The sequence below is a fragment of the Mycolicibacterium aurum genome, from assembly GCF_900637195.1.
GTDB classification, from domain to species: domain Bacteria; phylum Actinomycetota; class Actinomycetes; order Mycobacteriales; family Mycobacteriaceae; genus Mycobacterium; species Mycobacterium aurum.
Genome location: NZ_LR134356.1, coordinates 974,337 through 1,089,679, shown reverse-complemented (window position 1 = coordinate 1,089,679; position 115,343 = coordinate 974,337). Strand labels below are relative to the sequence as shown.

The 115,343-nt window shown below is 67.9% G+C and carries 95 protein-coding genes and 3 tRNA genes (2 of these 98 cut by a window edge); 46 read left to right on the top strand and 52 right to left on the bottom strand.

The window, feature by feature from the left end; genetic code table 11:
- Both EL337_RS05200 and EL337_RS05195 read right to left on the bottom strand, forming a co-directional pair.
- A protein-coding gene (locus EL337_RS05200; protein ID WP_048630008.1) for an acyl-CoA dehydrogenase family protein crosses the window boundary here: on the bottom strand, positions 1-232 show its beginning. It extends 1,397 nt beyond the left edge of the window; the window shows 232 of its 1,629 coding nt (coding positions 1-232); the start codon lies at positions 230-232; its stop codon lies beyond the left edge, outside the window.
- A 49-nt stretch (positions 233-281) separates the two neighbouring features.
- Complete coding sequence (locus EL337_RS05195; RefSeq protein WP_048630007.1) at positions 282-824, bottom strand: hypothetical protein; 543 nt, start codon at positions 822-824, stop codon at positions 282-284.
- A 158-nt stretch (positions 825-982) separates the two neighbouring features.
- Between EL337_RS05195 and EL337_RS05190 the strand changes: the two genes are divergently transcribed.
- Genes EL337_RS05190 through purU form a run of 3 tightly spaced genes read left to right on the top strand, consistent with a single transcriptional unit; the run spans position 983 to position 4,613 of the window.
- Positions 983-2,029: a class I SAM-dependent methyltransferase gene (locus EL337_RS05190; RefSeq protein WP_048630809.1), complete on the top strand. Its 1,047-nt coding sequence runs from the start codon at positions 983-985 to the stop codon at positions 2,027-2,029.
- Positions 2,030-2,035: 6 nt separating this feature from the next.
- Positions 2,036-3,721 (top strand): glycosyltransferase, encoded by a 1,686-nt coding sequence (locus EL337_RS05185; RefSeq protein WP_048630006.1) that lies wholly within the window; start codon positions 2,036-2,038, stop codon positions 3,719-3,721.
- Between the two features lie 4 nt (positions 3,722-3,725).
- Positions 3,726-4,613 (top strand): formyltetrahydrofolate deformylase, encoded by an 888-nt coding sequence (purU, locus tag EL337_RS05180; protein ID WP_048630005.1) that lies wholly within the window; start codon positions 3,726-3,728, stop codon positions 4,611-4,613.
- 102 nt (positions 4,614-4,715) lie between these two features.
- Here the strand turns inward: purU and EL337_RS28685 are convergent, their stop codons facing one another.
- Positions 4,716-6,959 carry a PGRS repeat-containing protein gene (locus EL337_RS28685; RefSeq protein ID WP_235666614.1) on the bottom strand — a complete coding sequence of 748 codons (2,244 nt, stop codon included), beginning with the start codon at positions 6,957-6,959 and terminating at the stop codon, positions 4,716-4,718.
- Between the two features lie 770 nt (positions 6,960-7,729).
- On the opposite strand from EL337_RS28685, the gene EL337_RS05165 reads away from it, so the two are divergent.
- Complete coding sequence (locus EL337_RS05165; RefSeq protein WP_048635014.1) at positions 7,730-8,572, top strand: FkbM family methyltransferase; 843 nt, start codon at positions 7,730-7,732, stop codon at positions 8,570-8,572.
- On the opposite strand, the gene EL337_RS05160 is transcribed toward EL337_RS05165, so the two are convergent.
- The 15 genes from EL337_RS05160 to EL337_RS05085 all read right to left on the bottom strand — a co-directional run bounded on the left by EL337_RS05160 (position 8,548) and on the right by EL337_RS05085 (position 33,390).
- Positions 8,548-9,615: a phosphatase PAP2 family protein gene (locus EL337_RS05160; RefSeq protein ID WP_109860242.1), complete on the bottom strand. Its 1,068-nt coding sequence runs from the start codon at positions 9,613-9,615 to the stop codon at positions 8,548-8,550. The genes EL337_RS05165 and EL337_RS05160 overlap by 25 nt on opposite strands.
- Positions 9,616-9,717: 102 nt before the next feature.
- Positions 9,718-10,470 carry a deoxyribonuclease IV gene (locus tag EL337_RS05155; RefSeq protein ID WP_048635013.1) on the bottom strand — a complete coding sequence of 251 codons (753 nt, stop codon included), beginning with the start codon at positions 10,468-10,470 and terminating at the stop codon, positions 9,718-9,720.
- 36 nt (positions 10,471-10,506) lie between these two features.
- Entirely contained in the window at positions 10,507-11,406 is a 900-nt protein-coding gene (locus EL337_RS05150; protein ID WP_048635012.1) for a phytanoyl-CoA dioxygenase family protein, read from the bottom strand.
- 141 nt (positions 11,407-11,547) lie between these two features.
- Entirely contained in the window at positions 11,548-12,315 is a 768-nt protein-coding gene (locus EL337_RS05145; protein WP_048635011.1) for an alpha/beta fold hydrolase, read from the bottom strand.
- 96 nt (positions 12,316-12,411) lie between these two features.
- The gene (locus EL337_RS05140) at positions 12,412-16,365 is read right to left on the bottom strand and encodes a DNA-directed RNA polymerase subunit beta' (protein WP_048635010.1); all 3,954 of its coding nucleotides are present in this window, start codon (positions 16,363-16,365) and stop codon (positions 12,412-12,414) included.
- Positions 16,366-16,405: 40 nt separating this feature from the next.
- Complete coding sequence (rpoB, locus tag EL337_RS05135; RefSeq protein ID WP_048635009.1) at positions 16,406-19,906, bottom strand: DNA-directed RNA polymerase subunit beta; 3,501 nt, start codon at positions 19,904-19,906, stop codon at positions 16,406-16,408.
- Positions 19,907-20,177: 271 nt separating this feature from the next.
- Entirely contained in the window at positions 20,178-21,983 is a 1,806-nt protein-coding gene (locus EL337_RS05130; protein WP_048635008.1) for a hypothetical protein, read from the bottom strand.
- 132 nt (positions 21,984-22,115) lie between these two features.
- Positions 22,116-23,741 carry an alpha/beta hydrolase gene (locus tag EL337_RS05120; RefSeq protein WP_232786912.1) on the bottom strand — a complete coding sequence of 542 codons (1,626 nt, stop codon included), beginning with the start codon at positions 23,739-23,741 and terminating at the stop codon, positions 22,116-22,118.
- A 458-nt stretch (positions 23,742-24,199) separates the two neighbouring features.
- The gene (locus tag EL337_RS05115) at positions 24,200-25,282 is read right to left on the bottom strand and encodes an ABC transporter ATP-binding protein (RefSeq protein ID WP_048635006.1); all 1,083 of its coding nucleotides are present in this window, start codon (positions 25,280-25,282) and stop codon (positions 24,200-24,202) included.
- Positions 25,283-25,494: 212 nt separating this feature from the next.
- A complete protein-coding gene (gene rplL, locus EL337_RS05110) occupies positions 25,495-25,881 on the bottom strand; it encodes a 50S ribosomal protein L7/L12 (protein WP_048635005.1) in 387 nt (128 codons plus the stop codon).
- Between the two features lie 68 nt (positions 25,882-25,949).
- Positions 25,950-26,477 carry a 50S ribosomal protein L10 gene (rplJ, locus tag EL337_RS05105; protein WP_048635023.1) on the bottom strand — a complete coding sequence of 176 codons (528 nt, stop codon included), beginning with the start codon at positions 26,475-26,477 and terminating at the stop codon, positions 25,950-25,952.
- 249 nt (positions 26,478-26,726) lie between these two features.
- Entirely contained in the window at positions 26,727-27,632 is a 906-nt protein-coding gene (locus EL337_RS05100; RefSeq protein ID WP_048635004.1) for an ROK family protein, read from the bottom strand.
- A gap of 31 nt (positions 27,633-27,663) precedes the next feature.
- Complete coding sequence (locus tag EL337_RS05095; protein WP_048635003.1) at positions 27,664-28,269, bottom strand: DUF7158 domain-containing protein; 606 nt, start codon at positions 28,267-28,269, stop codon at positions 27,664-27,666.
- Entirely contained in the window at positions 28,266-32,387 is a 4,122-nt protein-coding gene (locus tag EL337_RS05090) for a glycoside hydrolase family 38 N-terminal domain-containing protein (RefSeq protein WP_048635002.1), read from the bottom strand. Before EL337_RS05090 ends, EL337_RS05095 begins: the two co-directional genes overlap by 4 nt.
- 49 nt (positions 32,388-32,436) lie before the next feature.
- Positions 32,437-33,390: a helix-turn-helix transcriptional regulator gene (locus EL337_RS05085; protein ID WP_048635001.1), complete on the bottom strand. Its 954-nt coding sequence runs from the start codon at positions 33,388-33,390 to the stop codon at positions 32,437-32,439.
- Positions 33,391-33,452: 62 nt separating this feature from the next.
- On the opposite strand from EL337_RS05085, the gene EL337_RS05080 reads away from it, so the two are divergent.
- Entirely contained in the window at positions 33,453-33,998 is a 546-nt protein-coding gene (locus EL337_RS05080; protein ID WP_048635000.1) for a DinB family protein, read from the top strand.
- A gap of 1 nt (position 33,999) precedes the next feature.
- Positions 34,000-34,599 (top strand): DinB family protein, encoded by a 600-nt coding sequence (locus EL337_RS05075; RefSeq protein ID WP_048634999.1) that lies wholly within the window; start codon positions 34,000-34,002, stop codon positions 34,597-34,599.
- 60 nt (positions 34,600-34,659) lie between these two features.
- Here EL337_RS05075 and EL337_RS05070 read toward each other — a convergent pair whose 3' ends face one another.
- Entirely contained in the window at positions 34,660-34,959 is a 300-nt protein-coding gene (locus tag EL337_RS05070; protein ID WP_048634998.1) for a hypothetical protein, read from the bottom strand.
- 185 nt (positions 34,960-35,144) lie between these two features.
- Positions 35,145-35,765 (bottom strand): TetR/AcrR family transcriptional regulator, encoded by a 621-nt coding sequence (locus tag EL337_RS05065; RefSeq protein ID WP_048634997.1) that lies wholly within the window; start codon positions 35,763-35,765, stop codon positions 35,145-35,147.
- A 108-nt stretch (positions 35,766-35,873) separates the two neighbouring features.
- On the opposite strand from EL337_RS05065, the gene EL337_RS05060 reads away from it, so the two are divergent.
- From EL337_RS05060 to EL337_RS05040, 5 genes are all read left to right on the top strand, one after another.
- Entirely contained in the window at positions 35,874-36,893 is a 1,020-nt protein-coding gene (locus tag EL337_RS05060; RefSeq protein ID WP_048634996.1) for an oxygenase MpaB family protein, read from the top strand.
- Between the two features lie 94 nt (positions 36,894-36,987).
- Complete coding sequence (locus EL337_RS05055) at positions 36,988-38,343, top strand: ABC1 kinase family protein (protein WP_048634995.1); 1,356 nt, start codon at positions 36,988-36,990, stop codon at positions 38,341-38,343.
- A complete protein-coding gene (locus EL337_RS05050) occupies positions 38,344-39,246 on the top strand; it encodes an alpha/beta fold hydrolase (protein WP_048634994.1) in 903 nt (300 codons plus the stop codon). It abuts the gene before it with no gap.
- A gap of 107 nt (positions 39,247-39,353) precedes the next feature.
- Positions 39,354-40,235, top strand: a complete 882-nt coding sequence (locus EL337_RS05045; RefSeq protein ID WP_048634993.1) for a cyclopropane mycolic acid synthase family methyltransferase — start codon at positions 39,354-39,356, stop codon at positions 40,233-40,235.
- Positions 40,236-40,392: 157 nt separating this feature from the next.
- Positions 40,393-41,289, top strand: a complete 897-nt coding sequence (locus tag EL337_RS05040; RefSeq protein ID WP_048634992.1) for a cyclopropane mycolic acid synthase family methyltransferase — start codon at positions 40,393-40,395, stop codon at positions 41,287-41,289.
- Positions 41,290-41,358: 69 nt separating this feature from the next.
- Here EL337_RS05040 and EL337_RS05035 read toward each other — a convergent pair whose 3' ends face one another.
- Positions 41,359-42,966: a PE-PPE domain-containing protein gene (locus tag EL337_RS05035; RefSeq protein WP_048634991.1), complete on the bottom strand. Its 1,608-nt coding sequence runs from the start codon at positions 42,964-42,966 to the stop codon at positions 41,359-41,361.
- 148 nt (positions 42,967-43,114) lie between these two features.
- On the opposite strand from EL337_RS05035, the gene EL337_RS05030 reads away from it, so the two are divergent.
- Positions 43,115-43,411 (top strand): hypothetical protein, encoded by a 297-nt coding sequence (locus tag EL337_RS05030; RefSeq protein WP_048634990.1) that lies wholly within the window; start codon positions 43,115-43,117, stop codon positions 43,409-43,411.
- Positions 43,412-43,786: 375 nt separating this feature from the next.
- On the opposite strand, the gene rplA is transcribed toward EL337_RS05030, so the two are convergent.
- From rplA to EL337_RS04975, 11 genes are all read right to left on the bottom strand, one after another.
- Positions 43,787-44,494, bottom strand: a complete 708-nt coding sequence (rplA, locus tag EL337_RS05025; protein ID WP_048634989.1) for a 50S ribosomal protein L1 — start codon at positions 44,492-44,494, stop codon at positions 43,787-43,789.
- A gap of 99 nt (positions 44,495-44,593) precedes the next feature.
- Positions 44,594-45,022 (bottom strand): 50S ribosomal protein L11, encoded by a 429-nt coding sequence (gene rplK / locus EL337_RS05020; RefSeq protein ID WP_048634988.1) that lies wholly within the window; start codon positions 45,020-45,022, stop codon positions 44,594-44,596.
- A 36-nt stretch (positions 45,023-45,058) separates the two neighbouring features.
- On the bottom strand, positions 45,059-45,889 hold the full coding sequence (gene nusG, locus EL337_RS05015; RefSeq protein ID WP_048634987.1) for a transcription termination/antitermination protein NusG: 831 nt from the start codon (positions 45,887-45,889) through the stop codon (positions 45,059-45,061).
- Between the two features lie 50 nt (positions 45,890-45,939).
- A complete protein-coding gene (gene secE, locus EL337_RS05010; RefSeq protein WP_048635022.1) occupies positions 45,940-46,392 on the bottom strand; it encodes a preprotein translocase subunit SecE in 453 nt (150 codons plus the stop codon).
- 87 nt (positions 46,393-46,479) lie between these two features.
- Positions 46,480-46,552: transfer RNA gene (locus tag EL337_RS05005), tRNA-Trp, on the bottom strand.
- A gap of 118 nt (positions 46,553-46,670) precedes the next feature.
- The gene (gene hadC / locus EL337_RS05000; protein ID WP_048634986.1) at positions 46,671-47,198 is read right to left on the bottom strand and encodes a (3R)-hydroxyacyl-ACP dehydratase subunit HadC; all 528 of its coding nucleotides are present in this window, start codon (positions 47,196-47,198) and stop codon (positions 46,671-46,673) included.
- Between the two features lie 12 nt (positions 47,199-47,210).
- Entirely contained in the window at positions 47,211-47,639 is a 429-nt protein-coding gene (hadB, locus tag EL337_RS04995; RefSeq protein ID WP_048634985.1) for a (3R)-hydroxyacyl-ACP dehydratase subunit HadB, read from the bottom strand.
- Positions 47,626-48,105 carry a (3R)-hydroxyacyl-ACP dehydratase subunit HadA gene (gene hadA / locus EL337_RS04990; RefSeq protein WP_048634984.1) on the bottom strand — a complete coding sequence of 160 codons (480 nt, stop codon included), beginning with the start codon at positions 48,103-48,105 and terminating at the stop codon, positions 47,626-47,628. Before hadA ends, hadB begins: the two co-directional genes overlap by 14 nt.
- 72 nt (positions 48,106-48,177) lie before the next feature.
- Positions 48,178-48,345, bottom strand: coding sequence for a 50S ribosomal protein L33 (gene rpmG / locus EL337_RS04985; RefSeq protein ID WP_003929651.1), 168 nt, complete (start codon positions 48,343-48,345; stop codon positions 48,178-48,180).
- Between the two features lie 46 nt (positions 48,346-48,391).
- Positions 48,392-48,465: transfer RNA gene (locus EL337_RS04980), tRNA-Met, on the bottom strand.
- A 51-nt stretch (positions 48,466-48,516) separates the two neighbouring features.
- Positions 48,517-48,589, bottom strand: a tRNA-Thr gene (locus EL337_RS04975).
- 143 nt (positions 48,590-48,732) lie between these two features.
- Between EL337_RS04975 and EL337_RS04970 the strand changes: the two genes are divergently transcribed.
- The 4 genes from EL337_RS04970 (at position 48,733) to EL337_RS04955 (ending at position 52,530) form a co-directional block, all read left to right on the top strand.
- The gene (locus EL337_RS04970; RefSeq protein WP_048634983.1) at positions 48,733-49,452 is read left to right on the top strand and encodes an MBL fold metallo-hydrolase; all 720 of its coding nucleotides are present in this window, start codon (positions 48,733-48,735) and stop codon (positions 49,450-49,452) included.
- A gap of 162 nt (positions 49,453-49,614) precedes the next feature.
- Positions 49,615-50,646 (top strand): phospholipase effector Tle1 domain-containing protein, encoded by a 1,032-nt coding sequence (locus EL337_RS04965; protein WP_048634982.1) that lies wholly within the window; start codon positions 49,615-49,617, stop codon positions 50,644-50,646.
- Positions 50,647-50,712: 66 nt separating this feature from the next.
- Positions 50,713-51,423 (top strand): crotonase/enoyl-CoA hydratase family protein, encoded by a 711-nt coding sequence (locus EL337_RS04960; RefSeq protein WP_048634981.1) that lies wholly within the window; start codon positions 50,713-50,715, stop codon positions 51,421-51,423.
- Positions 51,424-51,537: 114 nt separating this feature from the next.
- On the top strand, positions 51,538-52,530 hold the full coding sequence (locus EL337_RS04955; protein ID WP_048634980.1) for a magnesium transporter CorA family protein: 993 nt from the start codon (positions 51,538-51,540) through the stop codon (positions 52,528-52,530).
- On the opposite strand, the gene EL337_RS04950 is transcribed toward EL337_RS04955, so the two are convergent.
- On the bottom strand, positions 52,472-53,611 hold the full coding sequence (locus EL337_RS04950; protein WP_048635021.1) for an NAD(P)/FAD-dependent oxidoreductase: 1,140 nt from the start codon (positions 53,609-53,611) through the stop codon (positions 52,472-52,474). The genes EL337_RS04955 and EL337_RS04950 overlap by 59 nt on opposite strands.
- A 134-nt stretch (positions 53,612-53,745) precedes the next feature.
- Between EL337_RS04950 and EL337_RS04945 the strand changes: the two genes are divergently transcribed.
- From EL337_RS04945 to EL337_RS04880, 14 genes are all read left to right on the top strand, one after another.
- Positions 53,746-54,468, top strand: a complete 723-nt coding sequence (locus tag EL337_RS04945) for a DUF3060 domain-containing protein (protein ID WP_048635020.1) — start codon at positions 53,746-53,748, stop codon at positions 54,466-54,468.
- 87 nt (positions 54,469-54,555) lie between these two features.
- Positions 54,556-57,807, top strand: a complete 3,252-nt coding sequence (gene recC, locus EL337_RS04940; protein ID WP_048634979.1) for an exodeoxyribonuclease V subunit gamma — start codon at positions 54,556-54,558, stop codon at positions 57,805-57,807.
- On the top strand, positions 57,807-61,130 hold the full coding sequence (recB, locus tag EL337_RS04935; RefSeq protein WP_048634978.1) for an exodeoxyribonuclease V subunit beta: 3,324 nt from the start codon (positions 57,807-57,809) through the stop codon (positions 61,128-61,130). Before recC ends, recB begins: the two co-directional genes overlap by 1 nt.
- Positions 61,127-62,818, top strand: a complete 1,692-nt coding sequence (recD, locus tag EL337_RS04930; RefSeq protein ID WP_048634977.1) for an exodeoxyribonuclease V subunit alpha — start codon at positions 61,127-61,129, stop codon at positions 62,816-62,818. The genes recB and recD overlap by 4 nt, the downstream gene beginning before the upstream one ends.
- Positions 62,819-63,021: 203 nt before the next feature.
- A complete protein-coding gene (locus EL337_RS04925; protein WP_048634976.1) occupies positions 63,022-63,321 on the top strand; it encodes a hypothetical protein in 300 nt (99 codons plus the stop codon).
- A 92-nt stretch (positions 63,322-63,413) separates the two neighbouring features.
- Positions 63,414-63,746 (top strand): hypothetical protein, encoded by a 333-nt coding sequence (locus tag EL337_RS04920; protein ID WP_048634975.1) that lies wholly within the window; start codon positions 63,414-63,416, stop codon positions 63,744-63,746.
- A 109-nt stretch (positions 63,747-63,855) separates the two neighbouring features.
- Entirely contained in the window at positions 63,856-64,155 is a 300-nt protein-coding gene (locus EL337_RS04915) for a hypothetical protein (RefSeq protein ID WP_048634974.1), read from the top strand.
- Positions 64,156-64,314: 159 nt separating this feature from the next.
- On the top strand, positions 64,315-66,705 hold the full coding sequence (locus tag EL337_RS04910) for a lysylphosphatidylglycerol synthase transmembrane domain-containing protein (RefSeq protein WP_048634973.1): 2,391 nt from the start codon (positions 64,315-64,317) through the stop codon (positions 66,703-66,705).
- 108 nt (positions 66,706-66,813) lie between these two features.
- Positions 66,814-67,188, top strand: coding sequence for a cupin domain-containing protein (locus EL337_RS04905; RefSeq protein ID WP_048634972.1), 375 nt, complete (start codon positions 66,814-66,816; stop codon positions 67,186-67,188).
- Positions 67,189-67,198: 10 nt separating this feature from the next.
- The gene (locus EL337_RS04900) at positions 67,199-69,487 is read left to right on the top strand and encodes a trimethylamine N-oxide demethylase (protein ID WP_442412721.1); all 2,289 of its coding nucleotides are present in this window, start codon (positions 67,199-67,201) and stop codon (positions 69,485-69,487) included.
- Positions 69,488-69,506: 19 nt separating this feature from the next.
- Entirely contained in the window at positions 69,507-70,850 is a 1,344-nt protein-coding gene (locus EL337_RS04895) for a trimethylamine monooxygenase (RefSeq protein WP_048634970.1), read from the top strand.
- A gap of 149 nt (positions 70,851-70,999) precedes the next feature.
- Positions 71,000-72,448, top strand: a complete 1,449-nt coding sequence (locus EL337_RS04890) for an LLM class flavin-dependent oxidoreductase (RefSeq protein WP_048634969.1) — start codon at positions 71,000-71,002, stop codon at positions 72,446-72,448.
- Positions 72,449-72,455: 7 nt separating this feature from the next.
- A complete protein-coding gene (locus EL337_RS04885; protein WP_048634968.1) occupies positions 72,456-73,625 on the top strand; it encodes an LLM class flavin-dependent oxidoreductase in 1,170 nt (389 codons plus the stop codon).
- Entirely contained in the window at positions 73,622-74,824 is a 1,203-nt protein-coding gene (locus EL337_RS04880; RefSeq protein WP_048634967.1) for an SfnB family sulfur acquisition oxidoreductase, read from the top strand. Before EL337_RS04885 ends, EL337_RS04880 begins: the two co-directional genes overlap by 4 nt.
- Positions 74,825-74,839: 15 nt before the next feature.
- Here the strand turns inward: EL337_RS04880 and EL337_RS04875 are convergent, their stop codons facing one another.
- Positions 74,840-76,030, bottom strand: coding sequence for an acyl-CoA dehydrogenase family protein (locus tag EL337_RS04875; RefSeq protein ID WP_048635019.1), 1,191 nt, complete (start codon positions 76,028-76,030; stop codon positions 74,840-74,842).
- Positions 76,031-76,128: 98 nt separating this feature from the next.
- Between EL337_RS04875 and EL337_RS04870 the strand changes: the two genes are divergently transcribed.
- Positions 76,129-77,319, top strand: a complete 1,191-nt coding sequence (locus EL337_RS04870) for an acyl-CoA dehydrogenase family protein (RefSeq protein WP_048634966.1) — start codon at positions 76,129-76,131, stop codon at positions 77,317-77,319.
- Here the strand turns inward: EL337_RS04870 and EL337_RS04865 are convergent.
- The 5 genes from EL337_RS04865 to EL337_RS04845 all read right to left on the bottom strand — a co-directional run bounded on the left by EL337_RS04865 (position 77,316) and on the right by EL337_RS04845 (position 81,687).
- A complete protein-coding gene (locus tag EL337_RS04865) occupies positions 77,316-78,386 on the bottom strand; it encodes an ABC transporter ATP-binding protein (RefSeq protein WP_048634965.1) in 1,071 nt (356 codons plus the stop codon). The genes EL337_RS04870 and EL337_RS04865 overlap by 4 nt on opposite strands.
- On the bottom strand, positions 78,383-79,174 hold the full coding sequence (locus tag EL337_RS04860; protein WP_048634964.1) for a carbohydrate ABC transporter permease: 792 nt from the start codon (positions 79,172-79,174) through the stop codon (positions 78,383-78,385). Before EL337_RS04860 ends, EL337_RS04865 begins: the two co-directional genes overlap by 4 nt.
- The gene (locus EL337_RS04855; RefSeq protein ID WP_048634963.1) at positions 79,171-80,040 is read right to left on the bottom strand and encodes a carbohydrate ABC transporter permease; all 870 of its coding nucleotides are present in this window, start codon (positions 80,038-80,040) and stop codon (positions 79,171-79,173) included. The genes EL337_RS04860 and EL337_RS04855 overlap by 4 nt, the downstream gene beginning before the upstream one ends.
- A complete protein-coding gene (locus tag EL337_RS04850; protein ID WP_048634962.1) occupies positions 80,037-81,389 on the bottom strand; it encodes an ABC transporter substrate-binding protein in 1,353 nt (450 codons plus the stop codon). The genes EL337_RS04855 and EL337_RS04850 overlap by 4 nt, the downstream gene beginning before the upstream one ends.
- An 85-nt stretch (positions 81,390-81,474) precedes the next feature.
- A complete protein-coding gene (locus EL337_RS04845; protein WP_048634961.1) occupies positions 81,475-81,687 on the bottom strand; it encodes a hypothetical protein in 213 nt (70 codons plus the stop codon).
- Positions 81,688-81,848: 161 nt separating this feature from the next.
- On the opposite strand from EL337_RS04845, the gene EL337_RS04840 reads away from it, so the two are divergent.
- From EL337_RS04840 to EL337_RS04820, 5 genes are all read left to right on the top strand, one after another.
- Positions 81,849-82,574: a M15 family metallopeptidase gene (locus EL337_RS04840; RefSeq protein ID WP_232786911.1), complete on the top strand. Its 726-nt coding sequence runs from the start codon at positions 81,849-81,851 to the stop codon at positions 82,572-82,574.
- A 102-nt stretch (positions 82,575-82,676) separates the two neighbouring features.
- A complete protein-coding gene (locus EL337_RS04835; RefSeq protein WP_083443264.1) occupies positions 82,677-84,932 on the top strand; it encodes an MMPL family transporter in 2,256 nt (751 codons plus the stop codon).
- Positions 84,933-84,940: 8 nt separating this feature from the next.
- Complete coding sequence (locus EL337_RS04830) at positions 84,941-86,002, top strand: type III polyketide synthase (RefSeq protein ID WP_048635017.1); 1,062 nt, start codon at positions 84,941-84,943, stop codon at positions 86,000-86,002.
- Between the two features lie 4 nt (positions 86,003-86,006).
- On the top strand, positions 86,007-86,531 hold the full coding sequence (locus tag EL337_RS04825; protein WP_048634959.1) for an isoprenylcysteine carboxyl methyltransferase family protein: 525 nt from the start codon (positions 86,007-86,009) through the stop codon (positions 86,529-86,531).
- Positions 86,528-87,550: an NAD(P)/FAD-dependent oxidoreductase gene (locus tag EL337_RS04820; RefSeq protein ID WP_048634958.1), complete on the top strand. Its 1,023-nt coding sequence runs from the start codon at positions 86,528-86,530 to the stop codon at positions 87,548-87,550. The genes EL337_RS04825 and EL337_RS04820 overlap by 4 nt, the downstream gene beginning before the upstream one ends.
- On the opposite strand, the gene EL337_RS04815 is transcribed toward EL337_RS04820, so the two are convergent.
- Entirely contained in the window at positions 87,479-89,368 is a 1,890-nt protein-coding gene (locus EL337_RS04815) for a sensor domain-containing diguanylate cyclase (RefSeq protein WP_232786910.1), read from the bottom strand. The genes EL337_RS04820 and EL337_RS04815 overlap by 72 nt on opposite strands.
- Positions 89,369-89,517: 149 nt before the next feature.
- On the opposite strand from EL337_RS04815, the gene EL337_RS04810 reads away from it, so the two are divergent.
- Positions 89,518-92,043 carry a glycogen/starch/alpha-glucan phosphorylase gene (locus EL337_RS04810; protein WP_048635016.1) on the top strand — a complete coding sequence of 842 codons (2,526 nt, stop codon included), beginning with the start codon at positions 89,518-89,520 and terminating at the stop codon, positions 92,041-92,043.
- A gap of 34 nt (positions 92,044-92,077) precedes the next feature.
- On the opposite strand, the gene EL337_RS04805 is transcribed toward EL337_RS04810, so the two are convergent.
- Both EL337_RS04805 and EL337_RS04800 read right to left on the bottom strand, forming a co-directional pair.
- A complete protein-coding gene (locus tag EL337_RS04805) occupies positions 92,078-92,968 on the bottom strand; it encodes an endonuclease/exonuclease/phosphatase family protein (RefSeq protein WP_083443262.1) in 891 nt (296 codons plus the stop codon).
- Entirely contained in the window at positions 92,965-93,411 is a 447-nt protein-coding gene (locus EL337_RS04800) for a MarR family winged helix-turn-helix transcriptional regulator (protein WP_157866352.1), read from the bottom strand. The genes EL337_RS04805 and EL337_RS04800 overlap by 4 nt, the downstream gene beginning before the upstream one ends.
- Positions 93,412-93,476: 65 nt before the next feature.
- Here EL337_RS04800 and EL337_RS04795 point away from each other — a divergent pair, with 65 nt between their 5' ends.
- From EL337_RS04795 to EL337_RS04780, 4 genes are all read left to right on the top strand, one after another.
- Positions 93,477-94,691: a multidrug effflux MFS transporter gene (locus tag EL337_RS04795; RefSeq protein ID WP_048634955.1), complete on the top strand. Its 1,215-nt coding sequence runs from the start codon at positions 93,477-93,479 to the stop codon at positions 94,689-94,691.
- Between the two features lie 349 nt (positions 94,692-95,040).
- Positions 95,041-96,453: a hypothetical protein gene (locus EL337_RS29175; RefSeq protein ID WP_197724179.1), complete on the top strand. Its 1,413-nt coding sequence runs from the start codon at positions 95,041-95,043 to the stop codon at positions 96,451-96,453.
- A 121-nt stretch (positions 96,454-96,574) separates the two neighbouring features.
- A complete protein-coding gene (locus EL337_RS04785) occupies positions 96,575-97,291 on the top strand; it encodes a phytanoyl-CoA dioxygenase family protein (RefSeq protein ID WP_048634122.1) in 717 nt (238 codons plus the stop codon).
- A 102-nt stretch (positions 97,292-97,393) separates the two neighbouring features.
- The gene (locus EL337_RS04780) at positions 97,394-98,440 is read left to right on the top strand and encodes an esterase family protein (RefSeq protein ID WP_048634121.1); all 1,047 of its coding nucleotides are present in this window, start codon (positions 97,394-97,396) and stop codon (positions 98,438-98,440) included.
- A gap of 3 nt (positions 98,441-98,443) precedes the next feature.
- Here the strand turns inward: EL337_RS04780 and EL337_RS04775 are convergent, their stop codons facing one another.
- Together EL337_RS04775 and EL337_RS04770 are read right to left on the bottom strand one after the other, a co-directional pair.
- Positions 98,444-99,316: a DUF4344 domain-containing metallopeptidase gene (locus EL337_RS04775; RefSeq protein ID WP_048634120.1), complete on the bottom strand. Its 873-nt coding sequence runs from the start codon at positions 99,314-99,316 to the stop codon at positions 98,444-98,446.
- 137 nt (positions 99,317-99,453) lie between these two features.
- The gene (locus tag EL337_RS04770; RefSeq protein WP_048634119.1) at positions 99,454-99,885 is read right to left on the bottom strand and encodes a nitroreductase family deazaflavin-dependent oxidoreductase; all 432 of its coding nucleotides are present in this window, start codon (positions 99,883-99,885) and stop codon (positions 99,454-99,456) included.
- A 131-nt stretch (positions 99,886-100,016) separates the two neighbouring features.
- On the opposite strand from EL337_RS04770, the gene EL337_RS04765 reads away from it, so the two are divergent.
- Both EL337_RS04765 and EL337_RS04760 read left to right on the top strand, forming a co-directional pair.
- Positions 100,017-101,030, top strand: coding sequence for an acetamidase/formamidase family protein (locus EL337_RS04765; RefSeq protein WP_048634118.1), 1,014 nt, complete (start codon positions 100,017-100,019; stop codon positions 101,028-101,030).
- Positions 101,031-101,090: 60 nt separating this feature from the next.
- Entirely contained in the window at positions 101,091-101,852 is a 762-nt protein-coding gene (locus EL337_RS04760) for an SDR family NAD(P)-dependent oxidoreductase (RefSeq protein ID WP_048634142.1), read from the top strand.
- A gap of 4 nt (positions 101,853-101,856) precedes the next feature.
- Here the strand turns inward: EL337_RS04760 and EL337_RS04755 are convergent, their stop codons facing one another.
- Positions 101,857-102,456 (bottom strand): TetR/AcrR family transcriptional regulator C-terminal domain-containing protein, encoded by a 600-nt coding sequence (locus EL337_RS04755; protein WP_048634117.1) that lies wholly within the window; start codon positions 102,454-102,456, stop codon positions 101,857-101,859.
- A gap of 73 nt (positions 102,457-102,529) precedes the next feature.
- Between EL337_RS04755 and EL337_RS04750 the strand changes: the two genes are divergently transcribed.
- Genes EL337_RS04750 through EL337_RS04740 form a run of 3 tightly spaced genes read left to right on the top strand, consistent with a single transcriptional unit; the run spans position 102,530 to position 106,511 of the window.
- Positions 102,530-103,510, top strand: a complete 981-nt coding sequence (locus EL337_RS04750) for a nitrilase-related carbon-nitrogen hydrolase (RefSeq protein WP_048634116.1) — start codon at positions 102,530-102,532, stop codon at positions 103,508-103,510.
- Positions 103,507-105,150 carry an amidohydrolase gene (locus tag EL337_RS04745; protein WP_048634115.1) on the top strand — a complete coding sequence of 548 codons (1,644 nt, stop codon included), beginning with the start codon at positions 103,507-103,509 and terminating at the stop codon, positions 105,148-105,150. Before EL337_RS04750 ends, EL337_RS04745 begins: the two co-directional genes overlap by 4 nt.
- 2 nt (positions 105,151-105,152) lie before the next feature.
- Complete coding sequence (locus EL337_RS04740; protein ID WP_109860187.1) at positions 105,153-106,511, top strand: APC family permease; 1,359 nt, start codon at positions 105,153-105,155, stop codon at positions 106,509-106,511.
- 57 nt (positions 106,512-106,568) lie between these two features.
- On the opposite strand, the gene EL337_RS04735 is transcribed toward EL337_RS04740, so the two are convergent.
- From EL337_RS04735 to EL337_RS04705, 7 genes are all read right to left on the bottom strand, one after another.
- Positions 106,569-107,918, bottom strand: a complete 1,350-nt coding sequence (locus tag EL337_RS04735) for an aminotransferase class I/II-fold pyridoxal phosphate-dependent enzyme (protein WP_048634113.1) — start codon at positions 107,916-107,918, stop codon at positions 106,569-106,571.
- A 28-nt stretch (positions 107,919-107,946) separates the two neighbouring features.
- A complete protein-coding gene (locus tag EL337_RS04730; RefSeq protein ID WP_048634112.1) occupies positions 107,947-109,290 on the bottom strand; it encodes an NtaA/DmoA family FMN-dependent monooxygenase in 1,344 nt (447 codons plus the stop codon).
- The gene (locus EL337_RS04725) at positions 109,274-110,269 is read right to left on the bottom strand and encodes an LLM class flavin-dependent oxidoreductase (protein WP_048634111.1); all 996 of its coding nucleotides are present in this window, start codon (positions 110,267-110,269) and stop codon (positions 109,274-109,276) included. Before EL337_RS04725 ends, EL337_RS04730 begins: the two co-directional genes overlap by 17 nt.
- A 28-nt stretch (positions 110,270-110,297) precedes the next feature.
- A complete protein-coding gene (locus EL337_RS04720; RefSeq protein WP_048634110.1) occupies positions 110,298-111,959 on the bottom strand; it encodes an ABC transporter substrate-binding protein in 1,662 nt (553 codons plus the stop codon).
- A gap of 87 nt (positions 111,960-112,046) precedes the next feature.
- Positions 112,047-113,699 carry a dipeptide ABC transporter ATP-binding protein gene (locus tag EL337_RS04715; RefSeq protein WP_083443192.1) on the bottom strand — a complete coding sequence of 551 codons (1,653 nt, stop codon included), beginning with the start codon at positions 113,697-113,699 and terminating at the stop codon, positions 112,047-112,049.
- Complete coding sequence (locus EL337_RS04710; protein WP_053086857.1) at positions 113,696-114,556, bottom strand: ABC transporter permease; 861 nt, start codon at positions 114,554-114,556, stop codon at positions 113,696-113,698. The genes EL337_RS04715 and EL337_RS04710 overlap by 4 nt, the downstream gene beginning before the upstream one ends.
- On the bottom strand, positions 114,557-115,343 hold the 3' portion of the coding sequence (locus EL337_RS04705) for an ABC transporter permease (protein WP_053086856.1). It continues 251 nt past the right edge of the window; the window shows 787 of its 1,038 coding nt (coding positions 252-1,038); the start codon falls outside the window, past its right edge — the gene reads right to left on this strand; its stop codon occupies positions 114,557-114,559.

Below are 115,343 nucleotides of genomic sequence, written 5' to 3'. Positions count from 1 at the left end.
CGACGCGGTGACCGTAACGGTCGTGGGTGTGCAACACCGGCCGGTTGCGGTCGGCCAGCTCGCCCCACCGCTGGGCGGCGGTGCCGCCGGCGAGCGCACCCAGCTCGGCGACCTCGTCGACGCCCCAGTCGCCGCCCTCCCGGATCAGCGCCTCGGTCAGGACCGGCGAGGCGGCCGGGTTGTAATCCTCCAGCGGCGGAACCTGATTGATGACGACGTGGGTGTCTCGCATACACCCACTGTTACAGAAGTTCTACAATCGCACAAGAAGTGTAATACGTCTACCGGCCGCCGCAGAGCTGGGCGAGTTTGTTGCGGCCCTCCTCGGCGGCGCGGTAACGGCCGGCTTGGAGTTCGTCCTGGTTCGTCACGCCGGCAAGGGCGTTCACCCCGAGCTGCTGCAGGGTGTTTCCGAACGATCGCGCGGCGTCGGCAAGGTCGGTGGGGGTGTCGGTGCCGATCTGACTGAGCAGGTAGTCGCCGCCCCCCAGCATCGCCAACCGCGCGTTGGCAGCGACGGCTTCCACCGCGGCCGGTTCCGTGCCGATGTTGGCGTTGGTCTGAAGCTGCACGGCCATGGCGACGACGTGCCCGGCCGTGCAGACGCGGTCCTTGGCATCGCCCGTCAGCGGCGTGCCGTCAGACGAGGCCGACATTTGCTCTGGGACGCTCATCAACGCCCACACCGCCACTCCGACCGCGATCAGCGCCACCACCAAGGCGATCGGGGCGAGCGGTGAGCTCTGGCGCGAGACTTTCTGGGGCACTCTCGACACCCGAAGTTCGTCACGCGCGTCAGTTGCGTCTTTTCTGGAGTCAGCCACGACGCGATGGTAAGACCATTCGACTGCGCAATATGTCGTGATGTTCGAAATGGCGACAGATCGCGACCCGACCGTCACCTCGAGTTTTGTTCCTTCGCAAGAGATTCTTTGTGTATTGTCGGCCGTCGGGGAGTCCGGAATTTTCTAGGGGTGTGGTGATGTCGATAGATACGTCGTACATGCGAGAGGCGATGGCGCGCCGACTGCTTCGCCGGGGTGTGTCGACCGGGCAGGTCACCTTGCCGGCCGTGCCCGGAATGCTCGAGGAATATGTTTCCCTATGCAATAAAATTTTCTCTGCGCTCGGACGCAAATTCTCCGCCGACGAAGTCGACCACTTGAGGTCTTTGCTCGCAAAAGAATTGGCCATCGCGTTCTCGGAATCGAATCGGTCGAACATCGTCATTTCTTATGACGCCCCGATCGGGACGGTGCTGAACTACCACATCCGGCCGGAGGCGACGTCGCTCGCCGACACCTACGACAACTGGGTCGCCACCCGCAAACCCCCGTTGTTCGGGAGCAATCCCGATGCCAGGGTGAGCGCGCTCGCAGCCGAGATCGCAAACCCCACCACGGCACGGGTGCTGGACATCGGCGCAGGCACCGGCCGCAACGCGCTGGCGCTCGCCCGCAGAGGGCATCCGGTAGACGCCGTCGAGCTGACGCCGAAGTTCGCCGAGATCCTGCAGGCCGAAGCCTACAAACTGCTGCTGAACGTCCAGGTGATCGACCGCGACATCTTCGAGACACTGGATGACCTGCAGAAGGACTACCAGCTGATCATCCTGTCCGAGGTCAGTCCGGACTTCCGGGATACCAGGCAGCTGCGCGCCGTGTTCGAACTGGCGGCCACCTGTCTGGCGCCGGGAGGGCGCCTGGTGTTCAACGTCTTCATGCCCCGTCCCGGGTACATGTCCGACGACGCCGTGAACCAGCTCGCCCAGGCGGCTCGCGAACTGGCACAGCAGGTGTACTCGGGGATCTTCACCGGCGAGGAGATCGATACCGCCTCGGCGGGGCTGCCGCTTCGCCTGCAGACCAACGACTCGGTGTACGAGTACGAGAAGGCCAATCTTCCCGCCGGTCACTGGCCGCCGACGGGGTGGTACCCCGAGTGGGTCAGCGGCCAGGACATCTTCGACGTCCCCCGCGAACAGTCACCCGTCGAAATGCGCTGGCTGGTTTACCAGAAGACGGGATAGCCGACAGTGTCTGCGACGGCGCCCACGATCTGCCTGAACATGATCGTGCGCAACGAGGCACATGTGGTCCACGAGGTGCTCGACTCGGTCGCCCCATTCATCAGTTCCTGGGTGATCGTCGACACCGGATCCGACGACGGCACCCAGGACAAGATCCGCAACCATATGGCGGCCCTGGGCATCCCCGGAGAACTGCACGAGCGCCCATGGCGGGACTTCGGGCACAACCGTTCCGAGGCACTCGCTCTCGCACGCGGGCACGGTGACTACATCTGGGTCATGGATGCCGACGATTTGTTGGTCGGCACACCGGATTTCAGCGGCCTGACCGCAGATGTCTACCAGCTGCACTACGGGCCCGACGTCTCGTACTGGCGACGGCAACTCTTCCGCAGCGGTCTGCCATGGCGGTACATCGGTGTTCTGCACGAGTACGCCGACTGCGACCGACCGTATGTCGAGGACCGCCTCGACGGTGACTACTACATAGAGTCCAGGCGTCTCGGCGGGCGCAATCTCGATCCGCAGAAGTACGCGCGTGACGCGGAGATCCTGCTGGCCGAGGTCCGCCGCAATCCCGACGATCCACGGTCGGTGTTCTATCTCGCCCAGAGCTACTTCGACTACCGCGATTTCGCGAATGCGCATACGTGGTACGCGCGGCGCGCCGACATGGGCGGCTTCGACGAAGAGGTCTACTACTCGTTGCTGCGCGTCGCGAACACGCTGCACGAACTCGGTGAGACGTGGCCGGTGGTTCAGGATGCCTATCTGCGGGCCTGGGAGCACCGGCCCACTCGCGCAGAGGCGCTGTACGCGATCGCGCGCCACTACCGCGAAGAACAGCGTTACCTGCTCGGCTACTTCTTCGCCGAGCGCGCCGCCGCAATACCGTTGCCGGACCAGGATGTGCTCTTCGTCAACGCCGAGGTATACACCTGGCGTGCACTGGACGAGCAGGCGGTCTGCGCGTCGTGGATCGGCAGGTTGGACGAGTCGTTTCGGCTCTGCCGACAGCTGCTGCGCCGCGACGACATCCCTGAGGACGATCGGCAACGCATCGCAGGCAACCGGGACGTCTGCGTCCCGGCGCTGCTGGAGGAGGCATCCGCTTATCCCGGACCACGGACCATCGGCCGACCCGACGGCGATGTCACCGTCACCGTGGTCGCCGGCCCCGACCGCGGGGTGACCGAGCGCACGCTGAATTCGCTGTTGTACAGCTGCTCTGACGTTGACCGGATACAACGCGTGCTGATCCTCGACATCGGCATGTGGCCGGAGGACAGGACCGCCTTGACCGAGGCCTATCCGTTCGTCGAGGTCCAGCCCGCTCCGCCCGGAGTGAACCCGACTCAGATTCGCGGGGCGGTCGGTACCCGCTTCTGGTGGCATCTGGGTATGGGGTGGCAGCTTTTCGGGGCCGACGACTACGTCGGCCGGCTCACGGCGATTCTCGAGGCCGAGCCCGGCATCTATCAGGTGGGGGTCAACTACACCGACGCCGACAAGTTGAGCGGTGCGGTGGCGCCGCGGCATTCGGCCCGCCGAGGCGACGGTACCGGCCGCTATACGCTGACCGACTCCGCGGCGAGCGGCCCGGCCATGTTCGACTGCTCCCGCTGGAGTGGGGACGAAACCAGTTTGCACACAGCGACACTCGACGAAGTTCTGTGCGTCCTGCAGGGCTGAACTGATGCCCGAACACACCGGCGCTGACCTGCACGGGGCGAGAGACATCGGCCGGCTCCTGCTGCGCTGTGCAGATCGGCCCGGACTCGTCGCCGCGGTGAGCACATTTCTCGCCGACACCGGCGCCAACATCATCTCGCTGGATCAGCACTCCACGGAACGCACCGGCGGAACGTTCATGCAGCGCACCATCTTCCATCTCCCAGGGTTGACTGCTGCCCGCGATGCGTTGGAGCGCGACTTCTCGGAACGAGTGGCCGAGCCGTTCGACATGGATTTCCGCCTCACCGAGGCCGCCAAGCCCAAACGCGTGGCCATCATGGCGTCCAAGGAAGACCATTGCCTCCTCGACCTGTTGTGGCGCAACCGGCGTGGGGAACTGGACATGTCCGTCGTGATGGTGGTCGCCAACCATCCCGACCTCGCGGATGCGGTCCGACCGTTCGGCGTTCCCTTCATTCACGTGCCTGCCCGCAAGGACATCCGCGACGAGGCGGAGCGGCGCCAACTCGACCTGCTACAGGGAAACGTCGATCTGGTGGTTCTTGCCCGCTACATGCAGATCCTGACACCGGGCTTCATCGGGCAGGTCGGTTGTCCGCTGATCAACATCCATCACTCCTTCCTGCCCGCGTTCATCGGTGCGTCGCCATACCGGCGGGCGAGAGAACGCGGAGTGAAACTGGTTGGTGCGACTGCCCACTACGTCACCGATGACCTGGATGAGGGTCCGATCATCGAACAGGATGTGGTCCGCGTCGACCATCGACACAGCGTCGACGACCTCGTCCGCCTCGGCGCCGACGTGGAACGAGCCGTGCTGTCGCGAGCGGTGTTATGGCACTGCGAAGACCGCGTGATCCGCCACGGCAATCAAACCATCTGTCTCTGACCGCGTTTCGTCCCGTCCCACGTAGCGCGCCTCTGGGGTTGCGCGACAAAAGGGGAAGGCCCCCCTCCCGTAGGAGGGGGGCCTACCCGATCGGTTGTCGGACTAACCTGCAGCACCACCGGAGCCGCCGGAGCCGCCCGCGCCGCCGCCGCCGCCGGCACCGCCGCCGCCGCCCGAGCCGCCCGAGCCGCCGGAACCACCGGAGCCGGATCCACCGGACGAGCCGCCGGCACCACCGGAACCGCCGTCACCGCCCTTGCCACCGGCGCCGCCGGCGCCACCCTTGCCGTCGGACGTGCCGGGCGTACCGACGGTGCCGCCGCTGCCGGCCTTGCCGGATGCGCCAGCGCTGCCGGCTCCGCCCTTGCCACCGGTAGCACCGGTCGAGCCCGCCGCGCCGGTCGCGCCTTCCGTGCCGGCAGAACCGGCGCTGCCGGCCGATCCGGTTGCCCCGGTCGCACCCGTGGCACCGCTGGAGCCCGTCGCTCCCGTGATGCCGGGAGCACCCGAGGCGCCCTGTGCGCCCGTCGCGCCCGTGGCACCTGCAGCACCGCTCGCACCGGTCGCGCCGGTCACGCCGCCCTTACCGGCAAGACCGGAGCCACCGAAGAGGCCGCCCTTGCCTGCCGTTCCGGCTGTACCGGCCTGGCCGCCCGCACCACCGGTGCTGCCGCCCAGACCGCCCTTGCCGCCTGCGCCACCGTTGCCGCCGGTACCGCCGGCGCCACCGGCGCCACCGTCACCGCCGAGGCCGCCGGCACCGCCGGTTCCACCCGTGCCGCCCGTGCCGCCCGTGCCGCCCGTGCCGCCCTGGCCACCTGCGCCGCCGGTTCCACCCGTGCCACCGGCACCGCCGGTTCCACCCGTGCCGCCCGTGCCGCCGGTTCCACCGGTGCCGCCGACGCCACCAAGGCCGCCCTGACCGCCGAAGCCGGTGCCGCCGGCGCCGGTGCCGCCAGCGCCGCCGGTTCCACCCGTGCCGCCAGTTCCACCGGTTCCACCGGTACCGCCCGTGCCGCCCTTGCCGCCGATGCCACCGGCACCGCCGGTTCCACCCGTGCCGCCGGTTCCACCGGTACCACCCGTGCCGCCGGTTCCACCGGTGCCACCGGTGCCACCCGTGCCGCCCGTGGCGCCTGCGCCGCCGACGCCACCCTTGCCGCCGGTGGCACCCGTGCCGCCCGTGCCGCCGGTGCCGCCCGTGCCACCTGCGCCGCCCGCACCGCCGGTGCCACCGTTGCCGGCGTTGCCTGCGTTGCCGCCCTTACCGAACAGGCCGCCGCTGCCGCCGTTGCCGCCGTTGCCGCCCTTGCCGCCGACACTGCCGGCTCCGCCCATCACCTGGGGTGCGTCACCGCCGACACCACCGGTGCCACCCGCCGAGCCGGCTGTGCCTGCTCCGCCCGTGCCACCCTTCGCGCCCTGGCCGCCGACACCACCGGCTTGGCCGGTCCCGCCGACACCTCCGGTGACGCCGACACCACCCGTGCCGCCGGCAAGGCCTGCCCCGCCGACTCCACCGGTACCGCCGACGTCTCCGGCCACGCCGGTTCCGCCGGTGTCGCCGGTTCCGCCGGTTCCGCCCGCGGCGCCGGTTCCACCTGCTCCGGTTCCGCCGGCGCTACCCGTCGCACCCACGTTTCCGGCCGAGCCCGCAGCGCCTGCGGTGCCTGCTGCACCTGCCGCACCTGCGGCACCCGTTGTGCCGGCGGTGCCTGCTCCACCCGCGGTACCGGTGGTGCCGAACCCGCCGGCCTTACCTGCGTCTCCGTAGCCGCCGGCCTTTCCGGCCTTGCCCACTTCGGTGGCGTCGTCGCCGTTGGCGCCGTTGCTACCGGCCGTCGCGCCGGCCAGGCCGACGACGCCCGCATTGCCGGACGGGCCGACCGCGCCGGTCGCACCGGTGACGCCGTCACCGCCGTTACCGCCGTTGCCGCCGCGTCCGAACAGCGCGAAGCTACCGGCGTTGCCGCCGTTGCCGCCATTGGCGCCGAATCCGCCGTTGCCGCCGTCGCCACCGTTGCCGCCGAACAGGCCGCCGTTTCCACCGTTTCCACCGGCCACGCCGGCGACGTCACTGTTCCAGCCGCTGCCGCCGTTACCGAAGAGGATGCCGCCGTTCTGGCCGGTACCGGCTGCTCCGTTACAGATCAGGCCGCACGAGGTGCCGCTGAGATCGACGATCCCGGCAACCAGGTTGTTGGGCGCCGGACTGCCGGAGCCGCCGAAGCTGACCGTGTACCACGGCTCGGTCGCGTCCGAGCCCGTCGACGTCAGTTGAATGGCGGCGGTCACGGGTCCCGGCCCCCCCGGAGGCGCGAGGAACATCATTCCTGCGGCCACCATTCCCGCACCTGCGAGGCCGGTGGTGATTACTGGGCGGACCACACTCTTGGTACCGCCAGACTTTTGCTTACGTCGATTGGACAAGGCCTTAAACCCCCTACTGAGAACCCGATCGGAGCCTGCATGGCGCAGACGGACGGAAATTAGCACCCGGTTTTACCTGCTCGAAGGTTTTCGCCAGGTTAAATTCGCGGCCTTTTGCGTTCTCAAGTAGCTATCCCCATCGACTCTGTGCTATCGCAAATTTTGCGTTCGCCAGAAGTTTGCTCAATCCGCACAGGAGGCCGTCATCCGGGCAGGTCGGCAGCGCGAGGGCCCTGTTGTGACCGAGTTTCGCGGCCGGGAATGGCACCACGCCGGCGTGAAAAGTCCCGGCGGCGGTTGCACTTATCGGGAGCAAATTTCATGTGCGTTGCGCCCGGCGCATGTACTGCGCGTCCCGCACATCGCCGCAGGGGCGACGCCCCCCGTGGACACGCACCCGGCGACGGCACCGAGATGCGCAGGCAGTCAACACAGTCCGGAATGCGGGCCATAGCGGTGATCCACTCGAAAATTCAGACTCCAGCAAACAGGCACAGAAGAGTCGGAGGGTTGCCTCGGTGCCACCAAGTCATGTCTGATCAGCCAAAAAACGAAACGGGCCATCGGTCCAGCTAACGGCAGGGACGCCGGGCTGACCAATGAGTTCTCCGGAACCTCCTCCGCACGAACGGTACATACGTTTCGCTTGTGCCGACGTGCGAAACGATCGCGTGAGGGCGACCCTTATGACCACTGCTTTGAGAGATCTGCTGGCGCCACAGCGCCTGACCGACGTTGTCGACATCGGCGCCAATCCCATCGACGGGGAGCCGCCCTACCGTCCGATGCTGGCGTCTGGCCTGTGCCGGGTCACCGGCTTCGAGCCGCAGGCCGACGCGCTACGGGCGCTGCAGGCCGGCAAGGGGCCGCACGAACGCTATCTCCCCCATGCGGTCGGCGACGGCGCCGAACACACCCTCAACATCTGCCGCGGGTCGGGCATGACCAGCCTCTACGACCCGGATCCGCACACGCTGAGCCTGTTCGAGGTACTGGAGCCCTACGGCGAGGTGATCGACCGGGTGCCGTTGGCCACGCAGAAGCTGGACGACATCGCGGCTATCGAGCACATCGACTATCTGAAGATCGACATCCAGGGCGGCGAGCTGGCCGTATTCCAGCATGGCCGGGCGAAGCTCGCCGACACAGTGGCGATCCAGACCGAGGTCTCCTTCGTCACGTTGTACCGCGATCAGCCGAGCCTCGGTGACGTCGACCTGGAGCTACGCAGCCAGGGCTTCATCCCGCACTGCTTCGCCGCGATCAAAAAGTGGCCGATCGCGCCGTATGTGGTCAACGACGACCCGCGCTGGGCACTCAACCAGCTTCTCGAGGCCGACATGGTCTACGTCCGCGACTTCTCCCGACCGGACTCGCTCACCGACGAGCAACTCAAGCACCTCGCGCTGATCGCCCATCACTGCTACGGCTCGTTCGACCTCGCGATGCACTGCGTGATGCTGCTCGAGAAGCGTTCATCGCTCGAAAACGGTGCGCAGCAGAGCTATTCGCGGATCTTGGCCGCCTGACGGCGCTCGAACTGCCGCAGCACGACGATCACCACCGCTGCCAGCGCCCACCCCAGCAGCAGGTCGATGACGTAATGCTCGGCCGTATAGACCAGGGTGAACCCCATGATCAGCGGATAGGCCACCAGCACGGGCCGCCACCAGGTGCTCACCCTGGTCCAGAGGAACACCGCGATCGCCATCGACAAGCCCGCGTGCAGCGACGGGATCGCCGCCACCAGGTTCACGCTCGCCTGCCCCTGGTCGATCAGTGAACTGGCGCTGTGCAGGTTGAGCTTGCCCCACCCGCGACCGACGATGCGCTCGATCCAGTCGTTGGCACCGGGCTGGGCGCTCTGCATGGCACCCAGGACGCCGCCGTCGGGGACGCCGCGCGCCGACCTGAACATGCACCCGGGATCCGACGGTCCGCCCTCGACGTCGGCAGGCGTGCACCGCGCGGCCGCCCACGGCGGCGCGGCAGGCACCAGCGCATAGATCACCAGCGCGGTGAACGACAGCCCGACGAACAGCCGCACGAAGGACTTCCACTCGTCACGGTTACGCAGCCACAGCACTCCGGCAATCACGTACGGGAGGATGAAGAACGACATGTAGACGCTGCTGATCACCACCTCCCACCAGGGCGGGTGGGGCAGCTTGAGCTGCTCCTGCAGCCACACTGTCGGCATCGTCCCGAAGAACATCGCGCGGTCCGCATCGGCCTGCCACTGCCACAGCGTCGGTGTCCCGACCAGCAGGGCCGCTCCCCTGCTGAAGTCGTAGGCGATCAGCACCAGCGCGAACGGCAGCCAGTCCCGGACGACGTAGAACACGCGTCTGCCCTGACCGATGCTTGCGGCGATCAGCCCGGTGCAGATGTAGAGCAACAACAGCTCACGGTTGAAGGCGAAGCCCTCGGTCACGGTGCGCCAGATGACGACGACGGCCCAGACCGTGACGGCAGTCCACCGTACGAACCGCAGCCGGCGAGTACGCGATGCGGCGTTTCGCACAGCAGCGGCCGGCGCCAAGCTTGTCGACTGCTGGTCGATCGCGGACACAAAGGCCTTTCGACGCGAGAACGGGCTGAATCTCGGCGTCAGCCTAATTAACCGCGGGGCCGTCCGCCGTTCAGCCGCCGTTCAGCGGCGAGCCGTCAGATTTCAGCCGAGGTGCTCGCGCAGAAACGCGATGTCGTCCTTGCGGCCCTCGTCCGAGGTTTCGCAGATCACCGGAGCACCGGCAGCCTCGACCACAGCGACCAGCAGCTGCGGATCGATCTGGCCGGTGCCGAAGTTGGCATGCCGGTCCGCGCCGGAACCCGCGGCGTCACGGGAGTCGTTGCAGTGCACCAGGTCGATGCGTCCGGTGATGCCCTTGATCCGCTCCACAGAGTCGATCAGCGCCTCGCCGGCCGCCCACGCATGGCAGGTGTCCAGACAGAACCCGATGCCCGTGTCGCCGATGTGGTCCCACAGTCGGGCGATGGTGTCGAAGTGGCGGGCCATCGCATGGTCGCCGCCGGCGGTGTTCTCCAGATAGACGGGCACGTCGGTCTTGAGGCTGGCCAGCGCCTTCACCCACCGCTCGAAGCCGGCGTCCATGTCATTGTCGTCGGCGTGCCCGCCGTGCACGATGACCGCCGTCGCGTTGATCTCCGCCGCCGCATCGCAAGTGTCCTGCAGGATCTTTCGAGACGGGATGCGCACCCGGTTGTTGGCCGACGCGACGTTGATCAGGTACGGCGCGTGCACATAAATGGGCACCGGCGACGCCTTGAGCACGTCGGCGTCGTCGCGGGGCGGGGGTTTCTTCCAGCTCTGCGGGTTACCGAGGAAGAACTGGACGACGTCGGCACCGTCGGCCTGCGCCGCCGCCAGGGGATCGTCTCCGTGGACATGCGAACCAATGAGCACGACGCCGAGTCTAGAGGCGCCTTGTGACAGCCCGGGTCAGCCCCGGATCGAGACCGTCGTGCGCGGCATGTAGGCGTCGAACAGCGTCGTCGCGACCGCCGCGACGTCGTCGCTGAGCGGGTACATGTGGCGGTACTGCAGCACCTGCTTGCCGATCAGTCCGAGGCGTTCAGTGAACGACGGCAGTCGGCCCGGGTCGAGCAGTGGACTGTTGAACGGTGCCTTGTCGCCCCGCTGGAACTCGAATGCGGCGCTGATCCGGGCGGCCTTTCCCAGCCTGCTGCCCCGGCTGCCCCAGTGCAGGACCGCCTGATTCCACGCGAGCAGGCTGCCCGCGGTGGCAGGCAGGGCGCGGATGTCCTGTGGATTCTGCACGACGTTGTTGCCGTCACCGTCCCAGCGCCGCTCGACGAAGCGTGGATCATGGTGCGCTGGAAGCACATACATGCATCCATTGAGCGGCGTCGCATCGGTGAACGGCAGCCAGACCGTCAGCGTGTGCGGTGAGTTGTCGTGGTCCAGCGTCGTTTGCACACGGTCGCGGTGCGGGCCCCATCCGCACGCATTCTCGTTCGGCGGCACGTACCAGACCCAGAAGTCGGGCAGCGCGCGATACCCCTCGCCCAGCACCGTCGACAGGAACGTCGACAGGCCCTGGAAGGCGAGCCACAACTCGTCGTAGACGAAGGCGAACGGCAGCGGGATCCCGCGCTGGGTGAGCGTCGTGACGGCGTCCCGGATCGGCGCGGTGGCGTGCTCGGCGAACGCGTCGGGGACCTGGATGTAGCCCTCCCGTTTCAGGTCTGACATGAGCAGACCCGTATCGCCGACCGACGCCGGCACCGCGCGGCCGCCTCCGTCGATCGACATGTGGGGGCAGAGCTGATGCCAGAACTCCCGACGCTCCACCTCATGCGCTGCCAGCGTGGTCAACATGACCGCGACGATACTCGCAACGGCATTGCTGATCGGCCCGATTCCGGGCGATCACCACGACACGCCGGGGGACCCTTCACGCAGATGGTTGCCTATGCAACCATCTGCGTCGATCGCGGAGACCGATGGCGACGACGTTTGCTAACCGCGGTCGCTCAACCGCGCGGTCACCGCAGCGAGCACCGGGCGCACCTCGCCGAAATAGGTGCCGAGGTGAGTTCCGCCCGCGATGACGTCGAGCGTCGCACCGACTTGCTCCAACGCCTCGACGTCCGCCCGCACGTGCGGCATGATCCAGTCGCGCGATCCGGCGTAGTAGGTCGCCGCGCAGCTGATCGACGCCGGGTCTACGAAGCGGGTGGGACGCAGGGAGCCCTCGATGGCCGCCGCCACCGCCAGAGGGTCGTTCGTGTCCTCGATCATCTTGCGAAACGCTTTGTCGGACACACCGAATGCCCGCCATACGGCCGCCCAGTCGCCCGCGCGGAGAAAGCCGGCGAGCGGAATCAGCATCCGGGCGGCCTCCGCGTCATGTGCGTGCATGGCATAGCCGCCCACCACAAGGTGCGCGGCGCGCTCCGGGTGCCGACCGGCCAGTCCGCAGGCGAGCCAGCCGCCCCGTGAGTAGCCCCAGATCGTCGCCCGCTCGATATGTTCGGCGTCGAGAACGGCGACCAGATCCGCCGTCACCCCCTCGGCGGTGTAGCAGTCGGCGTCATGGGGCCGGTCGCTGTCGCCGTGCCCGAGCGGGTCGACGTTGACGACTTTCCAGTCGCGAGCCAGCGCGTCGACATAGCCCAGATCGGCCCAGTGCCGCGCCGCCAGCATCGTTCCCCCGAGCAGCATAAGCGGCGGACCCGCGCCGTCCACGGTGTAGTGGATACCGAACCCGCGCGACGTCGTCCGCATGCCGTCGAGTGTCTACGGATTCGGCCCGCGAATCAGCCCAACGAAAAAGCCCCCACCTCCCGAAAGCGGGAGTGGGGGCCTTTCCGTTGCTACTGCCTACCGGTAGTCGCTGTAACCGTAATCGTCCAGCGGCACCGCGGGGCCGGTCGCCTGGCCGAAGTCCGGGCTGTAGTACTGATCCTCGTAGGACGGGATCGTGTACGCCGCAGCACGGGCCTCTTCGGTCGGCTGCACCTGGATGTTGCGGTACCGGTTGATGCCGGTACCGGCCGGGATCAGCTTGCCGATGATCACGTTCTCCTTCAGACCCTGCAGCTTGTCGCTGCGGCAGTTGATCGCCGCATCGGTCAGCACGCGAGTGGTCTCCTGGAACGACGCCGCCGACAGCCACGAGTCCGTGGCCAGCGATGCCTTCGTGATACCCATCAGCACCGGGCGACCCGCCGCGGGCTCGGCGCCCTCGGCGACCACCCGACGGTTCTCGGTCTCGAACTCGCCGCGCTCGGTCAGCGAGCCGGGCAGGAACTCCGTCGCACCCGAATCGATGATCGTGACGCGACGCAGCATCTGCCGGACGATGACCTCGATGTGCTTGTCGTGGATCGACACACCCTGCGCGCGGTACACCTCCTGGACCTCCTTGACGAGGTGGATCTGCACCTCGCGGGGGCCCTGGACGCGGAGCACCTCGTGCGGGTCGGCGGAGCCTTCCAGCAGCTGCTGCCCGACCTCGACGTGGTCGCCGTCGGTCAGCAGACGCTCGGAGCCGTCGTCGTGCTTGAACACCTTCAGCCGCTGACGACGCGAGAGCTTGTCGTACACGACCTCTTCGCCCCCGTCATCGGGAACGATGGTGATCTTGTAGAACTTCTCGCTCTCCTCGAGGCGAATACGCCCTGAGACGTCGGCGATCGGGGCACGGTTCCGTGGGATACGGGCCTCGAACAGTTCCTGCACACGGGGCAGACCACCGACGATGTCGGCGCCACCGGTGACACCACCCTGGTGGAAGGTACGCATGGTCAGCTGCGTGCCGGGCTCGCCGATGGACTGCGCGGCCACGATGCCGACCGCCTCGCCGATGTCGACCAGCTTGCCGGTCGCCATCGAACGGCCGTAGCACATGGCGCACACGCCGGTGCCCGTGGCGCAGGTCAGCACGGAGCGGACCTTCACCTCGGTGATGCCTGCGGCCAGCAGAGCGTCGATCGCCGGATCACCGAGATCGTGTCCACGCTCGACGATCACGGTGCCGTTGGCATCGACCGCGTCGGTGGCCAGCGTCCGCGCGTAGGCGGACGTCTCGATGTGCTGATCACGCAGCAGCGGTCCGTCGGCCTGAAGCTCGGCCAAGGTGACGTTGATGCCACGCTCGGTCTCACAGTCGGTCTCGCGCACGATGACGTCCTGCGACACGTCGACCAGACGACGGGTCAGGTAACCCGAGTCCGCGGTACGAAGCGCCGTATCCGCCAGACCCTTACGGGCGCCGTGGGTGTTGATGAAGTACTCCAGCACCGTCAGGCCCTCACGGAACGAGGACTTGATCGGGCGCGGGATGAACTCACCCTTCGGGTTTGTCACCAGACCCTTCATGCCGGCCAGCGTCCGCGTCTGGGTGAAGTTACCCGTGGCACCCGACTCCACGATCGTGATGATCGGGTTGTCCTTCGGGTAGTGCGACTTCAGCGCCTGACCGACCTCTTCGGTCGCGTCCTGCCAGATCTTGACCAGTGCTTCGTTGCGCTCGTCACGGTTGAGCTTGCCGCGCTGGTACTGCTTCTCGATGCCGTCGGCTTCCGCCTCGTAGCGCTCGAGGATCTCCTGCTTCTGCGGCGGCACCAGCACGTCGGACATGGCGATGGTGACACCCGAACGGGTGGCCCAGTAGAAGCCGGCGTCCTTGAGCTTGTCGACGGTCTGCGCGACCACGATCATCGGGTAGCGCTCGGCGAGATCGTTGATGATCGACGCCTGGACCTTCTTGTGCATCTGCTTGTTGACGAACGGGTAGCCCCGCGGCAGCAGCTCGTTGAACAGGACACGGCCCAGGGTGGTCTCGGCCAACCAGGCGTCGCCCATCTTCCAGCCGTCCGGGAACTGCTCGGCCTCGACCTCGGCCGGCGGACGCTGTGACGTCAGCCGGATCTTGATCTTGGCCCGCACGCTGAGCGCGCCACGGTCCACCGCCATCTGGGCCTCGGCCGGCGAGCTGTACACGCCGGTCTCCGCCTGATCCTTGGCTGCCGCGGCGCCCTCACCCGTGTCACCGTCGATCTCGGTGGTCAGGAAGAACAGACCGGTCACCATGTCCAGACGCGGCATGGCCAGCGGGCGGCCCGACGCGGGCGACAGGATGTTGTTCGAGGACAGCATCAGGATGCGGGCCTCGGCCTGCGCCTCCGCCGACAGCGGAAGGTGCACGGCCATCTGGTCGCCGTCGAAGTCGGCGTTGAACGCCTCGCAGACCAGCGGGTGCAGCTGGATGGCCTTGCCCTCCACCAGCTGCGGCTCGAAGGCCTGGATACCGAGGCGGTGCAGCGTTGGTGCGCGGTTCAGCAGCACCGGGTGCTCGGAGATGACCTCTTCGAGGACATCCCACACCTGGGGACGCTGACGCTCGACCATGCGCTTGGCGCTCTTGATGTTCTGCGCGTGGTTCAGGTCGACCAGGCGCTTCATCACGAACGGCTTGAACAGCTCGAGTGCCATCAGCTTGGGCAGACCGCACTGGTGCAGCTTGAGCTGCGGGCCGACGACGATGACCGAACGGCCCGAGTAGTCGACACGCTTGCCGAGCAGGTTCTGACGGAACCGGCCCTGCTTGCCCTTGAGCAGATCCGACAGCGACTTGAGCGGACGGTTGCCCGGTCCGGTGACCGGACGGCCGCGACGACCGTTGTCGAACAGCGCGTCCACGGACTCCTGCAGCATCCGCTTCTCGTTGTTGACGATGATCTCAGGGGCACCGAGATCGATCAGCCTCTTGAGACGGTTGTTGCGGTTGATCACGCGGCGGTACAGATCGTTGAGATCCGAGGTCGCGAAGCGGCCACCGTCGAGCTGGACCATCGGGCGCAGTTCCGGCGGGATCACCGGGACGGCGTCGAGGACCATGCCCATCGGCGAGTTCCGGTTGGTCTGGAACGCCGCGACGACCTTGAGTCGCTTGAGCGCGCGCAGCTTCTTCTGGCCCTTGCCGTTCTTGATGGTGTCGCGCAGGCTCTCGGCCTCGGCGTCGATGTCGAAGGTCTCGATGAGCTTCTTGATCGACTCGGCGCCCATGGCGCCCTCGAAGTACTCGCCGTAGCGGTCCTGCAGCTCGCGGTAGAGCAGCTCGTCGACGATCAGCTGCTTGGGAGCCAGCTTGGTGAACGTCGTCCAGATCTCCTCGAGCCGGTCCAGCTCACGCTGGGTCCGGTCGCGCAGCTGGCGCATCTCGCGCTCGCCACCGTCGCGCACCTTGCGGCGCACATCGGACTTCGCGCCCTCTTCCTCGAGCTCCTTCATGTCGGCTTCGAGCTTCTGGGCCCGGGCCTCCAGGTCGGCGTCGCGCTGATCCTCGATCGCCTTGCGCTCGACGGCCATCTCGGCCTCAAGCGTGGACAGCTCGTTGTGACGCATCTCGGTGTCGACCGCGGTGATCACGTAGGCCGCGAAGTAGATGATCTTCTCGAGATCCTTCGGAGCCAGGTCCAGCAGGTAGCCCAGACGTGAGGGCACGCCCTTGAAGTACCAGATGTGCGTGACGGGTGCGGCCAGTTCGATGTGGCCCATCCGCTCACGGCGCACCTTGGCGCGAGTCACCTCGACGCCGCAGCGCTCACAGATGATGCCCTTGAAGCGGACACGCTTGTACTTGCCGCAGTAGCACTCCCAGTCGCGAGTAGGTCCGAAGATCTTCTCGCAGAACAGGCCGTCCTTCTCTGGCTTGAGCGTGCGGTAGTTGATGGTCTCCGGCTTCTTGACCTCGCCGAAGGACCAGTTGCGGATGTCGTCCGCGGTCGCGAGACCGATGCGGAGTTCATCGAAGAAGTTGACGTCTAGCACGTAACTCCCTTTCCCCTTTCGGGATTAGAAACTTGAACGATCAGGCCAGGTCTTCGACAGATGCGGATTCGTTGCGGGACAGGTTGATGCCGAGGTTGGCAGCAGCGCGCTCCAGGTCCTCGTCGTCGCCGTCACGCATTTCGATCGCCGCGCCGTCCGAAGACAGCACCTCGACGTTCAGGCAGAGCGACTGCAGCTCCTTGAGAAGCACCTTGAACGACTCCGGGATACCGGGTTCGGGGATGTTCTCGCCCTTGACGATGGCTTCGTACACCTTGACGCGACCCACCGTGTCGTCGGACTTGATGGTGAGCAGCTCCTGCAGCGTGTAGGCGGCGCCGTAGGCCTGCATGGCCCAGCACTCCATCTCGCCGAACCGCTGACCACCGAACTGCGCCTTACCACCCAGCGGCTGCTGCGTGATCATCGAGTACGGACCGGTCGAGCGGGCGTGGATCTTGTCGTCCACAAGGTGGTGCAGCTTCAGGATGTACATGTAGCCCACCGTCACCGGGTACGGGAACGGCTCGCCACTACGGCCATCGAACAACTGCGACTTGCCCTCGGCGTTGACCATGACGTCTCCGTCGCGGTTCGGCAGCGTCGAGCCCAGCAGACCCTCCAGCTCACCCTCGCGGGCACCGTCGAACACCGGGGTGGCCACGATGCTGTCCGCCGGGGCCGACAGCATGTCCTCGGGCAGGTTCGCCGCCCACTCCGGGGTGCTTGCGACGTCGATGTTCCAGCCGGCCTTGGCGACCCACCCGAGGTGGGTTTCCAGGATCTGGCCGATGTTCATACGACGCGGCACACCGTGGGTGTTCAGGATGATGTCCACCGGGGTGCCGTCCGGCATGAACGGCATGTCCTCGATCGGCAGGATCTTGCCGATGACGCCCTTGTTGCCGTGGCGTCCGGCGAGCTTGTCACCGTCGGAGATCTTGCGCTTCTGGGCCACGTAGACGCGGACCAGCTCGTTGACGCCGGCCGGCAGCTCGTCGTCGTCCTCGCGCGAGAACACGCGGATGCCGATGACCTTGCCGGACTCGCCGTGCGGCACCTTCAGTGAGGTGTCGCGGACCTCGCGGGCCTTCTCGCCGAAGATGGCACGCAGCAGACGCTCTTCCGGGGTCAGCTCCGTCTCGCCCTTGGGCGTGACCTTGCCGACCAGGATGTCGCCGTCGCGAACCTCGGCGCCGATGCGGATGATGCCGCGCTCGTCGAGATCGGCCAGCACCTCATCGGAGACGTTCGGGATGTCCCGGGTGATCTCCTCGGCGCCCAGCTTGGTGTCGCGGGCGTCGATCTCGTGCTCCTCGATGTGAATCGAGGTGAGCACGTCCTCTTCGACCAGACGGCTGGAGAGGATGATCGCGTCTTCGTAGTTGTGGCCCTCCCACGGCATGATCGCCACGAGCAGGTTCTTGCCCAGAGCCATCTCACCGTTCTCGGTGCACGGACCGTCGGCGAGCACCTGACCCGACTCGACACGCTGCCCGGCGTCCACGATCGGACGCTGGTTGGCGCAGGTGCCGTGGTTGGAGCGGGCGAACTTGCGCATCCGGTAGGTGTGCCGGGTGCCGTCGTCGGCCATCACGGTGATGTAGTCGGCGGAGACCTCTTCGATCACGCCGGCCTTGTCGGCGACAACCACGTCACCGGCGTCGATGGCGGCACGGAGCTCCATGCCGGTACCGACCAGCGGTGCCTCGCTACGCACCAGCGGAACCGCCTGGCGCTGCATGTTGGCACCCATCAGGGCGCGGTTGGCGTCGTCGTGCTCGAGGAACGGGATCATGGCCGTCGCGACCGACACCATCTGGCGCGGCGAGACATCCATGTAGTCGACCTCGGTGCCCGTGACGAACTCGACCTCGCCGCCCTTACGGCGGACCAGGATCTTCGACTCGGTGAACCGGTTGTCGGCATCGATCGGCGAGTTGGCCTGCGCCACGACGTGGCGGTCCTCCTCGTCGGCGGTCAGGTAGTTGATCTCGTCGGTGACCTGACCGTCGATGACCTTGCGGTACGGCGTCTCGATGAAGCCGAACGGGTTGACCCGCGCGTACACCGACAGTGAACCGATCAGGCCGATGTTCGGGCCTTCCGGCGTCTCGATGGGGCACATCCGGCCGTAGTGGCTGGAGTGCACGTCGCGGACCTCGAGGCCGGCGCGCTCACGGGACAGACCACCCGGGCCCAGCGCCGACAGGCGGCGCTTGTGGGTCAGACCCGACAGCGGGTTGTTCTGGTCCATGAACTGCGACAGCTGCGACGTGCCGAAGAACTCCTTGATCGCCGCCACGACGGGACGGATGTTGATCAGGGTCTGCGGCGTGATCGCCTCGACGTCCTGGGTGGTCATGCGCTCACGCACGACACGCTCCATACGCGAGAGGCCGACGCGGATCTGGTTCTGGATCAGCTCGCCGACGGTACGCAGACGACGGTTGCCGAAGTGGTCGATGTCGTCGACCTCGACGGGCACCTCGGAGCCACCGGGCGCGGTCATCGTCTGGTCGCCCTGATGCAGGCGGACCAGGTACTCGATGGTCGCGACGACGTCCTCTTCGGTCAGCGTCGAACTGGTGATCGGCTGGCCGACGTTGAGGCCCAGCTTCTTGTTGACCTTGTAGCGGCCGACGCGGGCCAGGTCGTAGCGCTTCTCCTTGAAGAACAGGTTCTCCAGCAGGGTCTGCGCGGACTCCTTGGTGGGGGGCTCGCCCGGTCGCAGCTTCCGGTAGATGTCCAGCAGCGCCTCGTCGGTGCCTGCGGTGTTGTCCTTCTCCAGCGTGCTCATCATGATCTCGGAGAAGCCGAAGCGCTCCACGATCTGCTCGTTGGTCCAGCCGAGCGCCTTGAGCAGCACCGTGACGGGCTGACGACGCTTGCGGTCGATACGCACACCGACGGTGTCGCGCTTGTCGACGTCGAACTCGAGCCAGGCGCCGCGGCCCGGGATCACCTTGACGCTGTGCAGCGTCTTCTCGGTGGACTTGTCGATGTTCTCGTCGAAGTACACACCGGGCGAACGGACGAGCTGGCTCACCACGACACGCTCGGTGCCGTTGATGATGAAGGTGCCCTTCTCGGTCATCATCGGGAAGTCACCCATGAAGACCGTCTGGCTCTTGATCTCGCCGGTGTTGTTGTTGATGAACTCGGCCGTGACGAACAGCGGAGCCGCGTACGTCATGTCCTTGTCTTTGCACTCGTCGACGGGGGCTTTCACCTCGTCGAAGCGCGGATCGGAGAACGACAGCGACATCGAGCCGGAGAAGTCCTCGATGGGCGAGAGCTCTTCGAGGACTTCCTGCAAACCGCCCCGGGGGTCGACGTCACCGCGATCGACAGCCCGCTGGAACCAATCTTCTGCGCCGATCAACCACTCGAAAGACTCTGTCTGAACGTCAAGTAGCCCCGGAACCTCAAGCGGCTCGCGGAGTTTGGCGAAAGAAATTCGATTTGGTGCTCCGGGAACGGAGTTGTTAGTGGTTGACTCGATCTGGCGGGACCCTGCCAAGATGCATCCTTCCAGCACCTAATGCGACTCTTCGGAAAGCCGGAGGGGCCGGAATCCGTGTTTGTCGCGCATCTGCGTCGGTTCGGCCGGCTTCACCAGGCCTCCCGTACGCACGGCACGCGTCTAGATCGCTGAGCAAGGCTCAGGCTAGGACCACGTGGGCGGTGCGAATCTCGAAAGGGTGGGCAGGATGCAGCCAGCGCAACGTCCAACAGTAGCGCAGAAGGGCGTATTCCTCAACCCGTGCACGACGAAGCGGAAGGGCGCTGGCTGGCGGCCCACACTGCTGTCATCCGTGTACACATTGCTGGCCAATAGATTGGCCCGCTTTCGCCCTTCCGTCAAGAGATAACGCGGTGTTTGGTCGCGGCAATTCTGCGATTCGCGCCGGATTGGGCGACGGGTCGTCGGCGCAGGTGGCGAAGTCGATCCCGAATACGATCTTGGCCGCGAAGGTGAACAGCCAGTCGAGCAGCGTCTGGCGGTCCACCGGCCCCGGCAGTACGTAGGCGGTTGCCGTGCCCCGGGTGGTGTCGAACTCCAGCGTGCTCCCCGGCGTCCCGTAGTAACCGGACTCGGGTGACGGCGGGGTGCCGGTGAACATGTCGTTGAACCACGCGGCGCTGATCTTCTCGGCGGCGTCGACGTTCGCGGGCTTCGGCCACCCCGTGACGAGGTTCATCGCGATCTGCACGAAGGGGTTGCCGCCGCTCATCGCGTCCCCGTGGGAGCTGTTGGTGAGCTTGACGCCGTTGAAGCCGCCGGGCCGCCACGCCTCCATCGACGTGTTCGTCGTCCCCGAGAGATTCCAGTAGTAGGCCCTGGCGGCAAGGTTGTAGATCGGGAAGTCCTGCGGCAGCTTCGCCAGCGCCTCCGGGGTGACGTCGCCGAATCCCACGCCGTCGAGCATCACCACTCCCGCGAGCTTGCCGAACGTGCCGTTCTGGGTCATGTAGCCGGCCGCACCCGCGGCCAGCCCGCCGCCCGCGGAATGGCCGGTGAGCCCGATCTTCTCGATCCCGTCGAGCAGCGTGCTGCTGTAGCCGGCGGCCAGCGCACTCTGGGCGAGCGCGGTGTTGCCGTCGACGAACAGGTCCGCCACCGCCTTGTGCATCGGCGAGCCGCCGACCCAGCAGCCGTCGCAGGCGAGGAAGTTGGAGGTGAGCGATGTCGTGACGACGATGCTGTGCGTCGCCTCGGCGAGACGCGCGGCGGTGTAGCTGTAGAACGGTCCCGCCGCCATGAAGCCGTGCTGGAAGTAGATCAGCCGGGTCGGCGTGGCGCCTTCGGGCACGTACCAGTCCGCGGGCACGTCGTAGCCCTGGCCGCAGTCGATCCGCAGCGTCGAGCTCTTCACCGTGACGCTGCTGCCCGCCGGCAGCTGGGGCGGACCGCCGAGCACCTGGATGGCGACCGAGTAGAGGTTGAAGATGACGGCGCCGATGAGGCTGAGCAGTGTCTGCCTGGGGGGCGTGGCCGCCGACTGGGTCGCCGCGTCGGCGGCCGTCATCGTCGCGAGCGGCTCCACCACGGTCGTGGGCTCGACCGCGAGCGGCTGGGGCACAGCGACGGTCGTGTCGACGCTCGTCGTGCGGGTGGGCTCGGCGGGCTCGGCGGGCAAGGAAGGATCGGAAGGCTCGGAAGGCTGGATGGACTCGGCGGCGTCGGAGTCGTCGATATCGGTGCCCGGGTCGGCCGCCGTGTCGGACACCTCACCCTGGTCGGCGTCGGCGTCCGGCGCCGTGTCTTCGTCTTTTCCACCGGCCGCGGTCTCGGGCGCGGTGTCGATCGCGGTGTCACCGTCCGCATCGCCCGCGTCGTCGGCGTCGGCGTCTACGTCGGTGTCGTCGGCGTCTGTGTCGTCGGCGTCGGTGTCGTTGGATGGGGCGTCCGTGTCCGTCTCGGCGCTGTCAGCGTCGGTGTCCGAACCGCTGCGTTCCTTGGTGCCGGAGTCGGACGACTCCGACGTGGTGGTCGCACCGGCCGTTCCCGACTCCGTCGTCGCCACCGCCACGCCGGCACCGGCGAGCAGCCCCGCCGATACGCCGACAGTGATCACGCCGGCCCCCAACAAGACCGTCAGCCGGTCGATCATCAGTGACCCCTTCGTCAGAAACCCGGCAAACCGTATCGCGGTGGTGTGGGCGTCGTAGCACTTTGCCCGAATCAACGATTTCGCTCACGCAGCAGACGCCGCGCCAGCCTGCGCATCGTCTAGGACGATGCTCTATAGCGACGCATCGACGCAGTTCAAGGCAGTTGAGCCGGCGGGGCACGCGTCGCCCGCAACGGACGGGCGGGAGGCTGCGCGGGCGGTCTGTGCACCGCGGCTCGGAGTAAGCCATGCATGCGCCAGGACGCTCACCGGCGACGCCGACGATGCGTAGAGATTCGACGTGTGGGTGCCGTGGAACATGTCACTGATCCACCCCGCGGACAGCAGCTGGTTGGTGACGATGTTCAGCGGAGCCGAGAAACCCGTCGCGAGATACGCCAGGATCTGGACTGCGGCGCTGGAACTCTGCATCGAGTCCGAATGGCGGCCACCCGGCACCACCGCTCCGGTGAACATGTCGGGCCGGGCGTGGGCGAGCCGGCGTCCCGCATGGCCGTCGGCGTTCCAGGAACTCGGCGCCGCACCCAGGTTGTAGACCGGAATCGAGTGCGGGATCTTGGCGAGATCCAGATCGATGAGTCCGCCGATGCCGGCTCCGTCGAGCATCACCACACCGGCGAGAGTGCGTGCGTCACCGTTCTGGACCAGGTACCTGGCCGTGCCCACGACCAGCCCGCCGCCGGCCGAATGACCTGCCAGCACCAACCGGGTCGGTAAGGTTCCTCGCCACCCGGCTGCCTGCGCGCTGGCGGTGAGGGCCGTGCGGTCGCCGGTGAACAGATCGGCGATGGCGCGGTGGGTGCTCGGCAGCATCAGCGGATAGTTCTGCCAGTCGAAGGGATTCCACGTCAGGGTCGGCGCGACGACGATGCTGTTCGTCTTCTCCGCGAGGTAGGCCGCGGTGGCGCTGTAGAACCGGGACGTGGCCAGCATTCCGTGCTGGAAGTAGATCAGGCCGGTGGGCGTGCTGCCCGGCGGGAAGTACCAGTCCGCCGAGACGACGGCGCCGTCGCCGATGATCAGATCCGAGCTCTCGACCCGCACCCTGCTACCGAAGGGTGCGCGGGCGGGCCCGGCGATGAACTGCATCGTGTCGGTGTACCAGGTGTAGACGTTGGAGAAGACGTCGCTGATCACGGTGAAGAGGTTGGGTGCGCCCGTCGAACCCGGCCAGGCGGCTCTGGTCGCCGCGATCTGCATGACGGCCGCACCGCCGCTCGATCCCAGGTCGGTTTCGATGCTGGACACAAACGGGGTCGGCGTATCGATGTCGATCGCGTCTTCGTCAGCGGCGGGCTCGGTGTCGGCCGACTCCGCCGGCGCCGCGCCCAGAGCGGGACCGGCCTCCGGCTCTTGGTCAGATTCCGGCATCGGCTGGGATGCGTCGTCCCCGCCCGCGACGCCCGGACGGTCCGCCGTCTCGACTACCCCGCTCGACGTCGGTTCGGCTTGGCGCTCCGCGGCACGGGACTTCCTGCGATGCCCGGCGCTGCCGGCGGTCTCCGTCTCGTCTGCTGCGCCGGATTCGTCCGCATCGTCGTCCAGCGCCGGACCTGCCGCCGAGTCGTCGGTGTCGTCCACGCCGCTCGGATCGCGGTCCGACGTGTCGGTGTCGGCCTCGTCGGTGTCGCCCTTGTCGCTGTCGGCTTTGTCGCCGGTGTCGTCGGACCCCGACGACGGTTGAGCGTTCGACGACGCCGCATCGTCGGCGGAGGCCACCCCGGCCCCTACCAGCATCGCTGCCGACATTCCCCCCGCTAGTACGCCTGCCCCCAGCCAGACTCGATAGCGGTCGACCATTCTTCTCCTGTGTGTCAGCGATCGCGGAATGTCGACTGGTGAATGACTTCTAGGAGCACTTTCACCGCGGATGTGCGATCTTGGCAAACTTTATAGCGAGCGCGGCCACCTTTCAAGGCGAACACACGGCGGCACCCTGCATTCCAGTTCCACCAAGATTTGCAGCGCTCACCTGCGATTCCGCGACCAGGGCAGATGGCGTGACAAATGCGCTACGCGCACGTGGGTTGCGACGGCGGCACGCCGCCGATAATCAGCAACAGCAGACTGTGCCCATCACGCAGGCAACAGAGACCACTCAGTTAACAGCGATGACATAGCTGATGACAGCTGTCACGACAGCCGTCACATGCAGATGACCGGTGTCACCGGTGCAGGATGCCCAGCGGGCGGGGTCAGCGCTCGCCGGCGACCGGGATGCGGCCGGTGGGAGCGTCGTCTTCGCTGCGGTGATGCGCTGCGGTGTCGTCGCCGCGGAACTCGTTCGACGAATAGCTCTGCGTGCCTTCGAGGTCCTCGCGGATGGCTTCCTGCGCGGCGGGCGGCAGCGTGTGCATGATCTCGCGCACCCGGGCCTGGCGCCGGCCGACAGCCTGACGCTCCGGCATGCCCGGTGTGGCCTGGATCTGCGGGGGCACGCCCTCGATCTCTTCCACACCGCCGTCGTGGTGACCCGCGTCGGCCATGGCCTGCTCTTCGGCCATGGTGCCCTCGTCCTTCTCCTCGGACATGCCGATCGGACCGAGGCGGCGGCCGTTGAGGAACTGTTTGACCACGGGCTCGTCGCTGGTGAGCAGCACCTCGCGGGGCCCGAACATCACCAGCTTCTTGCGGAACAGCATGCCCATGTTGTCGGGCACGGTGCGGGCGATGTTGATGTTGTGGGTCACGATCAAGATGGTGCAGTCGATCTGGGCGTTGATGTCGATCAGCAACTGCGACAGGTACGCGGTACGGACGGGATCCAGACCGGAGTCCGGCTCGTCGCAGAGGATGATCTGCGGATCGAGCACCAGGGAACGGGCCAGGCCGGCACGCTTGCGCATACCGCCGGAGATCTCGCCGGGGAACTTCGTCTCGTCGCCACCGAGGCCGACGAGGTCCAGCTTCTCCATCACGATCTGACGGATTTCGCTTTCCTTCTTCTTCGTGTGCTCACGAAGGGGGAACGCGGTGTTGTCGTACAGGCTCATCGAGCCGAACAGCGCGCCGTCCTGGAACATCACGCCGAACAGCGTGCGGATCTCGTAGAGCTCCTTGGCCGAGCACTCGATGATGTTGGTGCCGTCGACGATGATCTTGCCGCGCTCGGGGCGCAGCAGGCCGATCAGGGACTTGAGGAACACCGATTTGCCGGTACCGGAGGGGCCGAGCAGAACGCTCACCTCACCTGCGGGGAGGTCGAACGTGACATCCTCCCAGATTCGCTGGGACCCGAAGGACTTGGTCAGTCCCTCAACCTGAATGCCGATGCCCACGCGAATTCCTCTCGCCAGTGCCAAAACCCCAGCCACAGGCATTCACGCCTGTGGCTTGAGTCACTGTAACCTACCCACCTGCCGCGCCACACACGGTCTGCGAACACTCGATCGCACACCGGGTGCACAAACTACTGTGGGGCCGGTCCGTTTGCCAGACCAGCCCCACAGCTTGACGTTCGTCGGATGCCGACGCGCGTCGTCGAGATTTCCTACTTGACGGTCACCGATGCGCCGGCAGCCTCGAGCTTGCCCTTGGCGTCCTCAGCGGCTTCCTTGGTGACCTTCTCGAGCAGCGGCTTGGGGGCGCTGTCGACCAGATCCTTGGCTTCCTTGAGGCCCAGGCCGGAGACGATCTCGCGGACGACCTTGATGACGCCGATCTTCTTCTCGCCGGCACCTTCGAGGATGACGTCGAACTCGGACTGCTCTTCGGCAGCCTCGGCGGGAGCGGCGGCACCCGGCGCGGCGGCGACGGCGACCGGAGCGGCCGCGGTGACCTCGAAGGTCTCTTCGAACTTCTTGACGAACTCCGACAGCTCCAGCAGCGTCAGTTCCTTGAACGCGTCGAGCAGGTCGTCGGTGGAAAGCTTGGCCATGATTGGTCCTTCCTGATTCTTACTTCTTGGCTAGTGGGTTGTGCTCGGGAAAGTCGATGAAGCGCTGACTACGCAGCTTCCTCAGCGGCCTTCTTCTCTTCCAGTGCGGCAGCCAGACGTGCGACCTGCGACGCCGGAGCGTTGAACAGGGCAGCAGCCTTGGACAGATTCGCCTTCATCGCGCCGGCCAGCTTGGCCAGCAGCACCTCGCGGGACTCGAGGTCCGCGATGCGGTTGACCTCGTCCACGGACAGCGCGCGGCCGTCCATGTAGCCGCCCTTGATGACCAGCGCCTTGTTGTCCTTGGCGAAGGTCTTGATCGCCTTGGCAGCGTCGACGGCCTCACCTTTGACGAACGCGATCGCGGTGGGACCCGCGAACAGCTCGTCGAGACCTTCGACGCCGGCCTCCGCCGCTGCACGCTTCACCAAGGTGTTCTTGGCGACCGTGTAGGTGGCGGACTCGCCCAGTGAGCGGCGAAGATCGGCGAGGTTGGCGACGGTCAGTCCGCGGTATTCGGTGACGACTGTCGCCGTCGCCTCCTTGAACTGCTCGGCGATGTCGGCAACCGCGGTGGCCTTTTCAGCCTTGGCCATGCATGCCTCCTCGTGGTTGGTTTCGGTCGCTCCGCCTCGGAGCCGCACGGTCACAACCCGGGAAAAGAAAAGCGCCCCGACACAGACAGGTCGGGGCGCACACGTGCCGAGCTAACGGCACCAGCCTCGTCCTCCTGCGTGGGCCGCCGGGACTTCTCCCGGACCTTCAACCGATTTCTCGGTAACCGACGGTCTTCGGTGGAACCGAGCCAGAATAGCGCGCCCCGGCCCGATCAGCCAAAACGCGCCTCACCCTCGAGCGAGGTAGGCGGCACCGACCAGGCCCGCGTCGCCGCCGAGTTCGGCGGGCACCACCTGCAGTCCGCGGATGAAGTCCAGCCCGGCGTAGGACGCAAGTGACGCCCGCAGCGGATCGAACAGCACCCCACCCGCCTTCGCGACGCCGCCCCCGATGACCACCAGGTCGAGGTCGCAGACCGCCGCCACCGACGCGACCATCGCCGCGAGGGCGTCCGCGCCGCGAGCGAAAGCCCGCAGTGCCACCGGGTCGCCGCGTCCCACAGCCTCGGCCAATTCCTTCGCGTCGGCCCCCGCCGGGGCCACCCATCCGTGCTCGCGCGCCCACCGCGCCAGGTGCGGACCCGATGCGACGGTCTCGACGCAGCCGTGACCGCCGCAGGTGCACAGGGCTCCCCCAGGTTCGACGACGACGTGTCCGACGTGGCCGGCGTTACCGGTCCGACCGTGATAGGGCGCACCGTCGAGGACCAGGCCGCCGCCGATGCCGGTCGACACGACCATCCCGAGCAGGAACCGGGCGCCGCGACCCGCCCCGCACCACCACTCCCCCAGTGCCATGCACAGGCCGTCGCCGCCAAGGCGCGTCGGAAGTCCGGTCAGCGCGGCGACGCGGTCGACGATCGGGAAATGCAGCCACTCGGCGATGTTGATCGGACTGACGGTGCCGGCGGGGACGTCGATGGGCCCGGCCGAGGCGATACCCACGGCGATGATCGCTCCGTCCGCCGACGCCTGCGTCTCGGTCAGCAGCGACACCACGGTCTGCCAGACCGTCTCGGCATCGCCGTCCGGCGTGGGCCGCTGCGCACGGTGGACGAGGGTGCCGGTGGTGTCGACCAACCCGGCGGCGATCTTCGTGCCGCCGATGTCGAGGGCCAGGACGAGTTCGCTCATCAGTTCCGTCTCTTCTTCGCGCGAGCGCTCATCAGTGCCTGTGGGTGTTGTCGGGCTGGCGCGGATCCCCGGGATGCTCATAACCCTCGGCCAGCACGGCGATGCGGGCGCACCGCGCGTCCAGCCACCGGCGGTACTCGCGCCGGCGGGCGGCGGCCAGCAGATGCGTGGCGATTGCGGTTCGCACCGTCTCGAAGGGTGCGGCAGAGGGCGCACCGCTCCAGCCGCCTCCGACCGGGCGGGCCGTGCCGAACCGGTGCGGGTTACGGACGTGATAGGCGGTCACCTCGTCGTCGGTGACCGCGACTCCCGCCGTCACCATCGCGTAGACGGCGCGGCCGCGGTACGCGCTCAGCGTCGCCGCCGCGACGCTGCCGACCTCCATCCGCGCGACGGTGTCGGGGAGGACGTCGTCCTCGGTCGGCACCGGTGCGACATCGGCGCCCAACGGGGTTGTCGCGACCACTCTTTCAGCGACGAGCACCTGCGTGAGCCAGCGCCGAAGCTGCCGGGCCTCGCTGGTGCCGGGACGCGGCAGAGCGTGGCTTCGGACGCCGGCCCGGACCTCGCGTTCACGAGCGTCGACGTCGGCGACGGTGATGATCTCGGACCCGACGGTGGCCGCCCAGCCGCTCACCGGACCTCCACAGGGACGGCGGGCGAATACACGAGCTCTCCCGCGCACGCGACCCGGATCAGCGCCCACCACCTGCCCGGTTCAGTCCACGGTGGCGGCGTGACGTCGAAGACCAGCTCCACACTTCCCCGCGCCGGCACGATGCCGCCGACGATGTTGGGCCCCAACCATTCCCAGGTTCCCCACGGAGATATCACGTGCGCCTCCACCGTGAGGTCGGCATAGGCGTCGGTTGCGACGGTGACGCGCAGCGTGGCGACCTCGCCGGCGGTGAGGTCGACGCCACGGGGCTCGGTGAGCAGACGCAGCACCCGGTCGCCATGCTCGCCGAGCGAGATCATCGCGACGTCCTCGACGGTCTGATGCCAGGACGCAGGGATCGCGGCACCCGTGGCGGCCAGCTCGGCGCGCACCGGATAGAGACCGGGTGCGGCGTCGGCGGGGATGCCGACCTCGACCGTCGACTCCAGATACTCACCGGGCGGGAGGACGAACGGCAGCTCCGACATCCCCAGTTCCCATCCCGCCGGACCCACCAGCCGCACCACGCCGTGCAGCGCGGTGTCGGTCGCGTCGCTGGCGGCGGTCAGCCGCAGCGGCACAACGGCTCCCGCCGCGGCATCGAGCCGGTGTGGATGCACGTGGGCGACCACGGGCAGCCCACCGAGTGGAGCGGGCCCGCGGTTGTGCAGCCAGTACCTGGCATAGAGCGGTTGCACAGGTTCGGCGTCGGGCGCCAGCGACATCTGCGCGGCATCGAGCACCCGGGGCAGGTTCAACTCGGTGCGCAGGGTGGCGATTTCATAGCCGTGCAGGTGCGGCGTACCGGTGTCGCCGTCGAGCGGACCTTCGATCAGGTTCAGGTGTCGCGGCGCGGAGATGTGGCGTAGCCCGGACTGCACGGCCACCTCGGTGGATCGGCCGAGGGTTTCGACGACGCGGACGACGACCCCGTCGGCGGGGTCGGCGTGCTGCACGCTGCTGCGCGCGGTCGGGTTGCCGAGCGTCTTGAGAGCGGCGATGCGCACAGCGCGCTCCGGCTGCACCTCCAGCAGCGACCCCCACGACGGTAGGCCGCCGTGAGTCGGGTCGTGGTGCGCGCTCACCGCGATCAACGGTTGGTTGAATTCTGCACTGGCAGAGGGAATATCGGCGTCACGCCAATCGCCCGCTCCGGTGGCCACCGCATAGTCGAAGGTGTGGGTCCAGTGTTGCAGCCCGAAGTTGGATCCGTCGGGCGCGGTGCGCCGCGGCGGATCGATCCAGGTGCCCGACGGCCATCCGGTGCATGATCGCATCAGCGAGGTGTGCAGGGTGCCGTCGGCGTCGACGGCGAAACCGGGGACTCCGCGGTTGATCACCGCCACGGTGCGTGACTCGAACTCCTCGTCGACGTCTTGATCGACGTCGATCTCGGCGTCGGCGAGGTCGGCGATCAGCGCGGCCACCGCGCCCGCGGTGTCTCCGGCGGCGCCGACCACCAGAACCGGCAGCGCCCGCGGGTCTCGGAGGTCGGCCCCGGGCACCCACACGTCGCGCAGCGGCCGGGCGGCGGGAATCCATATCCGCGAGGAACCTGCCGGAGCGTCGAGAACTGTTGCAGTGAAGGAGTTTTCCTCCGGGCTGCCGATACTGATACGGACGTCGGGCAGATTCGAGTCGACCGACAGATCTCCGTAGCGGGGCGCGCCGGGCACACTGCAGGTGGCGGTGACGCCGGCCCTGGCCAGGGCGGCCATCAGCTCCCGCACCTCGGCATCGACGCCGGCGGTGGCGATGACTTCCGCCACCGACACCGCACGCACCGCGTGCTCGCGGAACCGCACGCGCGCCGCGGACGACAGACCGAACCACCCGTATGCCGGGTTGTCCAGGGTGTACGGAAACACGGCGGTGTCAACAGATTCGGATGATCCCGGCGGGTGCAGCAGCCCGAATCCGCGTCCGATCACGGCATTGCCGACCTCGCTGACCGGCATGGCGCCCGGAACCGGGCACGGCCACCGCAGCCGCAGCAGCCGGTCCTCTCCGGTGAAGTCGTCGATCGTCGTTCGGCAGTCCACCCGGTCGACGCCGCGCCACAGCGTCACCGTCTGGGTGTAGCGCAGCACGCCGGTGATCTCGCCGGTGACCACCAGTCGTTCGCCGAGGTCGCTGCGGTACCGCTGCACCGAGGTCGCCTGCTGCTGCGCCGACGTGACCACCGGACCTCGGGGCAACAGGTGCCATGGACCTTCCCCCGCGGTGGGGTGCGCCGGGTATTCGTCGTAGACGGCGAGCTCGTTGCCGACCCGTCCGTCGGCGATCAGTTCACGCCCGGCCGCCACCAGTGAACTCACCCCGCCGCCGCGGGCGCCGTCGACCTGAAGTGCGAAGTGTTCGTTACCGATGCTGTTGCCGGGCGACGGTTCCCACCGGTGCACGGAGTCGCCGGGCACAAGCCGGTAGGCCCGCCACCCCAGCGACGGCACGTCGCGGGCAAGCCACGTCAACGCATGCCCGCCGTGTTCGGCCAGCACTGGCACATCGTCGCCGTGACTGTCGACGACGCGTCCGGTGAACGGCTCGTCCAGGTGGACGGTGACGACATCGGAACGGTTGTGCGACAGCGGGTTCCAGACCACCACCGAGGCGTCCACCGCGCTGGACAGCAGCGTGAGCGCGGTGTCGCGCGCCGTCCTGCCCAGCTGCCAGGCGTCGCGCCAGCCGGTGAGCAGATCGAGATACACCTGGTCGGATTCCGACCCGGTGATCGCGTCGTGGTGGGCGCCGTAGGCCAGTTGCACCCACGCCTTGGCCAGTGCGGCTTCGGGGTACGTGGCGCCGGTCAACAGCGCAGCGAAGACCGCGAACTGCTCGGCCTCCAGCACCGCGTTCTCCGCGGCCCGGTTGGCCTGCTTCGTGTCGATGTAGGACACGTCCTTGCCGGTGTAGATGGGGTTCATGTCCCGGGTCTGCGCCGACGCACCGACGCCGTCGGCCGCCAGCTCGGCCCGTACCGCCGCGAAGAACTCCCTGGGCAGCGCGCAGACGAACCGCGGCCAGGTGTACCGGGAATTCCAGTCGCGGTGAATCTCGGTGACCCACTTGTTGGGTGGCGTGTAGTCGGTGCCGACGGGCAGCAGCACGTTGCGCGTCAGCGCCACCTTCTTCATCTGCACGAACAGCGCGTAGGTGGCATCCTCGGCCTCCTGCAGCGACGGCGCCGAGTCCATCCACCAGCCGGCCGCATAGTGCGCGGGCATGTAGTGGGTGAGCAGACCGCGCCCGGACGGGGCCATCCACTCGAATTCGCTGGCGAACTGCATGCGTTCGGGGTCGCCGCCGTCCGCCATCGGTCCCCACTGGTGGTGTGGGCCCCGCGCCCACGAACTGGAGGTCAGGCCCGCATCGGCAGCCATGCCGGGGAACTGCGGGTCATGGCCGAACACGTCGAGTTGCCAGGCCGTCGCCGGGTCGGCGCCCAGCACGTCGCGCTGAAAGCCGATGCCGTGCACGAAATTCCGGATGGCAGTCTCCGGGCTGGTGAGGTTGGTGTTGGGCTCGTTGTAGGTGCCGCCCATGATCTCGACCCGGCCCTCGGCGATCAGCCTGCGCAGGTCGGCCCGCTCCTCGGGGTGGGTGTCCCAGAACGGCTTGAGGTAGTCGACCTCGGCGAGCACGAACTTGTACTCGGGTTCTCGCCGTGCCGCCTCCAGGTGTGCGCTGACCAGTTCGAAGCCGTTGGTCTGCCGGCACCGGCCGGGCGGATCCTCGGTCCAGACGCTGGTGTAGGCGGCCTGGGTGTTCCACCACACCGGGTCGTAGTGAAAGTGGCTGACCATGTACATCGTCCAGCCGGGTTCGGCGACGGTGAACTCGAAGTCGATCGCACGGTCGCCGGCCGCTGCGCGCGCGGCGCGCCGCTGACCGGGAATCGGATCGGTGACCTCGACGGCCACCTCGACGGTTCCGTCGCCGGTCTCGGCGACGGCCTCTCCGACGGACTGCAATCCGGAACCCTCGACACGCACCCCGCTGCGCGCGGTACAGCCGCGGTAAGCCACCCGAACCACCTGCAGCGGCGCGTCGCGCGGGCCGGTGAACAGCTCCGTCGATTCGGCGGAGATGAGGTCCACGCCAGCACCCTACGGCCTCGGCCGGCACAAATGTCGGCGATCGGCGGGGTCAGCGGGCGCCGGCGCGGGCGATCCGCTCTGCCACCGCCCGCAGGGCCTCGATGACCTCGGGGGGCTCGAGCACTTCGAAGTCACATCCGGGCATCGCCAGCCAGGGCACCATCCGTTCCGGGTCGTCGGCGCCGGCGGTCACGATGCACGCGTCGGGACCGTCCGGCTCGATGTCCACCGATGCGGCCGAAAAGGTCTGCGCGACAACGTCCTGCGGTGCGAAATAGCGCACGCGGGCGATGTAGGGGTACGGCGAGGAGGTGATGGCCCGACGCACATAACCCGCCGCATCCGGCGCGTCCCGTCTCGTGAACGTCGTCCCCACCGCGCGCACCTGTGACATCCGGTCCAGGCGCAGGCTGCGCCAGTCGGACCGGTCGCGGTCGAAACACATCAGATACCAGCGCCGGCCGGTGGTGACGAGCTGGTACGGCTCCAGGCGACGCTGCGTGACGGTGCCGCGGATGTCGACGTATTCGGCGGTGACGTGCTCGCGATCGCGGCTGGCGCGGGCCAGCGTCATCAGGACGTCCGGCTCCACCGGGGTGTCGGTGGCTGCCCCCAGGGTCACGGTGGCGTCGTGCACGGCGGAGACCTGGGACCGCAGTCGTGCGGGCATGACCTGGTCGAGCTTGCTGAGCGCGCGCAGTGCGGACTCCCCCACTCCGGCGACGCTGCCGCCCGCTGCCACGCGCAGGCACACGGCCATCGCCACCGCTTCCTCGGGATCGAGCAGCAGCGGCGGCAGAACCGCGCCCGCCCCCAGTTGGTAGCCGCCCCCGTGGCCGGTGCTGGCCTGGACCGGGTAGCCGAGTTCGCGCAGCCGGTCCACGTCGCGCCGCACGCTGCGTGTCGTGACGCCGAGGCGCTCGGCGAGCTCGTCACCGCTCCATACGCGGCGCGACTGCAGCAGTCCGAGCAGCTGGAGCACCCGGCCCGTGGTTTCCGACATGCTGCAAGTCTGCCGCACTTTTAGGACCGAATCTGTCCTAAATAGCTGAGAGAGTTATCGGCATGAGCAACGAACTGGTTTCTCACCTGGCAGAACAACTCGACTGGCACTGGGCGGGCCAGCTGCGGCCGCGCCTGGACGGGCTGACCGACGACGAGTACTTCTTCGAGCCGGTGCCCGGCTGCTGGACCCTCCGGAGGGACGGCCCGCGGGTGATCCCCGATTTCGCCTATCCGCCGCCGCGGCCGGAGCCGCTGACCACCATCGCCTGGCGGCTGGCGCACGTGATCGTCGGGGTGCTCGCCGTGCGGGCGCACTCCCACTTCGGAGGTCCGCCCGCCGACTACGAGTCCTGGCCCTACGCGGCCGACGCCGCGACCGCACTACGCCAACTCGACGACGCTTACGCCTGCTGGATGGCCGGGGTGCGCAGCCTCGACGATGCGCGTCTGTCAGAACCGTGCGGACCCGCGGAAGGGCCTTACGCCGACAAGCCGATGACCACCCTGATCCTGCACATCAACCGCGAAGTGATTCACCACGGAGCCGAAATCGCTTTGCTCCGAGATCTTTACGCCCACACCACCACTGCTGACAAGGAAAACTGACATGCCCGCTATGCCGCCACCCATCGCCGACGAGCGCGCCGGACTCAAGGAGTACCTCGCTGCTCAGCAGTACGCCTTCCACGCGATCGCGTTCGGCCTCACCGACGAGCAGGCCCGGTCGACGCCGTCGGTGAGCGCGCTGTCCATCGGCGGTCTGATCAAGCACGTGACGCAGTGCCAGCACGGCTGGATGGAGCGGGTCGCCGCCGCACCAGAACTCTGCGACAGCGACAAGCGCCCGATGGAGGATCAGGCCGCCGACTACGGCGACGAGTTCGTGATGCGCGACGACGAGACGCTCGCCGACATCCTGGCCGCGTTCGACCGGCAGAACGCCGAGACGATCCGGTTGGTGGAGACGTCGGATCTGGGCGCGGCGGTCCCGATTCCGCAGCATGTGCCGTGGTTCCCCAAGGACGTGCCGGCATGGTCGGTGCGCTGGGTGATATTCCACCTGATCGAGGAGCTGGCCAGGCACGCAGGCCAGGGCGACATCGTCCGCGAGAGCATCGACGGAGCCACTCTCTATGAGCTGTTGGCCGGGCTGGAGGGGTGGCCGGAGACCGAGTGGCTGAAGCCTTTCTCGCCTGCCGGCGCATAACGTCCCGCGCACGCAAAGGGCCACCTCCCGCGGGAGGTGGCCCTTTTTGTCGTCAGCGTGTCAGCGGACGTCTACGTAGTAGACGTTTCCGGTCACGGTCTGCTGATAGGTCCGGTCGTTGAAATCGTCCTGCACGGTCCCGCGGATCTGTCCGCCCTGCTTGACGCTCACTACCGAGGCCTCGGAAAGGGGAGCGTCGGAGAGCCGGTTGACGATGACCCGGTTGCCCTGGGCTTCCAGCTGGCTGATCGTGGCGTCGGCGTTGCTTCCGGTGGGCGCGGCCAGTGCGGGCGCGGCCAGCCCCAGGAACGCGGCGGACAGCGCGGCGGCGGTGACGGTGGCGATGGACAGGTTCTTCATGGTGGGTGCTCTTCCCGTGTCTGGGTCGGAGCCGTGGAGTGCAATCACGCGGTTTCGACGTTGTCTCTGTGGTGTAGATCGTGATGATCTGATGGCTTGAACCCGCAGCTCACGGCAATAATTCCGGTGGCAGAAATTGAACGTCTGCTGGCAGAAAACTGGCGGCCGCCCAGACCGGAACGACCTCAGCGCAGCACGAGCGTCAACGCGTGGTCGACGACGGCGTCGAGGTCGTCTCCGAGATGTCCGGCCAGCCACTGCTGCGCCAGCTCCGCCATCGCGCCGGTGTACATCGCGGCTCCCACCACGGCGGCCACCGGGTCGGAGTCGGGCTGCACGCGCCCACCCTCGGTTAGCACCGCTTCGCGCAGCAGGTCCTGGGTGGCGGCGCGCCGCGCCGTGAGCACCGGGTTGGCGCGCGCATCGGTGAACAACACGCGCCCACGCCGCGGGTCGGTGGAGCTGAAGTGCAACACCGCCGCCATGCCTGCGCGGGTACGCGCGCGCAGCGAATCCCCGGCCTCGGACATGGCCCGCTCGACGACCCCGGCCAGTTCGGCGCTCACCCGGTCATAGACCGCGCCCAGCAGATCATCGGTGCCGGAGAAGCTCTCGTAGAAGTAGCGGGTGTTCAGTCCGCTTTCCCGAGACACCGAGCGCACGGACAGTGCGGCCTCCCCGCCGTCACCGAACAACCGGAAGGCGGCATCGACCAGCAGTCCGCGCCGTTCGGCACGGCGGTCGGTGAGCGGCACCCCCGCCCACCTCGTCTGAGTGGACGTCGGATGGGACGTCGGGCCTGACACGGGTAACAGCGTAAGCGGGAACCGCCGGGTTCTGGCCACATCCGTACCCAAACGCTATTCTGGTAACAGCTGTGACCACTTTTTCGTGCCCACGTCCGGAAGGCCTTCATGTACCTGCCGCATCAACTCGCGCATCATCTGGTCCAGGATCAGGTGAACAGGAAATTCGACCGGCTCGTCCGGACACACTTCTTCCGGGGCATGGACTTCGCCGGCCCGGTGGGCGACCCGGGCTGGTTCGGCCCGGGCAGCGCCGTCTGGCATGTGCACTCTCACGTGCACGCGCTGATCTTCGGGCTGCAGTGCGCGGCCTTCCTTGAACGACTCGACCCGTCCATCTACTGGATGGGCGTCCACCATTCACGGCTCGTCAAACCCGAAACCAAAAGCGATCCGATGCCTGCGCTCGATCCGAAGGGCTTCGGAGCGCGACTGGGGCACTCCGTCGCCTTCTTCATCGGCACCGCGTACGGGTCCACCCCGACCGCCGAACGGCTCGCACTCGCCGTGCGCTCGATGCACCACACCATCAAAGGGACGCGGCCCGACGGCGCGCGCTACGACGCCGACGACCCCGAATGGCTGCGCTGGAACTACGCGACCGTGGTCTGGGGAATCGCGACCGCACACGAGCTCTATCACCCACAACCGTTGCGCGGCAAAGATCTTGACCGCTATTACGGGGAGTTCGCCCGGGTGGGTCAGGCCCTCGGCGGCACCGACCTGCCGTCCACCAAACAGGAGACGCGGGACTGCCTGAAGTCCTATCTGCCCAAGCTTGCCGTCACCTACGGCGCAGCCATGGCGACCGGGCCCGGCCTCCCGCTGCCCCTGGCGGCGCTCAACTGGGCGGTACGCGACACCATGCCGCCCTGGGCGAAGGGCATGATCGCGCATCGGGACCCGAACATCGTCGAACGAACCGCCCGACGCGCCACGGTGTGGTCGGTGATCAACGGGCTCCACGTCGCCTCGGGGCCGATGCCCGAGTTCGAACAGGCCAAGGCCCGCGTCGCCGGCGGCATCGATCCGGACCTCGCACCCCACACCATGCCGACGTATCGCCTCGGCACCGATCCCGTGCGCAGCCGCGCCGAGGTGGAAGACGCCTTTGCCGCAGCGCCGTGAACGCGGTGAGGTGTGACGCCCGGGGCACCCGCGATTCTGTGACCCGGTCCACTCCTTTTTCCCATGAGCCGCGCGTTTTGAGACACTTCCCCTTATGAGTGCACCGCGCAAGACACCACATCGCGAGGTTGCCAGGCTGGACCGGGTACCGCTTCCGGTCGAGGCAGCCCGCATCGGCGTGACAGGTTGGCAGATAACCCGCACCGGCGCCCGCGTCGTCGGCAAGCTCGCCGGCCGCGGCTCGCTGCAGCAGAAGGTCGTCAAGCAGATCCCGCAGGCCTTCGCCGACCTCGGCCCCACCTACGTCAAGTTCGGCCAGATCATCGCGTCGAGCCCGGGCGCTTTCGGTGAGCCGCTGAGCCGCGAGTTCCGCAGCCTGCTGGATCGGGTTCCCCCTGCCGACGGCGAGGCCGTGCACAAACTGCTGCGGGCAGAACTCGGCGACGACCCGAAGAACCTGTTCGCGTCATTCGACGACAAGCCGTTCGCGTCGGCGTCGATCGCGCAGGTGCACTATGCGACGCTGCTCACCGGCGAGGAGGTTGTGGTCAAGATCCAGCGGCCCGGTATCCGCCGCCGCGTGGCCGCCGACCTGCAGATTCTCAAGCGTGGCGCCCGGCTGGTCGAGTTCGCCAAGCTCGGGCAGCGACTCTCGGCCCAGGACGTGGTCGCCGACTTCGCCGACAATCTGGCCGAGGAACTCGACTTCCGGCTGGAGGCCCAGTCGATGGATGCCTGGGTGGCGCACATGCACGCCTCCCCACTGGGCAAGAACATTCGCGTCCCTCAGGTCTACTGGGACCTGACCAGCGAGCGCGTGCTGACGATGGAACGGGTGACGGGCGTGCGGATCGACGACGTCGCCGCGATCCGCAAGAAGGGCTTCGACGGCACCGAGTTGGTGAAGGCGTTGCTGTTCAGCGTGTTCGAGGGCGGCCTGCGCCACGGCTTGTTCCACGGCGACCTGCACGCAGGCAACCTGTACGTCGACGACGACGGCAAGATCGTGTTCTTCGACTTCGGCATCATGGGCCGCATTGACCCGCGGACCCGGTGGCTGCTGCGCGAGCTCGTCTACGCGCTGCTGGTCAAGAAGGACCACGCCGCCGCGGGCAAGATCGTGGTGCTGATGGGCGCGGTCGGCACCATGAAGCCGGAGGCGGAGGCGGCGAAGGACCTGGAGAAGTTCGCCGAGCCGCTGACGTTGAAGTCGTTGGGCGACTTGAGCTATGCCGAGATCGGCAAGCAACTTTCCACGCTGGCCGAGGCCTACGACGTCAAGCTGCCGCGCGAGCTCGTGCTCATCGGCAAGCAGTTCCTGTACGTGGAGCGCTACATGAAGCTGCTGGCGCCCACATGGCAGATGATGAGCGACCCCGCCCTGACGGGCTACTTCGCGAACTTCATGGTCGAAGTGTCCCGCGAGCATTCCGACGAGCTCGACGCCTAGATGGAGATCCGTAGCGGCACCGCGAAGTCGGGTGACGTCGAGATCCACTATGAGGACCTGGGCGACCCGAACCATCCCGCCGTCCTGCTGATCATGGGCCTTGGCGCGCAATTATTGATGTGGCGCAACGGTTTCTGCGAGAAGCTGATCGACCAGGGGCTGCGGGTCATCCGGTTCGACAACCGCGACGTCGGGCTGTCGAGCAAGCTGCCCGACCGCCGCTCCGGCGCGCCGTTGCTGCCCCGGATGGCGCGGTCGTACGTCGGGCTGCCCAGTCCGGCCGGGTACACGCTGGAAGACATGGCCGACGACGCCGCGGCGCTACTGGATCACCTCGCCATCGACACCGCTCACGTGGTGGGCGCCTCGATGGGCGGAATGATCGCGCAGGTCTTCGCGGCACGCCACCACCCGCGGACGCAGTCCCTTGGGATCATATTCTCGAGCAACAACAAGACGGCACTTCCACCTCCGGGACCACGCCAGCTCATGGCAATCCTGCAGCGCCCCAAGGGATCTACTCGCGAGGCGGTCATCGACAACACCGTGCGAGTGTCCAAGATCATCGGGAGCCCGGGGTACCCGGCGCCGGAGGACAGGGTGCGCGCCGAGGCCATCGAGGGGTATGACCGCTGCTACTACCCGGCCGGCGTCGGACGCCATTTCGCCGCCATCCTCGGCAGCGGCAGCCTGCTGCGGTACGACCGACAGATCGCGGTTCCCACGGTGGTCATCCACGGCAAGGCGGACAAGCTGATGCGACCGTCCGGGGGCCGGGCGATCGCCCGGGCCATTCCGCGGGCGCGGCTGGTCCTTTTCGACGGGATGGGCCATGAACTTCCCGAACCGCTGTGGGACGACATCGTCGGCGAGTTGAAGACCACGTTCGCCGAGGCAGGCTGACTTCAGCGTCAATTCGGGTATCAGGAAAAGTCCGTAGCATGCTGGGCGGGCACATGACCGCCGTTTCAGGAGATCCTCTTCGGGCAGTGCTCTCTGGAGGGCGCGCGATGGCCTCGTCAACGCGAAAACTCAAACCACACTTCGAAGACGTCCAGGCACACTACGACCTGTCCGACGAGTTCTTCCGGCTCTTCCTCGACCCGTCGCAGACCTACAGCTGCGCATACTTCGAGCGCGACGACATGACCTTGGAAGAGGCGCAGCTCGCGAAGGTCGACCTGGCCCTCGGCAAACTCGGCCTGGAGCCGGGGATGACGCTCCTGGACATCGGCTGCGGCTGGGGCTCCACCATGATCCGCGCCGTCGAGGCCTACGACGTCAACGTGATCGGCCTGACGCTGAGCGAGAACCAGAAGGCACACGTCGAGAAGGCGTTCGCCGCGATGGACGACACCGGCAGCGCCCGGTCCAAGACGGTGCTGCTGCAGGGGTGGGAGCAGTTCGACCAGCCCGTCGACCGCATCGTGTCGATCGGCGCGTTCGAGCACTTCGGCAGGGACCGCTGGGACGATTTCTTCGCGATGGCGTACCGGGCGCTGCCCGACGACGGCGTGATGCTGCTGCACACCATCACGGCGTTGACGCTGCCGCAGATGTCGGAGCGCGGCATGCCGCTGACCATCTCGGTGGCCAAGTTCGTGAAGTTCATCCTCACCGAGATCTTCCCGGGCGGATACCTGCCGACCATCGAACTCGTCGGCGAGCACGCCGCGACGCCGGGATTCGAGCTGACCCGCACGCAGTCGCTGCAGTCGCACTACGCCCGCACGCTGGACTGCTGGGCCGAGGCCTTGGAGGCCCATCGGGACGAGGCCATCGCGGTGCAGTCCCAGGAGGTCTACGACCGCTACATGCACTACCTCACCGGGTGCGCCGAGGGCTTTCGGGTCGGCTACATCGACGTCAACCAGTTCACGCTCACCAAGTAGCGCTCGCACGCGCATTGGATAGCCGGCGACCTCAAACGCTAGGCTCTGTCCGTCAAGACGCGTGTTTGCAGAAGGTTGAGCCGCGTCTTCGGTACGGTCTTCCAGAATCACGTGGAGATCTTGTTGCACCGAACAGTAAGCACGAAGCAGGGGAAATATGTCTGATCAATCCACCGGCACCAAGGATATGACTCCTCATTTCGAGGACATCCAAGCTCACTACGACTTATCGGACGACTTCTTCGGTGTCTTCCAGGATCCGACCCGTAAGTACAGCTGTGCCTTCTTCACCGGACCCGACGTCACGCTCTCCGAGGCGCAGGTCGCCAACGTCGACCAGCACCTCGACCGGCTGGACCTCAAGCCCGGCATGACGCTGCTCGAGGTCGGCTGCGGCTGGGGCCTGACGTTGCAGCGGGCCATGGAGAAGTACGACGTCAACGTCATCGGCCTGACGTTGAGCAAGAACCAGCAGGCGTACTGCAACCAGCTGCTGGCCAACGTCGACTCCGAGCGCACCTACGACGTCCGCCTGGAGGGCTGGGAGCAGTTCCACTCCCCCGTCGACCGGATCGTGTCGATCGAGGCGTTCGAGCATTTCGGCAAGGACCGCTGGGACGACTTCTTCAAGACGTGCTTCGAGATCCTGCCCGAGGACGGCCGCATGACCGTTCAGAGCAGCGTGGGCTACCACCCGTACGACTTGGCCGAGCGCGGCAAGAAGCTGACGTTCGAGCTGGCCCGCTTCGTGAAGTTCATGATCACCGAGATCTTCCCGGGCGGCCGCGTGCCCACCACCCAGATGATGGTCGAGCACGGCGAGAAGGCCGGGTTCGTGGTGCCGGAGACCTTGTCGCTGCGCAACCACTACATCAAGACACTCGGCATCTGGGCCAGCCGGCTCGAAGCTGCCAAGGACGAGGCGATCGCCGCCACCGACGAAGAGAACTACAACCGGTACATGAAGTACTTGACCGGGTGCCAGTACTACTTCATCGACGAGAGCATCGATGTCAGCCTCGTCACCTACCTGAAGCAGGGTGCCGCCGCCTAGGCACCTGAACATCCCGGACATGAAGAATCCCCCGCACGCCTGAATGCGGGGGATTCTCCATGAGGGCCCTCAGGCCGCGGCTTGGGCGCCGGTATCCGATCCGGTGTCGGTGTCGGCGTCTGTATCGGTATCGCTGTCTGTATCGGTATGGGTGTCGGCGTCGGTATCCGTCTCCGCGCCGGAGTCCTCCGCGCCGGGCACGGGGTCGACGTCCACGTCGTCCACGTCGTCCTCGATGCCGGTCGTGACGTCCGCGTCCCCGCCGTCGGTGTCGCTTTCCTCGGCAGGTACGGCCCCGTCGCCGGTCACACCGTCCTCGTCCTCGGCCGGCGGCGCGACAGTCGCCGATCCGTCGGCGTCGGCGTCCTCAACGTCTGTTTCGACCGCGGGCACCTGCGGCGTCGACGTGCTCCGCAGCGGGGTCACCGTCGCGAGGGTCTCGGACTCGGCGGTAGCGGCCTCGACCGTGCCCTCATCGTCCGACACAGTCAATGTGGTGGCATCAGGATTCTGCGCGACCGGGGCGGGGATGAAGTTCCTGATGAAGGCCTCCACACCCTTGACGGCCGCGATCGCGAAATCGACACCGACCTTGAGCCAGTTCTGGAAGATCTTGAACGGCAGGATGGTCGACCTGCTGGGCACACCGGGATTCCCGCTCCAGTCGTAGCCGAGGTCGACCAGCTCGCGCACCACCGGCTCGACCAGGTCGATGAACGGCTTCGCCAGCCCACCGATGCCGAGCGAATCTGCAAGCGAGCGAATGAGATTCGTCAGCGGCAGCGAGGTCGCCGGGATCATGATGTAGGTGTTGCCGAAGCTGTCGGTCCGGCAGTTGCCGGGGTTGAGGCTGCAGTTCAACTGGGGCGCCAGCGTCTCGTCGTCGTACCCGTAGGCCATGGGGCTCTCGCTGTTTTCGTTCGGCGTCAGGTAGTACCCGTGCACCTCGTCGAACGCGGCGATCATGTTGAGGATCGCAAAAGGGTTGCCCCAGTACTTCGGGGCGTACACCACCGGGTCGTACTCGAAACCGATGCTGGTGGTGTCGATCCCGATGTCCACCGGCATGGCCGGGTCGAACGACAGGTCCAGGATGGGGACCGGGTTGCCGAGGAAAAGCTGCAGCCACGCCAACCGCTGCCACAGACCGCCGTCGGGGTTCTCGATCCCACCGATGGTGACGGTCTTCAGCCGGTCCTTCACCGAGTCGGGCAGATCGAGCAGCGCGAGTTCGGCGAGCGCGTTCGCGACGACCGCACCGCCCTGCGAGTAACCGAAGATATAGACGTCTTCGTCGGACTCCGGGTCAAGGAACGGCGCCAGCGCGTCCAGCAGATTCTCGGTGCCCTCCCCGACCGAGACGTTCCACTTGTCACACCTGCCGGTGACACACCAGCCGGGGATGAAACTCACCGGCCAGAACGACGCCGGGTACGGGATTCCGACGAGATCAGGATCGGAACAGTCTTCGGTGCACGCCACGCCGTCGATGTACCTGCTCCACGCATTCTCCCGATACCCGTCGACCACATCCGCATTCGGCGTCCCCGTGCCCGGCACGATGAGCGCCGTGGCGCCGAACGCCACCGCCGAGACGAAGGCCGACGCAACGCCGAGCGTCACGGCGGTGATGAGCGAGACCACGACGAGAACCACTGCGCGGACCTGGGAACGCATGGGTCAACAATCACAGCGAAACGCCTGCGGCGCACCGGAATCAGCAAACTTTTTCGGGAGAATTCCCGGGCGCTGCGGGGGCCGGCTCGACCGAAAGTGTAGGGAACCTCCCGATTCCTCCCGGCCCCGGCCCCACTACCGTCGAATCATGGGCGATGTGGGCAGCAGGACCAGCTTCCTGGCCGAGTGGTACCTGCCGAACCTGGCGGAGGCCACCGTCGACGACATCGTGACGCGCCTGCGTGCGGCCGCCGCTGCCGTCACCCGCGCGGGCGCACCGATCCGGTTGGTGGCGACACTCTCGGTGCCCACCGACGAAGTGCTCTACGGAGTGTTCGACGCCGACTCCCCCGAGGCGGTCGTCTCCACGTGTGAGCGGGCCGGGTCACCTCATCAGCGTCTGTCCACCGACGTGACCGCACGCTTCGTGTCCGGCGCCGCCTGACCCGTCACAGTCCGACATCCCTTTGCTCACCGCCGCGTGGAGCGCCACGGGGGCTCACGTCACGCGGCAGGGATTGTCCCGAAACCGCTGGCGGGCTGCATTTCTTCGCGAACGGAAATATCCTACACGATTCACCGAACCAATACCCGGGGCCGATGGTATGTTGCTGCCAGGGAGTGTTCTTCGGCCGCTCGTCGCGGTTCACCAGGGGGACACCGTCGACCTCTGACCGTCGCGCCCGAGATTCCGTTCGTGGGGGACGGGGCACCGGGCGGGCCAGAGTCGGCGACCGAAGAACACTCCCTATGACTTCGGAACGCAAGAAACCCCGCACCGACGGTGCGGGGTTTCTCGTCGTGTGAGGCCGGCTGGCGCCTACTCCTCCGTGAAATTGCGGGTGACCGCCGGGTCCACCGGGATCCCGGGGCCCGTGGTCGTCGACACGACGACCTTCTTGACATAGCGGCCCTTCGACGACGACGGCTTGGCGCGAAGGATCTCGTCGAGCGCGGCGCCGTAGTTCTCGACGAGGGACTTCTCGTCGAACGACGCCTTGCCGATCACGAAGTGCAGGTTGGCCTGCTTGTCGACACGGAAGTTGATCTTGCCGCCCTTGATGTCGGCGACGGCCTTCGCGACATCGGGGGTGACGGTGCCGGTCTTGGGGTTCGGCATCAGGCCACGCGGGCCGAGGATGCGCGCGATGCGGCCGACCTTGGCCATCTGGTCGGGTGTGGCGATCGCGGCGTCGAAGTCGAGGAATCCGCCCTGGATCTTCTCGATCAGGTCATCGCTGCCGACGATGTCGGCGCCTGCAGCCTCGGCTGCCTCGGCCTTGTCACCGACGGCGAAGACGGCGACGCGCGCGGTCTTACCGGTGCCGTGCGGGAGGTTGACGGTGCCGCGCACCATCTGGTCGGCCTTGCGGGGATCGACGCCCAGCCGCATCGCGACCTCGACGGTGGCGTCCTGCTTCTTCGACGACGTCTCCTTGGCCAGTTTCGCGGCCTCGAGCGGGGTGTAGAGCCGGTCCTTGTCGACCTTCTCTGCGGCTTCCCGGTACGCCTTGCTGGTCTTGCTCATTTTCTTCTCCTAGTTTTCAGAGTTCGTGGTTGTCCGAGCCGAAGCGGGCTCTCCCACGGAATGCGGATACTCGACCCTCCTGTCGGGCCGATCCGCAAGCTATTCGACCGTGATACCCATCGACCGGGCGGTGCCGGCGATGATCTTGGCGGCCTGATCGATGTCGTTGGCGTTGAGGTCTTCCTTCTTCGTCTCGGCGATCTCGCGCACCTGATCCCAGGTCACCTTGGCGACCTTGGTCTTGTGCGGCTCACCGGACCCCTTGGCCACACCGGCGGCCTTGAGCAGCAGCTTGGCGGCGGGCGGGGTCTTGAGCGCGAAGGTGAAGCTGCGGTCTTCGTAGACCGTGATCTCCACGGGGATCACGTTGCCGCGCTGGCTTTCCGTCGCGGCGTTGTACGCCTTGCAGAACTCCATGATGTTGACGCCGTGCTGGCCGAGCGCGGGACCGACGGGCGGGGCGGGGTTGGCCTGCCCGGCCTGGATCTGCAGCTTGATCAGCCCGGTGACCTTTTTCTTCGGGGGCATGGGTGTTGCGTTCCTTTCTGAAGGGCCTGCGCCCTGTTAAATCTTGGCGACCTGGTTGAAGGTCAGTTCGACGGGCGTTTCACGTCCGAAGATCGACACGAGCACCTTGAGCTTCTGCTGTTCGGCGTTGACCTCGCTGATGGACGCCGGCAGCGTCGCGAACGGACCGTCCATCACGGTGACCGATTCGCCGACCTCGAAGTCGACCAGGATCTCCGGCCGTTCCAGCGTGGCCTCCGACGAGGCTGCCGACGCCGCCGCGCCGGCCTTGCCGGGCTTCTTCGCCGCGGCGGGCGGAAGCAGGAACTTGACGACGTCGTCGAGCGACAGCGGCGACGGTCGCGACGTGGCGCCGACGAAGCCGGTCACGCCGGGAGTGTTGCGCACCGCGCCCCAGGACTCGTCGTTGAGCTCCATCCGGACCAGGATGTAGCCGGGGAGCACCTTGCGATTGACCTGCTTGCGCTGGCCGTTCTTGATCTCGGTGACCTCTTCGGTGGGCACCTCGACCTGGAAGATGTAGTCACCGACGTCGAGGTTCTGCACGCGGGTCTCGAGGTTGGCCTTCACCTTGTTCTCGTAGCCGGCGTAAGAGTGGATCACGTACCAGTCGCCCGGCTTGAGGCGAAGCTCCTTCTTGAGCGCGACGGCGGGATCTTCATCCTCGGCCGGCGCTTCGTCCGGCGCCGCGTCGGTCTCCTCGACGACGTCTGCAACCTCGACAGGAGCGGCGTCCTCGACAGCCTCGGCCGCCGTGGTGTCGTCCAGTCGCTCGGCCGCTTCATCAGCGATCACGACCGCAGGATCTGCGGCCTCGGCGCGCGCCTCGGACACGCTCGCGGCTGTCTCGCCGTCGAAGCTAGTCACGTGTCAGTCCTCTCTCAATGCTTGTTGTGCCGCTGGCCGACCCGCTGGGGTCAGCCGAACACCCAGGTCACGAGCTTTGCCAGACCAAGGTCGACGCCGCCGATCATCGCCACCATGAAGATGAGGAAGAACAGCACGACAGTCGTGTAGCTGGCCATCTGCTTGCGGTTGGGCCAGATGACCTTCCGCAGCTCGCCGATGACTTCCTGCAGATAGTTGATGACGAACGTGATCGGGTTGCGCGAGGGCCCGTCCTTGGGCTGCTTGGCCGCCGTCTTCTTCTTTTTCGGCTTGTCGCCGCCGCCGTCGTCCTTGGACCCCGCGCTGTCGGTCTCGGGCACCTCGTCGGTGTCGTCGGATTCGACCTCGGCGACCCGCCGCGACCGCTTGCCGGTGGGCCGCAGTGGACGCGTCACCACTGCGGTATGGCCGCGGGTGTCCCCGTCATCGGTCTCTCCGCTGTCGGTGTCCGCGGAGCTGACACCGTCGCGCTCGTCGCTCACCGCATGCATCCTTATCTGGTCGTCTGTCGTGTGGTCCCCATCCATTATCCAAATCGGACGAGCATCCACACTTGTCGTATTCAGTTGCAGGGGCGACAGGACTTGAACCTGCAACCTGCGGTTTTGGAGACCGCTGCTCTGCCAGTTGAGCTACGCCCCTTCGTTCGGAGGCCACACAATTCGCGCGCTCCCCGTTCGGTCGATCTGAGCCGACGGACAGCGCGCTTCAACTGGGAAAACCCCGAGTTCCGAGTGTAGCGCGCGTCCGGTTGTGTTTACTAATCCGCCGTGTCGCTGTGGTGCCTGACCGGCGTGCGCACCACCTGGCCGGTCTCGGGGTCCCAGCCGGCCGAGATCGAGTTGTCGCCCTCATGCCCCATCAGCGTGGTGAAGGCCTCCATCACGACCTCGCCGTTCGGGTCGGTCAGCACGTTTCGGGTGGTGACGATGTCGGCGCCGAACCGTTCGTCCACCGACTCGATGTGCATCGTGCCGTCGAGTTCGTCGCCCTCCTTGATCGGGCGGTGGAACAGGAATTTCTGGTCGACCTGCACGATCTGCATGGTCTCCATGCCCAGATCGACGTTCTGGAAGAAGTGCCGCTGGATCATCACCGCGTAGATCGACATGAAGGTCGGTCCGGCGACAAGCCCGCTGTGGCCGAGTTCGGCCGCGGCGTCCGCGTCATGACTCGCGGGGTCGGTGGACTTGACGGATTTCGCGTACTGCCGGATCTGTTCGCGGCCCACCACGAAGGTGTCGGGGTACTTGTAGACCATTCCGCGGATGTCTGTCTTGAGAGCCATGCCAGTTCCTACCTACGCCAGCGTCGCCGTCGCGATGGCACGACCGAAGATCTTCTTTCCGCCCGACGTGGCGCTCAGCGCGATGGTGACGGACTTCGTCTCGGGATCAACGGATTTCACCCGGCCGTTGAAGACGATCTCGGCGCCCTTGCCGTCGTTGGGCACCGGCACCACGGCGGTGAAACGCACGTTGTACTCGGTGACGGCGGCGGGGTCGCCGATCCAGGAGGTGACGTAGCCACCGCCCAGGCCCATGGTCAGCATGCCGTGGGCGATCGCAGTGTCGAGCCCGACCTGCTTGGCGATGTCGTCGTCCCAGTGGATCGGGTTGAGGTCGCCGGACACTCCGGCGTAGTTGACCAGGTCGCCTCGGGTCAGCGGGATGACCTTCTCCGGCAGCTGATCGCCGACGCTGACCGAACTGAACTCACGCAATGCCATGTGTGAAGCCACTCTCTCCGTCTTCTTCGCTACGCCCCGCCAGGGTGGTGTAGTTCTCCTGCACAACATCGCCGTTCTCGGTGCTGACGATGTTCTTGGTGACGATGATGTCGGTGCCGTGCGCTTTGCGGATCGAGTCCACCCACACGTCGCAGTACAGCTTGTCGCCGGCCTTGATCGGCCGGATGAACCTGACCACCTGATCGACCTGGACGATCTGGGCGTCGGTGATGCGGATGTTGTTCGCGGCGAACATCGCCGACTGGGCCTGATAGCCGAACACGCTGATGAAGGTCAGCGGCGCCACCAGACCGTCGTGTCCGAGCTCTGCGGCGGCTTCCTCGTCGAAGAAGGCAGGATCGTCGTTCTTGACCGCGACGGCGTACTCGCGAATTTTCTCGCGACCGACGACGTAATGGTCGGGATAGCGGAAATGCGACCCGACGAGACCGTCCAAGAAAGACACGAGTGTTGAACCTACCTAGTCAGCCCCGGCGACCGTGAATCGACGGCGCGCGCGGCCCCGGGTCGGGGTCGCCTAGCGCGACTCTTTGTGGGCCTGGTGCTTGCCGCAGTTCGGGCAGAACTTCTTGATCTCGAGGCGATCGGGATCGTTGCGCCGGTTCTTCTTGGTGATGTAGTTGCGGTGCTTGCACACCTCGCAGGCCAAAGTGATCTTGGGCCGTACGTCTGTACTGGAGGCCACGTCAGACTTCTCTTTCTTTTGCGTTCACTGCACGCTGTTGTTCCTGTAGCGGTGGGGAGGCTCGATCTCCCGACCTCACGATTATGAGTCGTGCGCTCTAACCAGCTGAGCTACACCGCCCCGACGGATCCAGGGCAGGGCCACTTTCGGCCGCTCACCCAGTGTCCACCGAGCCCCCTAACGGAATCGAACCGTTGACCTTTTCCTTACCATGGAAACGCTCTACCGACTGAGCTAAGGGGGCACTGCTGTCCTGCACGCGGTACATCGGCTCAGCGCCAAGCGTTGAGCCTTAAAGAGGGTACATTCTCACCGATTCAGGCGCCAAACCGCTGGTCGTTGTGCGCTCCCGCCAGGCCACTGCCTACGCTGGCCGTCATGGCTGACATGGACGGTCCGGACCGCCTCTACTTCAAGCAGTTGCTGTCGGGCCGCGACTATGCGGCGGGCGACATGATCGCCCAGCAGATGCGCAACTTCGCCTACCTGATCGGGGATCGGCAGACCGGCGACACCGTGGTGGTGGACCCCGCCTACGCCGCCGCGGACCTGGTGGACGCCCTCGAGGCCGACGGCCAGCATCTGTCCGGTGTGCTCGTCACGCACCATCACCCCGACCACATCGGTGGCTCGATGATGGGCTTCGAGCTCAAGGGGCTGGCCGAACTGCTGGAGCGCGTCAGCGTGCCGGTCCACGTCAACGCCCACGAGTCGGACTGGGTCGCCAAGGTCACAGGCATCGCGGCCAGCGAGCTGACGCCGCACCAACACGGCGACAAGGTCTCTGTCGGCGACATCGAGATCGAGCTGTTGCACACCCCCGGGCACACCCCGGGAAGTCAGTGCTTCCTCCTCGACGGGCGCCTCGTCGCCGGTGACACCCTGTTCCTCGACGGCTGCGGACGAACCGACTTTCCCGGCGGAAACGTCGACGACATGTTCCGCAGCCTGCAGGCGCTGGCCCAGCTGCCCGGCGACCCCACGGTGTTCCCCGGGCACTGGTATTCCGCCGAGCCGAGCGCCCCGCTGTCGGACGTCCGCGGCAACAACTACGTGTACCGGGCGAGCAACCTCGACCAGTGGCGCATGCTGATGGGCGGCGCGTAGCCACAGCCCGCTCGCGGGTGCGGATTCCGTAGCACAGCCTTGGCTCATGTGTGACGATCCGTGGCCGAACTGGAAAAGCCACCGGTAAACCGCAGACATCGCGCGGCAAAGCTGGCAAACTCGTAGGTCAGCGCCGTCCGCACACTGCCGTCGGGGGTTTTCGTGAAAAACATCGCGCTGTGCTTCGACTGCGACCGGGACCGGTCGGGTGTTCGGCAGACCTCGAATGCCGGTGTGGTTGCCGGGCTGCTGTATCGCGACCGCGACCAACTGGTGTGGTCCACCGGCGATGCGCCCCCGGGAGAGCGCAGTCGAATTCACCCCCGCCGTGCAGCGCTCGCGTCCGCCCGCGCCTCGGTCGCCGACGCCTACCGGTTCCTGGTGCGGGAATGGGAGGCCGGCGATCGCCTGTACCTCTTCGGCGCGGGCGGCGGCGCGGCGTGCGCCATGGACCTCGCCCGCCTGCTCGGTGCCGTCGGAGTCCTCAACGCCGATGTCCCCGGCTGGACCGCCGACGATTTCCAGGCGTATGTGCTGTCCGCCTATGTGATGTCGCGCAGTCCTCGCGACGACGCGGATTGGCAGCGCATCGGCCGGTTGGCGGCGGCATTGTCGGGGCGCGCCGACATCAGCGTGGGCGTCGAGTTCCTCGGGCTCTGGGACGCCGTCGCGGCGCGCGAGCCCCATCGTCGCCGCGCCGCCGGGGTCCTGGGCAACGTCACGACGGCACTACACGCCGTCGCCATCGACGGACGCCGGACCGGCGGTGTACCGGACCTCGGTGCATGGTCTGGCGACGGCGCGCAGGAGGTCTGGTTCCGCGGAGCCCACGACGATGTCGTCGGGCACCCCCACGGATGCCAGGCCCTCGCCGGCATCACGCTCGACTGGATCGTCGACGGCGCCATCCGGGCCGGGGCGCGGGTGCGGCAGTGTCCGGAGCGCGCCACCCCGGGCGCAGTGGATGCACTGGCAGGCAGTGCGCACCCGATGCCGTTGCGCCATGTGCCCCCCGGCGCCGCGGTGCACGCGAGCGTGGCGAGCTACGTGCGCGCGCATCCGTCGTATTGGCGGCGGCTGCCCGCCCAGGTCACGTGGGCCGATCCCGACTGGGCGGCCCGCTCCGAACGTCTCGTGCCTGCCGACCGCCCCGAAACCGACCCCCAGCTCTCGGCACTCGCCACGGCGTCCTGAGACACCCCGGCGGCTCTGCCAAACCCGGCCGGACAGCCCCGCAGGCTGCGCTGTTACTTTCGACCTATGACCAGCACTGTCTCCTACGAGCTCGCGGACGCGGAAAACCCAGTGGCCACCATCACCCTCGATGACGGCAAGGTGAACGTGTTGGGGCCCGCCATGCAGTCGGCGATCAACGAGGCGCTCGACCGCGCCGAGGCCGACAACGCCAAAGCCGTGGTTCTCGCGGGCAATTCGCGGGTGTTCAGCGGCGGCTTCGATCTCGCGGTGTTCCAGTCCGGCGATGCCGCAGCGGCGCTGGGCATGCTTGCCGGCGGGTTCGAGCTGTCGGTCCGGACGCTGACGTTCCCGGTGCCGGTGATCATCGCCGCCACCGGTCCGGCGATCGCCATGGGGTCGTTCCTGCTGCTGTCCGCCGATCACCGCGTCGGCGCTCCGAAGTCGCGCTGTCAGGCCATCGAGGTGGCCATCGGCATGACCATCCCGATCTCGGCCATCGAGATCATGCGGATGCGGCTGACGCCGGCGGCGTTCCAGCGCGGTACCGCACTGGCGTCGACGTTCGTCGGCGACGACGCGATCGCCGCCGGCTGGCTCGACGAGATCGTGGACGCCGACCAGGTTCTCTCGCGCGCGCAGCAGGTGGCGCAGGACGCGGCGACCACGCTGCACGCCGGCGCCCATCTCGCGACCAAACTGAAGGCCCGCGAGGGCGCACTCAATGCCATCAGGGCCGGAATCGACGGTCTGGCAACCGAGTTCACGCTCGGTTAGATCTGGTTCTCACCGCCGTCGACCCCGCGAAATAGCATTTCCGGCTGCGATTCGCCACCACATCACAACCCTGGCTTCACTCTCGCGGGGGGGCGGCAGTGCCATGATGGGACCGTGACACACGTCCGAGGCCGGCTCTGGCGCGACGGCACGCCGCAGGACGACTTCGAGTTCTCGTCGATCTCGGATTACCTCGCCACCGAGGGCACCGTCGTCTGGTGCGACATCTACGACCCCGACCACGCGATCCTGGACGATCTCGCTCGGGAGCTGGGCCTGAATTCATGGGCTGTGGAGGATGCCATCGGTGACGCCGAGCGGGCCAAGGCCGTCGTCTACCGAACCCACACGTTCTTCACCGTCTACGGGGTGATCACCAGGGACCCGTTCCCGACCGACCTCACCGAGTCGGTTCTGGAGATGCACCGCATCTCCGGCTTCGTCCTGCCGCGCGGGCTCATCACGGTACGACTGTCGCCGTGCATCGACATCGACGAGGTGTCACGGCGATTCGACGAGCTCGGCGGCCAGGAGTACGGGGTCGGATCGCTGGTGCACGGGCTGCTCGACGTCGTCGTGGACGGCCACTTCGACGCGGTGCAGGCCCTCGACGACGGGATCGAGACACTCGAAGACGACCTGTTCTCCGACACCGCGCCTCGAAAGGACTTTCAGCGCAGAACTTTCCGCTTACGCAAAGACCTCGTCGCGCTGCGAAGGGCAGTACTGCCGATGCGCGAGGTGGTGGCGACCATCCAGCATCGCCGGCAGGAGGCCAAGATCGCCGTCGAACTCGACCCGCTCTACGCCGACCTGTACGACCACGTGCAGCGGGCGTCGGAGTGGACCGAGTCGCTGCGGGACATGGTCACCACCGTGTTCGAGACCAATCTGTCGCTGCAGGACGCGCGGTTGAACACCGTGATGAAGAAGCTCACCGGGTGGGCGGCCATCGTCGCCGTACCCACGGCGATCACCGGTTTCTACGGGCAGAACGTGGACTACCCCGGCATCAACACCGTCGCCGGCTTCGTCACCAGCAGCGCGGTCATCGTGATATTCGTGCTGGCGCTGTACTGGACGTTCCGCAGGAAAGACTGGCTCTGACATCCAGCGTGCCCACCACGCGGCCGCCGCAGCGGTAGACCACACCGAAGCCGGCGTCCTTGTCGGTCACCGTGCTGTGGTCGTAGCCGGCGCCCCAGCCGCGGTAGGTAAGCGTGAATTGCCCTATCTCGCAGGTGAATCCGGGGACCTTGTCCCACGTCGCCGGGTGTCCGGCCGCGGTGAGCCCAGCCACCAGCCCCTGCTGCGCGGCGTCACGCCAATGCTCGGCGACAATCGGCCGCCCTGCGGCGACGTTGTACGCGATCGTGACATCGCCTGCAGCGTAGATGTTCTGGGCCGACGTGCGCATGTGCTCGTCGACGACGACGTGACCGTGGCGGATCTCCAGGCCCGCGTCGGTGGCGAGCCGGATGTCGGGGCGCACCCCGGTGGCTGCGACGACGACGTCACCGGGGACGATCTCCCCGGATGCCAGCGCGACCCCGTCGGCGTCGACGGCCTCCACGGAGGTGGACGGGATCACGCGCACGCCTGCGTCGGCCAGCATGTCGCTGACCCGTGCGCCCACATCCATTCCGAATCTCCGTAGCAGCGGCGCGGCCTCGGGGATCACCACGCAGGTGCTGACCCCGAGCCCGGCCAGGCGGCTCGCCGTCTCACAGCCGATGAGCCCGCCGCCGATCACCACGGCTGTCGCGGCGTACCGGGCGGCCATCTTCAGCGCGACCGCGTCGGCGAACGACCGCAGCGGTTGCGCGGCGGCGCCGCCCGGGACCTCCAGCGGCACCGCGGCGGATCCGGACGCCAGCACCAGGTGCCAGTACGGGTAGCGGGCGCCCCCCGTGGTGACCACCTCGGCGGCATCGACGTCGATGCGGTCCACGGTGACCCCGAGCCGCAGGTCGATGTGATGACGGGCGAACCACCCTGCGGTGTGGAGCTCCAGGTTGGCGTGGCCGCCGCCCAGGTACTCCTTGCTCAGCGGCGGCTTGGCATACGGCAGCGCGGGATCGGCAGACAGGATGCGGACGGGGATGTGGGGGTGTCTGCGACGGAACGTCTCAGCCGCGCTCACACCCGCCGGACCACTGCCGATGGCGAGAAAACCCGGTGCCACCATGGCCTGTGGGTACCACCCGGGCGGCGCGTCCAACCGCCGCACGGGTGCGGCGGTCAGGCTTTGGTCAGATTCGCTGGATCTGCGCGGGACCGTAACCGTTGAGCACCGGCGAGCAGGTGTGCAAACATCTGCCCATGGAGCCGGATGGGGATCCCGAGGCACGCATCCGGGATCTCGAGCGTCCGCTGGCCGACCAGGCCGGCGCCAGCGAACTGGGCACCCAGCCCTACGCGCAGGCGCCGCCCACCGGGCCCGTCCCTCCCTACCAGGGCCAGTACGGCCAGTACGGCCAGTACGGCCAGTACGGCCAATACGGCACGCCCGAGTACAGGTCGCCGTACTACGCGGCGCCGCAGCAGGTCGTCCGCAAGCGTTCGCACACCGCGGCGCTGTGGCTCGTCCCGTTGGTGGTCGTCACCGTCCTCGGAGCAGCTGTGGTGGGCGTCGTCATGTACGTCAACCTCGGTAGCCCGGACAGCTTCACCGAGAACCCGACCCCGCCGATCTCCGGAGGCGGGGGTTCCCTCGACACCCCGCCCCCGGCGGCGGACACCCGCACCGACCCGTCCCGGCAGACTGCCACCGTGGAGCCGGGCGGCTTGCTCAGCATCGGCGGGATCGAGCAGAACCAGACCGTCGTGTGCGACCGGGGCGCGGTGAACATCAGCGGTGTGAAGAACACCATCGACATCGAGGGCAGCTGCACATCGGTCACCGTCTCGGGCATCGAGAACACCGTCACCGTCGAGTCGGCCGACGCGATCAACGCGTCGGGTTTCGACAATCAGGTGACGTATCGCAGCGGCACGCCCGAGGTCACCGAGTCCGGCACCGGAAACACCGTCGAACAGCGCTGAGCCCCGCCCGTTGCGCCGGACGCCTCCACGGCGAGCGGTGACGGCGGACGTCGACGGGCCCCCGGTCCCGCCGTAGTCTGGCCGCCGATGCCTCTGCACCTGCACCGGGCCGACCGGACCGATCTGCTCGCCGACGGCCTCGGCGAGATGCTGGCCACCCCGCCGGCCGATCCGTTCGCCGAGGACCTGGTGCTGGTGTCGGCGCGGGGCACCGAGCGATGGCTCAGTCAGCGCCTCTCGCACATCCTCGGGATCGGGAACGCACAGGACGGGATCTGCGCCGGGGTGACGTTCCGCCATCCGCGGTCGCTGATCGCCGAGTTGACCGGGACCGACGACGACGACCCCTGGGCGCCGGACACGATGGTGTGGCCGTTGCTCGACGTCATCGACAGCTCCCTCGACCAACCGTGGTGCGCCACCCTTGCCGCCCACCTCGGCCACTTCGCCCACGGCGAGGAGAAACAGCTCCGTCAGGGCAGGCGCTACGCCGTCGCGCGTCGCCTCGCCGGGCTGTTCGCCTCCTACGCCCGGCAACGCCCGCAGCTGCTGATCGACTGGATCGACGGCCGCGGCGACGGCCTCGACGCGGACCTGCGGTGGCAACCCGAGCTCTACCGCGCGTTGCTCGAACGCGTCGCCGCCGACCCGCCCCACGTCCGGCACGCCGACACCCTTGTCCGGCTTCGTGATTCGCCGGCCGACCTGCCGGAGCGGTTGTCGCTGTTCGGGCACACCCGGCTCCCGCTCACCGAGATCGAACTGCTGGACGCGGTGAGCGCGCATCACGAGCTGCATCTGTGGCTGCCGCATCCCAGCGACACGCTGTGGGGCACCCTGCGGGGCGTGCACGGTGCCGCGTCGCGCCGCACCGACACCACCCACCGCGGCGTCGGGCACCCGCTGCTCGCCACCCTCGGCCGTGATCTGCGTGAGCTGCAGCGCTCCCTGCCCGTGGACCCGCGGACCGACGAGTGCCTCGGTAGCGCCGACCGGCCGGACACCCTGCTCGGCTGGCTGCAGTCCGACATCGGCGCCGACGCCGTGCGCCCGGCCGGCCGGTCCTACACACCGACCGATCGTTCCGTCCAGGTGCACAGCTGCCACGGCCCGGCCCGGCAGATCGACGTACTGCGCGAGGTGCTCCTCGGTCTGCTCGCCGACGACCCCACGCTGGAGCCGCGCGACATTCTGGTGATGTGCCCGGACATCGAGACCTACGCGCCGCTCATCGTCGCGGGATTCGGCCTCGGCGACGTCGTGGCGGGCGCCCACCCGGCGCACCGCCTGCGGGTCAAGCTCGCCGATCGTGCACTGACACAGACCAATCCGTTGTTCGGCGTCGCACGCCAGGTGCTCGAGCTGGCCGGTGGGCGCGCATCTGCCAGCGAGGTGCTCAACGTGGCGGAGGCCGCTCCGGTGCGACTGCGGTTCGCGTTCTCCGACGACGACCTCGACGCGATCGGCGACTGGGTGCGCGAGGCCAACATCCGCTGGGGGTTCGACCGCGACCACCGTCACCCCTACGGCGTCGACTTCGTGCAGAACACCTGGCGCTTCGGGATCGACCGGGTGCTCGCCGGGGTGGCGATGTCCGACGACTCCCACGCCTGGCTGGGTACCACGCTGCCCCTCGACGACGTCAGCAGCAACCGGGTCGAGCTTGCCGGCCGCCTCGCCGACTATGTGGACCGGCTCCGTGAGGTCGTCGAATCCCTTTCCGGCACAGCACCGTTGCATGTCTGGCTGACGAGGCTCACCGAAGGTGTCGCCGCGCTGACGGCGGTGTCCGATGGCGACATGTGGCAGACCAGCCAACTCGAACGCGAACTCAACGACGTCGTCGCCGCTGCGGGGACCCACGCCGGTATCGAGTTGGGGCTGTCCGACATCCGGGCGCTGCTGGATCGGCACCTTGCGGGCAGGCCCACCCGCGCCAACTTCCGGACCGGCACGCTGACCGTGTGCACCATGGTGCCGATGCGGTCGGTGCCGCACCGCGTGGTGTGCCTCGTCGGTCTCGACGACGGCGTGTTCCCCCGCCTCGGGGTTCTCGACGGCGACGACGCGCTGGCCCGCGACCCGATGACCGGCGAACGCGACATTCGCTCCGAGGACCGGCAACTGCTGCTCGACGCCATCGGGGCCACCACCGAGAAGCTGGTGATCACCTACACCGGCGCCAACGAGTACAGCGGTCAGCGCAAGCCGCCTGCCGTGCCGGTGGTCGAGCTGCTGGACACCCTCGACGCCACCGCGGGCGCACCGGTACGCGATCACATACACATCTCACATCCGTTGCAGCCCTTCGATATCGACAACGTCACCCCCGGCAAGCTGGGCATGCCGGCCGGTGCACCGTTCACCTTCGATCACACCGTGCTGACCGCGGCCCGGGTTGCCGCAGGCCACCGGGAAGAGCGGCCGCACCTGCTCGGGCGGCCGCTGCCTCCACCACCTCCCGACGACGTCGCGCTCGACGACCTGATCGGGTTCTTCAAAGACCCCGTCAAGGGCTTCTTCCGGGCCCTGGATTACACACTGCCGTGGGACGTCGACGCGATCGAGGACGGGATGCCTGTCGAGATCGACGCTCTGCAGGAGTGGAAGATCGGCGATCGCATGCTCGCCGACATGCAGCGCGGGATGACCGCCGCGGATGCCCAGCAGGCTGAATGGCGCCGCGGCTCACTGCCGCCCGGGCGTCTCGGCTGGCGCAGGGCCCAGGAGATCGCGGCGCGCGCAGGCGCACTCGCGGCCGCAGCGCAGGGTTACCGCACCACGCAGCCGACGGCCGTCGACGTGGACGTCCGCATCGGTCCCACCCGCCGGATCACCGGTACCGTCCCCCGGTTGTACGCGAACCGGATGGTGGACGTCACATACTCCAAGCTCGACGGCAGGCATCTGCTGGAATCGTGGATTCGGCTGGTGGCGTTGACCGCCCAGCACACCGGGCCGGACTGGACGGCGGTGTGCATCGGCAGAGCCAGAAAGGGCGAGCGCACCCGCGAGCGGCTGCTGGGGCCTCCCGAGTCCGCCGGCGACGTGCTCCGCGACCTCGTCGACATGTACGACGCGGGCCGGCGCGCGCCGATCCCGTTGCCGCTCAAGACGTCCTATGCATGGGCCGAGGCAGACCACCACCGCGGTACCCCGATGCGGGAGGCGGGCTGGAAGTGGAAGTCCGGCCGCTTCCCGGGCGAGGATCAGGATCCCGCCCACGTCCGGGTGTGGGGTCCGAACTTTCCGCTGGAGTCCTTGGTCTCGGCGGGGCTGCCCGACTTCTCCGCGCGGCTGTGGCTGCCGATGCTGCAGGCGGAGAGGAATGTCCACTGATGGAGCCCTTCGACCTGCTCGGCCCGCTGCCCGCGCCGCGCACCACGACGGTGCTGGAGGCCAGCGCAGGCACCGGTAAGACGTTCGCGCTGGCCGGTCTCGTCACGCGTTACGTCGCCGAGGGCGTGGCGACGCTGGACCAGATGCTGCTGATCACGTTCGGCCGCGCGGCCAGCCAGGAACTGCGCGAGCGGGTGCGTTCCCAGATCGTGGACGCGGTGCGGGCGTTCGACGCCCCCGAGACCGTCACCGGCAACGAGATCATCACCCATCTGCTGACGGGCTCGGATACCCAACTGGCGGAACGAAAGCGGCGGTTGCGCGATGCGCTGGCCGGTTTCGACGCCGCGACGATCGCCACCACGCATCAGTTCTGTCAGCTGGTGCTGCGGTCGCTCGGCGTGGCCGGCGACACCGATTCCGGTGTCGAGCTCGTCGAGAGCCTGGATCAGCTGGTGTCCGAGATCGTCGACGACCTCTACCTCGCACACTTCGGCCAGGAGCGCGAGGAACCGCTGCTGTCCTACGACGCCGCCTTGACGCTGGCGCGCGAGGTGGTCGGCACCGCGCACACCGAGTTGCGGCCGGTCGATCCGGCGCCCGGCTTCGACCCCGCGGTGCGGGTGCAGTTCGCGAAAGCGGTGTGCGCGGAGCTGGAGACACGCAAGCGCAAGCTTGGGATCCTGCACTACGACGACCTGCTGTCGCGGCTGGCCGACGCGCTGCAACCGGCCGATTCGCCGGCGCGGGCGCGCATGCAACAGCGGTGGTCGATCGTGATGGTCGACGAGTTCCAGGACACCGACCCGGTGCAGTGGCAGGTGATCGACTGCGCCTTCAGCGGGCACTCCACGCTGATCCTGATCGGCGATCCCAAGCAGGCCATCTATGCGTTCCGCGGCGGCGACATCGTGACGTACCTGCACGCGGCCTCGACCGCGGGCCAGCAGAAGACCCTGGGCACCAACTACCGCAGCGACGGCCCCCTGGTCGACAGCCTGCAGGCGGTCATGCGCGACGCCCAGCTGGGCGACCGGCGGATCGTGGTGCGCAAGGTCGAGGCCGACCACGCCGAGCACCGGCTCGCGGGCGCCCCGCACAACGCGCCGTTTCGGCTGCGGGTGGTGACCCGCGACCAGCTCGGCACCCGGCCCGACCGTGTCATCCCCATCGACCGGCTGCGCCGGCACATTCCGAAGGACATGGCCGCCGACATCGCCGCCCTCCTCGGCAGCGGGGCGACGTTCGACGGTAAACCGTTGCAGGCGGGTGGCATCGCGGTGATCGTCGAGAGCCATCGCGACGGGCACGCCTGCTTCGACGCGCTGGCCGCGGCGGGCATCCCCGCTGTCTACACCGGCGACTCGGATGTGTTCAGCTCCCCCGCCGCCGACGATTGGCTGTGCCTACTGGAGGCCTTCGATCAGCCGCACCGGGCAGGACTGGTCCGCGCCGCGGCCACCACCATGTTCTTCGGCCGGACCGCCGAGGACCTCGCCGCCCACGGCGATGTGCTGACCGACGAGATCGCCGAAACAGTGCGGCAGTGGGCCGACTTCGCCCGGGATCGCGGTGTGGCCGCGGTGTTCGAGGCGGCCCAGCTGTCCGGTATGGGGACGCGCGTGCTGACGTGGGTGGACGGCGAGCGGCACATGACCGATCTCGCGCATCTGACCCAGGCCCTGCATGACACCGCCCACCGCGAGCACTACAGCGTGCCCGCTCTGCGCGACTGGCTGCGCTCTCAGCGTCAGGAGCGCGGGATGCGCAGTGGCGCAGTCGAACGCAACCGTCGGCTGGACAGCGACGCCGCCGCGGTACAGATCATGACGGTGTGGGTCAGCAAGGGTCTGCAGTTCCCCGTCGTGTACCTGCCGTTCGCGTTCAACCGCAATATCCAGACCCGGGACGTGGTGATGTTCCACGAGTCCTCCCCGGCCGGCGACGTCCGCTGCCTGCACGTCGGCGGCGAGCTGAGCCCCGACTTCTCGGCGGCACAGCAGCAGGGCCGGCGGGAGGCGGCCGCCGACGACGTCCGGCTCACCTACGTCGCGATGACCCGCGCGCAGTCGCAGGTCGTCGCGTGGTGGGCGCCGTCGAACGACGAGCCCAACGGCGGGCTGTCCCGGCTGTTGCGGGGCAGGTCGCCGGGCGATCCGGTGGTGCCCGACCGGTGCGACCCGCCCCGGATCGACGATCCCGATGCGATGGCGCTGCTGCGCGCGTGGTCCGACGCCGGTGGCCCGGTCCTCGAGGAGTCGATCATCGCGCCGCTGGTCGAGGTCGAATTGCCCAGCCCACCCGATGATCTCGACGTGAGGCACTTCACCCGGCGTATCGACGCGTCGTGGCGGCGCACCTCGTACTCCGGTCTCATCCGGTCCGCCGAGGCCGAACAGTCGCCCGGGGTGAGCAGCGAGCCCGAGGTGGTGGAGCTCGACGACGAGGCGGGCGAGGTACCCGGATCCGAGCCCGCCGATCCGCAGGCCCCGTCGGTCCCGTCTCCGATGGCGGACCTGCCGATGGGGGCGAAGTTCGGCACAATCGTGCACGCGGTGCTGGAGACCGCGGACCCGTTCGCACCGGACCTGGCGGCCGAGCTGGAGGCCAAGGTCCGCGAGCACTCGCTGTGGTGGCCGGTGGACGTACCCCCTGCCGAGCTGGCGGCCGCGTTGGTGCCGATGCACGACACTCCGCTGGGGCCGCTGGCGCCGGGTGTGACGCTGCGCCGTATCGGTATGCGAGACCGGTTGCGGGAGATGGATTTCGAGTTTCCGCTCGCCGGCGGCGATCGTCGGGTGGACCCGCCGGCGCTCTCGCTGAGCGATGTCGGCAGGCTGCTTGCCGAGCACCTGCCGCAGGGCGACCCGCTGGCGCCGTACGCCGAGCGGCTGACCGACAGCATGCTGGCAGCGCAGTCTTTGAAGGGATATCTGACCGGGTCGCTCGACGCCGTGCTGCGCATCGACGGCCGGTATCTCGTCGTGGACTACAAGACGAACTGGCTGGGCGATCCGGCGCGTCCACTGACCTCTGCGGACTATCAGCCGGCGCGGTTGACCGAGGCGATGCTGCACTCGGACTATCCGTTGCAGGCCCTGCTGTATTGCGTTGTACTGCACCGGTTTCTGCGCTGGCGGGTAACGGGGTACTCGGCGCAGCGCCACATCGGCGGAGTGCTGTACCTCTTCGTGCGCGGCATGTGCGGCGCCGACACCCCGGTGGTCGACGGACACCCGGCGGGGGTCTTCAGCTGGCAGCCGCCGGCAGCGCTGATCGAGGCCCTGTCGGACCTGCTGGACGCCGGGGCGGTGCCGGCATGACGGTCGAGGCGTTCGCGGAGTTGTTCGAGCCGGCGGATATCCATGTCGCGCAACGGCTGACGGCGCTGGGCGAGGAGAACGACGACACCGTGGCGCTGGCGGTCGCGCTGGCCGTGCGGGCGTTGCGCAGCGGCTCGGTGTGCGTGGACCTGCGGTCGGTGGCGGATCAGATCGGTGCACCGGAGCTGCCGTGGCCGCCGCCGGATGAGTGGCTACAGGCGGTGCGAGCGAGCGCGCTGGCGGACCGAAAGGTGCTGCGGGTGTACTCCGATGCATCCGCGGATCTGCTCTACCTCGACCGCTACTGGCACGAGGAGCAGCAGGTGTGCGACGACGTCCTCGCGCTGCTGACGTCGCGACCGCCGACCGGCGGCACCGCCGGCCTCGCGCGGCTGTTCCCCGACGGCTGGGAAGAGCAGCGGGCGGCCGCGGAAGTGGCTCTGGCCCAACGCTTGACGGTTCTCACCGGCGGTCCGGGCACCGGAAAGACGACGACGGTTGCGCGGCTGCTCGCCGCGATCGCCGAGCAGGCGGAGCTCGCGGGGGCGGCGCCGCCCCGGGTGGCGCTGGCGGCGCCGACGGGCAAGGCCGCGGCCCGGCTCGCCGAGGCGGTGAACCTGGAGGTCGGCCAGCTCGCCGCGGTGGATCAGGGACGGCTGTCCGGCCTGCGCGCGACCACGCTGCACCGGCTGCTGGGTAGCCGGCCCGATACGTCGTCGCGGTTCCGCCATCACCGCGACAACCATCTCCCCCACGACGTGATCGTCGTCGACGAGACGTCCATGGTGTCGCTGACGATGATGGCCCGGCTGCTGGAGGCGGTGCGTCCGGACGCCCGTCTCATCTTCGTCGGGGATCCCGATCAGCTGGCATCGGTCGACGCCGGCGCGGTGCTGGCCGACCTGGTGGAGGGGCTCGGCACCGGGGCGAGCGAAGCGACGGGGGTGGTCGAGTTGCGGACGTCGCACCGGTTCGGCAAGACGATCGGTGCGCTGGCGCTGGCGATCCGCAGCGGCGATGCCGACACCGCGGTCGATCTGTTGCGCGCCGGCGAGGACAGGATCTCCTGGCTCGACACCGACGACCCGTCGGAGGCGTTGCGGCCGAGCCTGGTCGCGCGGGCGGCGGAACTGCGTCAGGCCGCGCTGCTGGGTGACGCCGGGACGGCGCTGGCCATCCTCGACACTCACCGGCTGCTGTGTGCCCACCGCCAGGGTCCGTTCGGGGTGACGCAGTGGAACCGCCGGGTGGAGCGCTGGTTGGCCGACCAGACGGGGCAACCGACGTGGGCGCCGTGGTACCCCGGCCGTCCGCTGCTGGTCACCGCCAACGATTACGGCCTCGGTGTCTACAACGGCGACACCGGCGTCGTGGTGGCGGCGCCGGACGGGCTGCGCGCCCACATCGGTTCGCTGCAGTTCGCGCCGAGCCGGCTGGGCGAGGTCGAGACGATGTTCGCGATGACGATCCACAAGAGCCAGGGCAGCCAGGCCGACGAGGTGACGGTGTTGCTGCCCCCGGAGGATTCTCGGCTGTTGACCCGGGAGCTGTTCTACACCGCCGTCACCCGTGCCAGGAAACGCGTCCAGGTCGTCGGCTCCGAGTCCTCGGTGCGCGCGGCGATCGGCAGGCGCGCCACCCGCGCCTCCGGGCTCTCCCGCCGGCTGAGCTCGCGACCGGCCCAGTAGCTGAGATTGCAGGGCGGCGACGCCTCGCGGCCCGCGGTGGGCGTTCGGGTGTGGTGCCCGACACCTGAAATTAAATCGCCGGAAATCCTGTTTAACACTGCAGATCGGATGAGGCACCGAAGACCCGTCGATCGATCGACGTCAGAACCGCGCGATTCGCTCCACGGCTCCGACCCGCTTACGGGAAGAGCAGAACAACTGAAATGAAGCACACCGCCATGTTTGCCGGCGCAACCGCCGCACTCATCGCCGCCACGGTCGGGCTGGCCGCACCCGCGAGTGCCGGGCCCGCCGGACCGGGCAGCGCCCGCCACACCATCAACGAGCTCGAGAAGCTGGGCAATCTGGTGATCGTCCAGCGGCTGTCCGACGCGCCGCTCACCCGTGCCTCCGTGGTCTCGGTGCAGCCCGGCGCTCAGATCCGCGACTCGGTCTGGAACGCCGTCGACGACGGTGACTACGCCGGCATCGGCGGGCAGGTCGTCTACGTCGCCGTCCGATAGAGGTTCCGCGTCAGTTGGGGCACCCCGTCTCGGGGTGCCCCCTCTCGTCGTCCGGTGTAACGCATCCGGCCGATGTCCACACTCCGGTTCAGATGTCCCCCAACACCGAGAGAGAAGACACCGTCATGAACATCACCACCGTCGCCACCGTCGCCGCCGGACTGAGTGCCGCGCTGATCGGTCTGGCCGCCCCAGCCGCTGCCGCCCCCACGACCGGTGGGGACGCGTTCGCGACCATCAGCATGCTCGAAGCGGAAGGCAACCGCGTCATCGTCAACCGGCTGTCCGACGTTCCGCTGGACCAGGCCGAGGTCGTCAGCGTCCACCGCGGACCCGAGATCCACATGACCGTGATGGACGAGCGCTACGACCGCACATACCAGCAGACGGCCACCGGGCACGTGTTCTACCTCGACGTCCGCTGAGCCGGAGCCCGGTGCTGCCAGCCGCCGGTCAATCTCTGCCACCGGAAATGCCGGACCGGCCCTCGCGGTTGGCACTGTCAGGATCAACAAGCGAAAAGCAGGGATCAGCATGAAGAACGTCATCGCCACCGCCGCCATCGTCTCGGGCGTTTCGGCCGCCGCCCTCGGGCTGGCCGGCACCGCCGCTGCCGCTCCGTCCGGCTCCGGGGACGCCCAGGCAACCATCAGCCAACTGGAGACGGGCGGTAACCGCGTCATCGTCAACAAGCTGGGCAGTGCGCCGCTGTCGGAGGCCGGCGTCGTCGGTGTGCGCACCGGCGGCAACGTCACGCAGTGGGTCAATGAGGGCGGCGACGACGGGCTGGAACTGGTGATCGTCGGCAAGGTCTACTACGTGACCGTCCGCTGAGCGGCGACTCGGCAGCAGGCGTGACGTAGGCCTGAGCACTGAAAAGGGGCGTCCCGGCAGGGGCGCCCCTTTTTGCGTGTACCGATTGTCACCGAACAGTCGCTATTTTGTCGGTGAGCCGATCGCGGCTCGCGGGCCTATCAGGGAGATCGTTACCGTATGCGAGTTGACGGGCAGGACGTCGCTGTCACGGGCAACCTGCTCCAGCCGTTGACCCGCCGAACCAACGACATCCTGCGCCTCACCCTGGCCGGCGTGTTCCTGGTCGTGGTGGTCACCAGCTCGCTGATCACCCGCTATGAGTGGGACGCACTGGAGCGGTCCATCTCCGGCATCGTCGGCGTCCTGAGCCCTGCCCAGTCCAACACCGTGTATCTGATCTACGGCATCGCGATCCTGGGCCTGCCGTTCTTCATCTTCATCGGGCTCATCGCCGCCAAGCAGTGGAAACTGCTCGGTGCCTATGCCGCCGCGGGAGTCATCGCGATCCTGGCGTTGTCCATCACGGGTAACGGCATCGCCGCGCCCAGCTGGCACTTCGACCTGAGCGAACGCCTCGACACGGTGCTGTCGCAGTTTCTCGACGACCCTCGGTGGATCGCCATGCTCGCCGCGGTGCTCACGGTGTCAGGACCCTGGCTTCCCGCTCGGTGGCGGCACTGGTGGTGGGCGCTGCTGCTGGCCTTCGTGCCGATTCATCTGGTCGTCAGCGCGGTGGTGCCGGCGCGCTCGCTGCTGGGCCTCGCGGTGGGGTGGTTCGTCGGTGCGCTCGTCGTCCTCGTCGTCGGCACCCCCGCACTGGAGGTGCCGCTCGACGGCGCGGTGCGGGCGCTGGCGCGTCGCGATTTCCGGGCGTCCGCGCTGAAGGTGATCCGCCCGTCCGGGCAGGGGCCGCTCGTGCTGACGGCCACCGAGGACGCGGCCGGCGACCGGGAACACAACGGCGTCGCGGTCGTCGAACTCTACGGACCGCATCAGCGTGGCGGGGGATTCCTGCGGCAGTTCTGGGTGAAGTTGCGCCTGCGCGACAGCGAGACCGCACCCATCCAGACCTCGATGCGCCGCGCGGTGGAGCACCGGGCGCTGATGGCCCTCGCCGTCGGGAACCTCGGGATGGCCAACACCACGCCGATCGCGGTGGCGCCGCTGGAGCGCGGGTGGACGATGTTCGCGCACAAGCCCGTTCAGGGCACCTCGATCGGCAACTGCGCCGAGCAGACACCGGTCACCCGGGTCTGGGATTCGCTCGGCGTGCTGCACAGCCAGCAGATCTCCCATGGCGATCTGCGCAGCACCGAGATCACCGTCGTCAACGGCACCCCACTGTTCGGCGGGTTCGCCTACGCCGAGTTCGGCGCCTCCGACGCGCAGCTGCACACCGATATCGCGCAGCTTCTGATCACCACCACCGACCTGTACGGCGCACCGAAGGCCGTCGCGGCCGCGATCACGGTCTTCGGGCACGAATCGGTACTGGCCGCATCCCGTCGCCTTACCAAAGTCGCTGTCCCCAAACGTATTCGGTCATCTGTGCGGGACGCGGGCACCGCGATGTCCACTGTCCGCGACGAGGTCAAGCAGCAGACCGGCGCAGACAAGATCAAGGCCGCGACCATCACCCGGTTCACCCGCAATCAGCTCATCCAGATGGTGCTGCTGGTCGCGCTCGTCTACGTCGCCTATCCATTCATCAGCTCGGCTCCCGCGTTCTTCTCCGAGCTGCAGTCGGCCAACTGGTGGTGGGCGCTGGCCGGGCTGGCCGTCTCGGCGCTGAAGTATCTCGGTGCGGCGGCGGCGCTGTGGGCGTGCGCCGACGGCCAGGTGAAGTTCCGGACGCTGACGATCATGCAGGTGGCCAACACCTTCGCCGCCACGACGACGCCGGCGGGTGTCGGCGGACTGGCTTTGAGCACCCGGTTCCTGCAGAAGGGGGGACTCGGCGCGCTACGCGCCACCACCGCGGTGGCGCTGCAGCAGTCGGTGCAGGTGATCACGCACATCACGCTTCTGATCGTGTTCAGCGCGGCCGCGGGTGCGTCGGCGAACCTGTCGCGGTTCGTGCCCAGCGCCACGGTGCTGTACCTGATCGCCGGCGCCGCACTCGGTGGCATCGGCGTCTCGCTGTTCGTCCCGAAGCTGCGCCGGTGGCTGGCCACCGCGGTCCGCCCGCGTCTGAAGGAAGTGCTCGACGACCTCGTCCTGCTCGCCCGTGAGCCCAAGCGCCTCGCGCTGATCGTGCTGGGCTGTGCGTCCACCACACTCGGTGCGGCGTTGGCGTTGTGGGCCAGCATCGAGGCCTTCGGCGGAGACGCCAGCTTCGTCACCGTCACCATCGTCACGATGGTCGGCGGCACGCTCGCCTCAGCCGCGCCGACGCCCGGTGGTGTCGGCGCCGTGGAGGCGGCGCTGATCGGCGGGCTGGCGGCCTTCGGGGTGCCCGCCGCCGTGGCGGTGCCGTCGGTGCTGCTGTACCGGATCTTGACGTGCTGGCTGCCGGTGTTCGTCGGCTGGCCGATCATGCGGTGGCTGACCAAGAAAGAAATGGTCTGACTCGACTCTGGTGCGGCGGAGAAACTCGTCAGTAATCTCCGCGAAACGCACCCATGGTTTCCTCCTATCAGACGATGTTTCCTCGAAAGAGATCATGCTGGAGGTCCCATGACGAGTACCACCGTTCCGCCGTTCCTGGTGACATCAGGTTTCTGGCAGACCCTGCCCCAGATGTCTCTGGAGCAGTACCCGGGCACCGAGGGCTTCATCGACGATGTCTACGCCAATCCCAATGGCGTGCCGATGTGTTCGGGCTACTTCGAGCTTCGCAACACCGATGCTCCGCTGGACTACTACTACGACTACGACGAGATGAAGGTCGTGCTGGAGGGCGAGTTCCGGCTGGAGAACGTCGACACCGGGCAAACCCAGATTGCCAAGGCCAAGGATGCGATTTTCTTTCCGAAGGGCTCACGGATCCTGTTCTCCACGCCCACCCGGGCGCTGGCGTTCTATGTCGGCTACCGCTCGTTTGCGCCCTGATCTCGTTGTAGTGGAACGCTTTCGGGTCGGCCCGGGGTCGGTGACGGCGATCAAGGTGTTCGTCGGCGACCGGCTGGAGCTCATCGACCACTACGGGCGCCAGCCCGCGGAACTGACGGTGCTCGCCTCGGACCCGCGGGCGGTCGCCATGGCGACCCCGGACTCGGCCGCGACGGTGTTGCGCCGACTGGTGCCGGGGCAGGACGAGAACGGCTACGCTGCCGCCCGTATCGTGTCGCTGCTGGCCGAACACGGCATCGATCAGCAGGACTCGCGAGCGGCGCTGCTGTTCGGACCGGACTCCGCCGCGGGCTCCCGGGTGAGCTTCGACGTCGACGGCGATGCCGTGGTGCTCGTGGCCGTACCCGCGAGCCCGATGAGTCTGGTCAGCGAGGAGCCCAACCCGCCGTCGGAGGTGTGGGTGGAGGTGCGCCGCGCCGACCCGCGCCGCGCCGAAGTCCAGGAGCTGCCCGCCCCGCTGGCCGAGCCGCTGTTCGACATGCGCATCGACGCCGCGACGGCATCGTCGTACGAGGTCAGGGCCGGCCAATTCATCCAGATCATCGACGTTGCGGGACAACAGTGTTCGGATTTTCTAGCGTTCGACGCGCGGGCGCTCGGCGACGGCTCCGAGTTCGGGCTGGACGCCACCACCACCCGCACGATCGGCGGCGGCGCCTACCCGCAGCCCGGGCTGTCCGGAAAGTTCTTCGACTCCCGCGCACGCCCACTGGTGGAGGTGGTGCGTGACACCGTGGGACGCCACGACACCTTCGCGCTCGCCTGCACGGCCAAGTACTACGCCGACATGGGCTACCTCGGGCATGTGAACTGCACCGACAACTTCAACGCCACCCTCGACCGGTTCGGCGTCGCGCCCCGGCAGGGCTGGCCGGCACTGAACTTGTTCTACAACACGGCCTTCGACGCCCAGCATCAGCTGATCTCCGACGAACCATGGTCACGCCCGGGTGACTACGTGTTGTTCCGGGCGTCCACCGATCTGGTCTGCGCCTCCTCGGCGTGTCCGGACGACATCGACCCGTCCAACGCCTGGATGCCCACGGACATCCACGTCCGCGTCTACGACTCCACCAGGAGGTTCTCTGTGGCGGTGGGACACCGGTTGACCCCGGACTCCCAGCCCGTGCTGACCAAGCCCACCGCGTTCGCGTCCCGGACCGGCGCTCTGACGACGAACTTCGCCGAATACCGGGGCTACTGGCTGCCCACCAGTTTCGACAACTACGGGCCCCACGAGGAGTACTGGGCGTGCCGTGAGCGCGTGGCCGTGATGGACCTGTCGGCGCTTCGCAAGTTCGAGGTGCTCGGCCCCGACGCCGAAGCTCTGCTGCAGGCCGGCCTCACCCGTAACATCCGCAAGCTGTCCCGCGGCCAGGTCGTCTATTCGGCCATGTGCAACGACACCGGTGGTGTCATCGACGACTGCACCGTACTGCGGCTGGGCGACAACAACTTCCGCGTCGTCGGTGGCGATCCGTACGACGGCATCTGGCTGCGCACCCAGGCCGAGCGGCTCGGGCTGCACCAGGTGTGGATCAAGGACTCCAGCGACCACATGCACAACATCGCCGTGCAGGGCCCGTCCAGCCGAGACCTGCTGGCCGACCTGATCTGGAGTCCGCCCGGGCAGCCGGCACTGCGCGATCTCGGGTGGTTCCGCTTCCTGATCGGCCGGCTCGGCGGTCCAGAGGGTGCGCCAGTGCTGGTGTCGCGCACCGGATACTCCGGCGAGCTGGGCTACGAGGTGTGGGTGCATCCCGACGATGCCGAAGCGCTCTGGGACCGGGTGTGGGATGCCGGCCGGGCATACGGGCTGGCACCGCTCGGACTCGAGGCGTTGGAGCTGCTGCGGGTGGAGTCGGGGCTGGTGGCCGCGGGCAACGAATTCGACGAGCAGACCGACCCGTTCGAGGCAGGCATCGGCTTCACGGTGCCGCTGAAGACCAAGGCCGACGACTTCGTCGGCCGGGCCGCGCTGATCGAGCGCAAGGCGCACCCACAGCGCACCCTGGTCGGGCTGCGCCTGGCCGGCAACGAGGTCGCCGCACACGGAGATTGCGTGCACATCGGCCGCTCCCAGGTGGGCGTGGTCACCAGTGGCGTCCGGTCCCCCATCCTGAACGCCAACATCGCGTTGTGCCGCATCGCCGTTCAGCACGCCGAACCGGGCACCGCGGTGGAGGTCGGCAAGCTCGACGGCCACCGCAAGCGGATTGCCGCGACGGTCACCACGTTCCCGTTCTACGACCCCGACAAGACCCGTCCCCGCTCATGACGACACCAAGGAGGAACCCATGTCCCGGACTGCAGTGATCGGAGCGGGCCCCTGCGGCCTTGCGCAGCTGCACGCCTTCGAGCTCGCTCGTCTCGACGGTGTCGACGTCGGCGAGGTGGTGTGTTTCGAGAAGCAGAGCGACTGGGGCGGGCTGTGGAACTACACCTGGCGCACCGGGCTCGACGCGCACGGATATCCGGTGCACGGGAGCATGTATCGCTACCTGTGGTCCAACGGCCCCAAGGAATGCCTGGAGTTCGCCGACTACACCTTCGACGAGCACTTCGGCGGCCCCATCCCCTCGTTCCCACCACGGGAGGTGCTCTTCGACTACATCGCCGGGCGCGCGAAGAAGAGCAATGTGCGCCAGTTCATCCAGTTCGACACGGCCGTACGCAACGTCTCCTTCGATGACACAACCCAGACCTTCGCAGTTGCGGTGGAGTCCTGCGACAGTGGCGAAAGCACGCTGCGCACCGAGTCTTTCGATCACGTCATCGTCGCGACCGGTCACTTCTCCACCCCGAACGTGCCCGAGTATCCCGGATTCGAATCGTTCCCCGGCCGCATCCTGCATTCCCACGATTTCCGCGACGCGGTCGAGTTCGCCGGCAAGAATCTGCTGATCCTGGGCAGCAGCTACTCCGCCGAGGACATCGCGCTGCAGTCCTTCAAATACGGTGCGGCTTCGGTCAGCATCGCCTACCGCAACGCGCCGATGGGATTCGGCTGGCCCGACGGAATCACCGAGGTGCCTGCGCTGCAGCATGTCGACGGTCGCACCGCGCACTTCGCCGACGGATCCCACCGCGACGTCGACGCCATCATCCTGTGCACGGGCTACCAGCACCACTTCCCGTTCATCGATCCCACACTTCGGCTGAAGACGACCAACAACCTCTATCCCGCCGGTCTCTACAAGGGTGTGGTGTGGACGGCCAACCCGAAGCTGATGTACCTGGGGATGCAGGACCAGTTCTACACGTTCAACATGTTCGACCCGCAGGCCTTCCTCGCTCGCGACGTGGTGCTGGGGAGGCTTCCGCTCCCCGACGCGGACACGATGGCCGCCGATGTGGCGGCGTGGCTGGCGAAGTACGCCGAGGTCGACAGCGTGGCGGGCCAGATCGACTTCCAGACCGACTACGTGCGCGACCTGATGACACTGTCGGACTACTCGGCGTTCGACATCGACCTGGTCCGGCAGCACTTCTTCACCTGGGAGCACGACAAGGAGGCGAGCATCACCGGCTACCGGGACAAATCCTTCGCCTCCCCGTGCACCGGCACGGTGGGTCCGCCGCCGCACACCACATGGTGGGACGAGCTCGACGACAGCCTGGCGCGCTTCCTCAAGCGCTGACCCGGGCGCCCAGACCCCGCGAAATATCATTCCGGGTCGCGATCGCGGTCGCGGCAACAGCCCGGAATGATATTTCGCGATAACTCGGCATTCCGATCGCGCTGAGACAAACCCGCGACCCGGCCGATCGGAGCGGGCACCCTTTCGCGGTGACCCGAGTGATCCGCTTCAACGCATTCGACATGAACTGCGTCGCCCATCAGTCCCCCGGTCTGTGGAAGCACCCCGAGGATCAGTCGTGGCGCTACAAGGACCTCGGTTACTGGACCGAGCTGGCCACGCTGCTGGAACGGGGGCGCTTCGACGGCCTCTTCATCGCCGACGTCCTGGGCACCTATGACGTCTACGGGGCCAGCGACGAGGCCGCGGTGCGCCAGGCCGCGCAGGTTCCGGTCAACGATCCGCTGCTGCTCGTCTCGGCGATGGCGCACGTCACCGAGCACCTCGGATTCGGGGTCACCACCGGGACCGGGTTCGAGCACCCGTACCCGTTCGCGCGGCGCATCTCCACCCTCGACCACCTCACCGGAGGGCGTGTCGGATGGAATGTCGTCACCGGCTACCTCCCCTCGGCCGCCCGCAACATGGGCCAGACCGATCAGCCGGCGCACGACGCCCGCTACGACCACGCCGATGAGTACCTCGAAGTTCTCTACAAGCTCTGGGAGGGCTCGTGGGAGGACGACGCCGTCGTTCGCGACACCGCCCGCGGAGTGTTCACCGATCCGGACAAAGTGCACCACATCGGGCATGAGGGAACGCATTTCAGCGTCCCGGGCATCCACCTGTCCGAACCGTCGCCGCAACGCACCCCGGTCATCTTCCAGGCGGGGGCGTCGCCGCGGGGTGTTCGCTTCGCGGCGGAGAACGCCGAGGCGATCTTCACCGCGGCCCCCACCAAGGCGATCCTGCGCGACAACGTCACGACGATCCGCCGCGAGCTGGAGATCGCCGGGCGCGATCCGTACGCGGTGAAGATCTTCACCCTCTCCACGGTCGTCACCGCCGCCACCGACGATGAGGCCCACGCCAGGCACGCCGAGTACCTGTCCTACGGAGATCCCGAGGGCGCGTTGACGTTCATGTCCGGATGGATGGGTGTCGACCTGGCGCGCTACGGCCTCGACGAACCTGTCGGCAACGTGGATTCCAACGCGATCCTGTCCGCGGTCGCCGCGTTCCAATCCGCCGACCCCGACGGCCGGGAGTGGCAGATCAGGGACATCGCCGAGTGGGGCAAGATCGGCGGCATCGGGCCCCGCTTCGTCGGGTCGGGCGCACATGTCGCCGACCAGCTTCAGGAGTGGGTCGACGAGACCGACGTCGACGGTTTCAACCTGGCCTACGCGATCACGCCCGGCTCGTTCGCCGAATTCATCGAGCATGTCGTCCCAGAGCTCACCGCGCGAGGCGCCTACCAGTCCGAATACGCACCCGGCACACTGCGCAACAAGCTGCTCGGCCGGGGTGACCGACTACCCGACGAGCACCGGGGAGCCCGGTACCGCGTCGGCGGGCCGCTGTCGACGATCGTCGAGCGTCCGTCCACGCTGCCGTCGTCGTCGGCCTCGGTAGCGTCACAACCGAACAGTCGTTAGGAGCATCATGTCGATTCAATTGCACTGGTTCCTGCCCACCTACGGAGACAGCCGGTTCATCGTCGGCGGCGGCCACGGCCTGCCCGCCGGCGCCGCGCACAGCGACCGCGACGCCTCCATCGACTACCTGGCGTCGATCGTCCGGGCGGCGGAGACGTTCGGCTTCACCGGCGCCCTGATCCCGACCGGCGCGTGGTGTGAAGACGCGTTCGTCACCGCGGCGCTGCTGGCGCGGGAGACGACATCGCTGGGGTTCCTGGTGGCGTTCCGGCCGGGGCTGGTCAGCCCGACTTTGTCGGCACAGATGGCGGCCACCTTCGCGCGGCACGCGCCGGGCCGCATCCTGTTGAACGTCGTGGTCGGCGGCGAGGCGCACGAGCAGCGGTCCTTCGGCGACCACCTCAGCAAGGACGACCGGTATGCCCGCTGCGATGAGTTCCTCGACGTCGTTCGGGGGCTCTTCGCGGGCGAGACGGTCACGTTGGCGGGCAAGCACGTCAACGTCGAGGAGGCGGCCCTTGCGGTACCGCCGAATCCGGTCCCGCCGCTGTACTTCGGCGGCAGCTCGCCTGCAGCCGGTCCCGTGGCGGCCCGGCATGCCGATGTGTACCTGACATGGGGCGAGCCGCCGGAGGCCGTGCGCACGAAGGTCGAGTGGATCCGCGGGCTCGCGGCGAAGGAGGGCCGCGACGTTCGGTTCGGGATTCGGCTGCATACGATTTCGCGCGATACGGCTGACGAGGCGTGGGCGCAGGCCGACAGGTTCGTGGCCGCGCTGGACGAAGAGACGGTCGCCAACGCGCAGAAGGGCCTGCACCGCAGCGAGTCCGAGGGGCAGCGGCGAATGCTGGCACTGCACGAGGAACACCGCAGCAACGGCACATGGAGCGACGCACGGTCGCTCGAGATCGCCCCGAACCTCTGGGCCGGCGTCGGCCTGGTCCGTGGAGGTGCGGGTACCGCACTGGTGGGCAGCCACACCGAGGTGGCCGACCGGATGGCCGAGTACGTCGACGTCGGCATCGACGAGTTCATCTTCTCGGGCTACCCGCACCTGGAGGAGCTGTTCTGGTTCGGCGAGGGGGTCGTACCGATACTGCGCGAGCGCGGACTGTTCAAGGGCGGTGCGAGCACCGCAGGCCCGGCGTCCATCCCGTTCGTGGGTTCGGCGCGGTGAGCGTCGTCGCGTCGGGCGACGCAGCCCTCGACGTCGCTGCGAAGCTCGGCGCGACGTTCGACCGCGAGGCGGCCGACCGCGACGCCCAGCGGTCACTGCCCCATGATCAGGTGAAGGCGCTCAAGGCCTCGGGGCTGCTGGCGATCACGGTGCCGACGGAATACGGCGGCATCGACGCGCCCGCGACTGTCGTCGCCGAGGTGTTCCGCACGATCGCCCATGCCGACCCGTCGCTGGCCCAGATCCCGCATTCGCATTTCACGTTTCTGGAGGCACTTCGGCTGCAGGGCAGCGACAGCCAGAAGTCCTATTTCTACCCGCAGGTGCTCGCAGGCGCGCTGCTGGCCAACGCGCAGTCCGAGCGCGGCCCTCACACCATCGACATCGACACGACGACGCTGGTGGCGCAGCCGGACGGCTCATACGTGTTGTCCGGCAGGAAGTTCTATTCCACCGGGGCGCTGTTCGCCGACTGGGTGGTGGTGCGTGCATCGGTCGCCGACGGCTCGGGTGCGCCACCGCAGGCGTCCACTCCGAAGGCGGTCGCGTTCGTCGCGCCGGACACCGCCGGGGTCGACATCGTCGACGACTGGGACGGCATGGGACAGCGCACGACTGCATCGGGGACGGTGACGCTCGCCGATGTCGTGGTTCCGCGCGAGCACGTGGTGCCGTTCACGCCGATCTTCGCGAATCCGACCACCTACGGTGCCCGCGCACAGCTGTGGCACAGCGCGATCGATGTCGGAATCGCCACCGGGGCACTCGCCGAAGGGGTACGCCAGGCGGGCCGCGCCAGACCTCACTTCGAGGCCGGCACCGACACGGCCGCCGAGGATCCCACCCTGGTCAACGTGGCAGGTGAGCTGACAGTCCAGGTGCGCGGGGCACAGGCACTGCTGGCCGAAGCCGCGCGTCAGGTCGACGCCGCGGGCCGCCACCCCGGGCCGGAGTCGGCGGCACAGGCATCGGTGGCCGTCGCGGTGGCCAAGGTCGCGGCGGTGCGCGCATCCCTCGACGCGTCCAGCGGTCTGTTCGACTTGGGCGGCACCAGAAGTGCGTCCGCGTCCGAGAATCTGTCGAGGTTCTGGCGCGACGCCCGCACCCATACGCTGCACGACCCGACTCGGTGGAAGCTGCAGCACATCGGCCGCTACGCACTCACCGGAGCGCCGCCTCCGCGCCACGGCCAGATCTAGCGGCGCCGGATACCGCTAGGTGTACAGCGTGATCGGCTGCAGGGCGCCGGTCAGATAGTTGGCGCCGACCTCGAGCTTCTTGTAGTCCAGCGGATCGTGCAGGGAGTGCGTCCGGATGTTGCGCCAGTAGATGTCCAGGCCCACCTTGCTCAGGGTCGAGCTCGATCCCGTCACTTCGTAGACGCGGTGCGCGACCTCGAGACCGGTCTCGGTGGCCACCACCTTCAGCCGCGCGATCCCGATCTCCGCCTCGGCCCGGTCGGCCGCGGTGATGTCCGCGCCGCGGGCGATGGCCACGTCGAACCGGTGGTTCCACCGATCCGCGAGTGCCTCGACGGCAGCCGAGCGCGACAGCAACTCCCCGAACGTTCTCTGCACGAACGGATCCCGTGAATAGTGCGCGACGTCGCTGAGCAGCCATGCGCCCCCGCGCTGCAGCGTCAGCTCGCGGGCCCGCGCGAGTGCGCCTTCGGCGATGCCCAGGTAGAGGTTCGCGAATCCGAGTTGGACGCCTGGCGTGACGAGTGTCGAATACGGTTCCTCCCCCACGTCGCCGAGGATGTCGTCCGGGCCGACGCGGACGTCGGTGTAGTCGACGCTGCCGCTGGCGGACAGTCGCTGCCCGAGCGCGTCCCAGTCACCCGCGAATTCGACGCCTGCGCGGTCGTGTTCGAGCACGAACGCCAGCACGCCCTCACCGGTCGACGCCATCACCAACGTGACGTCGCCACTGGAGGCGCCCGTGGCGAACCGCTTCCGGCCGTTCAGCCGGTAACCGTCGCCGTCGGTGGTGAGGGTGAGGTCGGGATCGACGGGGTTGACCGCGTCACCCCACAGCCAGTCGCCGTGCGCGGAGGAGGTGAACCAGTGCTCCCACCGCGAAGCGTCACCAAAGAACACGATGCTGGCCTGGTTGCAGTAGTGATAGCTGAGGATCTGTGCGATGGAGGCGTCGTAGCGGGCCAGCGTGCGGACCGCCCGGAAACCGGTCGACCAGTGCCCGCTGTGCCCGCCGAACTCGGCGGGGATCAGCAGGTTCGCCAGTCCCGACTCCTTGAGCAGTTTGAGCTCGGCCTCGGGTTCCCGGTTTGCCCTGTCCCTGTCGAGAACGTCGGCGGCGAGCTGCCTGCCGATCTCGTCGGCGACGGCATCCCAGCGGTCGCTCTCGGCACTGGTCAGCGGCGTGGTCCAGGGGGTGCGAGACACTGGCACACCGTACGGCGCGACGCTGCTCAGGCACCGCATTCTGCTCTCGCAGAATCAAATCGGTGCATCCTCCGGGTGTCCTGTTGGACTGTGCCGTCATGACAGATATCGCCGCCGAGCGGCTTCAGAAGGCGCGCAGTCATTTCGCCCCGGTTTTCGAGGGGATCGCCGAAGGCGCCCGTGAGCGCGAGCTCGGCGGGGTGTTGCCTGTCGAGGCCGTGGCCGCGCTGAAGCAGTCGGGCTTCGGGGCACTGCGGGTGCCCGTCGAGTTCGGCGGGTGGGGTCTGGACTGGGCGGAGATCACCGCGCTGTGGATCGACCTGGTGGCCGCCGACGCCAACCTTGCGCAGGCACTGCGGGGACATTTCGTCCTGGTGGAGGACACCGTGTTCCGGCACCGCCGCGGTGAGGACCAGAGCCGGTGGTTCGCCCGGTTCGTCGCCGGCGAGATCGCAGGCAACGCGTGGACCGAGACGGGTTCGACAGCCATCGGCGACGCGCAGACGGAGGTCACGTTCGTCGACGGCAGGTATCTGGTCAACGGCCGCAAGTTCTACACCACCGGAACGATATTCGCCGAGTGGGCCGACGTGTACGTCAAGCAGGGCGATGGGTGGGCGATCGCACTGGCCGACACCCGCCAGCCGGGTGTGGTGGTCCACGACGACTGGGACGGCTTCGGGCAGCGTGGGACCGGGACGGGCACCACCGAGTTCACCGACGCCCACGCCGACGACGTGGTGCCGTTCGACCGGCGCCATCCGTACCAGACGGGGCTGTACCAGCTGAACCTGGTGGCCACGCTGGCAGGCATCACGCGCGCGATCCTCACCGACGTGACGCGCGAAGTGCAGGAACGCGAACGCAATTACTCCCATGCCAGCACGGCGCGCGTGCGCGACGACGCTCAGGTGCTGGGCCGGGTGGGCGAGATCTGGGCTGCGGCATATGCGACAGAGGCCGTTGCGCTCCGGCTTGCCGCCGCGATCGATGCGGCGGCCGACGCCGACGACGCGCACCTCGCGGAGACGGTGGAGCGCACTGAACTGGAGGCGGCAGCGGCTCAGCTGACCGCGTCGCGGCTCGCCATCGAGGCTGCGTCGGGATTGTTCGACACCTTGGGTGCATCGGCCACGTCGACGGCACGCGGCCTGGACCGGCACTGGCGCAACGCCCGCACCGTGGCGTCACACAATCCGCAGCTGTTCAAGGCGAAAGTGCTCGGCGCGTATGCAGTCAACGAGACACCACCGCCGTACGCGTGGGGCATCGGCCGCACCGAACGCTAGATCCGCAACCCGGACTCGGTGTCGAAGAGGTGGATGCGCTCGCTGCGGATGTCCACCGCGACCGTGTCTCCTGGGACGGGCGTCGATCCCCAGCCGCCCACCACCGCGGCCTCCACCACGGCGGTCAGCCGGCTCGCTCCGACCAGCACGACCAATACGTAACGGGGACCCATCAACTCGACGAGCTCCACGGTTCCGTTGCCGTGTTCGTGTGGCACCACGATCAGATCCTCGGGCCGCACGCCCAGGGTCACGGCGGCCCCGTCGGCAGCGGGTACCTTGAACCGCACACCGCCGGATTCGAACGCACCGTCCACGAGAGCGCCGGCAATGAGGTTGATGCTGGGCGAGCCGATGAAGCCGAAAACGAAGGTGTTGGCGGGGCGCCGGTAGAGCTCCTCCGGCGTGCCGATCTGCGCGATGGTCCCCGCCTCGAGGACCACCAATTGGTCGGCGATCGTCATCGCCTCTTCCTGGTCGTGGGTCACGTAGAGCGCCGTGATGCCCAGCTCCTGTTGCAGACGCCGGATCTCCGAACGTAATTCAACGCGGAGCTTCGCATCGAGATTGCTCAACGGCTCGTCGAACAGGAACAGCGCCGGCGTCCTCACCAGTGCGCGGGCGATCGCGACCCGCTGTTGCTGTCCGCCTGAGAGTTGGCGCGGCTTGCGGTCCAGCAGTGCGGTGATCCCGACGCGTTCTGCTGCCAGCCTCGCCCGTTCGGCAGCAACGGATTTCGCAACTCCGCTGTTGCGCAACGGGAACGCGATGTTGCGTTCGACGGTGAGGTGCGGATACAGCGCGTAGTTCTGGAACACCATCGCGACGTCCCGCTCCCGCGGCGTCGCACCCGAGACGTCTCGGTCGCCGATCCGGACCGAGCCGGTGTCGGCGGTCTCCAAGCCGGCGACGATGCGCAATGTGGTGGACTTGCCGCATCCTGACGGCCCCACGAGCACCGTCATGGACCCCTTGGGCAGGCTCAGGCTGACGTGGTCGACCACGGTCGCCTTTCCCGTCGGGGAGTCGAACGACTTGGTGATCTGGGAGATCTCGACTGCGTTCACTTGGTGGCTCCTGTGGTCAGTCCGCCCACCAGATAGCGCTGGGCGGTGAGCGCGAGGACGTAAACCGGTACGACTCCGAGCAGACCGGCGGCGGCCTGCTGCCCGTATTGCACCGTGCGGTCACCTTGGAACAGCGACAGCCCGACCGTCAGTGTCTGGCTCTCCTTGGTGACGGCCAAATAGACGGCGAACAGAAAGTCGTTGTAGCTCAGGAAGAACACGACGAGCAGCGCCGCGACGATGCCGGGCCACAGCAGCGGGACGACGACCTTGCCGAACGTCGCGGAAGGGGTCAGCCCGTCGATGGCGGCGGCCTCGTCGATCTCGACGGGAATGCGGCGCACGAAGCCGTCCAGTAGCCACACCGCGACGGGCACACTGGCGATGCCGTTGACGAGGATGAGCCCGCCGACGTTGTTGGTCAGCCCGCCGGTGCGAAGCAGGAAGAACAGCGGGATGACGGCCACGATCGGCGGTGCGCAGTAGCTGGCGAGCAGCACGGTCAGCAGACCCTCGCCCCGCACGTGGCGGGCGGTGAAATACGCTGCAGGCGCCGCGATTGCGACAGCGAGCAGTGCAGCCCCGATCGCCGTGAGCCAGGAGTTCTGCAGCATCGTGCCCAGCTCGATGGTGTCGAACACCTTGACGAAGTTGCGCACCGTCCACGAGGTGGGAAACAGGCTGGAGTTCAGTACGTCGTCGGCGGGCCGGACGGCCAGCGAGGCGAGATAGGCGATGGGAATCAGCGCGACCACCAGGGCGGCGACGAGCGCGATGCGCGCCTTCACCGTTCGGCCTTCAGCGCCCGGCTGCGCAGCGTCGTGGCAACGGTTGCGACGGCGCCGACGACCACCGCGAAGATGAGCGTCTGAGCCGCCGCGGTCCCCATGTCGAAGCTGCCCCGCAGCCCGGTCTGGTAGATGACGAAGGGAGACAACGACGTCGAGAACCCGGGTCCGCCCGCGGTGATGACGACGATCGAGTCGAACACCTTGTAGCCGATGACGAGCTCGAGAACCGCGACCGCCCAGAGGGTCGGGCCGATGGCGGGCCACGTGACGGTGGTGAACGTGCGCCACGGTCCGGCGCCGTCGACGCGGGCGGACTCCAGCAGCTCCGGTCGGACGACGCCGAGCGCGGCGAAGGCGATCAGCGCCGCGAACGGGGTCCACTGCCAGATATGGATGAGCATCAACACGATCAGCGCGCCGACGCCGGTGCCGAGGGGGTTGTACCCGGCCAGGCCGACCGCGTCGAAGACATCCGCGAGACCACCACCCACGGGGGCCAGCAGCAGTTTCCACGCAACGCCCACCAGCACGGGTGCAGTCACCAACGGCAACAGGAACAATGCGCCTGCGACACCGAAACCGTTGCCGCGGTGGCGCAGCAGCAGGGCCAGACCGAGGCCGAGGGTCGTGGTGGCCACCGCGACGACGACGGCGAACAGCGTGGACTTCCACAGCGACGGGACGAACGCCGGCGAGGCCAGCGCCGTGGCGACATTCGCGCCGCCGGTGAAGGTGCGCAGCGGGTGAGCCAGCGACGATTTCGTCAGTGCCAGCGCCACCAGGTAGACCGTCGGGTACACCAGGAAGAGCAGGAGTCCGGCGATCGCGGGGGCGGCCAGCCACACCGGGATCCGCCGGGTCATACCGCGGCGCTCTCCCAGCTCTTCTGCGCGTTGTCCAGCGACTGCTCGACGGTCTGGGTGCCGTCGATGGCGAGCGCGAGTTGGTCGACGAGGTCCTGCAGCAACTTGGGCGCCCCGGCCTGTTTCGGCCAGACCAGCGGGGAACCGTTGAGGCCGGCGCGGATCGGGTCGATCGCCTTGGTGACCACCTGGGCGTAGCCGTCGGAGTCCAGCACTTCGCCGCGAACCGGGTCGATGCCTGCACCCGCGGTCGAGGAGACGGCCAGGTTCTGCGGCGCGGCGGTGGCCCAGTTGATGAAGGCCGCGGCGGCTTCGGTGTTCTGCGACGCGGTCGAGATACCGAGGCCGAATCCGGCGTCCAGCGCGGTGCGCGGCGTGGTGTTGGATCCGCCGACGGGCAGTGACACCGCACCCCAGCGTCCCGCGATCTTCGACGCCGTCGGGTCCTCGGCCCGCAGCGCCATGTCGGTCCAGGTGTCCAGCAGGGCGCCCTGGCCGGCCAGGAAGGCCGAGTTGGCCTGGTCGAAGCCGATCTGCAGCGGTGTCGGCAACGCGACGGGCGCGACGGCGACGAGGTGCGTGAGAGCGGCGATGGATGCCTCGGATGTCAACGCCGGCTTGCCGCTCTCGTCGACGAGGTTTCCGCCGTATCCGGTGAGCCGGTTGATGTACGAGCAGCCCAGGATCATCGGTACCTGCTGGCCGGAGACGATGGCACCGTAGGCGGCACCGCGCGCGTCGGTGGTGATCTTGGCGGCGACCTCGTCGTACTCGTCCCACGTCGTCGGCGGTTCGACCCGGTACCGGTCGAACAGTTCCTGGTTGTAGAACAGGATGTGGATGTCGCCGTCGTAGGGCAGTCCGTACCGCTTGCCGTCGAGCAGCGTGTAGGGGTCGTAGATCGACGGCAGGTACCCACCGACGCCGATCTCGTTGCCGTTGGCGTCTATCCACTCGGTCAGGTCGGTGAGAGCGCCCGCGTCGACCAGATCACCCAGCCCGAAGTAGAAGTAGTCAAAGACGTCGAATTCGCCTGTGCCACTCTGCACGTCGAGAATCTGCTTGCTGGTGAGCTGATCGTACGGCGAGGCGGTCACCTCCAGGGTGCCGCCGGTCGCCTCCTTCCAGCGTGGCGCCAGGACGTCGCGGAACGAGGTCACGTGTGGCTGGTTCACGAGCAGCTTGAGGGTGACGCCCTCGAACTTCCCGGACAGCGGTGCGTCGGCGCCGAGCGCGCTGGTTTTGCTCGATGATCCGCACGCCGTCAGAACGGGGCCGAGGGCGACGGCGCCGCCGGCGAGTCCGAGGATGGCCAGCGCCTGGCGGCGGGAGATCGCGGGTGTGGTCACGCCGGTGACGGTAGGGACAACCCGCGCGTACGGGGATGGAAAAACTCACCCCGATCCTTGGGGGTGAGGAGGGCCTAGCGGGTGTTCAGCAGGCCATTCCGGCGAACGCTGCACCGGTGACCAGTGCGATTACCAGCGCCAGGGTGGGCATTCCGCTGAACAGCGCCACCGTCACGCCCGCAATCGCGGCCACCAGGATGACCATCATCAACGCCGCCAGCAACCAATTGACGGAGTGCGCCGAACGGCGTGACTCGACAGCCTGCGGGACCATTGCGCCCTCACTGAAACCGACCATGACACGCCCTCTCTGTGATGACGGACACAATATAACGTGGCAATGGCGTGCATCACATCAACGACGGCCGATTTGTGATGTACCCGTCAATTTTGAAAGCACCACTAACAGAAGTGATTAGCGCAACTAATCGCGAATTCGCCGAGCGGTACCGTGACAGGGTGAGGTTCGCGGGGTTGACCGCGTTGGCCGCGGTGACGATGGTGCTCGTGCAGTGTGCGCCCGCGTCCAGCCCGGCCCCGCCACCGCCCGGAACCCCTATCCCCCCGGCACCGACACCCGACGTGGCGCCGGAAACCTTCTCCCCCATCACCCCGTCGCCGCCACCGGCGGCCGCCGAGGTTCACGCCGTCACCGCGGCCGAGCTCGGGACCACCTGGCGGCCCGGCTGCCCGCTCGCCCCGGACGCGCTGCGGCGGGTCGATCTCGACTACTGGGGATTCGACGGGCAGACCCACCGCGGAGCGCTCGTCGTGCACCGGGACATCGCTGACCAGGTCGGCGACATCTTCGCGCAGTTGCACCGCATGCGGTTCCCGATCGAGAAGATGCGCACCGTCGACAACTATCCCGGCGCCGACGACGAGCTGTCGATGCGCGACAACAACACCTCGGCGTTCAACTGCCGGGACATCCCCGGCACCGGGAACTGGTCGCTGCACGCGTACGGCCGCGCGATCGACATCAACCCGAAGCTCAATCCGTACATCGACAGCCGGGGCGCGTACCAGCCGGCCAACGCCGGTCTGTGGACCGACCGCGGCCGGACCGATGCTGGGATGCTCCACGACGGCGACGCGGCGGTGCGTGCCTTCACCGACCGCGGCTGGCGCTGGGGTGGACATTGGCGGACCCCGCTCGACTACCAGCACGTCGAAATCCGCTAGCACCCGCGCCGAGCCGTCACCGATATGTCCGAAACGTGAACCCCCGCGGACGGTATTCCGTGTCGTAAATTAAGGCGCTTTCCCCTCGGACTGGAGACTCAGCTGCTTCATCGAATCGCCCTCACGGCTCTGGCCGCGCCGCGTCGCATCCTCGTCGCGGCGGCGCTGCTGACGGCCGTGCTGGGCGTGTTCGGCGTTCCGGTCGCCGCGAGCCTGTCACCCAGTGGGTTCTCCGACCCGGGTTCCGAGTCCGCTCATGCCGCGGCCCTGCTCACCGAGAAGTTCGGCCAGGGCGACGTCCAGATGCTCATCGTCGTCTCCTCACCCGAGGGCGTCGACACTCCGCAGGTCCGCGACGTCGGCACCGGCATCGTCCACCAGCTCGAGGACAACCCGCACGTCGTGGACGTGTCCTCGCCGTGGACCACTCCGGCAGCCGGGGCCGCCGACCTGGTCAGCAGGGACCGCACCGCCGGGTTGATCGTCGCCGGGATCACCGGCACCGAAGCCGAGCAGCAGACCTACGCCAAGGAGATCTCCGACAGAGTCAGCCGTGCCGGCGACGACGCAGCCGGGATCGCCATCGCCACCGGCGGCACCGCGATGGTCAACGTGCAGATCACCGAGCAGTCTCAGCGCGACCTGCTGGTGATGGAGTCGCTGGCGATCCCACTGAGCTTCCTCGTGCTGGTCTGGGTGTTCGGTGGATTGCTGGCTGCGGCGCTCCCGGTGGCCATCGGCGGAATGGCGATCCTCGGCACGCTGGCGGTGCTGCGGCTGGTCACCTTCGCCACAGACGTGTCGATCTTCGCCCTCAACCTGGCGACCGCGATGGGCCTGGCCCTGGCCATCGACTACACGCTGCTGATCCTGTCGCGTTACCGCGACGAGCTGGCCGCGGGCGCCGACCGCCCCGACGCCATCCGGCGCACCATGACGACCGCCGGGCGCACCGTCATCTTCTCGGCGACGACGGTGGCGCTGTCGATGGCGGCGATGGTGCTGTTCCCGATGCACTTCCTCAAGTCGTTCGCCTACGCCGGAGTGGCCACCGTCGCGTTCGCCGCAGCCGCCGCCATCGTCGTGACGCCCGCGGCACTGGTGTTGCTCGGTGACCGCATCGACTCGTTCGATGTGCGCAAGCTGGCCCGTCGTCTCCTGCGCAGACCCGCACCGCAGCCGGTACCCGTGGAGCAGCGTTTCTGGTATCGCTGCGCCAAGGCGGTGATGCGCCGCGCCCTGCCGCTCGGCCTCGCCGTCGTCGTGCTGCTGCTCGTGCTGGGCGCCCCGTTCCTCGGGGTGAAGTGGGGCTTTCCGGACGAGCGTGTGCTGCCGCAGTCGGCGTCGGCGCATCAGGTCGGCGATCTACTGCGCAACGAGTTCGCCGACAACACAGATACGGCGGTGACGGTCGTCGTCCCCGACAGCGCCGGGCTGTCCGCCGCCGACCTGTCCGCCTACGCTGCCGACCTCTCCCGGGTGCCCGAGGTGCCCGCCGTCTCCGCCCCCACCGGAACGTTCGTCGACGGCGCCCGCGCAGGACCGCCGTCGGCGCCCGCGGGCGAGAGTGACGGCAGCGCGTTCCTCACCGTCGCCAGCACCGCGCCGCTGTTCTCCGACGCCTCCGAGACGCAGCTCGACCGGTTGCATGCGGTCACCGGCCCCGGCGGGCGCGACGTGCTGATGACCGGCACGGCGCAGGTCAACCGAGACAGTGTCGACGCGATCACCTCCAAGCTGCCGCTGGTGTTCGGTGTCATCGCGGTCATCATGTTCGCACTGCTGTTCCTGCTCACCGGCAGCATCGTCGTTCCGCTCAAAGCGCTTGTCCTGAACATGCTTTCGCTCACCGCCACTTTCGGTGCGCTGGTGTGGATATTCCAGGACGGGCACCTGGCCGGCCTCGGGACCACCTCGACCGGCACGCTCGTCGCGAACATGCCGGTGCTGCTGTTCTGCATCGCTTTCGGCCTGTCGATGGACTACGAGGTGTTCCTCGTCTCCCGCATCCGCGAGTTCCGGCTCGCAGGCTACGACAACGACGAGGCGGTCGCCCTCGGCATCGCCTACACCGGCCGCATCATCACCGCCGCCGCACTGATCATGTCGATCTCGTTCGCGGCGCTGATCGCGGCCAACGTGTCGTTCATGCGGATGTTCGGTCTCGGCCTCACCCTCGCCGTGCTGGTCGACGCCACCCTGGTGCGGATGGTGCTCGTGCCCGCCTTCATGCGCTTGATGGGCGGCGCGAACTGGTGGGCACCGGCCTGGCTCACACGCGTCCATGAGCGCCTCGGGTTCAGCGAAGAACCGGCGGCGTCACCCCACGAAAGATCAGCGGAACGGATCGCCCCATGAACAACCCCATCAGCGTCATCGCCGGCGTACAAGGCGCACTCCCGCCGCACCGCTACAGCCAGGCCGAGATCACCGGCGTGTTCCTGCAGGCGCCTGCCTTCGCCGAACTCGGTGACGTCGTCCGCTCCCTGCACGCGAACTCCAAGGTCAACGCGCGCCACTTCGTGCTGCCCATCGAGCGCTACCCGTCGCTCAAGGACTTCGGTGAGGCCAACACGCTCTACATCGAGCACGCGCTGGATCTGGCCTGCGAGGCGTTGACCGCCGCGCTCGACGAAGCCGGTTTGCGCCCAAGCGATCTCGACATGATCATGACGACGACCGTCACCGGGATCGCCGTGCCCTCGCTGGACGCGCGCCTCGTCGGCCGGCTGGGCCTGCGTCCCGACGTGCGCCGGGTCCCGCTGTTCGGCCTCGGGTGTGTCGCCGGCGCGGCGGGAATCGCAAGGATGCACGACTACCTGCGCGGCCACTCCGACCACGTCGCCGCGCTGGTGTCGGTCGAGCTGTGCTCGCTGACCTATCCGGCGGCGGAGCCGACGATGGCGAGCCTGGTGGGCAGCGCCCTGTTCGGCGACGGCGCCGCCGCGGTGATCGCCGCCGGCGAGAGCCGCGCCGAGACGATCTCGGCGGCCGGGCCGGAGGTGCTGGACTCACGAAGCCGCATGTACCCGGATTCACTCGACACCATGGGGTGGAAGGTCGGCGCCACCGGTTTCCAGCTGATCCTCTCACCGAACCTGCCCGAGCTGATCGACCGCTACCTGGCCGACGACATGACCGGGTTCCTCGGCGATCACGGCCTGAGCGTGGACGACGTCGCCGCGTGGGTCTCCCATCCCGGCGGACCGAAGGTCATCGAGGCGATCACCGCCGCGCTGGGGCTGTCCGACGATGCGCTGGAGCTGACGTGGCGGTCGCTGGCCGAGGTGGGCAACCTGTCCTCGTCGTCGGTGCTGCACGTGCTGCGCGACACCCGCGCCAAGAAGCCGCCGGCCGGTGAGCCCGGCCTGCTGATGGCGATGGGACCGGGCTTCTGCTCCGAGCTCGTCCTGCTGCGGTGGCGCTGACAGCATGCTTGCCTACACCTTGCTCATCGCCGCGGTCGCGGTGGAACGCGTCGCTGAACTGGTTGTCTCCCAACGCAACCTGAAATGGAGCAAGGCCCGCGGCGGCGTCGAATACGGCGCGTCGCACTACCCCGTCATGGTAGTGCTGCACACCGCGCTGTTGGTCGGCTGCCTGTACGAGGCCTCACACCGCGAGTTCATCCCGCTGCTCGGGTGGTCCATGCTCGCCGTCGCGGTGGCCGCGCAGGTGCTGCGGTGGTGGTGCATCACCACCCTCGGTCACCAGTGGAACACGCGGGTCGTGGTGGTGCCCAATGCCGGCCGCGTCACCGGCGGGCCGTACCGGTACATGTCGCATCCCAACTACGTCGCCGTCGTCGTCGAGGGCATCGCGCTCCCGCTGGTGCACACCGCCTGGATCACCGCACTGGTGTTCACGGTGCTCAACGCCGCGCTGCTGTGGGCCCGGATCTCGGTCGAGAACACGGCTCTGCGGTCGCTGACGCCGGTGGACCGGCCGCAGCCGTGATCGACCTGCTGGTCGCCGGGGGCGGGCCCGCGGGCCTGGCCACCGCGATCCATGCGGCCCGTGCGGGCCTGCAGACCGTCGTCATCGAGAAGCGCACCGGCCCGATCGACAAGGCATGCGGTGAGGGGTTGATGCCACATGCGGTACAGCAGCTGAACCTGCTCGGCGTCGCGCCCGAGGGAAAGCCGCTGCGGGGCATCTCGTACTTCGACGAACGGCGGGGTGTCACGGCGCTTTTCGATTCCGGCGCCGGGCTGGGAGTACGGCGCGTCACACTGCACGCCGCCCTGCTCGCCGAGGCCGACAGGGCCGGGGTCAAGCTCGTGCACGACAAGGTCGGCCGTGTCACCCAGGATGCGGACTCGGTGTCGGTCAACGGGATTCGCGCCCGGTATCTGGCCGCCGCGGACGGCCTGCACTCACCGATCAGGGCAGCCCTCGGCTTGGACCAGCCGCCGGGCCGGATCCGGCGATGGGGCCTCAAACGGCACATCGCGGTGGCTCCGTGGAACGACTTCGTCGAGGTGTACTGGTCGCGCGTGCCCGGGGCAGGCGAGGCCTACGTGACGCCGGTGGCCGATGACTGTGTGGGCATCGCAATCCTGACGTCGCGGCAGGCTCGCTTCGATGATCATCTGGATGCGTTCCCGAGGCTGCGGGAACGCATCGACGGTTTCGCCCACGAACCCGACCGAGCCGCGGGGCCGCTGCGTCAGCGGGTGCGCGGCCGGGTGGCGGGGCGGGTCCTGCTGGTGGGCGACGCCGCCGGATACGTCGACGCGCTCACCGGCGAAGGACTGGGACTGGCCTTCGCCGCCTCGCGGTTGCTGGTCGACAGCGTGGCCGCAGACCGGCCCGGTGACTACGAAGAGCAGTGGCGCCGCACCACCCGGCGCTACCAACTGATGACCAGCGGGCTGCTCCAGGCCGCGACGTCGCCGCTGCGGTCACTCATCGTGCCCGCTGCCTGCGGCCTCCCGCGGGTGTTCCGCGGCGTGGTGAACCTGCTCGCCGATTAGCACCGGGTCATCACCGAATATCGAGATCGTGTTGCGGCCCTTAGATTTCGCGACGTAGAGCGCCTTGTCGGCGCGGTCGAGCAGCTCGGCGACCGCAGCGTCGGGATCGGCGCCGGTGTGCCATGGACGCAGTGTCGCGACGCCGGCGCTGATCGTCACCGCCCCGGAGTCCGTTCCCAGATGGGGAATCTGCAGTGCCCGGATCGCGGAGGCGAGGCCGCCTGCGAACTCGTGCGGGGCATCGCACCCGGACAGCACGACCGCGAACTCCTCGCCGCCGTAGCGCGCCGATACGCACAGGCTGGGGTCGGCGAGATTCTGCAGGACATCGGCGACGCGGCGCAGGCACTCGTCACCGGCCTGATGGCCGTAGAGATCGTTGAACGACTTGAAGTGGTCCAGGTCGATGAACAGCGCGGTGACCTGTTCGCCGTCGGCGCGGGCCCGGGCCCAGATCTCGGCGGCGCGGCACGCGAGCCCGCGCCGGTTGGCCAGCCCGGTCAGCGGATCGGTGTTGGCCATGTCCACGAGCGAGTCCTGCACCTCCCGCTCCAGCGTGACGTCGCGGAGCACCGCGGCGGTCAGCCCGTCGGCGGTGCGTCGACTGTGCACGACGTACCAGCCCCACGTGCCGTCCGTCCTGCGGATACGGAACGGGTCCGACGTCCCGGAATGTCCGGAGCTCGGAAACTGCGCACGTGCGGCGCGGTCGTCGGGGTGGACCTGTTGGAGCCACATCTCCTTGGTGACGCGCCCGTCGGGCAGGTCGAGGATCTCGTGACCCGGCGACGCGCGACGCAGGAGGTTGCCGTCGGCGTCGACGAGGACCACCACGTCGCCGGTCAGCTCGGCCACCAGTTCATAGGCTTTGTAGCTGGCGTTGTCGAGGGCAGCCAGTCGCATCCGGTCCTCCAGCGCCGCGGCGACGGTCACCACCATCGTGAAGGCGCCGAGCACGAACACCTGCGCCGAGATCATCGCCTGCCCCGGGTTGTCCAGCGACGCGGCGAACGGCCCGTATCCGGCGAACGTGCTGCCGAGCACCAGGCCGGAGCAGACGGCCATGGCCGCGAACGCCGCCGCGATGCCGGACCGGATCAGCACCAGCAGCGCGGGCAGGCCGGTGAGGAAGATCAGGACGAAGCTCCCCTTCGTCGCCGAGGCGGCGCAGAGTGCCACCGTCAGCAAGGTCATCGCCACGAACCACATGACCTCGCGCCAGGGATGGCGCCGACGGTAGTGGTCCCACCGCAGCATCAACGGGACGAGGAACGCGATGCCGACGGCCTCGGTCAGGTACCAGGCCAACGCCGCGAAGGCCAGCGACCGGAGGTCGGTGGCGATCTCGCCGTTCCATATCAAGCTGGCGATCCCCAGCGGACTGGCCAGCAGCGGCGCCAGGAACACGCCGTAGACCAGGAACCGCTGCCAGCTGCGCAGCGAGTCGCTGCGGCCGGTCACCCAGTCCTGGTCGCGGTGCAGCATGGCGGCGGCGAACGTCACGGCCGTCATCGTCGACACCACCCCGACCTCGGGCGAGTTCTCCAGGAAGATCCGTGCCGGGATGATCTGGATCGCGGCGAAGGTGGCGAGGTAGACGGGCCACTGACGACGCGGCGACGTCAGCAGCGCCACCATCTGGGGCGCGACCGCGGGCCACACCATCGCGTAGGACCAGCTCTCGAAGTGCACGAGGGCGCGCACCCCGAAGCACAGCGCACCCACCGCGACCGTCCAGCCGATCAGATGCCACATCGGCGGCATGGCCTCGGACAGGCGTCCGCGCAGCGCAGCTCTGCGGCCTGTCCCGGTCGTCACCCGTCCAGTCAACATCGTCAATATTCACCCGGCAATCCCGAGTGAACAATTGGCGGCGAACCGCGCGTTCACATCCCTGACCCTGTTATGAAATGCAGGGGCGGAACAATAACGCGTCCACCACTCGCCCCGAGACCGCAGGAGAGCCCGTGACCGACGTCGTCAACCCCGCCTCAGCCCACTCCACGGAGGTCAACGGGGTGCCGGCGGGGCCGACGGGACAGACCCGATCGGGGATGACCGCCGACGCGCTGTGCGCCGCGGTGAAGGACCACCTGATGTACTCGATCGCCCGGCCCGCCGCGGTGCTGACGCCGGAGCACTACTACCGTGCGCTGTCCCTCGCGGTGCGCGACCGCATGCAGAAGCGCTGGATGGCGACCACGCAGGACTGGCTCGATCTGTCCAGCAAGGTCACCTGCTATCTGTCGGCAGAGTTCCTGATGGGCCCGCAGCTGGGCAACAACCTGCTCAACCTCGGCATCGAGGAAGAGGCGCGCGCCGCTCTCGCCGAGCTGGGCCAGGATCTCGACGAGATCCTCGACTGCGAGGTGGAACCGGGGCTGGGCAACGGCGGCCTCGGCCGGCTCGCGGCCTGCTACCTCGATTCGCTGGCCACACTCGAGCGACCGTCGATCGGGTACGGCATCCGCTACGAGTTCGGCATCTTCCGCCAGGAGATCCAGGACGGCTGGCAGCTGGAGAAGACCGACAACTGGCTGGTGCGCGGCAACCCGTGGGAGATCGACAAGCCGGACGCCAACTACCTGGTGAACTGGGGCGGCCACACCGAGGAGTACGAGGACGTCACCGGCAAGTTCCGGGTGCGCTGGGTGCCGCAGCGGGTCCTGCAGGGCGTCTCCTACGACACCCCGGTGCAGGGGTACGGGGTGGACAACTGCAACACGCTGACGCTGTGGAGCGCGCGGGCGCTGGAGTCGTTCGCCCTGGATGCGTTCAACAGCGGCGACTTCTACAAGGCCGTCGATCAGGAGGTCGACGCCGAGACGGTGTCGAAGGTTCTCTACCCCAACGACGAGCCCGAGGCGGGCAAGCGTCTGCGGCTGCTGCAGCAGTACTTCTTCGTGACGTGCTCGCTGCAGGACATCCTCAGCATCCACCTGCATCGGGCGGGACTGCCGCTGTCCGCGCTGCCGGACAAGTGGGCGATCCAACTCAACGACACCCATCCGTCGATCGCGGTGGCGGAGCTGATGCGGCTGTTGATCGACGAGCACCAGCTCACCTGGGATCAGGCGTGGGACCTGACGGTGCGCACGTTCGGATACACCAACCACACCCTGCTGCCCGAAGCGCTGGAGACCTGGCCCCTGTCGATCTTCGGCGAGGCGCTGCCGCGCCACCTCGAGCTGATCTACGAGATCAACGAGCGCTTCCTCGACGAGGTGCGGGCCCGGTTCCCCGGCGACGAGGAGCGGGTGCAGCGCATGTCGCTCATCGGTGAGGACGGGGGCAAGCGGGTGCGGATGGCGCACCTGGCCACCGTCGGCAGCCACGCCGTCAACGGTGTCGCCGCACTGCACTCCGAACTACTGAAAGCCAGTGTGCTGAAGGACTTCTACGAGATGTGGCCGGAACGGTTCGGCAACGTCACCAACGGGGTGACACCGCGCCGGTTCCTGGCCCTGTCCAACCCCGGTCTGCGTCGGCTTCTCGACGAGACCGTCGGCCCGGGCTGGTTGACCAACCTCGACCGGCTCAAAGGGCTCGAGTCCTTCGTCGACGATCCGGCGTTCCGGCAGCGGTGGCGAGACGTCAAGCGCGCCAACAAGTCCCGTCTGGCCGAGTACGTGCACTCGACCACCGGCATCGAGCTGGATCCGACCTGGATGTTCGATGTCCAGGTCAAGAGGATCCACGAGTACAAGCGCCAGCACCTGATGGTGCTGCACATCATCACGCTCTACCACCGCCTCAAGCAGCACCCGGGTCTGACGATCCCGCCGCGGGTGTTCATCTTCGGTGGCAAGGCCGCGCCAGGCTATTTCATGGCTAAGCGGATCATCAAGATGATCAACGCCGTCGGCGAGACGGTGAACGCCGATCCCGACGTCAACCGCTGCCTCAAAGTGGTGTTCCTGCCGAACTTCAACGTCAAGAGCGCGCACCTGGTGTACCCAGCGGCCAACTTGAGCGAGCAGATCTCGACGGCGGGCAAGGAAGCCTCCGGCACCGGGAACATGAAGTTCATGATCAACGGCGCCCTGACGATCGGAACGCTCGACGGCGCCAACGTCGAGATCCGCCAGGAGGCCGGCGCCGAGAACTTCTTCCTGTTCGGGTTGACCGAGAGCCAGGTCGAGAAGGTCAAGGCCGAGGGCTACCGCTCGCTGAGCTATGTGGAACGGGACCCGGAGTTGGCGGCGGTCCTGGAGCTGCTGGCGCGCGGTGAGTTCACCCACGGTGACACCGAGGTCCTGCGGCCGATCGTGGACAATCTCCTGCACCACGATCCGTTCCTCGCGCTGGCTGACTACCGGTCCTACGTCGACTGCCAGGACGAGGTGAGCAGGGCCTGGCTCGACGGCGACACCTGGTCGCGGATGTCGATCCGCAACACCGCCCGCAGCGGCATGTTCTCCTCCGACCGCGCCATCAAGGAGTACTGCGACGAGATCTGGGGCGTCGGCCCGATGTCGGTCGACCTCCCGTGATTTCGGCATAGTTGGTCACCGTCACGGTGACCACCTACCTCGAGATCACGCGCCGCCGCCAACCCGTGCGGCCGGCCGGCGCTCCGGAAACCGGTTGAGCCGTCAGGCGGCACAGCACGCCGAAGTGGTCCGACGGGAAGATCCTCGGCAGCGACGGTGTGATGGGTTCGCAACCGAGTAGCCCGATGCCGTCAGCCCGCCACGCCGGACCTTTGACCAGGACCCGGTCGAACCGGACGTGGCGGTGCTTGTTCTTCATGTCGTAGCGCATGAGGTTGATCGAGGTGTCCTCGGTGAATCCCGACTCGTCGGGACGCAGGGTGGGCCACACATCCTGGTAGCGCGGGTCGAGCAGATGGTTCTCGTTGTCGCGCATGTTGAAATCGCCGAGCAGAAGCACATCGGGGTCGGTGCGGAATGCGCGAAACAGACACGACAGTTGACGGGCCCGCAGCCCCTTCCCCTGTTTCCCGCTTTCGAGATGGACGGACACGATCTTCTGGTCGACGCCGTTGATGGTGAATTCCGCTGTCAGGTAACCGCGACCCAGCCGCGTGGGCAGCCTGGTGTAGGTGCTCCGCCGGATCGGCAGCCGCGACAGCAGCAGCATGCCGTAATTGCCCTCCCCGGTGACGGCAACCCGGCTGTAGTGCTTCCTGATCCAGGACTGTGCGAGAAACACCTCGAGGGCAGCCTCGGTCACCTCCTGGAAGACCATGACATCGGGGAGTTCTCGCGACAGCAGCGCCGCGATCGCCCGGTAGCGCTGTTGCCGGTACAGGTCGTTGAACCAGATGTTGTATGTCGTCACCGTCAGATGCGCACACTCGACCGACCCACTACGGGTCGAGTCGCGCCACCGATCGGCGGACGCGTCGAAGCGACCCACCGGCACCACGATCCGCCGACGACGGAGCAGTGTCATCGGCCGAGTCCGCTCTCCAGCGCGCGCAGTAACGCCAGCGTCGAGGCCAGATCGTGCTGCTCCCCCGAGGCGTCGAGTGCGTCGCCGACCAGCCGCGCCCAGATGGCGCGCAACCGCGACAGGTTCTCCGCCGCCAACCCGGTGGAACGCAGCACCGCGTGCCGGCTGTCGACCGGGTCGGGTGACCGTCGCACCAAACCCTTGGCTTCGAGATCGCGCAGCGCGCGGCTCATGTTGGAGCGTTGCAGCCCGGTCGCCGCGGCGACAGCGCTGGGTCCGACGTCGGGATGGTGATCGAGGTAGCGCAGCACGGTGATCTCGGTGGCGGACAGATCGAGGACCGCCGGGTCGGCGGCGGCCTGCGCCTTGACGGCGCGCGCCACCGCCATCACGACATCGGCGAGGTCCGCGAGCTGTTCTGCACGCGACGGTCGGGCTTGCACCGCTCCACTGTACATGGTAGTTATAGAATGATAACTATCAATTGATAACTACTTCGGAGTTTCCCATGACCTCAGCTGTCGACGCCCGGACCCGGCCCGAGTCCGCACCCCGGATCACACTCGGGCTGCTCGTGACGCTGGCACTGCTGTCCGCGGTGGCGCCGTTCGCCACCGATCTGTACCTGCCCGCGTTCCCCCGGATGGTCGACGACCTGCACACCTCGCCCACCAACGTGCAGCTGACACTGACGGCGTTCCTCCTCGGCCTGGCCGCCGGCCAGCTCGTCTTCGGACCTCTGTCAGACCGCTTCGGCCGGGTGAGGCCGCTCGTGATCGGCGCCACGGTCTGCGTGGCCGCGAGCGTGGTGGCGGTCCTCGCTCCGTCGATCGAGGTGCTCGTCGGAGCACGCCTGGCGCAGGGGCTCACCGGAGCGGCCGGCATGGTCATCGGGCGCGCCATCATCTCCGATCTGGCCACCGGACGTGCGGCGGCCCGGGCCTTCAGCCTGATGATGATCGTCGGTGGCGTGGCTCCGATCGCCGCACCCTTGGCGGGCGGGTTCCTGGTCGGCCCCCTCGGCTGGCGGGGCGCGCTCGCGGTGATCCTCGTGCTGGTCGTCGCCATGCTCGTCGCGACACTGGTGGTCATTCGCGAAACGCACACCGAAGAGCGCCGCGCCCGGCTGCGTGCCGAAAAGTCCACCACGGGTTCACCTTTGCGGGACCTGCTGCACCGCACGTACATCGGCCACCTGATCGCGTTCGGCTTCGCGTTCGCAGTGATGATGGCCTACATCTCGGCGTCACCGTTCATCTACCAGACGATGATGGGCCTGTCGTCTGCGCAGTACGGTGCGATGTTCGGGGTCAATGCGTCGGGGCTACTACTGATGAGCGCACTCAGTGCCCGGCTCACGTCGCACCGCGAGCCTCGCGCTGTCGCCGGCGTCGGATTGGCCGCGATACTGGCCGCAGGCGTTGCCGTGCTGGCGCTCGCAGTCCTCGGCGTCCCGGTGGGCTGGCTGGCGCTGCCGCTGTTCGTCGCCGTGGCGGGCATGGGACTGGTCTTCGGCAACACCACCGCGCTGGCGTTGTCGGCTGCACCGCGCGCCGCGGGCACTGCATCGGCGGTTCTGGGCGCCACACAGTTCCTGCTTGCGGCAACGGTGTCGCCCTTGGTCAGCCTGGGCGGGGAACATACCGCGGCTCCGCTGGGCGCCGTGATGGTGTGCTGCGCGGCGATCGCCTGCGTGGGATTCAGCTTCGGGCGGCAGCGGTAGGCCGCCCGGCTCGCAATCTCTTTCCGGCAGTGGCAGTTCGAGCGGCGCGCGGGAACTTTCCCCGAGAAATATTTTTTCCGGGTGCCGATTCCGCTGTTCAGGCACCTTCTGCCGGAATCTGCAACGGTCTGACCTGGTGCTTTTAACGTAACCGTCAGCACGGTCCTGCTCAGTGTGCCCGCAAATCGGCCCGGAAGCCTCAGACGTAGGCATTGACCGCCGACACCGCCCACCCAACACTGATCCTGCTTTCTCAGGAAACGCCAAGGAACCGCGCCTGACCACATGACCAGGCCAGTATGAGCAAGGGGAATTTATGTACGCGAAGTCCGGACCACGCACTGCGACAGTGCGTTCCGTACACCGGCACGTCACCACAGGGGTCGCAGGCGCGGCAATGGTCGGGCTCGGCGCGCTGGTTGCGACTGCCATCGCGACCCAGGAACCGACGGCGACTCCGGCCTACGGCGCCGAGATCAAACTGGTCGCCAGCGAGCAGTGCGTACCCACCGCGCTCATCGGCTGCGGAGGCCAGACCAGCGCATCCGAGCAGAACGTCCAGAGCCTCGCCGCCCCGATTGCCCTGCGGCCCATGATCGGCGACGGTGGCTGGCTGATCGGCAATGGCCTTGACGCCGTTGAAGGTTGCGAAGGTGCGGCGTGCAACGGCGGCAACGGCGGCCTGCTCTGGGGCAGCGGCGGCGCGGGCGCCATCGGCAAGGACGCCGTGTACAACGAGGACGGGACCCTGCTCTCCGCCGCGACGGCGGGCGGCAACGGCGGCAACGCAGGCCTCTTCGGTGGCAGTGGCGGTGCAGGTGGAGCGGGCGGTAACGACTACAACACCAGCGCAGCGGGCGCCAACGCCAATGCGCTCGGCGCTGCCGGCGGCCGGGGCGGCAACGGCGCCGGCCTCTTCCCGAGCCTGGCCGGCAACGGCGGGGCCGGCGGAGCTGCGTCGTCGCTGTTCGGCAATGCCACCGGCGGCGCAGGTGGCACCGGCGGCACCGCGAACATCGGATTGCCTTTGCCCGGTGACGATTCCGGTGTTGCACTCGGCCCCGGTGCGGGCGGCGCAGGCGGCGCGGCCACGGTCGGTGCGGCGGACGGGACGGGCGGCACCTCCTCGCAGACCGCCACCGGCGGCAGCGGCGGCAGCGGCGGCTACGGCCTCGTCTCCGGTGGGGCCACGCCCGATCTGAGCGGAAACGGCGGCAAGGGCGGCAATGCCACGGCCTACCAGGAAGGTAAAGCGGTGGGCGGCAACGGCGGCAACGGCGGCGATCGCCTGGCCTCCCGCGCCGCCAACGGTGGCGGCGGCGGTTCCGCCACCTCGGAAGCGGGCACCGCCACGGGCGGCTCTGCGGGCTCCGGCGGCAGCGCCGAGCTCACCGGTCTCGGCGGCCGCGGTGGCGTCGGCGGCAGCGCGACGTCGACCGAAGGCGGCAACACCACCGGCGGCCGCGGTGGCAACGGCGGCGACGGCGGCTCCATCGGCGGCAACGGCGGCGTGGGACGCAACGGCGGAAACGCCTCCGGCGGAATCGCTCGTGGCGGCAACGGCGGCACCGGTGGCGACGGCGGTTCGGCCGTCACCGAGGGCACCGGCATCGGTGGCAACGGCGGCAACGGCGGCAACGCGACCCCGGGTGCGGGCAAGGCCGGCACCGGTGGCAACGGCGGCGCCGGCGGCCGCGGTGGCGCCGCGGACGGCAACCAGGGCAACGACGGCAATGACGGCGGCACCGCCTCGAGCTCCTGACACCTGACGGAACCTCCTGCGGGCACGGTGCAGGCCGCTGCGGCGGTCGACACCGTGCCCGTCGGTATTTCTGCCCGAAAACCATTGGTGGGCAGCGTCATATCTGTGCCACGCTGACGTCATGGTCGACATCGATGCCTTCGTCCGCGACGGATACCTCAAAGTCGACCACGCTGTGCGGAGGGATGTTGCCGACGCGGCGCGCGCGATGCTGTGGAAGCAACTGGGTTTGTCGTCGGACGACCCGGCCTCGTGGACACAGCCGGTGCTGTGGGCTGCCGACCTCAGCGGCGACGGGCCGCTCGGCGAGATCGCGGCCAGTCGGCGGCTTGCTGACGCACTGGATCAGATCTGCGGTGCCGGCGCCTGGCTGCCGCGCGGATCACTGGGCAACATCCCGGTCCGGTTTCCGCTGCCCTCGTCTGTCGACGATCGGGGCTGGCACGTCGATCTCAACACGCCGTGTCCCGACGGCTCCTGGGCGGTGACCGGCCGGCCGCACACTGTGCTGCTGTTGACCCTGCTGTCCGAGGTGACGATCGATGACGCGCCGACCCGGATTAGGGTGGGCTCGCACCGCGACACCGCGGCCACCCTCGACGAGCGCGCGCTCGACGCCGCCGAAGCCGCCGCCCTGGTCGCCGCGGCGAGCTCCCGGCGGCCCGTCCGCCACGCCACCGGCTCCCCTGGCGACATGTACATCGTGCACCCGTTCACCGTGCATGCGGCTGACGAACACCGAGGCGTGACACCGCGATTCATGGCGCAGGCGCCCGTCATGCTCACCACCCCGCTGACTCCGTCCTCTCCATCGCCGCTGGCCGCCGCCTTTCGGTGAATCGGGCGCGCTCGAATCGCCACGGCAACGTCTCGATAACAACCCGGTCACTGCCCCGCGCGCCCCTCGGACCCGGCCCGCAGCGCTGTTAACTTCGCGCAAGTGACGTCCCTCTCGCAGCGACTCGCCCGCGCCGGCAGCCGGATCGCCGTTGCGGTGCTCCTGGCCGCCGGTCTCGTGACGGTCGGTGGTGACCCGCCCGCGCAGGCCTTCTCCCGCGAGGGCCTGCCGATCGAGCAGCTCGATGTGCCGTCCCCGTCGATGGGACGCAACATCCGGGTCGAATTCCAGGGTGGCGGGCCGCATTCGGTGCTGCTGCTCGACGGCCTGCGCGCCCAGGACGACTTCAACGGGTGGGACATCAACACCGCGGCGTTCGAGTGGTTCCACGAGTCCGGCGTCTCGGTGATCATGCCCGTCGGCGGCCAGTCGAGTTTCTACGCCGACTGGTACCGGCCCGCCAAGGGGCGCAACGGCACGCTCACCTACAAGTGGGAGACGTTCCTCACCAACGAACTTCCGACCTGGCTGGCTGCCAACCGCGGCCAGGACCCGTTCGGCAATGCCGTTGTCGGCTTGTCGATGTCGGGCAGTGCGGCGCTGACGATGGCGGCGTACTACCCACGCCAGTACAAGTTCGCGGCTTCGCTGTCGGGATACCTGGCACCGTCGCAGAAGCTGTGGCCGCCGCTCATCGACATCGCGATGCAGGACGCCGGCGGGTACGACTCGTTCGACATGTGGGGACCGTCGGGCTCGCCGGCGTGGCGGCGCGCCGACCCGATGCTCAACATCAACCGGCTCGTCGCCAACCGCACTGCGCTGTGGGTGTATTGCGGCAACGGCATCGCGTCCGATCTCGACACCGGCACCGACCTCGGCATCAATGTCAGTGCCGGCTCTCTGGAGACCATCACGCTGAGCACCAACAAAGAGTTCCGCGACAAGTACCTGGCCGCGGGTGGCCGCAACGCCGTCTTCAATTTCCCGCCCAACGGAACCCACAGCTGGGGTTACTGGGGTGCGCAGCTGCAGGCGATGAAGCCCGACATCGTGCGGCTGTTGACGACGCCCCCGCTCCCGCCGCCACCACCACCGCCACCCGTCCCGGGCGCGCTGCCGGCACCAGCGCCGGCGCCGGCCGGCTAGTCGCTACTTGAAGTACGGGTCCAGCAGTGTCGACCACGCGTTGTCGAGCTGTTCCCACTCCGCCTGGCATCCGTCCGCACGGTCCTCGGGCAGCTGCCCGCTGGTGACCAGGTCGGCGTTGGCGTCGGGGTTCGACCCGTAGATCCAGCAGTCCAGGTTGTACACGCGCTGCATGTCCAGCGAGTGCTCGTCGGCGAGTGCGCCGGGGTCCACCTCCGTGGTTTCTGCCCCCGACGCGTTGAACACCCGCGCGAAGTCCTTCACCGCCTGCACCGACTCCGGATCGCTCTGACCGTCGTCGCCCGGCGTCAGCAGGATGTAGGCGGCCAGTTGATCGGCGACATCCTCTTCGCGCCCGGTGACCGGCAGGTCGTACACGCTGATCGCCATGTGGCCGACCTCGTGATAGAAGGTCGCGTACTCCGCGTTGATCGCCGCGGCGTCGGGATCGGGGTCCCCCGCCTCGGTGAAGATTCGCTGACTGTTGGATGCGTCTTCGTAGCAGATGGTGATCGTGTTCTCGCTCTCGCTCCAGAACGCGTTCGCCTGATCGCATTGCGTGCCGTGCAACTGGATGTCGTACGGGAGATTCAGCGTCTGGTTGATGTCGTCGGCGAAGTCCTCGAGCAGCTCATTGCCCTGCATCAGGTCGCGCCCGGCGATCGCCTCGGGAGTGGTCGCGTCCTGATAGGTCACGATCATCGAACCGCCACCCTCGGGAACCGGGTCAGGATCCTGTTCGGCGTCGACCTTGCCCGACGGCGGGCCGCCATCCGCCGTCGAGGCGTCGGGGGCCTCGGCTGGTGGCTGTTGCGAGCTTGCGCAGGAAACTATCAGCAGCCCTGCGGCCATCAGCGGGAAGAGTTGTCTGAGCATGGCCCCAGCCCCTTTGCTGCGATACGTCTATTGACACGATCGCAAATTTTTGGGCCGATGGCGCCTACTTCGAACAATCCGTGCTCAGCCACCGCTGCGGATTGCACGCACCTGTGCGTCCTCGGTGGTCACGTTCCCTAGGCCGGCACCAGCTCGAACACGGGGATGACGCGGTCGGTGCGCTTCTCGTACTCGGCGAAGCCCGGCGCCTGCTCGACGACGGCGGGATAGATCGCGTCCCGTTCGGCGCGCGGCAGCTCCCGAGCGGCGACGGGCCGAGGCGGGTCGGTGCCGATCTCCACGCTGGCCTCGGGGTGGGCGCGCAGGTTGAACGCCCACGCCGGATCGCTGTCGCGGCCTGCGGCCGAGCCCACGATGTAGATCCGCCCGTCGATCTCGAAGTACGCGGTCGGGGTCACGCGGGGCTGACCGCTCTTGGCTCCCGTCGAGGTCAGCAGCAGCAGCGGGAATCCCTCGAACTGGCCGCCGACCTTGCCGCCGTTGGCGCGGAACTCGTCGATGTTGCGCTGGTTGAAATCGCGTTCGCCGCTCAGGTCGTCCTCACCCATCCCGCCATCGTAGGTCGGCCCCCCCGCCGCGAAATATCATTCCGGGCTGTGGATCGGCCTCCGATCACGACCCGGAATGCTATTTCGCGGCGCACGCTGCAGTCGCGACGCGACCGGACGAGGATGGCCGCATGGACCACGTCACCTTCATCCCGACGCCCGAACAGTTCGCCTTCACCTTCGGCGGCGCGGAGCCGGTCATGCGGATCCGGCCGTCGACCGTGCTGACCCTGTGGACCGAGGACGCCTACGGCGGGCGGATCACCAGCGCCGCCGACGTCGCCACCTCCGCACTGGACACCGAGGACCTGAACCCGCAGACCGGGCCGTTCTGGATCGACGGCGCCGAACCCGGTGACACGCTGGCCGTCCACCTGGTCGACCTCACGCCGGCCCGCAGCTGGGGTGCCTCCACCCTGATCCCGTTCTTCGGCGGGCTGACGAGTGTGCCTGCCAGCCCCACGCTGCAGGACCCGCTTCCCGAGCGCACCTACATCTACGAATACGATTCTGCGGCAAAGACAGTGGCGTTTCGCGCGCAGGGCAGCGACTTCAGCCTGGCGTTGCCCGCCAATCCGATGCTGGGCACCATCGGCGTGGCCCCCAAGCGCCGCGAGGTGCGGACCTCCTTGGTGCCCGACGCGTTCGGCGGCAACATGGACACCCCGGAGATGGCGGCCGGTGCCACGTGCTTCCTGCGGGTCAACGTGCCCGGCGCGCTGTTCTCCCTCGGCGACGGGCACTACCGCCAGGGTGAGGGCGAGTCGTGCGGGACCGCTGTCGAGGGCGCGATGCACGTCACCGTGATCGTCGACCTGATCAAGGGCGGTGGCCCGACGTGGCCCCGCCTGGAAACCGACACCCATCTGATGTGCGTGGGTTCGGGGCGTCCGCTGGAGGAGGCATGGCGTGCCGGTCAGGTCGAGATGATCACCTGGCTGGGCGAGTTGTACGGCCTCGACCGGCTCGACGCCTATCAGCTGCTCACCCAGATCTCGCTGACTCCGATCGCCAACGTCGTGGACACCAACTACAGCGCGGTGACCAAGATCGACAAGCGGCTGCTGCCCGCCGCCCCGGCCTATGCGGGCATGCATGCGGAATTGCGTTCGGCAGCAAGATCTCTCGGCTCCATCTCGTACTGACTCACCACGTCGTGCCCCATCGGGTCGCGCATCGGCCGGATTCCGAGCAGGATGACGGCCATGGACCTTGGACTGACAGGTAAGCGCTTCGCCGTCACCGGCGGCACCCGTGGCATCGGCCGCGCCGTGGTGGAGGGACTTCTCGCCGAGGGCGCCGCGGTCGCCTACTGCGCGCGCACCGCCGAAGCGGTGACGCAGGCGCAGACGGAACTGACCGCCGGTGGCGCGGCCGCGCTCGGCACCGCCGTCGACGTGGGCGACGCCGACGCGGTGACCGCGTGGGTGGCCTCGGCTGCGGAATCGCTCGGCGGGCTCGACGGCGTGGTCGCCAACGTCAGTGCGCTGGCCATCCCCGAGACAGCAGAGAACTGGCGCACCACGTTCGAGGTCGACCTGCTGGGCACCGTCAGCCTGGTCGACGCCGCACTTCCGCATCTGCTCGCCGCGGGCAGCGGATCGATCGTGACGATCTCCAGCGTGTCGGGCCGTGAGATCGATTTCGCGGCAGGACCCTACGGCACCATGAAGGCCGCGATCACCCACTACACCCAGGGAGTCGCGTACAAATATGCGGCGCAAGGGGTTCGGGCGAACACCGTCAGCCCCGGCAACACCTACTTCCCCGGCGGGGTGTGGCCGTCGATCGAGGAGAACAACCCGGAACTGTTCGCCCAGGCGCTGGCGCTGAACCCGACGGGCCGGATGGCGACGCCGCAGGAGGTCGCCAACGCGGTGGTGTTCCTGTCCAGTTCCGCCGCCAGCTTCATCACCGGCACCAACCTCCTCGTCGACGGCGCGCTCACCCGCGGCGTCCAGCTCTAGCCCGTCACGGCTCCAGACCCCGCAGCAGTACCGCCAGCCCGTACTCGAAGGCGTCGTCGGCGCGCTGCGGTTTGGGCGCACCGGTCGCGAGTGCCGCCGCCAGCTCGGGGCCGACCTCGTCGCGGGTGCGCCACGGCTCGTCCGGCGCGGCCACGTCGAGCGCTGCGCCCAGCACGAAGCTGTCCACCAGCGTGATCGACCGCAGGGTGTCCGCCGGGCTGAAGCCCGCCCGGCGCAACGTCACGGCCAGCGCGTTGTACATCGTCAGGGCCTGCGGGCTGTTGACGGCGTACTCGGTGAGCAGCGGGATCAGCTGGGGGTAACGCGCGAAGCTGGACCGGTAGGAACGCGCGATGCCGGCCACGACGTCACGCCACGGCAGGTCCGGATCGTCGGCGGGAAGCTGCACCTCCGACATGGCGCGCTCGCGCAGCAACTCGACGATCGCGTCGCGCCCGGACACGTGGTTGTACAGCGACGACGGCTGCACCCGCAGCTTGCGCGCGACCCCCGGCATCGTGAATCCGCCTGTGCTGCGCACGAGGTCCAGGGCCGCCTGCGCGATCAGGTCGACCGACAGCAGTGGCTTCGACGGTCGGCCCATCCCCTGCTTCCCCTCTTGCGGTGCTGGGTGAGTCAGTTCACAATAAACGAACTTCATTCGTTTTAGGAGCTGGATGATCGTTCTCACGGCCCCCGCCGCGCCGCCACTGTCGCGCTCGACGGAGTCTGCGCGTCCGCCGTTGCGCGTCGGCGTGGTCCAGCACCGATGGCGCGCCGACGCCGCGGAGCTGGCGCAGGTCCTGCGGTCGGGGATCGACCAGGCCGCCGCCGCCGGGGCGACGGCCGTGTTCCTGCCCGAGATCACGCTGCTGCGGTACCCGGCTGATCAGCCGGGCGGCGACAATCCCGGCGCGCTCGCCGAGGATCTGACCGACGGTCCCACCTTCGCGCTCGCGGCCGAATCCGCCACCGCGAACGGCATCTTCGTGCACGCCTCGCTCTACCAACGCTCCCCCGGGCCCGACGGTCTCGGACTGAACACGGCGATATTGGTCTCTCCCGCAGGCGAATTGGTAGCCAAGACACACAAGCTGCACATTCCGATCTCGGCGGGTTACTACGAGGACACCTACTTCCGGCCCGGTCCCGCCGACGATCCCTACCCGGTGTATGCACCCGAGGGGCTCGACGCTCGCATCGGACTGCCGACCTGCTGGGACGAGTGGTTTCCCGAGGTGGCGCGTAGCTACTCCCTGGGCGGCGCCGAGATCGTGGTCTACCCGACCGCCATCGGCTCCGAGCCGGTGTTTCCCGACTTCGACACCCGCCCGCTGTGGCAGCAGGTCATCGTCGCCAACGGCATCTCCAGTGGCGTGTTCATGATCGTGCCCAACCGGGTCGGCGACGAGGGGGCCGTCACGTTCTACGGGTCGTCGTTCATCTCAGATCCCTACGGGCGCGTGCTGATCCAGGCGCCACGCGATGAGGAGGCGGTGCTGGTGGCCGATCTTGATCTCGACCAGCGACGGGACTGGCTGGAGCTGTTCCCGTTCCTGCTCACCCGCCGCCCTGACACCTACGGAGCGTTGACGAAACCCGTTGACACACAGGCACCGTACGGCACCGGCCACGGCGCCACGGCGGTGGTCAAATGAGCTCGACTCTGTTCACCGGCGGCGTGATCTGGACCGGCCGGGACGAGACGGACGCACTGCTCGTCGTCGACGGTGTGGTCGCCGCGATCGGCGACGACGCGCGCGGACACGACGCGACGACCGTGGACCTGGGCGGCGGCTTCCTGATGCCGTCGTTCGGCGACGGCCATGCCCATCCCCTGTACGGGGGGCTGGAGGCGGTCGGTCCCGCGGTGCGCGGGTGCGCGTCGGTGGACGAGATCGTGCTCGCCGTCAAGCGTTTCGCCGACGAGAACCCTGACGAGGAGTGGATCGTCGGGGCCTCCTACGACGGAAGCCTGGCCGAAGGCGGCCTGTTCGACGCCCGGTGGCTCGACGCCGCGGTGCCGGACCGGCCGGTGGTGCTGCGGGCGTGGGACTACCACACGGTGTGGTGCAACTCGGTGGCGCTGGAGCGGGCCGGGATCACCGCCGACACCCCGGACCCGGTGCTCGGCTCCATCCCGCACCGCGACGACGGCTCGGTGCTCGGCACGCTGCGCGAATGGGGCGCCGTCGACCTGGTGATGAACGTGATGCCACCCCGCGACGAGCAGCTGCGCATCGACGCCCTCGGCACCGCCGCCGACTACTACCTCGCCCGTGGCGTCACGTGGGTGCAGGACGCGTGGGTCGAGCCCGCCGACGTCGCCACCTACGTCGAGGCGGCCCGCCGCGACGCGCTGCGCATGCGGTTCAATCTGGCGCTGTACGCCGATCCGCGCCACTTCGACAGTCAGATCACGCAATTCGCCGAGCAACGCCGTCTCGTCGAGGACGCGGGCAACCCGCTGCTGACCGCGCGGACGGTGAAGTTCTTCGCCGACGGCGTCGTCGAGAACGAGACCGGGGCGCTGCTGGCGCCGTACTGTTCGGGCCTGCACAGCCATTCCGGAGGGCAGGAGCGAAGCGACTCGGGGGGCAACCTTGGCATGCGGAACTGGGAAGGTGACACCCTCGCCGAGGCAGCCCGCCAGGTCGACGAACTGGGTTTGCAGATCCACATCCACGCCATCGGTGACGCCGCGGTCCGCCAGGCCTTGGATGCGATCGAATACGTTGTGGCACAGAACGGCTCGCGCGACAGACGACCGGTCATCGCGCACTGCCAGCTCGTCGACGACGACGACCTGGCGCGCTTCGCCGCTCTCGGGGTCATCCCGAACATGCAGCCGCTGTGGGCTCAGCTGGACGCGCTGATGACTGTGCTCACCATCCCGCGGCTCGGCACCGACCGCGCCGACAAGCAGTACCCGATCAACACGCTGGACACCTCCGGCGCGCCGCTGGCCTTCGGCTCGGATTGGCCTGTCTCCTCGGGTGCACCGCTGGACGGGATCGCGGTCGCGACGTCGCGCCGCACCTCCGACGGCACCCCCGAGGGCGGATGGACCCCGCACGAGGTGCTGCCTCCCGAGCGCGCGCTGTCCTCCTACACGGCGGGCGTGGCGAATCAGGCCTTCGCCGAGGGCGTCTGGGGGGTGCTGGCACCCGGAGCCAGCGCCGACATGGTCTGGCTGCCACGTGATCCTCGCTCCACTCCACCCCTGGACCTGCCCGCGGTAGGCGTCCGGGCCACCTATCTGCGTGGTGAGCAGATGTACCTCGAATCGAAAGGCTGACCGTGACCTCTGAGAGCTCTCGATTCCTCGCAGACACCGACACGGGTCATCTCAAGCGGGCGTTGGGCCTGCCGTCGCTGGTGTTGTTCGGTCTGGTGTACATGGTGCCGCTGACGGTGTTCACCACTTACGGCATCGTCACCGAGACCTCCGGTGGCCGCCTTCCGTTGGCCTACATCGTCACGCTGATCGCGATGGTGTTCACCGCGCTGTCCTATGCCCGGATGGCCGCGGCGATCCCGGTGGCCGGGTCGGCCTACACCTACACGCAGCGCACGTTCGGGGCTCCGGCCGGCTTCCTGGCCGGGTGGTCGCTGATGCTGGACTACCTGTTCCTGCCGATGCTCAACTATCTCGTCATCGGCCTCTACCTCAATGCCGCGGTGCCCGCGCTGCCCGAATGGGTGATCATCCTGGTCACCATCGCGATCGTGACGGTGCTCAACATCGTCGGCATCGTGTCGGTGGCACGCGCCAACTTCCTGATCATCGCCATCCAGGCGATCTTCATCGCGGTCTTCGTCGTCCTCGCGGTGGTCAAGTTCTCCGGTTACGGCACCATCGATCTGCTGGCGCCGTTCACCGGCGACGGCAGCGCACCCGGCATGAGCCCGGTGCTCGCAGGCGCGGCCATCCTGTGCCTGTCCTTCCTCGGCTTCGACGCGGTGTCCACGCTGTCCGAGGAAGCCAAGGACGCCAGACGTACGGTGCCGCAGGCCATCATGATCGCCACCATCGTCTCTGGCATCATCTTCATCCTGCTGTCCTACGTCTCGCAGCTGGTCTTCCCGTCCAACGAGTTCGCCGACGTCGACTCCGGCTCACTCGACGTCATGGTCGCCGCCGGTGGCTCGTTCCTCAACATCTTCTTCACCGCCGCATATGTGGCGGGCGCGACCGGCTCGGCGCTCACATCGCAGGCCTCGGTGGCCCGCATCCTCTTCGCGATGGGCCGCGACGGTGTCCTGCCGCGCAAGCTGTTCGGGCACGTCTCGGTCAAGTACAGCACACCGGTGTACGCGATCCTCGTCGTCAGCGTGATTTCGCTCCTGGCCATCGTGATCGATCTGGCCACACTGGCGTCGCTGGTCAGTTTCGGTGCGCTGGTGGCATTCTCGGTGGTGAACCTGTCGGTGATCAAGCACTACTTCATCGACCTGAAGGACCGCAGCAACGTCGTGCTCAACCTGATCGCACCCGCTATCGGCTTCCTGCTGACGGTGTGGCTGTGGACCAGTCTGTCGGGCATGACCCTGGTGATCGGCCTGATCTGGCTGGCCGTCGGCTTCGTCTGGCTACTGGGTGTGACCCGCGGCTTCACCCGTCCCACCCCGGTGCTCGACCTCCAAGAAGCCCCATGATTTCGGCGTGCCGGGTTGCCGCTGGCGCCACCTGGCACGCCGAAGTCGCCATGAAGGTCAGTCGAAGTACTCGCGGTCGGCCGAGTTGACCGCGGCACAGACCGCCTCGGCGAGGCGATCGAGGTGGTCGGAGTCCTCGGGCAGCTGCAGGATCGAGAACCGCAGCAGACCTTCGGTAGTGGTGACGAACGACTTCGCTCCCGCCGCTGCGACGATCCCGTGCCTGGCGAGGTTGATGAGCGCCGACGTCTCGTCCGGCACCCGTACCCAGACGACGAAACCGTCCGGGCTGGCGGACGCACGCAGGCCCACCCGGGTGAACGCGCTCAGCACCGCCCGCCGCCGCAGGCCGTAGCGGCCACGGGCCCGGATCATCGCATCCTGGGTGTCCGGGTCGTCGATCAAATGTGCCAGCGCGTTCTGCAGCACTCGGCTGTTGGAGGCCATCCCGAAGCTACGCAGCCGTACGGTTCGGTCGATGAGCTCGGCACTACCCCCGAGCACGGCCGTGCGCAGGTCGATGCCGAAAGCTTTGCAGTAGCTGCGGATCCGCACGACGCGGTCGGGATGATGAGCACCCAGCGAGGCCGGCTCAGCGGATGCGAGTGGTCCGGCACTGTCGTCTTCGACCACCCACGTGTCGGGCCCCACCGCGTCGGCCAGTTCGCGGGCCCGTTCCGCGGTCAACGCACCGCTCATCGCGTACGCCCCGCTCGGCTGCAGTACCAGCGCGGTGACACCCCGGCGTACGGCGTCTGTCACCGAGGCGACGGTCGGTCCGCTGTGGTCGGCGCGTACGCCCACCGCCGTTATACCGAGTTGACGCAGGAGATCGAGATAACCAGGGCTGACGGGCTCCTCGACGCCGACGGACCCGCCGGATGCGGCCGCGGCGGTGGCGAGCGCGACCGCTTCGCTGCCTCCGCCGACGCAGTTCCAGGCCTGCGCGGCGAACGGCCAGCTGTGTTCCACACTGCGCCGCAACCGGTCGGTGATGTACGCCCGCGAGGGATTGTGCAGGTCGGCGGTGCCGGTCAGCGCGTCGGCGAGAGCCGCACCGAGGTCGGGCTGCAGCGCGGGATCGGGCGTCACCAAGGAGATCTCGATCTGGGGCCAGTCCACGTGACCGTTCGGCGACGCGGGCGCCGGGCGGTACGGATCCGCTACGACAGTGCCTCCGCGGCGACGGGTGTGCAGCCGCCCGGAGTCACGGACGCGGCTCCACGCCGTCATCACCGTTCCCGGACTGACCCCGGCGGCCCTGGCGAAATCCCGGATCGTGGGCAGGTGTGCACCCGGTGTCAACTCGCCACCGTCGATGAGTCGGGTCAGCCCATGCCCCAGGTCTTTCGACGAGGTGGCGCGAAGTCGCTGCGCGAGCCACGCGGCGTCGATGTGCTCGGTCACCGTCGCCCCCGATCGCGCAGGCTGCCCGTCATGAACTCAGTACGCCCGCAGACAACCGGTGCGGGGCAAGACCGTAGTGCTCACGCAGAGTGGTTCCTTCATAGTCGTGGTGGAACACCCCGCCGGCCTGCAGCAGCGGCACCACGTGATCGACGAAATCGGTAAGCACGCTCGGCGAGCTGGCGACGTGCAGGTTGAACCCGTCGGCGGCGCCCGCCAGGTACCACGCGGTGATCGTGTCGGCCACCTGTTCGGGTGTCCCGATCACCGACACGTGCTGTGTCCCGTTGTGCCGCAATGCCAGGACCTCACGGGCGGTGAGGTTGTCCCGTGCCGCCGCGTCGAGTAGCCGGTCGAGCTCGCTGGCCGCGGTCCGGCTGATCTCGGCCTTGGCGATGAGGTCGAATGGCAGCGGACGGTCGATGTGGAACTCCGACACCGGGATGCCGAGCTGCCGCGCGAAGAAGGACAGCCGCACCGCATCGGGTGTCGCCTCGGTGAGTTCCTGGTGACGTTGCCGCGCGGCGGTCTCAGTGTCCCCGATCACCACGAAGAATCCCGGCAGCACTTTCAGTGTGTGGGGGTCACGCCCGGCGTTGGCAGCTTTGCCCCGCAACAGGTTCCGGTAGACGACACCATCGTCGATCTCGGTCTGGTGGGTGTACACCGCGTCGGCAGTGCGGGCGGCCAGTGCGATACCCCGCTCCGAGGCGCCCGCCTGTACGAGCAGCGGACGTCCCTGAGGCGACGGCGGGACCAACGGTTCACCGGCCACTTGGATGCGCTCCCCCGCGAACGCCGCGGGTCGGATGGCACCGGGCCGTAGATAGTCACCGACGGTGCGGTCCCCGGCAATCGGATCGGGCTCCCACGCCTCCCACAGCGCGACCACGGCGTCGACGAACTCTTCCGCGCGTGCGTACCGCTCGTCCTTCGGATCCGCCTGCGCCCGCGAGAAATTGCGGGCCGGACGGTCCCCTGCGGTGACGACGTAGTTCCACGCGGCGCGGCCGTCACTCACCAGGTCCAGGGATGCGACCTGGCGAGCCAGGTTGAACGGGTCGTTGTAGGACGTCGACGCGGTGCCGATCAGTCCGACCCGGTCGGTGCGCGCGGCGATGGCGGTCAGTGCGATGAACGGCGTCAGCGCCCGCCACGGATGGTGCCAGTACGCGTCGTCCCATGCCGGGGTGTCGGCGAGGAACACTGCCTGGAACTTCCCCCGCTCCGCGATTTGCGCGGCCTCGACGTAATGGTGGTGGGACACGAACCACGACGGATCGCGGTCGTCGAGCCGCCACGATCCCTTGGCGGTACCGCCGGGAAGCAGGTTGAGGTTGAGGATCAACCCTGCGTCACGAGATTCGGGCATACTCGCGCCCTTCTTTGCGCACGGGCTCAAGCACTTCCGACACGGTCAACGCCAGGCTTGCCTTCCACTGCGCCAACGTCAGCTTGGCCGGCGCGACCTGCAACAGCACCTCGTCGACGTGGTCGAGTTCGGGATCGTGACGCAGCCGGTCGCGCACCAGCTCCGGGTCGCCGTACCAGGGCTCGCCGTTACCATGCTTGAGGTGCAGGTCGATCGCGTGCTGCCCGGCCAGCTCCCGGGCTTTCGCGACCGTCTCGGCGACTATCACGGTACGCGACGCGGCGATGCGCTGGTGCGGACCGGCATGGGACCGGAACGCATCGATCGCCTCGCTGTGGCGGGCCAGATTGCCCTCGAACGTCAGCGCCTTCGACGACCGCAACAGCAGGTTGTCCCCGACCCGGCCGATCTCCTCGGCGTGCGCCGGATCGCTGGCCACCCGCCACAGCCGCTGCCGCAAGTTTCCCGCGGGCGGATACAGCGTGCGGCCACCGCCGAGGTCGTCGCCGTTGAGTACCGATCGCAGCCGCGCCACCTTGTGCGCATACACCCGCAGCCGGTCATCCCAGTCGACACCGAACGGACCGAACGCCCAATCCTCAAGGCCGGAACCGAGACCCAGCTGCAGTCTGCCATTCGACAGCGCGTCGGCGATCACGGCGTCTTCGGCGACCCGGATCGGGTTCTCCAACGTGATGACGACGACGCCTGCGCCGAGCTTGATGCGACTCGTGCGCTGACTCGCCGCGGCCAGGAACACCAACGGTGAGGCGATGGTGCCCTTGTCCGACCGGAAGTGGTGCGAGGTGATCCACGCCGTCGACAACCCGAGTTCCTCGGCGTAGGAGATCAGGTCGAGACCGTCGTGGTACTGCCGGACCGGGTCTGCCTCGGTGTCATTGAGTCGGAAGAAGATCCCGAACTCGGGTACCGTGCGTTGAGACTGCGCTGGTGGCGAAGAATGCCGTGAATTCGGCACCCTGGTCGCAGTCTCAACGTCGGAGGGGTTAGGTGGCGGAGTCATCGCCGAGCCACGTGTCGTAGGCCCAGAAGTTCACCATGCCTCGCGGTGCGTCGAGCCAGCGCTCGATCTCGTTGACCCGGCTGGTGGCTGCCGCGTTGTAGCGCTCCGTGTACAGCGGCAGCGTCGTCACGTCGTCGATCAGTGCGAACTGGGCAACCTTGTCGTAGGCCGCCTTCCGGTCCTGCTCGTCGAGAGCGGTGCGGCCATCGGCCAGCCATCCGTCGACCTGTGGGTCCTCCAGCTTGGGCCCGTTGATCGCGCCGCCGGTCTCGTAGATCTTCTCCAGCACCACACCGATGTCAACACCGCCGACAGCGCGCGGGAATGCTTCGTAGGCGTTGGTCTCGCGGACCACGTCGACGGTGCCCTCGTCACGGAACTGCAGATCGACCTCGACGCCTGCGTTGGTGCGCAGCTCGGCCTGGTAGGCCTCAAGCACGGTGGACAGCGGCGGCTTGGGCTCGGTGGCGATCAACCGGATGACGAGACGCTGCCCGGCCGCATTGGTGCGGTAACCGTCGCTGTCACGTCCGGTCCAGCCGGCCTCGTCGAGAAGCTGGTTGGCCAGTTCGACGTTGCCGCCGTAGGCGTTCTCGAACTTGGGGTCGTAGTAGGGACTCTGCGGTCCGACGATGCCCCATGCCCGCTCCGAGCTGCCCTGCAGCACGGTGTCGATGATCGGGTTCAGGTCGACGGCTTCTCGCAGCGCACGACGCACCCGAACGTCCTTGGTGTTGTCGCCGGTGACGTTGAAGTACAGCGAGTACGGCGAGACGTTGGACGGTTTCCATTCGAACTGGAAGCCGTCGACGCCGTCGAACTGTGCGATGTCGGCGGGCGCGACCTGGGCGATCGCGTCGACCTCACGTGAACTCAGCAGACCTGCGCGCACATTCGGCTCCGGGACGATCTTGACAATGAGCTCGTCGAGATACGCGGGGCCCTCGTGCTTGGCCAGCGCCGACGGCCAGTTGTAGTCCTCGTTGCGCGTGAACCGGAGCTCGGCGCCCTCGACCACCTCGGTGAGGATGAACGGACCGGTGCCCGCGATGCCGACGCCACCGGCGGCGACATCGGGATTCTGCAGCGACTTCGGTGAGATCTGGCCGCCCTGCAGCGACGCAAGGGTATTCAGCCAGTTGGCGGTCGGCTCGGACAGCACGGTGCGCACGGTGTACTCGTCGACGACCTCGGTCGCCTTGAGCGTCTGGAAGGTGCTCTTCGCGGTCGACGGTGCGTATTCCTTGTCGGTGATGATCTTGTCGAAGTTTGCCTTGACCGCGGCCGCGTTGAACGGCTCACCGTCGGTGAACTTCACGCCCTGTCGGAGGGTGAATGTGTAGACCAGGCCGTCCGGGGAGCGGTCCCACTTCTCGGCCAGCCAGGGGTGGATCGACTCGTCGTAGTCGATCGACACGAGGCTGTCGTAGACGTTGCGCAGGACCTGCACCTCGGTGCAGCAGCCACGCACGTGGGGGTTCATCCCCTCTTCGGGGTAATCGGCCTGGGCGACGGTCAGTGCACCTCCCTTGACGGGTTCGCCACTGCCTGAACCGCTTCCGGAGTCGCTGCCGCATGCGGTCAGCATCAGGAGTGCAGCCACAGCGAGGGTCAACCACCGCAGGATGGGTCTGTTGAGGGTCATATCGTTCGTTCCATCTCGTGTGAAGGCCGCACGCCTTGTGCGGTCATGGTGTGAATTGGGGGTCAGCGGGGCGTCAGCTGCGACAGCTCACAGTGTCGGCACCGCCTGTAGCAGGGCCTGCGTGTACGGGTCACGCGGGGAGTCGAACACCTCGTCGGCGGTGCCTTCTTCGACGACGCGGCCCCGGTGCATGACCAGAACCCGGTCGGCTATGTGATGGACCACGCCGATGTCATGAGAAATGAACAGCAGCGCTGTCTTTCGGATGGCACGGATCTCCAGTAGCAGGTCGAGTATCTGGGCCTGGATAGAGACATCGAGCGCCGACACCGCCTCGTCGCAGACCAGCAGCTCGGGGTCGGAGCCCAGAGCGCGCGCGATCGACACTCGCTGGCGCTGTCCGCCGGACAGCGAGCGCGGATGCCGGTCGATCACCGCGGCGGGCAGGTGGACGAGGTCGAGGAGTTCGCGGATGCGGGCATCGCGTTCGGTCTTGCCCTGACGGCCCAGAGCGACAGTCTCGGCGATGATTTCGCGCACCGTGTACCGGGGGTCGAACGATCCGACAGAGTCCTGCGCCACCAGTTGGACTGCGCCGAGCCGCGGCGGCTCGTGTCCGCGTCGGCCCGTCCAGCGGCGCCCGCCGATTTCGACGTGTCCGGCGTCGGGAGCCAGCAGTCCGGTGACGATGCGCGCCACCGTCGACTTTCCCGAGCCCGACTCCCCCACCAGGCCGACGATCTCGCTGCGCCGGATCGCGAACGTGACGTGCTCGGCGGCGGTGAACTCGTGACGGCGGCCCTGCCGGTAGAACTTGCCGACACCTGCGATGTCGGCGACAACCTCAGGCCCTACCGAATCTGGCTGCGGTGCTGCCTTTTCCGGGTCGCTGAGCAGACGCCCTCGGGTGTCGCGTCCGGGTACCGCCGCGACCAGCTTGCGCGTGTAGTCGTGCTTCGGGTCGTGGATCACGTCGGCGACGGGGCCGTGCTCGACGATCCGGCCGTTGTGCATCACCACCACGTCGTCAGCGACCTTCGACACCACGGCGAGGTCGTGGCTGATCAACAGCACGCCGCGACCGTCGTCGGCCAGTGCGCGCAGCAGTGCCAGGATGCGTGCCTGGACGGTGACGTCGAGCGCTGTTGTTGGCTCGTCGGCGATCAGCACGTTGGGTCGTCCGGCCAGCGCCGACGCGATCAGCGCACGCTGCCGCAGCCCGCCGGAGAGTTGATGCGGGTAGTTGCGCCTGCGATACGCCGGATCGGGTATGCCGACCGAATCCAGTAGCTCCTCGACGGCGGCAACGCGTTGTCGACGGGGGAGGCGCAGCGCCTCGGATACTTCGGCCTGCACGGTCCGCAGTGGGTCGAGCGAGGTCAGCGCGTCTTGCAGCACGAAGCCGATCTGGCTGCCGCGCACTCTGCGCCAGTCTTTCTCCCCGAAGTTCCGAGTGTCGACGCCACCGACCTCGAACGTCGCTGCCTCGACGCGGCTTCCGTCACCGGCGAGTCCCACCAGCGTGCGAGCCGTCACCGACTTGCCTGAGCCGGACTCGCCGACGATCGCGAGAATGCGCCCGCGCCGGACCGTGAAGTCGACGTCGGAGACGACGGAGACCGGGTCGCCGTCCGCTCCACGCACGCTGTCGAAGGACACCGTCAGGCCCTTGACGTCCATAAGGACGTCGCCGGTCTGCCCGTCGAGTGGTGCGGCGATCTCCGTCGGTGCCACCGTCATGGCTGCACCCTCCGCTCGAAGCGACGCTGCAGGTTCCTGCCCACGATCGACACACTGACCACGGTGATGGTGATGAACAACCCGGGGAAGAAGCCGACCCACCACGCAATCCGCAGGTCCTGGCGCGCATCCGACAGCATCGAGCCCCATTCGGGCAGCGGCGGTGTCGGCCCGAAGCCCAGGAAGCTCAGCCCGGCGGCACCGATGATCGCGGTGCCTATGCCCAGCGTCGCGAGCACCGGCACCGTGCCCAGAGCATTCGGGAGGACGTGGCGGACGGTGCGGCGAGCCGCGGAGGCGATGGCCAACCGAGACTGCGCGACGTAGTCGGACTCACGCACGCGCAGCGTCTCGGCGCGCACCACACGGCCGTATCGGGGTGCCGACGCGATCGCGATGGCGGCGATGACATTTCCGGTGCCCGGGCCGGTCAGCGTGATGAGCATCAGCGCGAACAGCAGGTCGGGGAACGCGCCGACCGCGTCGAACACGCGGGAGATACCCTCGTCGATGCGGCGATGCGCTACGCCGGCGATCAGCCCGAACAGCACGCCGATCACAACGCCGAGCGCGGTGGAAGCAACGCCGATGAGAATCGAGTAGCGGGCGCCGTGCACGACGCGCGACCACACGTCGCGCCCGAGATGGTCGGTACCGAAGATGTGCTCGAAGCTGGGGGCGGCAAGGGCATTCGACATGTCGCTGGCCAGCGGGTCGCGGCCGGTGAACAACCCGGGGAACACCACGGCGATCATGAGCAGCACCAGGATGGACGCAGCGATCAGCAGGCCGGTGTGCCGGAAGCGTGTCAGGCCCGAGGACAGCGAGCGCCCGGGGAACGCGAAAGTCGTTGCCATCTAGCGCACCCGCATCCGCGGATCGATCCACAGGTAGACGATGTCGACCACGGTGTTGACGGCCACGTACAGGGCGACTGCCAGCAACGTGATGCCGAGAACCACCGGGACGTCCTGTCGGGTGACGGCGACCACTGTGGCCTGACCGATGCCCGGTCGGCCGAAGACCTGCTCGACGATGACCGTGCCGGTGAGCATGCCGCCCACCGACCAACCGGCCAGGGTGGCAGCCGGGATCAGGGCGTGCCGCAACCCGTGCCGGATCTTGAGCTGCCACGGCGAGATTCCGCGGGACAGAGCCGTGACGGCGTAGGGCTGCTCCAGTGAACGCTCGATCCCCTCCCGTAGCACCTGCGACAGCACCGCCGCCAAGGGCAGCCCCAGCGTGAGGCTCGGCAGGATGAGGTTCTCCAGCTTGCTGCCGCCGACCACGGGCAGCAGGCCCAGCTGGAACGACAGCACGGTGATGAAGACGATGCCCAGCCAGAACGTCGGGATCGAGGCGAAGGTCAGCTCACCGAGGTAGGTGATCCGGGTGCCGATGCCCTTGCGGCCCGCCGTGGTGACCGCGACGACTACGGCGACGACGACCGCGATCAGCGTGGCCGCGGTCGTGAGCTGTGCGCTGGCGACCAGGCGGTGGCTGAACAGGATGTCACTCACCGGAACTCGCTGCACATACGACATCCCGAAGTCGCCGTGCACCAGTCGGGCGAGGAAGTCGATGTACTGCGCGAACAGTGACTTGTCCAGACCCCACTGCGCCTCGATGGTGGCTCTCAGCTCC

Bases quoted from the DNA above. Each gene is read 5' to 3' on its own strand.
- EL337_RS04775 (WP_048634120.1), bottom strand. From the start codon at position 99,316: ATGCTCAGACAACTCTTCCCGCTGATGGCCGCAGGGCTGCTGATAGTT.
- rplL (WP_048635005.1), bottom strand. From the start codon at position 25,881: ATGGCCAAGCTTTCCACCGACGACCTGCTCGACGCGTTCAAGGAACTG.
- EL337_RS04720 (WP_048634110.1), bottom strand. From the start codon at position 111,959: ATGACCCTCAACAGACCCATCCTGCGGTGGTTGACCCTCGCTGTGGCT.
- EL337_RS04745 (WP_048634115.1), top strand. From the start codon at position 103,507: ATGAGCTCGACTCTGTTCACCGGCGGCGTGATCTGGACCGGCCGGGAC.
- EL337_RS04710 (WP_053086857.1), bottom strand. From the start codon at position 114,556: ATGGCAACGACTTTCGCGTTCCCCGGGCGCTCGCTGTCCTCGGGCCTG.
- EL337_RS05035 (WP_048634991.1), bottom strand. From the start codon at position 42,966: ATGCGTTCCCAGGTCCGCGCAGTGGTTCTCGTCGTGGTCTCGCTCATC.
- EL337_RS04945 (WP_048635020.1), top strand. From the start codon at position 53,746: ATGGAGCCGGATGGGGATCCCGAGGCACGCATCCGGGATCTCGAGCGT.
- EL337_RS05055 (WP_048634995.1), top strand. From the start codon at position 36,988: ATGAGTGCACCGCGCAAGACACCACATCGCGAGGTTGCCAGGCTGGAC.
- rplK (WP_048634988.1), bottom strand. From the start codon at position 45,022: ATGCCCCCGAAGAAAAAGGTCACCGGGCTGATCAAGCTGCAGATCCAG.
- EL337_RS04920 (WP_048634975.1), top strand. From the start codon at position 63,414: ATGTCCCCCAACACCGAGAGAGAAGACACCGTCATGAACATCACCACC.
- EL337_RS05130 (WP_048635008.1), bottom strand. From the start codon at position 21,983: ATGATCGACCGGCTGACGGTCTTGTTGGGGGCCGGCGTGATCACTGTC.
- EL337_RS04770 (WP_048634119.1), bottom strand. From the start codon at position 99,885: ATGGGTGAGGACGACCTGAGCGGCGAACGCGATTTCAACCAGCGCAAC.
- recB (WP_048634978.1), top strand. From the start codon at position 57,807: ATGGAGCCCTTCGACCTGCTCGGCCCGCTGCCCGCGCCGCGCACCACG.
- recD (WP_048634977.1), top strand. From the start codon at position 61,127: ATGACGGTCGAGGCGTTCGCGGAGTTGTTCGAGCCGGCGGATATCCAT.
- EL337_RS04805 (WP_083443262.1), bottom strand. From the start codon at position 92,968: ATGACACTGCTCCGTCGTCGGCGGATCGTGGTGCCGGTGGGTCGCTTC.
- EL337_RS05150 (WP_048635012.1), bottom strand. From the start codon at position 11,406: ATGTTGACCACGCTGGCAGCGCATGAGGTGGAGCGTCGGGAGTTCTGG.
- EL337_RS05045 (WP_048634993.1), top strand. From the start codon at position 39,354: ATGGCCTCGTCAACGCGAAAACTCAAACCACACTTCGAAGACGTCCAG.
- EL337_RS04765 (WP_048634118.1), top strand. From the start codon at position 100,017: ATGGACCACGTCACCTTCATCCCGACGCCCGAACAGTTCGCCTTCACC.
- EL337_RS05100 (WP_048635004.1), bottom strand. From the start codon at position 27,632: ATGAGCGAACTCGTCCTGGCCCTCGACATCGGCGGCACGAAGATCGCC.
- EL337_RS05030 (WP_048634990.1), top strand. From the start codon at position 43,115: ATGGGCGATGTGGGCAGCAGGACCAGCTTCCTGGCCGAGTGGTACCTG.
- EL337_RS04845 (WP_048634961.1), bottom strand. From the start codon at position 81,687: ATGGTCGGTTTCAGTGAGGGCGCAATGGTCCCGCAGGCTGTCGAGTCA.
- EL337_RS04795 (WP_048634955.1), top strand. From the start codon at position 93,477: ATGACCTCAGCTGTCGACGCCCGGACCCGGCCCGAGTCCGCACCCCGG.
- EL337_RS04925 (WP_048634976.1), top strand. From the start codon at position 63,022: ATGAAGCACACCGCCATGTTTGCCGGCGCAACCGCCGCACTCATCGCC.
- EL337_RS04910 (WP_048634973.1), top strand. From the start codon at position 64,315: ATGCGAGTTGACGGGCAGGACGTCGCTGTCACGGGCAACCTGCTCCAG.
- EL337_RS04755 (WP_048634117.1), bottom strand. From the start codon at position 102,456: ATGGGCCGACCGTCGAAGCCACTGCTGTCGGTCGACCTGATCGCGCAG.
- EL337_RS05050 (WP_048634994.1), top strand. From the start codon at position 38,344: ATGGAGATCCGTAGCGGCACCGCGAAGTCGGGTGACGTCGAGATCCAC.
- EL337_RS04855 (WP_048634963.1), bottom strand. From the start codon at position 80,040: ATGACCCGGCGGATCCCGGTGTGGCTGGCCGCCCCCGCGATCGCCGGA.
- EL337_RS28685 (WP_235666614.1), bottom strand. From the start codon at position 6,959: ATGGTGGCCGCAGGAATGATGTTCCTCGCGCCTCCGGGGGGGCCGGGA.
- EL337_RS04885 (WP_048634968.1), top strand. From the start codon at position 72,456: ATGTCGATTCAATTGCACTGGTTCCTGCCCACCTACGGAGACAGCCGG.
- EL337_RS05085 (WP_048635001.1), bottom strand. From the start codon at position 33,390: ATGTCGGAAACCACGGGCCGGGTGCTCCAGCTGCTCGGACTGCTGCAG.
- hadC (WP_048634986.1), bottom strand. From the start codon at position 47,198: ATGGCTCTCAAGACAGACATCCGCGGAATGGTCTACAAGTACCCCGAC.
- EL337_RS05145 (WP_048635011.1), bottom strand. From the start codon at position 12,315: ATGCGGACGACGTCGCGCGGGTTCGGTATCCACTACACCGTGGACGGC.
- EL337_RS04825 (WP_048634959.1), top strand. From the start codon at position 86,007: ATGCTTGCCTACACCTTGCTCATCGCCGCGGTCGCGGTGGAACGCGTC.
- hadB (WP_048634985.1), bottom strand. From the start codon at position 47,639: ATGGCATTGCGTGAGTTCAGTTCGGTCAGCGTCGGCGATCAGCTGCCG.
- EL337_RS04915 (WP_048634974.1), top strand. From the start codon at position 63,856: ATGAAGAACGTCATCGCCACCGCCGCCATCGTCTCGGGCGTTTCGGCC.
- EL337_RS05080 (WP_048635000.1), top strand. From the start codon at position 33,453: ATGAGCAACGAACTGGTTTCTCACCTGGCAGAACAACTCGACTGGCAC.
- EL337_RS05060 (WP_048634996.1), top strand. From the start codon at position 35,874: ATGTACCTGCCGCATCAACTCGCGCATCATCTGGTCCAGGATCAGGTG.
- EL337_RS05040 (WP_048634992.1), top strand. From the start codon at position 40,393: ATGTCTGATCAATCCACCGGCACCAAGGATATGACTCCTCATTTCGAG.
- EL337_RS04715 (WP_083443192.1), bottom strand. From the start codon at position 113,699: ATGACGGTGGCACCGACGGAGATCGCCGCACCACTCGACGGGCAGACC.
- rplA (WP_048634989.1), bottom strand. From the start codon at position 44,494: ATGAGCAAGACCAGCAAGGCGTACCGGGAAGCCGCAGAGAAGGTCGAC.
- EL337_RS05120 (WP_232786912.1), bottom strand. From the start codon at position 23,741: ATGCTGGTAGGGGCCGGGGTGGCCTCCGCCGACGATGCGGCGTCGTCG.
- EL337_RS04870 (WP_048634966.1), top strand. From the start codon at position 76,129: ATGACAGATATCGCCGCCGAGCGGCTTCAGAAGGCGCGCAGTCATTTC.
- EL337_RS04750 (WP_048634116.1), top strand. From the start codon at position 102,530: ATGATCGTTCTCACGGCCCCCGCCGCGCCGCCACTGTCGCGCTCGACG.
- EL337_RS04760 (WP_048634142.1), top strand. From the start codon at position 101,091: ATGGACCTTGGACTGACAGGTAAGCGCTTCGCCGTCACCGGCGGCACC.
- EL337_RS04785 (WP_048634122.1), top strand. From the start codon at position 96,575: ATGGTCGACATCGATGCCTTCGTCCGCGACGGATACCTCAAAGTCGAC.
- EL337_RS05075 (WP_048634999.1), top strand. From the start codon at position 34,000: ATGCCCGCTATGCCGCCACCCATCGCCGACGAGCGCGCCGGACTCAAG.
- EL337_RS04730 (WP_048634112.1), bottom strand. From the start codon at position 109,290: ATGCCCGAATCTCGTGACGCAGGGTTGATCCTCAACCTCAACCTGCTT.
- EL337_RS04960 (WP_048634981.1), top strand. From the start codon at position 50,713: ATGACCAGCACTGTCTCCTACGAGCTCGCGGACGCGGAAAACCCAGTG.
- EL337_RS04970 (WP_048634983.1), top strand. From the start codon at position 48,733: ATGGACGGTCCGGACCGCCTCTACTTCAAGCAGTTGCTGTCGGGCCGC.
- EL337_RS05190 (WP_048630809.1), top strand. From the start codon at position 983: ATGTCGATAGATACGTCGTACATGCGAGAGGCGATGGCGCGCCGACTG.
- EL337_RS05165 (WP_048635014.1), top strand. From the start codon at position 7,730: ATGACCACTGCTTTGAGAGATCTGCTGGCGCCACAGCGCCTGACCGAC.
- EL337_RS04950 (WP_048635021.1), bottom strand. From the start codon at position 53,611: ATGGTGGCACCGGGTTTTCTCGCCATCGGCAGTGGTCCGGCGGGTGTG.
- purU (WP_048630005.1), top strand. From the start codon at position 3,726: ATGCCCGAACACACCGGCGCTGACCTGCACGGGGCGAGAGACATCGGC.
- EL337_RS04895 (WP_048634970.1), top strand. From the start codon at position 69,507: ATGTCCCGGACTGCAGTGATCGGAGCGGGCCCCTGCGGCCTTGCGCAG.
- recC (WP_048634979.1), top strand. From the start codon at position 54,556: ATGCCTCTGCACCTGCACCGGGCCGACCGGACCGATCTGCTCGCCGAC.
- EL337_RS05070 (WP_048634998.1), bottom strand. From the start codon at position 34,959: ATGAAGAACCTGTCCATCGCCACCGTCACCGCCGCCGCGCTGTCCGCC.
- EL337_RS04905 (WP_048634972.1), top strand. From the start codon at position 66,814: ATGACGAGTACCACCGTTCCGCCGTTCCTGGTGACATCAGGTTTCTGG.
- rplJ (WP_048635023.1), bottom strand. From the start codon at position 26,477: ATGGCCAAGGCTGAAAAGGCCACCGCGGTTGCCGACATCGCCGAGCAG.